Here is an 83,143-nt window from a genome sequence, read left to right on the forward strand (position 1 = left end):
GTCGACCACAAGCTCGACGAGACCAAGTAAGCGATCTCTGTCTGACGGATTACGGGTGGCCCTTCGGGCCGCCCGCAGAATTATGGGATAGGCCGCGGGCGTCCGGGAGGACGACACGGCGCGCGGCATCAGGAGCCCGTTGAATGCTGGATATTGGCTGGACCGAGCTGTTGGTGATTGCCGTGATCCTGATCGTGGTGGTTGGTCCGAAAGACCTTCCCCCGATGATCCGCGCTTTCGGCAAGATGACAAAGCGGCTGCGCCAGACGGCCGGTGAATTCCGCGCCCAGTTCGACGAGGCGCTGCGCGAAGCCGAACTCGACGACCTCAAGAATACGGTCAACGATCTCCGGTCGATGAACCCGACCAATTCCATTCGCGAAACACTCAATCCGCTGCGCCAGATGGGACAGGACATCAAGTCCGACCTGCAGAAAGCGTCGCGCGTTGACACGCCGACGCTCGCATCCTCGTCCATGGCTGCCGCAGCCGCAGGCGTGACGCCAACGGAAAACTCCATCCTGCCGGATCTGCCGACCGGTGTGGCCACCGTTCCGCCCGATCTCGCGCCGCCGGTTGCCGCACCTGCGACGGCTGCCGCGCAGAGCGAGCCGGCCTCGACAACCCCCGTACCCGCAGCCGCAGCAAAGCCGCGCAAGCCGGCTGCCAAGAAGGCCGCCGTCGCCGACGTCGCACCACCCGCCACTGCGGCTGCTCCGACCAGCAAGACTCGCAAGCCGAAGGTGGCCGCATCCAAGGCCGTGGTTGCGGCACCCGAAGTATTGCCGGTTCCAGTGAAGCCCAAGGCTGGCAGGGTAAAGGCAGCGTCCACCGAGGCGCCGGCGACTGCCCCGGTCACGCGCAAGCCGCGTCAGAAGAAGAGTGAGGACCGCGCATGAGCGGCGACATCGACGACAAGCCGCAGCCGCTGATCGAGCATCTGATTGAACTGCGCACGCGACTGATCTGGGCGCTCGGCGCCTTTTTCGTGGCCTTTCTCGTCTGCTTCTACTTCGCCAAACCGCTCTTCAACCTGTTGGTGGTTCCCTATAAATGGGCGGTGGCCTGGGCGGGTCTGGATGTTACCAAGGCGGAGCTCATCTATACAGCCCCCCAGGAGTTCTTCTTCACCCAGGTGAAGGTGGCGGCCTTCGGCGCCATGGTCATCGCCTTCCCGGTGATCGCCTCTCAGGTCTACAAGTTCGTCGCGCCAGGTCTCTACAAGAACGAGCGCGCCGCATTCCTGCCGTTTCTGATCGCGTCGCCGGTACTCTTCCTGATTGGCGCCTCGCTCGTCTATTTCTTCTTCACGCCGATGGTGATGTGGTTCTTCCTCGCCATGCAACAGAGCCCGGGCGAGGGGGAGGTTGCGATCTCGCTGTTGCCCAAGGTGTCGGAATATCTGAGCCTGATCATGACGCTGGTCTTCTCTTTCGGCCTCGTGTTTCAGTTGCCGGTGATCACCACGCTTCTGGTGCGGGTCGGCATCCTGGAGAGCCAGTGGCTGGCCGACAAGCGCAAGTACTTCATCGTCGTGGCCTTCATCGTCGCGGCAGTGTTGACGCCGCCTGATCCGCTCTCCCAGATCGGTCTTGCACTGCCGACGATCCTTCTCTACGAGGTGGCTATCTACGCGGCACGACTCGTCGAGCGGAACCGCGCCAAGGCTGAGACCGCCGAGGTGGTATCCACGCAGATGGAGTAGGCGGCAAACCTGCCGCCGAGCCACCGCTTCAACCCATGCCGACATGGGGCCGGACGTGGCCGCCGGCCAGCTCCGATCCCGGTCGAAACACAAGACCTGGAACGACGATGCTCGATATCAAGTGGATCCGTGAAAATCCCGAGGCCCTGGATGCAGCGCTTGCCAAGCGCGGTGCCGAACCGCTGTCCGCATCGTTGATCGCGCTCGACCAGAAGCGCCGGGCCGTTGCCCAGTCGATGCAGGACATGCAGTCGCGCCGCAATTCGGCCTCCAAGGAAATCGGCGCCGCCATGGCGCAGAAGAATAGCGAGTTGGCCGAAAAGCTGAAGGCCGAGGTTGCCTCGCTGAAGGACACCCTGCCGGCCGCCGAAGAGGAAGAGCGTCAGCTCACCGCCGAGCTGAACGATGCCTTGTCGCGCATTCCGAACATCCCGCTCGACGACGTGCCCGTCGGGAAAGACGAGCACGACAACGTCGTCGCCCGGGTCGTTGGCGAAAAGCCGACCTGGAACCACAAGCCGTTCGAACACTACGAGATCGGCGAGAACCTCGGCTACATGGATTTCGAGCGCGCCGCCAAGCTCTCTGGCGCCCGCTTTACCGTGCTGACCAGCCAGCTTGCCCGGCTGGAGCGTGCACTCGGCCAGTTCATGATCGACCTGCACACGTCGGAGCATGGTTACACGGAAGTGTCGTCGCCGCTTCTGGTGCGCGCCGAAGCGCTCTATGGCACCGGAAACCTGCCGAAGTTCGAAGAAGATCTGTTCAAGACCACGGACAGCCGCTACCTCATTCCGACTGCGGAAGTGACGCTGACCAATCTCGTCTCTGGTGAAATCCTCGATCAGGAAAAGCTGCCGCTGCGCTTTACGGCTCTCACCCCGTCCTTCCGCTCGGAGGCAGGTTCTGCCGGCCGCGATACGCGTGGCATGCTGCGCCAGCACCAGTTCTGGAAGTGCGAACTGGTCTCGATCACGGATGCTGAAAGCTCGATCGCCGAACACGAGCGCATGACGGCATGCGCCGAAGAAGTACTGAAGCGCCTCGGCCTGCATTTCCGCACGATGACGCTCTGCACCGGCGATATGGGCTTCGGCTCACGCAAGACCTATGACCTCGAAGTCTGGCTGCCGGGCCAGAACACCTACCGCGAAATTTCGTCCTGCTCGGTCTGCGGCGATTTCCAGGCGCGCCGCATGAATGCCCGCTACCGCAACAAGGAAGAGAAGGGCACGACCTTCGTGCACACGCTCAACGGTTCGGGCACGGCCGTGGGCCGCTGCCTGATCGCGGTGATGGAGAACTATCTCAACGAAGACGGTTCGATCACTGTTCCGGACGTGCTGCTGCCCTACATGGGCGGTCTGAAGAAGATCGAAAAGGCGGCCTGATCAGGCCGCCACCGGAGTGGGCATGCGCATCCTACTGACGAATGACGATGGTATCCATGCTCCAGGGATAGTGGCTCTGGAAAAAATCGCCCGCAGTCTCTCGGATGATGTCTGGGTTGTTGCGCCCGAAACGGACCAGAGCGGCCTTGCCCATTCTCTGACGCTGTCGGAGCCTCTGAGGCTGCGCGAACTCGGCGAGAAGCGATTTGCCCTGCGCGGCACGCCGACCGATTGCGTCATCATGGCGATCCGCAAGGTGCTGGACCGCAAGCCGGATCTGGTGCTGTCGGGTGTCAATGCCGGTGCCAATCTCGCCGACGACGTGACCTATTCCGGAACGGTCGCAGGCGCCATCGAAGGCACGGTGCATGGCATCCGCTCCTTTGCGCTCAGCCAGGCCTATAGTTATGAGGCCGGCGCGCCGATCCCGTGGCATACCGCCGAAGCGCTGGCGCCGGACCTCTTGCGCAAGCTGATGACGGTGGATCTGCCGCCCGGCACCTTCCTCAACCTCAACTTCCCGCATTGTGAACCGGAAGAGGCTGATGGCGTGGAGGTGACGGCCCAAGGGAAGCTCGAATTCGGCCTCTCGGTGGAGGAACGTCAGGATGGACGCGGGCTCCCGTATTTCTGGTTGCGCTTTGGAGACCGCAAGGGCAATTTCCGCGCTGGCACCGATATCCATGCGCTGCGGCATAAGAAAGTTTCGGTCACGCCGCTCAAGCTCGATATGACGGACTACGCCGTACAGGACGTGATCGCCCAGGTGCTGGGCCAGGGAGATCTCGGATGAGGTCGGCGCTTCTCGAACGCGAAGGTTTCGCGGCTCTGGTCCTGCGCCTGCGTGCCGAAGGTGTCACCAATCTCGATCTTCTGACGGCGGTTGAACAGACGCCACGCTCCGCCTTCGTGCCCCCGGAATACGCGGCAAGCGCTTACTCCAGCCGGTCCATCCCGATCGAATGCGGACAGTTCATGGAAGGCGCCGACCTCGCTGTCAGGCTCCTCGGCCAGTTGCAGGTCAAGCCCGGCCACCGTGTTCTGGAAGTCGGGACCGGAAGCGGCTTCATGACCGCAGTCCTTGCCCGCCTTTCCGAGCGCGTGATCTCGATGGAGCGTTACAAGACGTTGATTGCGGGGGCCCAGAGGCGGCTTGAGACGCTGGGCCTGCGCAACGTGATACTGCGCCAGGCCGACGGCGCGAACGGTTTGCCCGGGGAGGGGACCTTCGACCGCATCTTCGCTACCGCCGCCTATCCGGCGATGCCGCGTTTCTATGCCGAACAACTGGTCTCGGGCGGCATGCTTCTGGCGCCGCTGATGGTCGATGAGACCCGCTGCATCATGGTGCGCCTCACCAAGACTGGCAGCCGCTTTGAACGCGAGGACCTCTTTGAGGTTCCGTTCCTGCCGTTGCAGCAGAAGATCGCCCGTCATCTCTGACGAGCGTGTCAAAGTCTCTCTGGCAAGGCCGCTGTGAAGGCACAAGCGCGGTGATGGATCGAAGGCCGGCGAAGGGCCGGGGTCAAGCCGTTCCGCCCGCCACGCAATAGGCAGCATCATCGCCTGTGGCGGCAATGACGAGATGGCCATAGGGTTCGCGCCATTCGCTGTGGGGCCGGGTGTTCGCCGCCAGCTCCACACGGGCCTGCGCCGTTTGTCCATCCTGCCGGAAGCTGATCTCTTCGCCGTTGACGGTGATCCACAAGAGCGGCACCGCGCTTGTGGCGGATATGACGAGCGTCTGATGTCCGTCGCCGGCGCTTTCGACCCTGACGGTGAGTTGCAGGTCCGACGATCCCGCTGCGGGCGCAGGTGTTGGAAGTGCCGGCAATTCCGGCGTCCGCGACGGCGGCTGACGATAGAGGCCGGTTTTCTCGAAAGCGCTGGCATAGGCGAGAAGCGCATTGTCATCCCAGGCGCGCCCCGCAAAAGTGAGGCCCGCCGGCATGCCGATATCCGCAAGCATGCCCATGGGCACCGTCACCGTCGGAATGCCGAGATGGCGGATCGCCAGATTTCCATTCGCGACCCAGACACCATTGCGCCACGCAAGCGCCGCAGAGGCCGGGTTCACGTCGGCATCGGCCGGCCCGATATCGGCCACCGTGGGGAAAATCACTGCATCGAGCCTGCGCGCCGCCATCCAATCATCTAGGTCAATACGCCTTGTTTCTTCAAGTCCCTTCAGGCCAGCTTCGAGCTCGGGAATATCGGTGAATGATGAGATCGGGTTGTCCCGCGCATAGGCTGGGTATTGGGGGAGAAAGTCGTCAAACCCGTCGTAGCGATCGGGCAGGCTGCCCTTCGGCGGCGGGAAGATGAGGGCAGGATCGACACCCGCCAGACCCGGGATTGCCGGATCACCGTTCGCTTTGAGGAAATCGTCCCAGGCCCAGGCGGAAAGATCGAAAAGCTCGCGGCGCAGATAGTCCGGGCTGATCAGGCCGCGCGTGGCGATCGTTGTGGCGCCGGGCCGGTCGCCCTCGTAATTCGTGATCACGGGGAAATCCGTCACCACGATCTCGGCGCCGGCGGCTTCGAGCGCTGCACAGGCTGCCTTGCATAGCGCCACCATGGAATCGCGCGTTTCGATGCGCTGGCCGGTCGGGCCGCCGATTCCGGTGCTACCAAGCGTGCCGGCGTCCTCATCGGAATTGATATACATGGCCGGCAGGCCGAAGCGCTTTCCGGCAAGCGATGCGGTCTCAGCCAGCGCCGAGTAGGAATGCGGTCGCACCTCCGAGGCCTTGGGGATCGTCACCCAGGTCTGGCGGCGCCAGAGATCGCCGCGCGTCTCGGGATCGTCGGCCACGATTGCATCGAGCAGTTCCAGGAGGTCGGCCATGCTGCGACAATGCGGCACGACGACATCCATGGTGGGAACGAGCGGCCAGTTCCCGCGCACGGAAATGACGCCGCGGCTCGGCGTATAGGCGCAGAGCCCGTTATTGGCAGCCGGCGCGCGTCCGCTCGACCAGGTCTCCTCGCCGAGGCCAAAGGCGGCAAAGCTTGCGGCCGTCGCCGTGCCCGAACCGTTCGAGGAGCCGGAGGCGAAGGCGGCCGTCAGCCAGTCGGCGTTGTAGGGCGATTCCGCCCGGCCATAGACGCCACGCTGCATGCCGCCATTGGCCATGGGCGGCATGTTGGTCAAGCCGATCAGCACTGCGCCGGCGGCCCTGAGCCGGGCAATCGCAAAGGCGTCGTCTTGCGCGATGAGGTTGGCGAAGGCCGGAGAGCCGGAGGCCACGCTCAAGCCTTTCACCTTGTAACTGTCCTTGGCCGTATAGGGGATGCCGTCGAGCGGCCCGAGGCTTTTTCCTTCGCGGCGCCTGAGGTCCGAGGCGCGGGCCTCGGCAAACATGTCCGGGTTCAGAACCGGCACAGCGTTGAGCGTGATCCCCTGCCGGTCATAGAGGGCGATGCGGTTCAGATAGGCCGCGACCAGCCCGGTGCTCGTGACACGTCCGTCTTCGAGCGCCGCGCGCAGGTCGGCAATCGTGGCCTCGACAAGCTTCATTTCTTTGCTCCACAACGATGGGAAAACTCCGCCTGAAGCGGCGGACGCAAGACCTTGGCGAGAGGTTCAGCACGAATCCTGTGCCCGTTCAAGACCTTGCGACCGCAGGCGCTGCGGCCCGAGGGCGTCGACGATATCCGTGGGTTGTCATGCGCTTCAGCGATCGAGAATGATCAGTCTTCCTGCGAATTTTATATGCGTATCGCCGAATTCGTTCACAACGAATCCGTCGGGTTAACTGACCGGTAATACTAACGCGCTTTAATGAACCCACTTCAATTTGTGTCATATGTGGGTCGAGTCATGCGTAAAAGTGTATCGCCAAAAGCTGGACTGCCGGTCGTTCGCGTATGCGGCGCAATGGTTCTGGTGGGCGCCCTTGCCGGCTGCAGCTCTGATGCTTCGCGCTTCACCTCGGTCTTCTCCACGGACAATCTGACGACGGCCTCCATCCCGCGGGGACGGTCTCCTCTGCGCGAACAGCCTCCGGTTCCGGCCGAAAACATCGGCGGTGGTGGTGTGTACGGTCAGCAGCAGGCGATGGCTCAGCCGATGCCTGCACCGACTTACCAGCAGAACACCTATCAGCCGGCAGCCGCCCGCACCGCAAGCACTCCGGCGGCCGTTCAGCGCGCCGAGTTGTCCGCGCCTTCGGGCATGGCTGCACCCGCATCCAGCAACAATTCAGAGCGCGCCCAGGCCTTGGCGCAGCCTTTCCCGTCGATGCCGGCAGACAACGGTGGCAATACCGTCGCCCTCGGCGCGCCGCCGCAGAATCTGGCAGAGCCGAGCGTCACCGGATCGACCCCGAAGAAGGGGCAGTGGTCCACGGCCAATGCCACCCGCATCACCTTGCGTCCGGGCGAAACGATCGGCACGCTCGCCAATCGCTATGGCGTGCCTGAGCGCGAAATCCTCAAGGCCAACGGCCTGACCCATTCTTCCGATGCCGCAACGGGACAGTTGGTGGTGATTCCGGCCCTTGCCGGTGGCAATGCCGCCCGCGCGGCAGCCGACGCCAACGGCATCCCGGATGGCGGCAAGCCGGGTCTTCCCGACGGCCAGCAGCAGAACGTGGCCGTTCTGCCCACCGTGCCGGGCGCTCGCGACAAGCAGCAGGCTTCCGCGCCTGCGGCAGCTGGAAAGACCGCAGCCGGAGCTGGCGCTGGTACCTATGTCGTCAAGCCGGGTGATTCCATCGCCCGTATCGCCCAGCAACATGGCGTCAGCGCTGCCGAGCTGAAGAAGGCGAACGGCCTGACAACCGGCGTGATCCGCATCGGTCAGACCCTCAATCTGCCCCCGAAGGCCAGCCAGGCAGCTGCCGTGACCCCGGTTGCCGCCGATCCTGTCAAGACCGCTTCGGTCCCTGCCGCCAATCAGCCGGCCGAATACAAGGCGCCGGCCGCCACCAAGTCCGTCTCGGAAGTCGCATCCGTGGATCCGGAATCCTCGGCTCCGCAGGCGACGGGGATCGGCAAGTATCGTTGGCCGGCCCGTGGTGCGGTTATCGCCAACTTCGGTTCGAACATCGACGGCAAGCGGTCTGACGGCATCGCGATCTCGGTTCCGACCGGGACGCCGATCAAGGCGGCCGAAAACGGTGTCGTCATCTATGCCGGCAACGGCCTGAAGGAACTCGGCAACACGGTTCTGATCCGTCACGACGACGGCAAGGTCACGGTCTACGGCCATGCCGACAGCCTGTCTGTCCAGCGCGGTCAAAAGGTTCAGCGTGGCCAGACCATCGCCACCTCGGGCATGAGCGGCAATGTTTCCCGCCCGATGCTGCACTTCGAAGTCCGCAAGGATGCGGCTCCGGTCAATCCGATCACTTATCTGGAATAGGTTTTGCGTACCAGATAATGGCAAAAGGCCCGGCATAGTCCGGGCCTTTTCTCGTTTCCGTCAGGCGATGTCGGTGGAAATCCGCAGGCGCCCCGCGAGATCCTGGATGTACTGCCAGGCGACACGGCCGGATCGCCCGCCGCGTGTGGTCGCCCATTCAAGCGCTTCGTGGTGCAATTGCGCCTGGGGCAGGGGCAGCTTGAAATGGGCGGCATAGCCGTCGATCATCGTGAGGTAATCGTCCTGGCTGCATTTGTGGAAGCCGAGCCACAGTCCGAAACGATCCGACAGCGAAACCTTTTCTTCCACCGCCTCAGACGGATTGATAGCCGTCGACTGCTCGTTTTCCATCATGTGGCGCGGCAGAAGGTGGCGGCGGTTGGAGGTGGCATAGAACAGCACATTGTCCGGCCGTCCCTCGATACCGCCGTCGAGCGCCGCCTTCAGCGATTTGTACGCCGTGTCGTCATGGTCGAAGGAAAGGTCGTCGCAGAACACCAGGATACGGTAGGGTGCGGCCTTCAGGATCTCGAGAAGTCCCGGCAGCGAGGCGATGTCTTCGCGGTGAACTTCGACGAGTTTCAGGGCAGCGCCGGTTGTCGCGCGAATGTCGGCATGGACGGCCTTGACCAGCGAAGACTTGCCCATGCCGCGGGCGCCCCAGAGCAGAACATTGTTGGCCGGAAAGCCTTCGGCAAAGCGCAGCGTGTTGTCATGCAGGATGTCACGCACATGGTCGACGCCGCGGATCAGGCCGAGCGCCACGCGGTTCGGGCGCTTGACGGGTTGCAGGTGCTGGCGTCCGGCGTTCCAGACGAAGCAGTCCGCCGCCTCCCAGTCGTTCGCCACGGGGGCGGGGCCTGCGAGCCGTTCCATCGCATCGGCAAGCCGCGTTACTTCGGCGAGTAGCGCCGCCATCATTTGATCAGCCATCATGTCCTCCAAGCGCCCGCAACTGCGGACTTGTGCCTGTCGGATCACGCGGTATCACGAGCATTTGCACACAGAAAGTGTGAGGGCCGGGAAAATGGTACGCTCCGGCGCTGTTTCTGTTGCATTCATAGGCCCGGTCACTATATTCCGGCGACCTGAACGGGGGGTGCCAGACAGGCGCCAGCACTTGGCTTCATAGGAGTTCTACATGTTTATCACGCCAGCCTTTGCCCAGGACGCGACCGGTGCGACGGGCGCCATGGGGTCCGGTTTCGAGATGCTTCTGCTTTTCGCGCCGTTGATGGTGGTCTGGTACTTCTTCCTGATCCGTCCGCAGCGCGCGCAGATGAAGAAGCGTGAGGAAACGCTGTCTAGCATCCGTCGTGGCGACCAGGTCATCATGGGTGGCGGTATCGTTGCCAAGGTGACCAAGGTGGTCGACGACAAGGAACTGGAAGTCGAAATCGCCGATGGCGTCAAGGTTCGCGTTCTTCGCCAGTATGTCGCCGAAGTCCGCGTCAAGGGCGAACCGGTCAAGACCGAAACAGCAGCCTGATCTTCCCCGCTTGGGCCGGCCCTGCGCCGGCCTTTGCTCTTTTTCCGCCTATTTTCCGAGAGTTCCATGCTTCACATTTCCCGCTGGAAGACTGCGTTCATCTGGTTGACCGTTCTGGTCAGCATTCTGGTTGCCATACCGAATGTCTTTTCGGACGAGACGCTGAAGTCCTTCCCGTCCTGGCTGCCGACCAACAAGGTCACGCTCGGCCTCGACCTGCAGGGCGGCTCGCATATCATGCTGAAGCTGGAACGCGCCGACATCGTCAAGGAACGGTTGGAAACCATCGTTGGCGACGTCCGCACGCAATTGCGTGATGCCAATATCCGCTACACGGGTCTGTCCGGCGTCGGTCAGCAGATCCAGGTCCGCATCTCGGATGCCGACAAGGTTGCGGCTGCCATCGAGGCCCTGCGCTCCCTGACCGATCCGGTCAGCGTCGGCGGGCTCACCGGAGGCTCCGTCACCGAAGTGACGCTGGAACAGGCCGAAGACGGTCTGCTGCGTCTGACCCTGACCGATCCCGGCATCGACTATCGCGTGTCCTCCGCGCTGACGCAATCGATGGAAGTCGTCCGCCGCCGCGTCGACGAACTCGGCACCACAGAACCGCTGATCCAGCGCCAAGGCGAAGACCGCATTATCGTGCAGGTCCCGGGTCTGACCGATCCGCAGCGCCTCAAGGCCCTGCTCAACCAGACCGCCAAGCTTTCTTTCCGGATGGTCGACACCTCCATGCCGGTCACGGAGGCGATCAACACACGACCCCCGGCCCAGTCGGAAATCCTCTATTCGACCGATGATCCCGCCGTGCCTTATCTCGTCGAGAAGCGTGCGCTGGTCTCGGGCGAAAACCTCGTGGATGCCCAGGCCTCTTTCGACCAGCGCTCGAACGAGCCCGTGGTCAGCTTCCGCTTCGACAGCCGGGGAGCCCAGCGCTTCGCCCAGGCGACCCAGCAGAATGTCGGTCGTCCCTTCGCGATCATCCTCGATGATCAGGTGATCTCGGCCCCCGTGATCCGCGAGCCCATCCTTGGCGGTTCGGGTCAGATTTCCGGCAATTTCTCCGTAGAAGGCGCAAACGACCTCGCCGTCTTGTTGCGCGCCGGCGCGCTGCCGGCCACGCTGACGGTCGTCGAAGAGCGCACCGTGGGTCCCGGCCTCGGCCAGGATTCGATCAATGCCGGCGTCACCGCCAGCATTCTCGGCGCGCTCGCCGTCGTCGCCTACATGATGATCTTCTATGGCACCTTCGGCTTGATGGCGAATATTGCGCTGACCGCCAACATCATCATGATCATGGCGGCACTGACGCTGATCGGCTCGACGCTCACGCTGCCGGGTATCGCCGGTATCGTGCTCACCATGGGTATGGCGGTCGACTCCAACGTTCTGATCTACGAGCGTATTCGTGAAGAGGCGCGCAATGGCCGCTCCCTCATCCAGTCGATCGACATCGGCTTCAAGAAGGCCTTCGCCACGATCGTCGACGCCAACCTGACGACGCTGATTGCAGCGGTTGTTCTCTTCTTCCTCGGCTCCGGTCCGGTCCGTGGTTTTGCCGTGACGCTGTCGATCGGTATCGTCACGACGGTCTTCACCGCCTTCACCATGACCTTCTGGCTCATGGCGCACTGGTACCGTTGGAAGCGCCCGAAATTCATCCCGAAGAGCGTTCGCACGGGGTTCTTCGACAACCGCAACATCCGATTCATGGCCATGCGCAAGTTCAACTTCGGCGCGGCCATGCTCATCTCCATCGCGTCCGTCATCGGCTTCTTCACCGTCGGCATGAACCTCGGCATCGACTTCAAGGGCGGCTCGATCATCGAGGTAAAGGCACGCGAAGGGGCTGCAGATCTCTCCGACATCCGCGAGCGGCTGAGCCAGTTGAACCTCGGCGAGATCCAGGCCCAGGGCTTCGGAGACGAAAGCAGCGCGCTGATTCGTTTGCAGGCGCAGGAAGGTGGCGAGAATGCCGAACAATCTGCACTTGCCAAGGTCCGGGGCGAACTCGAAGCGGAGTATGACTTCCGCCGCGTCGAAGTCGTCGGCCCCTCGGTTTCGAGCGACTTGACCTACACCGCGACACTGGGTGTGGCCGTGGCCCTACTCGGTATCCTGATCTACATCTGGTTCCGCTTCGAATGGCAGTTTGCGCTCGGCGCAATCATCGCCACCCTGCACGACGTGATCTTCACGCTCGGCCTCTTCGTGCTGACCGGTTTCGAGTTCAACCTGACCAGCATCGCGGCTATCCTCACGATCATCGGTTATTCGCTGAACGACACCGTCGTCGTTTATGACCGCATGCGTGAAAACCTCAGGCGCTACAAGAAGATGCCGCTCGATGTTCTCATCGACGAATCGATCAACCAGACGCTGTCGCGTACCGTTCTGACGGCGGGTTCGACCTTCCTGGCGCTGCTGGCACTGTATGTATTCGGCGGCGAGGTCATTGCCTCCTTCACATTCGCCATGCTCGCCGGTGTCGTCATCGGCACCTTCTCGTCGATCTATATCGCCGGGCCGGTCCTGATCGCCTTCAAGCTTCGGCCCGAAACCTTCCAGAAGGACGACGAGCCGGAAGCCGGCAAGGCCACCGCCAAGGCCGGGGCATAAGCCATGGTCTTTGGCTTCGGAGACAAGGGCATCGTCAAGCGCGATGCCCATTTCCCCGGCAGGCCGGTGATCGATTCCTATGGCAATGGTGGTTTCCGCTTTGCCGACATGTCCCATCGCGGCTCACTCCTTCTGCTGCCGTCCGGCGTCTATGGATGGGAGCAGACGGAAGAAGAACCATTGACGGTCGCGTCTTTCGAACGCGTGTTTGCCGAGACGGGGATCGAGTTCCTGATTATAGGCACGGGGCGTCAGCTGCGGCTGATCGAGCCCGATGTCAGGTCGGCGTTGAAGGCAAGAGGCATTGCCAGCGATCCCATGGGAACCGGCGCGGCCTTGCGCACGTATAACATCATGCTGGCCGAAGAACGGCCGGTCGCTGCGGCCCTCATTGCCGTCTGAATCAGATCTCGAAAGGTAGCCCGTGAGCGCGACGAAGCCGGACAATGAGGCATTGTGCCTCGCAGCCCTGCGTGATTTCGACCGCGACCGGTATCTCGCCGGCCTACTCACACCGGCCCAACAGCGTGCGTCCGTCGTGGCGCTTTACGCCTACAATGCCGAGCTGGCGCGGGTCCGCGATCTCGTGCGCGAACCCCTGCCCGGCGAGGTACGCCTGCAATACTGGCGGGACCTGCTCGAAGGGTCGGCGCACGGCGACACGGCGGCCAATCCGGTCGCTGCCGAGCTCCTGCGTGCTGTGCGCACGCATGATTTGCCGGTCGCCGCACTCGTCGCCATGGCCGATTCCCGCATCTTCGATCTCTACGACGATCCGATGGAAACGACGCAGATGTTCGAAGGATATGCCGGAGAGACATCTTCGGCGCTGATTCAGCTGGCTGCGCTGGTCCTTGACCGCAAGGCCGCGGAAGGTGCGTTCGACATCGTCGGCCATGCCGGTGTGGCGCTGGCGGTGGCCGGCAGCCTGCTTTTGTTGCCTGTTCACCGTGCCCGCGGCCAGGTCTATCTGCCGTTGACGATCCTGTCGGCAGCCGGTCTCGAGCGAGATTTATTTCTCGATGACGGTGATCCTGCGCGGTTGAAGGCTGCGGTGGAGGCATTTGCCGGCTACGGTCTGGACCATCTCCGCCAGGCGCGGGCGGCAGGGACCATTCCGAAAAGCATCCTGCCGGCCTTCCTCCCCGTTGCGCTTGCGGAAGGCGTCCTGAAGCGTGCGGCGAGAAATGGCGCCGCAGCTCTGGCAGGGGAGGTCCGGGCGCCGCAATGGCGTCGCCAACTGGCGATGATGCGATTGCTGGCGACAGGGCGCCTTTGAGCCCGGCGGAGACGGCTGCCGACGCCACGTTCGCGCAAGGCTGACGGTTTAAGCGGGGAACGATCTGAACTGCGACGTTGGAGCCGCGAGCCGATTATGCTGACCTGGGGTATCGTACTGGCGCTTGTCGGCGTCCTTGCCTATTTCTCCTCCCGCATGGCGCGCCAGCAGGACGCCGAGGGTCTGCAGGACATGGGCCTGGCGATCATGGAGTTCGGCCGGGCCTTTCCGCAGGAGGCGATCCGCAGCCTGCATGCCACGGTGGACGGCAAGGCGGTCTTCGTGCGCCTGCACGACAACAAGGCCGGCTTCATGCGCAATATGCGCAGTCATTATGCCTGCCATCTCATCGAGCCCGGCACCGTGCGCGTGCGCGACCTCGGCAACGGCAAGAGCTTTGCGGTCGAGTTCCTCGAGGCACCTTTCCACAACGGCGAATTCCGCTTTGCGACTGCGCAGGAGGCTGCTGAAGTGTCTCTCTGGCTGCTCGGAAACTATGTCAGCCCGGCCGACCGCGAGGCTGAAGCTTTGCCGAGCGCCTGAGGCACCCGGCAAAGCTGGGCAGGTTCAGGCGCGGCCGAGCCACACCTTGCATTCGTCCAGCGCGCGCGCTGCGATCAGCTGTCGCTTCATGATTGTCTTGTCCTTGCCGCGGAAGCGCTTGACGCCTTCCGGCTTGACGATCGAACCCGGCTCGAGCTCCGGGAAGAGCCCGAAATTGATGTTCATCGGCTGGAAGGAGCGCTTGCCCGGTTCCTCGTCGGAAACGATGTGACCGCCGGTGATGTGGTTGAGCAGTGAACCGAGCGCGGTGGTTGCCGGCGGAATGCTGGGTGTCTCGCCCTTGCGCTGCGCTGCTGCGAAGCGGCCGGCCAGCAGCCCAATCGAGGCGCTTTCCACATACCCCTCGCAGCCGGTGATCTGGCCGGCAAAGCGCAGGCCCGGACGGGCCTTCAGCTGTAGGCTCTGGTCGAGCAGGGTCGGGGAGTGGATATAGGTATTGCGATGCAGGCCGCCGAGACGGGCGAATTCGGCATTTTCCAGGCCCGGGATCATCCGGAAGATTTCCGCCTGGGCGCCATAGCGCAGCTTGGTCTGAAAGCCGACCATGTTGTAGAGCGTACCGAGCGCATTGTCCTGGCGCAGCTGTACGACGGCATAGGGCTTGACGGTCGGATTGTGGGCATTGGTCAGGCCCATGGGCTTCATCGGCCCGTGGCGCAGCGTCTCGCGGCCGCGCTCGGCCATGACCTCGATCGGCAGGCAGCCGTCGAAATAGGGCGTGCCTTCCCATTCCTTGAAGCCGACGGCGTCGCCAGCAATCAGAGCATCGACGAAAGCGTTGTACTGCGCCTCATCGAGCGGGCAGTTGATATAGTCCTTGCCGGTTCCGCCAGGGCCCACCTTGTCATATCGCGACTGGTACCAGCAGATGTCCATGTTGATGCTGTCGGTGTGCACGATCGGCGCGATAGCGTCGAAGAAGGCGAGCGCATCCTTGCCCGTCCGCTCGCGGATCGCCTCGGCAAGGGCCGGCGAGGTGAGGGGGCCGGTTGCGATGATCGCGAGATCCCAATCCTCCGGCGGCAGACCGGTGATTTCTTCGCGCACGACCGTGATCAGTGGATGGGCCTTAATCTCGGCCGTCACGGCCTCGGAAAAACCGTCGCGGTCGACGGCGAGCGCGCCACCGGCCGGCACCTGATGTTTGTCGGCACAGGCCATGATCAGCGAATTCGCGAGCCGCATCTCGGCATGGATCACGCCGACGGCATTGGACGTCGCATCATCCGAGCGGAAGGAATTGGAGCAGACAAGCTCGGCAAGGCCGTCGGTCTTGTGTGCATCGGTTCCGCGCACGCCGCGCATCTCGTGCAGGATGACCGGGACGCCGGCCTGCGCGACCTGCCAGGCGGCTTCGGAGCCTGCAAGGCCACCGCCGATGATGTGAATCGGGGAGAAGGAGCTGTTCGTCATGGGCGGCTCCATATCACGGCTTCACGCGCGAGGTCCATCGGTTGCGGAGGATGGCGGAGGCGCTTGCGATCACATTCGTGACGCCAGAATCAAAAACGGCACCAGGCGGTGCCGTTTGACAGGCTGCTTCACGCAAGATCCGATTAACGGAAGGAGCGTGCAGCGATGTTGCGGATTTCGTAGCGGGTGATGCCGATGTCGTTGAGGGTCTGAGAGGACAGGTTGCCCAGTTCAGCCATCGTGCGGCGGTAGCTCATCCAGTTCTTGGCAATGCGGATCGGGTTCATGGTCGTTTCCTCGTTTAATCTCTTGGCTGATCTTGCGGTGTTTTCCGCATCAGCGATTGACCTTCTTATACGCCCGTAAAACAAGATTGTGCAGTGCAAATAATATGCGACTGCTATGCATTTGTGCATGGTGTTGCTGCGATATGTGGCAAAGCTTGGGTGGTGATGAAAAATGAGCCATTCGAGCAAACCTGCGGAAAAACGCAGAAAAGCCCGCAATCGCGGGCTTTTCGGAGCGCTTCGGACGTGTGATCGGAGGCGATCAGACCGGTTTGACGAGAATATGCTTTTTCTTGCCGAGAGAGAGCTTGATCACTCCCTCATCAGTCAATTGTGCACTGCCAACAGCCATGCGTTCATCGGAGACACCGGCGTCGTTGATCTTCACCGCGCCGCCCTGCACATGACGACGGGCTTCGCCGTTGGAGGCGGCAAGGCCAGCCTTGACGATCAGGGCGAGCAGGCCGATGCCCGCTTCGAGTTCCGAAGAGGCGATTTCGACTGTGGGCAGGTTGGCGGAAAGCGCGCCTTCCTCGAAGGTCTTGCGTGCCGTTTCGGCGGCGTCTTCTGCCGCCTGACGGCCATGCAGGATCGCGGTGATCTCGGTGGCGAGGATCTTCTTCGCCTCATTGATCTCCGAGCCGCCGAGGCTTGCGAGCTTCTTGATCTCGTCCAACGGCATGGTCGTGTAGAGCTTCAGGAAGCGCTCGACGTCCGCATCTTCGGTGTTGCGCCAGTACTGCCAGAAGTCATAGGCCGAGAGCATGTCGGCATTCAGCCACACGGCACCGTTGACCGATTTGCCCATCTTGGCGCCGGACGACGTCGTGAGCAGCGGCGAGGTCAGCGCATAGAGCTGCGGCGTGCCCATGCGGTGGCCGAGATCGATGCCGTTGATGATGTTGCCCCACTGATCCGAGCCGCCCATCTGCAACCGGCAACCGTAGCGCTGGTTGAGCTCCACGAAGTCGTAGGCCTGCAGGATCATGTAGTTGAATTCGAGGAAGGACAGCGACTGTTCGCGATCGAGCCGTGTCTTCACGCTGTCGAAGGACAGCATGCGGTTGACCGAGAAATGACGGCCGACATCGCGCAGGAATTCGAGGTAGTTCAGGCCACGCAGCCATTCGGCATTGTTGATCATCAGCGCGCCGCCCTTGGGGCCTGCCTCGTAGTTCAGGTAGTTCGAGAAGCAGCGCTTGATCGAGGCAATGTTCTCCTCGATCGTGTCGACGGTCATCAGCTTGCGGGCTTCTTCCTTGAAGGAGGGGTCACCCACCATGCCCGTGCCGCCGCCCATCAGCGAGATCGGCTGGTGGCCGGTCGCCTGGAACCAGTGCAGCATCATGATCTGGATGAGGCCGCCGGCATGCAACGAAGGTGCCGTCGGATCGAAGCCGATATAGGCCGTCACGCTTTCCTTGGCGAGCAGGTCGTCGAGGCCGGTTTCATCGGAAATCTGATGAATGAAGCCGCGCTCGTGCATGGTGCGGAGGAAATCGGACTTGAACTTCGTCATGACGCTGTTGCTTTCGGGTTCTCTGGTCTTTCGGTGGTATTTTTGGAAATCCGCGCGGGCTTTAGCATTGTTTTTTGAATTGTGCACCCGTCTCGGTCATGAATGTCCTCCAACACAGGCGTTCGAATCGGGTGACATATGGCGGAAATCAGGACGGTGATCGGGCTGATGAGCGGAACCTCGATGGACGGCATCGATGTCGCTCTGGTCCGCACCGATGGCGAGGCCATCGTCGAGCGTGGAGCGTTCTTGTCGGTTCCCTATGAGCCCGCCTTCCGCGATCGACTGAAGCAGGCGCTGGATGATGCGAAAGCCATCAAGCAACGCGACGAGCGGCCGGGCAACCTCTCACCTATGGAAAGGGACCTGACTCTACGTCATGCCGAAGCTGTCGCGCTTTTCCTGCGGCAGCAGCAGCTCAAGCCTGAGCAAATCGACCTGATTGGTTTCCACGGCCAGACGGTGCTGCACAGGCCGGATCAGGCGCTGACCGTCCAACTCGGCGATGGGCCGCTGCTGGCGACCGAAACCGGCATCGACGTGGTCTATGACATGCGCGCCAACGACATGGTCTATGGCGGGCAGGGCGCCCCACTGGTCCCGGTCTATCATCAGGCGCTTGCTCAGCAGATCCCGGCAGCGGACTGGCCGGTCTGCTTCGTCAACATCGGCGGCATCTCGAACCTGACCTTCCTGGACCGCGATGGCACGATCATTGGCTTCGACAGCGGACCGGGCAACACATTGATCGACCAGTGGGTCGAGGCCCATGCCGGCATTCCCTACGACGACGGCGGCCGCATCGCGTCGGAAGGCTCGGTCGTCATGGCACTCGCCGAACGTTATCTCGACAATCCCTTCTTCACCGCAAAGACCCGCCGCTCGCTCGATCGCAACGACTTCCGTCCGCCCGAGGGACATGAAGCCGAACTGTCGGACGGCGCCCGCACGCTCGCTTACGTCTCCGCAGCAGCGATCCTGAGATCGGCAGCTCATTTGCCGACCGCGCCGAAGACCTATGTGATTTGCGGTGGTGGCCGTTTGAACCGGACGATCATGGCCGATCTGGTGCGCCTCGCGGGTGAAAATGGCGCAACAGTGTTGACCGCCGAGCAGGCCGGCTTTGATGGCGATGCTATGGAAGCGGAAGCCTGGGCCTATCTCGCCGTGCGTTCGCTCCATGGGCTACCTTTGACATTCCCGGGAACGACGGGCGTTCGGGAGCCGGTGCTGGGCGGCGTCTTGGTGAGAGCAGGGACGGGGCTCAAAGGCTGATATTCAACGGACGGGTTCGCCTTTGGCGACATCCTGCTTCGCAAAGGCGAGCCCGTCGCGCAATCCGACTTCATAGGCGTGGCGGATGCCAGCGGCGTCTCCGACGGCGAATTTGCTCACCGGGATGTCTTCGCTCGGGCCGACCACGACGCGATTTTCGGCGGCGGGCGGTTTGCGGCCAAAACGTGTGGTCAGAAGCAGCGTCTTCCAGCCCTTGTTTTCAACTTCCGTGAGCTTCATCAGTGGCGGGTTATCGACTAGCCCGCCATCGAGATAGGCGCGGCCTCTGACACGGCCCACCGGCATGAAAGGCGGCACCGAGGATGTGGCCATCAGCGCGTCAACGAGTTCGCCGGGATAGTCGCAATTGTGTGTCGAGAACCAGGTGGGCCGCAGCTTCATCCGCAGGCCCGCCTTGGAATGGCTACCATCGGTCAGGAGCTTCTCGATCTGATAGGCGCCGATCGAGCCGAGTGCGGCGAGCGCGCCGGGCATCCAGTCGGGCAGGCCGGAGAGCTGGATCAGCATGGGTGGGGCGGCCTTCAGGGCATTCAGTTCCTCATCGCCGAATTCACTCGCGAGCAACTGCCGAAAGAGCGAACCGACGACCAGCGGCGATTCCCGCCGCTTGAGTGCCCGCCAGTCGACTCCGCGCTGGCCCTTTTCGGCAAAGGCGAAGGCCGAGGCGCGCACCCGGTCGCCCACGCCCGCGAGAAACATGGCGCCATGATAGGCTCCCGCGGAGACGGAGACGTAGAAGCGCGGATTGAGGAGTTGGTGCTCGCTATAGGCTTTCAGAAACCCGCTCTGCCAGTAGCAGCGGTTTCCACCGCCTGCGAGGCCGACGGCGTCGAATGAAGAGTCTGAGGTCATTGAAAATCACGCGTTGAAAAAGAGGATACGCGTCAGTCGCGCCGGAGGAGAGCAAGGGCCTCTGCTTCCCGGCCTTTGCCACGTTCGGCCATTTCCAGGAATAGACGATGCGCATCGTGTTGCATGACCATCTCGGCCGCCATGTCGGATAACAGGCGTTCGGGGCTGACACCCTTTTCAGCCGCAATCACGTCCACTTTTTCGTGGACATCAGAACTCAACTCTACGGTCAGTGCATTCATTCTGAAAGCCTCCTCGCGGCTGTCTCTGGAGTTTCGATCTTGATGTGAGGAAACTTCAGCTCTGCCCGCTCGAAATCGCGAATGTTCGATGTGACGAGTATATGCGCATTGGCCGAGATTGCCAATTCGAGCAGGTGGTTGTCACCCTCATCGGCCAGATTGGGACGCCATTTGAAATGGGCGGTGCGCCAATGGCAACGTGAAAGGAAGATTTCCAGAAGTGCCATGCGCTCGTGCGCATTCAGCCGGGCGTGAGGGAAAGGCGCGGTTCTGGATAAGACGTCACGGTATTCCATCAGCAACGGACCGGACATGAAGGGGACGAAGCGTCCGTCAAAACACGCCTCGATCACCTTCGAGGCAGGACCCTGGCCGATACAAGCGCTGACGAGAACGTTTGTATCGGCCACGATCCGGATCATGTTACCGGATCCGCTTGGCGGCGGGTTCGGGGACCAGTTCGCCTTCGAGGCGACGGTCGAGATAGTCTTCACATTCACCCATCAGTGTTTCCACCTGGCCGTTGAAGAAGTGGTTGGCGCCCGGCACCGTCTTGTGGGTGATCAGAATGCCCTTTTGCGTCTTCAGCTTGTCGACCAGGCCCTGGACGTCCTTCTCAGGCGCCACCTTGTCGCCGTCGCCATGAATGATCAGGCCAGACGAGGGGCATGGGGCGAGGAAGGAGAAGTCGTAGATGTTCGGCTGCGGCGCAATCGACATGAAGCCTTCGATCTCCGGGCGGCGCATCAGAAGCTGCATGCCGATCCAGGCGCCGAAGGAATAGCCGGCAACCCAGCAGCTCTTCGAATCCGGATGCAGGCTCTGCACCCAGTCGAGCGCGGAAGCGGCATCCGACAATTCGCCTGCACCATGGTCGAACTCGCCCTGGCTGCGGCCGATGCCGCGGAAGTTGAAGCGGAGCGTGGTGAAGCCGCGCTTCTGGAACATGTAGAACAGCTGGTAGACGATCTGGTTATTCATCGTTCCGCCGAACTGCGGATGCGGATGAAGGATGATCGCGATGGGTGCGCTCTTTTCCTTGGAGGGCTGATAACGGCCTTCGAGGCGACCCGCCGGGCCGTTGAAAATCACTTCGGGCATTAGGTTCCGGTCCCTGACATTTTTGCGGTTCGTCAACACCAAATTAGAAAGCTGACTTGACGAAGTCAGTCAGCTTTTCTAGAACGAAGTTTAGAACCGTTCGAAACTGGATGGCACTGCATCCGGGGTGAAGGTGTCATAAGGCAAGCCCGGCGGACATTTCAAGGAAAATGCGCCGCCGCATGTGAGGGAGCCGAAAGCCAGGATGGCCGCTGAGCGCATCTATCTCGACTGGAACGCCACCGCGCCGCTTTTGGCTGCGGCGCGCGATGCCATGCTCGATGCGCTGACCATGCCCGGCAACCCGTCCTCCGTCCATGCCGAGGGCCGTGCAGCCCGTGCCGTCGTCGAGCGGGCGCGGCGCGAGGTGGCGCATCTCGTCGGAGCCGAGCCGGCGCATGTGACTTTTACCGCAAGCGCAACCGAAGCCGCCAATCAGGTGCTGTCGCCGGTCTATCGCATGGGCAAGTCACGTGTCTCTCTCGGGCGTCTTTATGTGTCGGCCATCGAGCACCCGGCCGTAAGGGCCGGGGGGCGCTTCGCTTCGGATAAAGTGACGGAACTGCCGGTCACCCGCTCGGGGGTGCTCGATCTCGATGCGCTTTCAGCGCAGCTTTCGGCACATGATGTCGCAGATGGCCTGCCGCTGGTCGCGGTGATGCTGGTCAACAACGAGACCGGCATCATCCAGCCAATCCAGGCGATCTCTGCCATCGTAAAGAAGTTCGGTGGGCTCTTGGTCGTGGATGCCGTTCAGGCGGCAGGACGCATTCCTTTGTCGATCGCCGAGCTTGGTGCCGATTTCCTCATTCTCTCGGCCCACAAACTGGGTGGTCCGAAGGGTGTCGGTGCACTGGTATCGCGCGGCGAGACTTTGATGCCGGAACCTCTGGTGCGCGGCGGTGGTCAGGAAAAGGGGCATCGCGCCGGCACGGAAAACCTCGCTGCGATCGCCGGCTTTGGGGCCGCTGCGCGCGAAATGGCGGCGGACTCGGCCGAGCGGAATGCGCAGATCTCCGCGCTCCGGGACCGGGCGGAGAAGGCCATGCTATCGGCGGCACCCGACACCGTGATCTACGGACGGGGTGAAGCGCGTGTCGGCAATACGAGCTTCTTCCACCTGCCGGGGCTCAAGGCGGAGACCGGGCAGATCGCCTTTGATCTCGAAGGCGTGGCTTTGTCGGCCGGTGCGGCCTGCTCGTCGGGCAAGGTCGGCGCGAGCCATGTGCTGACCGCCATGGGCGAGGACGCCGCAACCGGAGCGCTGCGTCTGTCGATCGGCCCGGCAACGACGGGAAGCGATATCGATCGCTTCGTCGCGGCCTTCACAAAGATCGCCGCCCGCCGCAAACCGGCGGGGCAGGCCGCATAAAGCGGCGAAAAAACAAGCCAGATGATCGTTTTTCCCTTGCCAAAAGGGGTGAAATGATGGTCCGGGGATCTTAGATATGGCGGGACACCGCCCAACGTTAACAAGCTGCCGGAATTTGGCCCGGCAAGATTGGAGAACGACCATGGCTGCTGTGCAGGAAACGATCGATCAGGTCCGCCAGATCGATGTGGATCAGTACAAGTATGGTTTTGAGACTACCATCGAAGTCGACAAGGCCCCGAAAGGTCTGTCGGAAGACATCGTCCGCTTCATCTCGGCCAAGAAGCAAGAGCCGGAATGGATGCTCGAATGGCGCCTCGACGCCTACAGGCGCTGGCTGACGATGGTCGAGCCCACCTGGGCCCGCGTCGACTATCCGAAGATCGATTTCAACGACATCTATTATTACGCAGCGCCGAAGACGGCTGCCGGGCCGAAGTCGCTCGACGAAGTCGATCCGGAGCTCCTGAAGGTCTATGAAAAGCTCGGTATCCCGCTGAAAGAGCAGGAAATGCTGGCCGGCGTTCAGTCCTCGAAGATCGCCGTCGACGCGGTTTTCGACTCGGTTTCGGTCGTCACGACCTTCAAGGAAGAGCTGAAAAAGGCCGGCGTGATCTTCATGTCGATCTCGGAAGCCGTACGCGAGCACCCCGAGCTGGTGAAGAAGTATCTCGGCTCGGTCGTTCCGGTCACCGACAACTATTATGCGACGCTGAACTCGGCCGTTTTCACCGACGGTTCTTTCGTCTTCATCCCGAAGGGCGTTCGCTGCCCGATGGAATTGTCGACCTATTTCCGCATCAACGAGAAGAACACCGGCCAGTTCGAACGCACGCTGATCGTTGCCGAAGAGGGCGCTTACGTCTCCTATCTCGAAGGCTGCACGGCACCCCAGCGCGACGAAAACCAGCTGCACGCGGCCGTCGTCGAGCTGGTGGCGCTCGATGATGCCGAGATCAAGTATTCGACCGTCCAGAACTGGTATCCGGGCGACAAGGACGGCAAGGGCGGTATCTACAACTTCGTTACCAAGCGTGGCGATTGCCGTGGTGCGCGCTCGAAGATCTCCTGGACCCAGGTCGAAACCGGTTCGGCGATTACCTGGAAATACCCGTCCTGCATCCTGCGCGGCGACGACAGCCAGGGCGAGTTTTACTCGATCGCTGTGTCGAACGGCCATCAGCAGGTCGACAGCGGCACCAAGATGATCCATCTCGGTAAGAACACCAAGAGCCGGATCATCTCCAAGGGCATCTCGGCCGGCGTGTCGCAGAACACCTATCGCGGCCAGGTCTCGATGCACCGCAAGGCGGAAAACGCTCGCAACTTCACCAATTGCGATTCGCTCCTGATCGGCGACACCTGCGGCGCACATACCGTGCCTTACATCGAGGTGAAGAACTCGACGGCCAAGGTGGAGCACGAGGCGACAACCTCGAAGATCTCCGAGGACCAGAAGTTCTACGCCATGCAGCGCGGCATCCCGGAAGAAGAGGCAATCGCCCTCATCGTCAACGGCTTCGTCCGCGACGTCATTCAGCAACTGCCGATGGAATTTGCAGTTGAGGCGCAGAAGCTGATCAACATCTCGCTGGAGGGTAGCGTTGGCTGAAGAACTGGACGCAAGCGGCCCACCAGTGGTGGCTACTGTGTGGCAGTTTGATCGCGAGACGCGGTTGCCAGCGGACTACAAGGCTACTGTCGATCTCGACGAATGCTGCCGGCTTGCAAGTGTTCTTTTTGTCCAGATCGATGAACTGGCAAGTGCCGAGAACCAAAAAATCGAAATGTCCATGACGGAAGCCGTAATTGAGCTGAAGCGAGAGGACGGCAGCAGCCTGGATATTCAATGTTATGGCGCTGATGTTTTCGATTTGGTTTGGTGGCCTAGTCCGGAAGAAGCTGTGAAGCGAGGGAAGGTAAGTTTTGAAACTGCTCCCGAGCTTGAAGTCGAAACAATGCGCATGTTGACATATCGCTATGTCACGCGCGGAAATTTGAGAGAAGAAGATGCTTGAAATTCGCAATCTCCATGCCCGCATCGCCGAAGACGGCACCGAAATCATCAAGGGCCTGAACCTGACCGTAAAGGCCGGCGAAGTGGCTGCCATCATGGGCCCGAACGGTTCCGGCAAGTCGACGCTGTCCTACATCTTGTCGGGACGCGAAGACTATGAAGTCACCGAAGGCGATATCCTCTATAACGGCGAGAGCATTCTCGAACTCGACCCGGCCGAGCGTGCTGCCAAGGGCATCTTCCTCGCATTCCAATACCCGGTCGAAATTCCGGGCGTCGCCACCATGCAGTTCCTGAAAGTGGCGATGAACTCGCAGCGCAAGGCGCGTGGCGAAGACGAGCTGACGACGCCGGACTTCATCCGCCGCGTCAAGGAAGCCTCGGCTGAACTGAAGATCAACCCTGATATGCTGAAGCGTCCGCTGAATGTCGGCTTCTCCGGCGGTGAAAAGAAGCGCGCCGAAATCCTGCAGATGGCGCTGCTCGAGCCGAAGCTCTGCATCCTCGATGAGACCGACAGCGGCCTCGACATCGACGCGCTCAAGATCGTCGCCGATGGCGTCAATGCGCTGAAGCGTCCGGATCGTGCGACCGTCGTCATCACCCACTACCAGCGCCTGCTCGACTACATCGTGCCGGACAGCGTCCACGTTCTCTACAAGGGCCAGATCATCAAGTCGGGCGACAAGAGCCTGGCGCTTGAGCTGGAAGCCAACGGCTATGCCGATATCACGGGGCAGGCTGCCTGAGTTCGGCAGAGTTTGAAGGAGTTGCACCGATGACATTGCAAGCGGCCAACCGGCTCACCGCAGCCGAGACCCAGCTCATCGACGCCTATACCCACCAGATCGGCAGCCTTCCGGGCGATGGCGCCGTGCTGCAGAAGCGTGACGGCCTGTTCGACGCGCTGAAGCGTCAGGGCCTGCCGACGCGTCGCGTCGAGACATTCCACTATACGGACCTGAAGGCGTTGCTGCGGGCGCTTCCCGCCGATGAGCCGCAGGCAGTTGCCAAGGCCGTGCCGCCGATTATCAATGACGGCAGTGTGCTGCGCATCCTGCAGGGCGTGGCGGAAACGCCGGCAAGTCTGCCGGAAGGTTTGACTGTCTCGCTCTACCGCGAGGCTCTGTCGAGCGGCACCGCTGCCGAGGGGCTGACGGCCTTCAACAATGACGACACCATCGGTCGCATCAACGGCGCCTTCGTTCGCGATGGTTTCGGCCTGACCCTGGCAGACGGTGCCGAGATCGAACGTCCGATCGAGCTGCAATCGGTTCATGCGGCCGGCCAGCTCCACCTGCGTTTCCCGGCCACCTTCGGCAAGGGCGCGAAGGCAACGGTCATCGAGCGTCATATCGGTCAGAGCGGTTCTGCCGCCCTGGCGACGGTCGTGGCCGACCTGAAGCTCGACGATGGCGCCGAAATCACCTGGATCATTCTCCAGGGCGAAGGCGATGCCGACAGCCATCTTGGCCAGATCCGCGCCGAGCTCGGTGCAGACGCAAAATTCCGGTTGTTCGTCATCAATGCCGGCGGCAAGCTGGTGCGTCAGGAAGTGCATGTGAAGACCGTGGGCGAAGGCTCCGACTTCACCCTGCGTGCGGTAAACCTCCTTGGCGGCGACACCCATACCGACGTCACCATGACGCTCGGCCACGACGTGCCGAACACCACGTCTACGGAAATCATCCGCAACGTTGTCTTCGATCGCGCCAAGGGTGTCTTCCAGGGCATGATCCGGGTTGCCCCGGATGCCCAGAAGACCGACGCCCGCATGGCCTGCAACACGCTGTTGATGTCTGACGATGCCGAATTCTCGGTCAAGCCGGAGCTGGAGATCTTTGCCGACGACGTGCAATGCGCCCATGGTGCGACGGTCGCCGACATCCACAAGAGCCATCTCTACTACCTGATGTCGCGCGGCATTCCTGAAAAGAAGGCACGTGCGCTTCTGGTCAACGGCTTCGTGGCCGAGATCGTCGAGGAGCTCGAAAACGAACCGCTCGTCGAGGCCCTGGAAGAGATCATCACCGACTGGCTGGAGCATCATGGCTGACACGATCGCGGCACGGACAGGTTACGACGTAGACGCCGTCAGACGGGATTTCCCGATCCTGTCGCGCGAGGTCTATGGCAAGCCGCTGGTTTATCTCGACAATGCCGCCTCGGCCCAGAAGCCGCGGCAGGTGATCGACGCGATCGCCCATGCCTATTCGAACGAATATGCCAATGTGCATCGTGGCCTGCATTTCCTGTCCAACGCCGCGACGGACGCCTATGAAGCGGCGCGCGAAAAGGTGCGCCGCTTCCTGAATGCCCCCTCGATCGACGAGGTGATCTTCACAAAATCCTCGACCGAGGCGATCAACACGGTCGCCTATGGCTGGGGCATGAAGCATATCGGCGAGGGCGACGAGATCGTGCTCTCGATCATGGAGCATCACTCCAACATCGTGCCCTGGCATTTTTTGCGGGAACGCAAGGGCGCCAAGCTCGTCTGGGCACCGGTGACCGATGACGGTGCTTTCGACATGGAAGCTTTTGTCGGCTGCCTGACCGAGCGCACCAAGCTGATAGCGATCACCCATATGTCGAACGCGCTCGGCACCGTCGTCCCGATCAAGGAGGTCTGCCGCATCGCCCATGAGCGTGGCATCGCCGTCATGGTGGATGGCAGCCAAGGCGCGGTCCACCTTCCTGTTGACGTCCAGGATCTCGGCTGTGACTGGTATGCCGTGACCGGCCACAAGCTCTACGGTCCCTCGGGCATCGGCGTGCTCTGGGGCAAGATGGACCGTCTGCGCGATATGGATCCGTTCATGGGCGGCGGTGAGATGATCATCGAGGTCTCAGAAGACCGCGTCACCTATAACGAGCCGCCGCATCGCTTCGAGGCCGGCACACCGCCGATCGTCCAGGCGATCGGTCTGGGCTACGCGCTCGACTATATGGAGAGCCTTGGCCGCGAGGCGATTGCCGCTCATGAGGAAAGCCTGCGCGCCTATGCGCATGAGCGTCTCTCGGCGATCAATTCGCTGCGCATCATCGGCAATGCACCGGGCAAGGGGGCGATCTTTTCCTTCGAGCTCGCCGGCATCCATGCCCATGACGTCTCGACGATGATCGACCGACGCGGCGTCGCCGTTCGGGCAGGGACCCATTGCGCCCAGCCGCTTCTGGCACGTTTCGGCGTGACCTCCACTTGCCGGGCGTCGTTCGGCCTTTATAACACACGGGAAGAAGTCGATGCGCTGGCGGACGCTCTGGATTACGCCCGCAGCTTCTTCGCCTGAGGAATGAACACCATGAGTGACACGGAAACCAAGCCCGACGTCCGCGAAGGCATCATCAACACGGCGATCCCGCCGGAAGAGGTGGCCCGCCTCTCCGACGACATCATTTCCGCGCTGAAGACCGTTTACGATCCGGAAATCCCGGCCGACATCTTCGAACTCGGGCTGATCTACAAGATCGACATCGAGGACGATCGCACGGTGAAGATTGTCATGACACTGACCGCCCCGGGTTGCCCTGTCGCCGGCGAAATGCCAGGCTGGGTCGAAAATGCCGTCGGTTCGGTCGAAGGCGTGTCGGGCGTCGAAGTGGAAATGAGCTTCGATCCGCCATGGACGCCGGACCGCATGTCCGAAGAGGCGCAGGTCGCCGTCGGCTGGTACTAAGATAATTAGGCAATCAACGAAACGGCCCGCCTCGTGCGGGCCGTTTTGCGTTTGGGTCGGTCATTTAGACGGTGCGATAGCCCCGGTCGAAATAGACGAGTGCCTCGCCGTCCTCGCGGGTGGTGACGTCGAGAACCTCGCAGAACAACACGTCATGGGTGCTGCCGTCATGCACTTCCGTGATCCGGCATTCAAAGGAAACGAGCGCATCGACCAGGCGCGGCGTGCCCGACGGCGTCGTCTCCCAGGTGGCGGCGGCGAAGCGCTCCTCGACCGGCGTTTTGCCACCGAAGAGCCGGCTGACAGGCTCGTGTTCTGCCGAGAGCGCGTTTACCGTGACAAACCCGTTGGCGCTGACGGCAGGGTAGGCGGAAGATCCCTTGTTGAGGCAGACAAGCAGCGTCGGCGGATTGTCCGAAACGCTGGTGACGGCAGTCGCCGCAAAGCCGGCGCGACCGCCGGGGCCGTCGGTGGTGACGATCGTCACGGCTGCGGCAAGCCGAGCCATGCCGTTGCGATAGGTCGCACTCTTTTCCGGCGCGGTGACGTCCATTGCGGAGGCGACGGATGCGATGGTCTTCGTGGCCAGCATGGCAGGTCCTTTCACGCGCGTTCGAGGCCCGACAGGAAGTCGAGGACCGCGCTGTTGAATGTTTGCGGATAGGTGACATTGACGGCATGTCCACCGGCGACGGTGAGCACAAGATTTGCGTTTGGCAGCCCTTCTGCGAGGCGCAGCGACCGCGAATAGGGGACGAGCAGGTCGTCACGCGTGGCAATGACAAACGTCGGCGTCTGGATCTCGCCGAGGCGGTCGTCGATATCGAAGGCGCGCAGCGCCGCAATCCGTCGCAGGATATTGTCGCGACCCTGGAAATGGGCGAGCGCATGGGCCTCTTCCGCCGCCATCTTCTCCGGGTTTTCCGCGATGTAGATGGCCGGATAAAGGAAGAGCGGCTGTGCCTTGACGAAGGCCTCGACACCGGCGTTTTCGAGGAGCGCGATGCGCACGTCGAAGCAGCGACCGGAATGTGGATCGGCCTTGCTCCAGGCGTTGATCAAAACGAGGCTTTCGATCAGCTCCGGCCGGCGGAGCGCCAGATCCAGCCCGATCAGGCCACCCAGCGCATGGCCCATGAAATGGAAACTCTTGAGCTTCAGAGTCTCGACGATCTCCAGCACATCGTCCGCCATGGCTGCGATGCCACCGACTTCAGGAACTGAGCCACCCGTCTTTCCGCAGCCCCGATGATCATAGGTGATGACGCGGAAACGCTCCGAGAGGGCAGGGATCTGCGGTGCCCAATAGCCGCCGGAGCCGCCGAGCCCTGACGAGAGCAGGATGGTCGGTGCATCGGGGGAGGTGAGGCCGTGGATGTCGTAATGCATGGAATGCTCTTGTTTCTGAATGAAGAACCCCGCCCCAAACCCCGCCCCACAAGGGGGAGGGGCTTAATCCGCGGCACCGTAACAGCCACACAATATGCACCTGTGGGGAGGTTGCCTGTTGAGTGTATCGCTGAGGCTGACTTAGCCCCTCCCCCTTGTGGGGAGGGGTTGGGGAGGGGAAGCAGTTGAACTCACTTCTTTCCGATATGCGCAACCGTCGCGATCTCGACCAGCGCGTCCGGCTTCACCAACCCGCACTGCACGCAATAGCGGGCCGGCTCGTTGCTGGGGAAGTATTCGGCATAGACCTTGTTCACCGCCTTGTAGTTTGCCCAGTCGGTGACGAAGATGTGGTTCATCGTGACGTCCTGCATGGTGCCGCCGGCGGTCTCGATGACGGATTTGATGGTTTCGAGCACATGGCGCGTCTGAGCCTCGGCATCGCCGACATGCACGACGTCATTGTTCTTGTCGAAGGGAAGGGTTCCTGAGACATAGAGGATGCCATCGGCAAGGGTGCCGGGCGAATAGGGAGCAAGCGGCTTGGATGTGCCTTCCGGAACGACGATGGTCTTGGGCATTCTCACACTCTCCTGGTTCGATGTGGTAATGTTGGAATGTTGATGATTACTCGGCCGCGTCGGCAGGCGCTGCCTGACCGATCGCACCGCAGAAGTCGTTGACGGTCGCTACCCAGCCGAAGAATTTTTCGACATTGTAGACGGTCGCCTGCTGGATGAAGTCGGGGCCGAGGTGATGGGTTGCGTCCTCGAGCATCACGCCGAAATATTCGAGGTGGAAGGCATCGCGCAGCGAGCTCTCGACGCAGACATTGGTGGCAATGCCGACGAAGACGAGATTGCGGATGCCGCGGGCGCGCAGCACGCTGTCCATGTTGGTGTTGAAGAAGCCGGAATAGCGGCTCTTCGGCACCAGGATGTCACCGGGCTTCGGCTGCAATTCGTCGACGATCGCATAGTCCCAGGTGCCCTTGGCGAGCAGCTTGCCCTGAAGCTCCGGCCGTTTGCGCATGGTTTTCAGCGCATTCGACTTGTGCCAGTTGGGCGAGCCGGGGCCGCCGGCCTCGACATAGTCAGGATCCCAGCCGTTCTGGAAATAGACGACAAGAACGCCCGCATCGCGTGCTGCATCGAGCGTCTTCTTGATGTTGGAGATCGTGCCCTTGGCGCCTGAAATGTCGAAGCCGGCGAGATCGACGTAACCGCCTTCTGTCGAATAGGCATTCTGCATGTCGACAACGACGACCGCCGTTTCCGATGGCTTCAGCGTGATCGGCTCGGGCCGGGCCGGCAGCGTGACGCTCTTGGTCAGTTCCGGACGTGGCTGATAGCCTGCAACAACGGCCTCGCTCATTCGGCGGCCTCCAGCATCTGGGTGACATGGGCGCGGCTCTTCATCAGCGGCTGCACGAATTTGCCGAACTTCTCGATGCCTTCGAGGAAGTCGTCGAAGGTCAGCATCACGCCGCCGGTGCCGGGCACCTCGCTCATCTCGTCGAGCATGGCGGCAACCTCGGCATAGGAGCCGATCAGCGTGCCCATGTTGATGTTGACGGCGGATACCGGGTTCGCCATGTGTCGCACATTGGTGTCGGAGCCGGATTTCGTATCAACGGCACTCTGCAGGCCAAGCCACTTGATGGCTTCCTCGTCAGCACCCGCCTTGTAGTGTTCCCATTTGGCGAAGGCTTCTTCGGTGGTTTCTTCGGCAATCACCATGGTCAGGACGAAGGAGCGCACGTCTCGACCGGTCTTTGCGGTGGCAGCCAGCAGGCGTTCATTGGTCGGGGCAAAGGCCTTCGGCGTGTTGACGCCGACGCCGAAGCAGAAGCTGTAGTCGGCGAACTGAGCCGAGAAAGCCATGCCGGAATTGGACGAGCCGGCGCAGATCAGCTTCACATTACCTTCCGGGATCGGCTTCATCCGGCAATCATCCATCTGTAAATGCTTGCCCTTCAGATCCGACTGGCCGGTGGTGAGCAGATCCTTCAAGACGGTCGTGTATTCGGTGAGATATTCGTAGCGATCCGAGAAATAGTCGTCGCCGGGCCACAGTCCCATCTGGCTATATTCGGGACGCTGCCAGCCGGTGACCAGGTTGACGCCGAAGCGCCCGCCGGAAATCGAATCGATCGTTGTGGCCATGCGTGCGACGATCGCCGGTGGCATGATGAGCGTCGCGGCCGTCCCGAAGAGCTTGATCTTCGAGGTGACGGCGGCAAGGCCGGCCATCAGCGTGAAGCTCTCAAGATTATAGTCCCAGAATTCCGTCTTGCCGCCGAAGCCGCGCAGCTTGATCATCGAGAGCGCGAAATCGAAGCCGTAGGATTCGGCTTTGAGCGTGATCGCCTTGTTGAGTTCGAAGGTCGGCTTGTACTGCGGGGCATTCTCCGACAACAGCCAGCCATTGTTGCCGATCGGGATAAAGACGCCGATTTCCATATCTGTTCTCCGCTTCTGGAGGCGCGCGATGCGCCGTATTTGGTTCGCAGAGAGATAAGCAACCGCCGTGCCAGATCGGAAAATCATATGGGAACAAAGGCTTGGTTGGATGATGGCAAAATATTTTACCGGATGGTCAAAATTTTCCTCGAAAACACGGCCTTTTGCCTGTGTTTCGATCGGATGCCGCTGTGCACTGCGTCATTTTTGATCGTCATCAAGTCGAGGGCAGCGAGAGGCATCGCGGCAAGCGACTGATAAAAGACAGGTTTCTTGACTGTGCGAAGTTTGCCCACGGATTGACCATAGTCAGGTTCAATCCCCGCGATCGTGCTTTCGGAGAACCGTATGACTGCGCGTAAGCTATTGAACCGTTAAGGCGCGTCCCTTACATTGGTCGGACGAAACGCCGGACCTTGAACCCGGTCGTTGATGGAGACTGTGCCGATGGGATTTCAGGTAATGACGCTGAGCGATGCGGCTGCCGCACGCGTCAAGGCGATCGTCGAGAATTCCGGACCCGATGCCAAGGGCATCAGGGTGGGGATCAAGAAAGGCGGCTGCGCCGGGATGGAATACACCATCGATCTGGTGCGCGAGCCGAACCCGAAGGACGACCGCATCGAGCGGGATGGCGCAACGGTGTGGATCGACCCGGCCGCAGTGCTTTATCTCCTCGGCACGGAAATGGGTTTCGAGACCACGACCCTGCGCTCCGGCTTCACCTTCCACAATCCCAACCAGACCTCGGCCTGCGGCTGCGGGGAATCGGTGGAACTGAAAGCTGCCGATCTGACCGAACTGGCTCGCCAGCGGGAAACCGCCTGACCACACTTTTGCTACAGCAATGTCATGGCGTCCGGTTTTACCCGGGCGTTTTGCGCTTCTGTGGCTGTCTGATCTTGCGACCGGTAAATTCCTGAAGCAGCCGCGCAGTACGGTCAGTCGCGCTTGATGCTCATCAGCACGTCCCACATGTCCGCGCCGGTTTCCCAGACGCTGGCATTGGCCTTGAAGCCGATTTCGCTTTCGGCCAAGGACACAGCCTCCTGGGCGAGATCGACATTCGATGTCTCATCAAAGGTTTGGTCACCGGAGGGGGAGACGGAGGCCCGGACGCCTCCGGTTTCTTCTGTGAAGAAGGTCGTTTTCAGCCGGTCATAGCCGGGTGTCATCGCATTGGCCACATTGTTCGCCGTCGCGGTTGCCCGCGTCTGCTGAGCCTGCATGCCAGACAGCGAAATTCCCATGACGGCGGAAAGGCTCATTGCAACGTCCCGAACGCGTGAAGATCCACAGCCACCATAATGGCGGCATGTAAGCGAATGCTGAAGATCAATGGTTTTCGATGACTTTGCGGGGATTGGGGCGATGTCCCATTTCGGGTCATCGCGAAAGGAGTGGGCCTGGCATGCGACGGGCAAGCAAAAGCCCGACACGCCGTGCCGGGCTTCCTCCTTGTCCTCAAGTGTCATCCTTACTCGATGATCTGAATGATCTGACGCGTCTGCGGGTCGACGATCACGCGGCGATCGTTCACGACTGTGTAGGAGTAACCCTCGTAGCCTTCGACGGGATAAAGCTCGACCGGATCGTCAATGACGCGACCGATCAGGACGTCGCCTTCATAGGGCACCGAGCGCACTTCGCGCTGCATGACATAGGTTTCGACCGGGGCCGGCACGACGATTGTGGACTGCGTGGCGACCGGGGCCTGCTGGATGATGACAGTTTCCTGCGCATGGGCCGACGCCGAGAGCGTCATCAGGGCCGCTGCACCAGCGAAGATGAGAGTATTGCGCATGTCTGTTCTCCTGTGTTGGACAGCGGGAAGAACGGGCTGGGCCGCATTCCGTTCCATCACAGGGTTTTTCAACTTGTCACGACAAATGAAAAACGCCGCCTCAAGGGCGGCGTTCCTGTGTCGATACCAAGGCGTTACTCGGCGGCTTCCGCATATGCTTCCATCGGCGGGCAGGTGCAGACCAGATTGCGGTCACCATAGACATTGTCGACACGGTTGACCGAGGACCAGTACTTGTCGACCCGGAAGGCGCCCGGCGGATAGCAGGCCTGTTCGCGGCTGTAGGGACGGGTCCATTCACCGACCAGATCTTCTACCGTATGCGGTGCGTTCTTCAGCGGATTGTTGGCCTTGTCCATCCGGCCTTCCTCGATGTCGCGGGCTTCCTCGCGGATCGCCAGCATCGCATCGCAGAAGCGGTCGATCTCTGCCTTGGTCTCCGATTCGGTCGGCTCGATCATCAGCGTACCCGCCACCGGCCAGCTCATGGTCGGCGCATGGAAGCCGCAGTCGATCAGGCGCTTGGCGACGTCGTCGACAGTGACACCGGCTGACGCCTGCAGCGGCCGGGTGTCGATGATGCATTCATGCGCCACGCGACCGGAGGCCGACGTATAGAGCACGTCATAGGCGCCCTTCAGCCGTGCCGCGATGTAGTTGGCGTTGAGGATCGCGACCTTGGTCGCCTGGGTCAGACCTTCGCCACCCATCATCAGGCAGTAGGACCAGCTGATCGGCAGGATCGACGGCGAACCATAAGGACCGGCCGAAACTGCACCCGGACGACCATCCGTGACCACGTGGCCCGGCAGATAAGGCGCGAGATGCGCCTTGACGCCGATCGGACCCATGCCCGGACCGCCGCCGCCATGCGGGATGCAGAAGGTCTTGTGCAGGTTGAGGTGGGAGACGTCGGAGCCGATATCGCCGGGACGGGCGACGCCGACCATGGCGTTCATGTTGGCGCCGTCGAGATAGACCTGACCACCGAACTGATGGGTGATCTCGCAGATCTCGCGCACCGTCTCCTCGAACACGCCATGGGTCGAGGGATAGGTGATCATGCAGCAGGAGAGATTGGCCGCATGCTCTTCCGCCTTGGCGCGGAAGTCGTCGAGATCGACGTCGCCATTGTCCTTCGACTTCACCGGCACCACCGTCATGCCGACCATCTGGGCCGAGGCCGGATTGGTGCCGTGCGCAGACGTCGGGATCAGGCAGACGGTACGGTGCGTATCGCCCCGCGACAGGTGGTAGGCGCGGATCGTCAGCAGACCGGCATATTCGCCTTGAGCACCCGAATTCGGCTGCATCGAGATCGCGTCATAACCGGTGACGGCGCAGAGCTTTTCCGAGAGGTCGTCGATCATCTCCTTGTAGCCCAGCGCCTGATCGGCCGGAACGAAGGGATGGATGTCGGAGAATTCCGGCCAGGTGATCGGCAGCATTTCCGCCGTCGCGTTGAGCTTCATCGTGCAGGAGCCGAGCGGGATCATCGCCCGGTCGAGCGCGAGATCGCGGTCAGAGAGCCGGCGGATATAGCGGGTCATTTCGCTTTCCGCACGATTCATGTGGAAGATCGGATGCGTCAGGTAATCACTGGTGCGCAAGAGATCTGTTGGCAGGCGGTAATCGGCCTCGAAGTCGGCAACCTTGAAATTGCCGCCAAAGGCACGCCAGACGGCTTCGAGCACGGCGGGACGGGTCCGCTCGTCGAGCGCGATGCCGACCTTGGTCTCGCCAACCTTGCGCAGGTTCACGCCTTCGGCGACAGCCGCGCGCATGACGAGGCCTTGCATGTGGCCGACTTCGACGGTGATCGTGTCGAAGAAGGCTTCAGGCTCCACCGTATATCCGAGCTTTTCCAGCCCCTTGGCCAGGATGACCGTCTTCTGGTGCACCTGCTGGGCAATCGCCTTCAGGCCCTTCGGGCCATGAAAGACGGCATACATTGAGGCCATGACGGCGAGCAGAACCTGCGCGGTGCAGATGTTCGACGTCGCCTTTTCGCGGCGGATATGCTGTTCGCGGGTCTGCAGCGACAGACGATAGGCGCGGTTGCCGCGCGCGTCGACGGAGACGCCGACGAGACGGCCCGGCATGGAGCGCTTGATCGCATCCTTGACCGCCATATAGGCGGCATGCGGGCCGCCGTAGCCCATGGGCACGCCGAAGCGCTGGGTGGAACCGATGGCGATATCAGCACCCATTTCGCCAGGAGACTTGAGGAGCAGCAGAGCGAGGATGTCTGCGGCAACGGCGGCAAGCGCACCGGTCTGGTGCAGCCGGGCGATGAGGCCGGAGAAGTCGCGCACATGGCCATGCGTGCCCGGATACTGGAAGATCGCGCCAAAAACTTCGGTCGGGTCGAGATCGGTGAAGGGGTCGCCGACGGTGACGGTCCAGCCGAGCGGCTCGGCGCGGGTCTGGATGACGGCGATGGTCTGCGGGTGGCAGTCCTTGTCGACGAAGAAGCCGGTCGCCTTGGTCTTGGCGCTGCGCTGGCAGAGCGCCATGGCTTCGGCGGCAGCCGTTGCTTCATCGAGGAGCGAGGCATTGGCAACGTCGAGACCGGTGAGGTCCGTCACCATGGTCTGGAAGTTCAGGAGCGCCTCCAGGCGGCCTTGGCTGATTTCCGGCTGGTAGGGCGTATAGGCCGTGTACCAGGCGGGGTTTTCCAGGATGTTGCGCTGGATGACCGGCGGCGTGATGGTGCCGTAATAGCCCTGGCCGATCAGCGAGGTCAGAACCTTGTTCTTGTTGGCCGTCTCGCGCAGCTTGTCGAGCGCCTCGCGCTCGGTCATCGCCGCGCCCCAGGTGAGCGGCACCTTCTGGCGGATCGAACCGGGCACGGTGTCGTCGATCATCTGATCGAGCGAGTGGTAGCCGATCACCTTCAGCATCTCCGTCATTTCGGCCGGCGAGGGGCCGATATGGCGCCGATTGGCGAAATCGTAGGGATCGTAATCCGTGAACTGGAATTCCGTCGTCATTATGCGATCAGCTCCTTGTAGGCGGCCTCGTCGAGCAAAGCGTCGGCGTCAGCGGGATTGGAGAGCTTCAGCTTGAAGAACCAGGCAGCACCTTCCGGATCGGAATTGACCAGCGACGGATCGTCGACGATCGCCTGGTTGATCTCGACCACTTCGCCATCGAGCGGGCAGTAGACGTCGGAGGCTGCCTTGACGCTCTCGACGGTCGCAGCGCTTGCGTCCTTCTTGAAGCTTGCGCCTTCTTCCGGCAGTTCGACGAAGACGAGGTCGCCGAGCTGGCCTGCGGCATGGGTGGTGATGCCAACGGTCGCAACTCCGTCTTCAATCTTCAGCCATTCGTGTTCAGCGGTGAATTTCAGCATGAGTTCTCTCCGGAGATTTTTTAGCGTTTGTAGGTGGGGGTGACGAAAGGAAGGGCGGAGACAGTGAGGGGCAAGAACTTGCCGCGGACCTCCGCAAAGACCTGGGTGCCGGGTTCGGCCATGGCGGTCGGCACATAGCCCATGGCAACAGGGCCTTCGGCGCTCGGACCGAAACCGCCGGATGAGACGTGACCGATCTCGGTCTGGCCTTCGGCATCGGCGAAGAGCTTTGCCGGCGGGCGCACCGGCGCCTTGCCCTCAGGCTTCAAGCCGACGCGGCGGCGGGAAACGCCGTTCTCGAGCTCGCCGAGGATGCGGCTCGCACCCGGAAAGCCGCCTTCGCGGGCGCCACCTAAGCGGCGGACCTTCTGGATCCCCCATTCGATCGAGGCTTCGACCGGTGAGGTCGTGGTGTCGATGTCGTTGCCATAGAGGCAAAGTCCGGCTTCAAGGCGCAGCGAATCGCGGGCACCGAGACCAATCGGCTGACACTCCGGCTGATCGAGCAGAGCCTTGGCGAGATCGGCGGCACGGGAAGCGGGAACCGAGATCTCGAAACCATCCTCGCCGGAATAACCGGTGCGCGAGACGAGGGCATGGATCTCGCCCAGGATAAGCTCGCGTACATCCATGAATTTCATCGATGTGACATCGCCAGACAATGAAGCCAGAACGGCTTCCGCTTTCGGCCCCTGAAGGGCGAGAAGCGCCCGGTCGTCATGCACGAGAATCTGGACACCTGCAGGAAGCTTTGCCCTGAGATGGGCGATATCGGCATCCTTGCAGCCGGCATTGACCACGACGAGCAGGCGATCGCCCAGCCGCGAGATCATCAGGTCATCGAGGATCCCACCATTATCGTCCGTGAAGAAGCCGTAGCGCTGGCGACCATCCTTGAGGCCGAGGATATCGACGGGGACGAGTGTTTCCAGCGCTTTCGCCGCGTCCTCATAATTGCCGGAAGCGGCGACGAGTTCGACCTGGCCCATATGCGACACGTCGAAGAGGCCGGCAGCGGCGCGGGTGTGGAGGTGTTCCTTCAACACGCCGGCCGGATACTGCACCGGCATGTCGTAACCGGCAAAAGGCACCATCTTGGCGCCAAGCGATACGTGGAAATCGTAAAGGGGGGTGCGTTTCAGTTGGGTCTGATCGTCCAAGACGTCGCCTCCGGGTTTCGCGCTCGCGCGCTTGCTCAAGTCTGGGCACGGTTGTGCCGGTTCATGAGCCCCCTCTGTCCTTGTGCCTGAGATTGTTATCCCTTCGGCTTGGTCCGCTTTGGAAACGGGCCTCTCTCCAGAGTGCAGTCGACGCCTTGTGGTCCTTTTGCCTGAGAGTTTCCGGGGCGGTTGCTCCTTCGGCACCGGAGTAAACCGGTTTCTCCCAACAAGGTCTGATCCGCATTATCCGGCGGGACATAGGCTTGGCAAGAGGGCGCGTCGCTTGCGAGCAAATATTTGTCGCTGACGGGTACTGTTTGCGCCAGCGCAAGCATCGGAGCACTTGCCGACGGGCGCGGCATCTCGCCGCTTGGCTTGGCGCGCGCATCGCGATAAAGCAGGGGGAAACGGGGACACCAATGAAGCCTAAGGTCACGACAGCTGCCAGGATCCTGCGCATCTTCTGCGCCATGGTCTTCCTCTGCTTGGGCTTTGCGCACCGGACCCCGGTCGCCGTTGCGACCGATGTCCTGTCCGTCGTCTACAGCCTGCCCGATGGCAGTTTCGCCGACCTCTGCATCGCCGATCGCGGTGAAAAGCATGGCAAGGCGGTTCAAGATTGCGAAGCCTGCCGTCTGGCTGGCACCGTGCTTCTCCCGTCTCCCGCCGACAACGCCTGGCTGCTCAGCGTTTTTGCCAACCTGGGAGCGGTAAAGCCGCTCGAACCGCCGGTTCGTTTGGCCTATGTCCTGGACCGTCCGCGTCTGCGTGGTCCGCCTCTCTCCGCCTGATCCATCGCACAGCATCAGATGAATTGAGAACACCGCTGGTCGCGAGCGCGCCGCGGAACGGAGAATGACCATGAAGACCAGATTGATTGTCGCCACCAGCCTCGTCGCACTCGCCTCTACCGGCTCGGCGCTTGCCCATGCCACGTTCGCCAATGGCCCGGTTGCGGTGGGCGCCTATGTCGCCGCCACGCTGCAGGTTCCGCATGGCTGCGACGGCAAGGCCACCAATGAAGTCCGCATCAAGCTGCCTGAAGGCTTCATCTCGGCAAAGCCGATGGTCAAGCCGGGCTGGGAAATCGAGGTGATCAAGGGCGACTACCAGAATAGCTATGACAACCACGGCAAGGCAGTGACGTCCGGCCCGGTCGAGATCCGTTTCAAGAACGGCGACCTGCCGGACGACTTTTACGACACCTTCACCGTCTACGGGAAGGTCGCAGCCGGTGATCCGGCAACCGGTCTTGCATTCCCGACGGTTCAATTGTGCGGTGCCGACGACAAGGTGTCCTGGGAAGAGATTGCCGCCCCCGGCCAGAACCCCCATGATCTGAAGGGGCCGGCACCGGTTCTGCAGCTTGTTGCGGCCGAGGGCGATGAGCATGCCGGTCACGGCACCCATGCCGGACATGGCGATCAGCCGGCCGCGGCCGACGCGCATGCTGGCCATGGTGGTCACGATGCCCACGCGGGACATGGCGATCACATGGCAGCGACCAATCCGGGTGGCTTCGAAGCCGTGACTGTCGGCGACCTAGAGCTGACGGCAGGCTTCACGAAGGCCATGCTGCCGGGTCAGCCGGTCGGCGGCGGCTTCGTCACGATCACCAACAGAGGTGCAAGCGACGACCGGCTCGTATCGGCGACCTCAGACCGCGCCGGCGAGGTGCAACTGCATGAAATGGCGATGCAGGGCGATGTGATGAAGATGCGGCAATTGCCGGATGGAATTCCGGTTCCTGCCGGCCAGACGGTGGAACTGGTTCCCGGTGGTCTCCACATGATGTTCTTCAAGGTGGCCGAACCCTTCCAGGAAGGTCAGTCCGTCAAGGTGACGCTCACCTTTGAAAAGGCGGGCAATGTCGACGTCGTGCTGCCGGTTGGTCCCGCCAAGGCCAACTGATCAAGCCCGCGCTGTCTGAAACGAAAAGACCGCGACCGGGGACGGTCGCGGTCTCATGCCTGTGCGCAGAGGCTGTTCAGGCAACGGAATTCTTGTAGGCGTCGATCGTCTCCTTCAAGCTTGCCTGCTCGAAACGCTGTTGGCTTGAGGTTAGGAAATACAACGCCAACGCCGGCGGTTGCACGACGCTGACGAGCGCCCTGAGACGAAGATCGTCCCCTCGGGCCGCCTTTTCCGCAAGCACCCGGGTGTGGTCCTCGACATAGGACGCGCGCGAGACGCGCTGCGGGGGCTTGATAGGCTCCATCGCGTAGGCCGCGGTATTGGCAGAGACTGTGACAACTTGTGTCATGGGTGTGTTCCGCATGTTACATAATGACATTAGAATAAACTACGCCCATCTATGCATCTTTAAGTCGAACGCGGACATTTGAGTAAAGCTTGAGTGACCAAACAGGCTGATTCTGCGGGGTTTTTCGCTCGTTTGCGGCAGATCAAGGCGCCCCTCGCCAAACGCCTTAGCCTTGGCTCCATCCTTTGGAGACAGGAGCCATAGACCATGATCATCCTTGTCGGATATGCAACAGTGGAGGGCCAGTCGCGCAAGATCGCCGAGGCACTGGCTGCGGACATCGAAGCGGGCGGCGATCGGGCATTGATGTTCGATGTCGGCCTCGGCGGTGAGTTTGCCCTCGGGCGGCCCGATGCTGCCATTCTCTGCGCCCCCATTCATGCAGCCCGCTACCCCGCATCCTTCGTCGCCTTCGTCCGGCAGGAAGCGGCATGGCTGAACAGTGTGCCGTCGGCCTTCGTATCGGTGACACTGCTGATCCGCAGCGAACTGGAAGAGGAGCGCCAGGAGGCGCGGCATTTCCCCGATGCTCTGCTCGCTGAGACCGGCTGGAAGCCTGCCCTTGTGCATCATGCGGCCGGCGCGCTTCGATACAGCGAATATGATTTTTTCAAACGCTGGATGATGAAACGCATGGCGGCGCAGGAAAAGGCGCCGACAGATAGCCGTCGCGACCACGAATTCACCGACTGGGAGACGCTGCGCCGGTTTGTCGAGGACTTTCGCGCGGCCGTGAGGGCTTGACGGCGGGCTTCGCTGGCATTTGAAGCGGTGCATTGCTCATGCATCGGAGGCCACCATGTTCCATATCCTGCTCGTCGCCCTCGGCGGCGCGATCGGCTCGGTCGCGCGTTACCTCGTTGGTCTCGGCATGACCCGTCTGATGGGCCTGTCCTTTCCTTGGGGCACCCTGACGGTCAACATCGTCGGTTCCTTTGCTATCGGCATCCTCACCGAGCTGGTCGCCCGCCGGTTCGACGCGTCCGCCGAACTTCGACTTCTGATCGTCGTCGGCTTCCTCGGTGGCTTCACGACATTCTCCTCATTCTCACTCGACACGATGGCGCTGATCGAGCGTGGCGCGACCGCCTCTGCCTTCGCCTATGTCGCAGCAAGCCTCGTTCTGGCCCTCGGGGCCGCATTCGCGGGGCTTTTGCTGGGCCGCAGCCTGTTCTGAGACGCCCATTTCATTTCTGCTTTCCCTTCAGGGCCGAAATCAACTAAAGGCTCCGGACAAAGGGCAATGCCCGCTTGCAAGAACGAAAGAACCGAGATGGCCGGCATCGAACATATCACCGTGGAGGCAGACGAGGCCGGCATGCGCCTCGACCGCTGGTTCAAGATCCACTATCCGGGTCTCGGCTTCGGCGCGCTGCAGAAACTGCTGCGCTCCGGCCAGGTGCGTGTCGACGGCGGTCGTGTGAAGACCGATGCGCGCGTGCAGCCCGGCCAGGTCGTGCGCGTTCCACCGATGGACGTCGACGCCAAGAAGACTGGCCCGATCGCCAGCCACGACCTGAAACATGGCGACGACCACGAACTCCTGTCGCGCATGCTCCTGCACGAAGACGAAAAGGTCTTCGTCTTGAACAAGCCCGCCGGCCTTGCCGTGCAGGGTGGCTCCGGCCTGACCCGCCATATCGACAAGATGCTGGAAGCCTGGACAAGCCGGAAGGGCGAGAAACCACGCCTCGTGCATCGCCTCGACCGCGACACCTCGGGTGTGCTCGTCGTGGCCCGCACGCGCGGCGCCGCCCAGAAGCTGACGGCGGCGTTTCGCGAGCGTGACACCAAGAAGATCTACTGGTCGCTGGTGAGGGGCGTCCCGCGCAAGCACGAGGACAAGATCTCGACCTGGCTGACCAAGGACCAGACCGACGAAGGCGACCGCATGCGCGTCTGCAAGCATGGCGAGGAGGGCGCGGATCACGCAGTGTCCTACTACCGTGTCATCGACACGGCGGCCCAGAACCTCGCCTGGCTGGAGATGGAGCCCTATACCGGCCGGACCCACCAGCTGCGCGTCCATGCTTTGCATATCGGTCACCCGATCATTGGCGATCCCAAATACTTCATCGATGACCACAACTGGGATTTCCCCGGCGGTATCCAGAAGCGCCTGCATCTGCATGCCCGCCACATCGACCTGCCACATCCGAATGGCGGTCGGCTGAAGGTCACGGCGCCTTTGTCTCCCCACATGGTGCAGTCCTGGAACCTGCTTGGCTTCGACCAGGCGGATGGCGACAGGGACGCCGAATGAAGCTGGTCCTGTTCGATTGCGACGGCACGCTGGTCGACAGCGCCGGCTTGATCCACGAAGTCATGCGCCACACCTTCGTCGCCTTCGGTAAGCCCGAGCCGGCTGTGGAGACGACCAAGTCGATCATCGGCCTCACGCTCGACATCGCGATTACCCGCATGGACGGCAAGCCGCATGCCGATGACGAGGCGGTCGCCATGGCCGCCCATTACAAGGCGATCTTTGCCGACGTGCGGCGCGTTTCCGGTTTCGGCGAGATTATGTTCGATGGGATTCGCGAGGTCTTGGACGCCCTGATCGCCCGCGAGGATATCTGGCTCGGCGCCGTGACGGGCAAGTCGCGGCGGGGGCTGGAGATGATCCTTGAAGGTCATGGCTTGAAGCCCCATTTCCTCTTCTGCCGCACGGCCGACGACTGCCCGTCAAAGCCGCACCCTGCCATGGTGACGGAATGCTGTGACGAAGCCGGCATCGTTGCCCGCGAAACCATCGTCATCGGCGACGCGATCTATGACATGCAGATGGCGAAAGCCGCCGGTGCGACCGCCATCGGCGTCGCCTGGGGCTATGCCGCCATCGACGATCTCTGGAAGGCGGGTGCCGATGCCGTTGTCGAACGACCGGCCGACCTGCTGGCCTATATTCATTAGGAGCACATCATGCGCGACGAGCTCGACAAGGACATCTTCGGCACATTCATCCCCGAGCACAGCCACGAGGATCCGGTGCGCCGCGCCCAGATCCAGATGAAGCGTCCGCTGCCGAAGCGCTTCTATACGGCCGTGGCGGTTGCCGAAGAAGTAGACGGTTTCTCCATTCTGCTCGACGGCAAGCCGGTGAAGACGCCGGCGAAGAAGACGCTGACGCTTCCGACCCGCGAAGCTGCCGATCTCGTCGTCGCCGAATGGGCGGCGCAGGGCGAGTTCATCGATCCAGCCACCATGCCGATCACCAAACTCGCGAACACGGCAATCGATGCTGTCGCAAACAGTCTGGACGAGGTCTTTGACGAGATTGTCCGCTTCGCCGGCAGCGATCTTCTCTGCTACCGCGCCGATGCGCCGAAGGAGTTGGTCGAACGCCAGGCGAAGAACTGGGATCCGGTGCTGGCCTGGATCGCCACCGCGCATCAGGCGCGCTTGATCCTCGTTGAGGGCGTGATGCATCAGGAGCAGCCAGCAGCCGCGATCGCGGCCTATGCGAAGGCGCTTGAAGCCTACCGCGATGCGTTCCGGATTTCCTGCCTTAACGTTGTGACCACGCTGACCGGCTCCGCCGTGCTCGCGCTTGCCTTCGCCGAGGGCGCCTTCGACCTCGACACGGTCTGGACGCTTGCCCATGTCGACGAAGACTGGACCAGCGAGCACTGGGGAACGGACGAAGAGGCCGAAGCCCGGCGCGAGGCGCGCTACGGCGAATATGCTGCCGCAGCCGCGCTGTTTGCGGCGCTTGACCCCGCGAGTTAACTCGGCACTAACCATAAATGACGGATGCTCTGGCGGACAGAATCACCGCCGGAGTCGTCATGTCAGCTCGCAGTCTGCGCACCGCAATCGCGTTCGGGCTCGTCCTGTGCCTGGCATCCTGTGCGAGCATCCAGGCCCGAATGTTTCCGAAACATCTCGTCTATTATGTCCGGAACGTCACGGTTATCGCCGATGCCCGCATGCCTCTGGATCTGATCTCGGGCGTCGACGCCCGGGTCTCGGCCGCAATTGCCGCTACGCAGCCCCCGCCGGGCGCGGAACGCGTCGTTCTCATGGTGAAGATCGACCGGCTCGATCACGGCGAGGGGGCAAGGCGGCGCATGGAACGGGCGCATTTCACGGTGACCGTGACCTCCGTCGAAACGGGAGAGCCGGTGGCGGAAGGAAAATACGTCGTCAATGCCTCGACCGACGATCCCCGGTTTGCCCGAGGGGCCCTGGCCGAAGAGATCGCATCGCGGATCCGATCCGATTTTTCTCTTGTCCATCCGACCGTTCGTATCGTGCCGGCTCCGAGGATGACCTCGACCAGGCTGAAGAGTGACCCGGAGGTTGCAATCGGACCCACGCCACGCGTTGCGCCAATCGCCAGTGCCACGCCGAAGGTCATGCCACCCGCGCCTCAAGCCGCTCCGGCAAGTGCGCCGACACCTCCCAAGCCTGCGCCGGTCGAAATGGTGGCTCCGCCTGTGCTCCCGGTTACCTCTGGGGATAAATCTGCCTATCCTTACCAGCCGGCACGTCCGGTGGCCCAGATGAAACCTGAAACGACTGTGGATCAGGGCGCGCGTGGGGCGATTCGCCTTGGCGGTGGGTGTGATCCGGCTGCCTCGGAAGACTGCCTCACTATAAAACCCTGAGCATCGGCAAGGGCGCCTTGCCGCTTGTGTGCGGTCCGGCGCCGCTCCTGTGATTGACTTGGCTGAGGCCCGGGCTTAATCCTTCTGGCGGATGGTTTCCGGGCGGCAGACACGTCGGCCGGAGAGCAAAAGGGAATGCGAAGGCCTGGACCCATGCCGGGCAAGCCGAACGCAGCCGACCCCGCGACTGTATTGCAGCGAGGGTCTTCCATCCTGCCTGCGGAGATTGATGGCGACGGATCGCATGGTGCGGTCGGCTGGCGATTGAAACGGGTGGGAAAAGCCACTGGAGTGGCGATATGAACAGCCGGGGCAGGACGCCTCTTTTTCTACGAATCGTCCGCCTCTCATATCGCGACACATTCCGGGAAGGCGAGGAAGAACCGCCGGCCTTTGTGCCAAGACCTGCGAGCCAGGAGACCTGCCATCCGTGACGGGCATAGGGCCCACCTGGGGAGAAATCCCCGTTGCCAACACGGAGGTTGTCTTGGCGACGTTTCGCATCCGCGGGGTCTTGTTGACCCGCCGATGGCGGTCCGTCTTTTCGGGCCGCGCATCGTTTTATGGTTCGCGCATGCTAGGAGCATGCGCCTTTGACCGCGTCCGCGCGGCCGAAGGTCATGGCACGCCATGACCGCTTCCCATTCCCGATCCATCCTGGTTCTCGGTGGCGCGCGCTCTGGCAAATCTCGTGTTGCCGAAGGTATGGCGCGAGAGACGGGTCTCGACCGTTTTTATCTGGCGACGGGCCGCGCCTGGGACGACGAGATGCGCGCCCGCATCGAGACCCATAAGGCCGACCGAGCCGATGACGGCTGGACGACGCATGAGGAGCCGCTCGATCTCGTCGGCGCGCTGAAGGCGCTCGACCAGCCCGAACGCGTCATCCTCGTCGACTGCCTGACCCTCTGGGTCACCAATCTGATGATGGAAGAGGGCCGTGACGTCGACGCCGAAGGCGCCGCACTCGGCGCCAGTCTTGGGGAACTCCAGGCCACCGTCATCTTCGTTTCCAATGAAGTCGGCCTCGGCATCGTGCCCGAGAACAAGATGGCCCGCGCCTTCCGCGACCATGCCGGCCGTCTCCACCAAGCCATCGCCGCCGAAGCGGCAGACGTTTATTTCGTTGCGGCTGGACTGCCGCTGAAAATGAAGGGTTGAACCATGTTGCAGCAAAAAATCCCCGCCACCGTCATCACCGGCTTTCTCGGGGCGGGCAAGACCACCATCATCCGCAACATGCTGACCAATGCCGGCGGCAAGAAGATCGCGCTGATCATCAACGAATTCGGCGATCTCGGCGTCGATGGCGACGTGCTGAAGGGCTGCGGCGCAGAGAACTGCACTGAGGACGACATCATCGAACTCACCAATGGCTGCATCTGCTGCACGGTGGCCGACGACTTCGTGCCGACGATGCAGAAGCTGCTCGACCGCGGCGTGAAGCCTGACCACATCGTCATCGAAACCTCGGGTCTCGCCTTGCCGCAGCCGCTGGTCGCCGCCTTCAACTGGCCCGACATCCGCACCCGCGTGACCGTCGATGGTGTCGTGACCGTGGTCGACAGCGCCGCCGTTGCTGCCGGTCGTTTCGCTGATGACCATGATGCCGTCGCCGCCCAGCGCGCCGAGGATGACAGCCTCGATCACGAGAGCCCGATCGAGGAACTGTTCGAGGACCAGCTGACCTGCGCCGACCTCATCGTGCTCAACAAGACCGACCTGCTCGACGCAGCCGGTATCGCCGCCGTACGCGCCGAGGTGACCGGTCGGACTACCCGCAAGCCTTCTATGATCGAGGCGAAGAATGGCGAAGTGCCGTCGCTCGTCCTGCTCGGGATCGGCGCCAGCACCGAAGACGACATCGAAAACCGCAAGTCGCATCACGAGCTGGAGCATGAGGCGCTGCATGCCTCGGGCGAAGACCACGACCATCATCACGACCACGACGAGTTCGAAAGTTTCGTCCTGAAGCTCGGCGCGATCAAGGATCCCGCAGACTTCATCGACCGCCTGAAGCCGGTCATCGAAAAGCACGACATCCTGCGCCTGAAGGGCTTCATCGACGTGCCGGGCAAGCCGATGCGCCTTGTCATCCAGGCCGTCGGCACCCGCATCGACACCTATTTCGATCGTCCCTGGACGTCGGCTGAAAAGCGCGAGACGCGGCTTGTGGTGATCGGCCTGCATGAGTGGGATTTCGGGTCTGTCGTCGAGGACGTCCAGGCGGCGGCTGTCTGATCCATGCACCTGCTTCTCGCCCAGAAGGGATCGATCAGCGACGGCGACGAGGCGATCGATCTTGGCCAGACGCCGGGGGACGTGCTGTTTCTCTCGGCGGCCGACACGGAGCTGGCTGCGATCGCAGCCGCCGTGGAGGCGAGGGGCACAGATGCGCTGCGCTGGCGACTGGCCAGCCTGATGACGCTGAAGCACCCCATGTCGGTCGATACCTATATCGAGCGCACGGCGCGTCATGCGCGGCTGATCGTGGTCAGGGCGCTGGGCGGGGCGAGCTACTTCCACTATGCGCTGGAAGCGCTGCATGCCTCAGCCCGTCGCAGCGGCGCTGTCATCGTCGTGCTACCCGGCGACGACAAGCCGGACGAGGGGCTTTCTCCATTCCAGGCCTGTGCGGACGACGACCGCCAGGCGCTCTGGACCTATCTGACCGAGGGCGGAGCTGGAAATGCCGGGGCCTTCGTCGCCTATGCCGAGGCCATGCTGCGCGGGGAGGAACGTCCGGACCCGGCGCGTCCATTGCTGAAGGCCGGCATCTGGTGGCCGGGCAGGGGTCTGATCGGGGTCGAGGAGTGGGAGAAGCTGGCGTTTCCCAGAAGGGCGGACGAGGGGCAAACGGTACCACGCGGTCTCTCACCCCTTGTGGGGGAGATGGCAGGCAGGCCAGAGGGGGAAAGCCCCTCCCCAACCCCTCCCCACAAGGGGGAGGGACTTCAAGCCATCACCCCCCTCTGCTTCTACCGCGCCCTCGTCCAGAGCGGCGAAACGGCACCCGTCGAAGCCATGGTCGAGGCCTTGAAGGCTCAGGGACTGATCCCCCTGCCGGTCTTCGTGTCGAGCCTCAAAGATCAGGTTTCGGTCGATACGCTCCGCGCCATCTTCACCCGCTTTCCGCCCTCGGTGGTCATCAACACGACCGGTTTCGCCGTCTCGACACCGGGGGCGGAAGCGCCGTCGACCGTGCTCGACGAGACCGGCGCCGTGGTGCTGCAGGCGATCTTCTCATCCTCACCCCGCGCCACCTGGGAGAGTTCGGCCCAAGGCCTCAGCGCCCGGGATCTCGCGATGAGCGTCGCCCTGCCGGAAGTCGATGGCCGGGTCCTGACGCGTGCCGTCTCCTTCAAGTCGAAGGCGCGCTTTGACGAACGGGTCGAGGCTAATCTTGTGAGCCACGAGCCGGATGCAGGCCGCATGCGTTTCGTCGCCGAACTGGCCGCCAACTGGGCGAAGCTCCGCGCAACCGACCCCGCCGACCGCCCCGTGGCGCTGATCATGGCCAATTATCCCAACCGCGACGGACGTCTCGGCAACGGGGTCGGACTGGACACGCCGGCCGGTACGATCGAGGTCATGCGCGCCATGCGCGAAGCCGGCTACGATGTCGCCGATTTGCCCGCTGATGGCGACGCATTGATGCAGGTGATGATGGCCGGACCCACCAATGCGGCGAATGATGGCCGCGTGATCCGCGAACGGCTTTCCGTATGTGATTACAAATTGTTCTTTCAGGATCTTCCCAAAGAGGTTCAGGAGCGCGTCACCGTGCGCTGGGGCGCTCCGGAGGTCGATCCTTTCCATCTCGATGGCGCCTTCGCGCTGCCGCTGATGCGCTTCGGCAAGCTCATGATCGGCATCCAGCCGGCCCGTGGCTACAACATCGATGCGAAGGAAACCTATCATTCTCCGGACCTCGTGCCGCCGCATGGCTATCTCGCCTTCTACGCTTTCCTGAGGCGGGAATTCGGCGCGCAGGCCATCATCCACATGGGTAAACACGGCAATCTCGAATGGCTGCCAGGCAAGGCGCTGGCGCTGTCGGAGACCTGTTTCCCGGAGACGGTGTTCGGACCGCTGCCGCATCTCTATCCCTTCATCGTCAACGATCCCGGCGAGGGCACCCAGGCCAAGCGCCGGACCTCCGCCGTCATCATCGACCATCTGACGCCACCTTTGACCCGGGCTGAAAGCTACGGCCCGCTGAAGGACCTGGAGGCGCTGGTCGATGAATATTACGAGGCCTCGGGCGGTGATCCGCGCCGGCTCGTTCTCTTGAAGAAGCAGATCCTGGAGCTGATCGCAGACATCGGTCTCGACCAGGATGCCGGGATTTCCAAGGGCGAGACTGACGAGACGGCGTTGGAAAAGCTCGACGCCTATCTCTGTGATCTCAAGGAAATGCAGATCCGCGACGGCTTGCATATCTTCGGGAAGTCACCCGAGGGGCGGTTGCTCACCGATCTCGTCGTCGCGCTGGCGCGTGTGCCGCGCAGCCAGGGCGAGGGCGGTGACGCGAGCCTGCAGCGGGCGATCGCGGGAGATCTCAAGCTTGCAACAAACCCCTCCCCAACCCCTCCCCACAAGGGGGAGGGGCTTGTCCCGCATGCGGGATCGGCGCTGGGGATTGAGCCGCAATCGGGTGTTCTCTACCCCCTTGTGGGGGAGATGGCCGGCAGGCCAGAGGGGGAATTGGCTTCAACCTTCGATCCCCTCGACTGCGTGATGTCCGATCCCTGGACCGGAGCGAAACCGGCGATCCTTGCCGATCTCACCGACGCCCCCTGGCGCACGGCGGGCGACACCGTCGAGCGCATCGAACTGCTTGCCGCCAAGTTCGTCTCCGGTGAAACCCAATGCCCAGACGACTGGCCGCGCACCCGCGCCGTCCTCGTTGAAATCGAGACCCGGCTGAAGCGCGCCGTCGTCAAATCCGGTGCTGCCGAAATCGACGGCCTCCTGAAGGGCCTCTCCGGCCAGTTCGTGCTCCCCGGCCCCTCCGGCGCGCCGACACGCGGACGCCCAGACGTTCTGCCGACGGGCCGAAACTTCTACTCCGTCGACAGCCGCGCCGTGCCGACACCCGCAGCCTATGAACTTGGCAAGAAATCCGCCGAGCTGTTGATCCAACGCTACGTCCACGACCATGGCGAATGGCCTGTTTCCTTCGGGATCACCGCCTGGGGCACGTCGAACATGCGCACTGGCGGCGATGATATCGCGCAAGCCTTGGCGCTGATTGGCGTCAAGCCGCTCTGGGATATGGCCTCGCGCCGCGTCACCGGCTTCGAGGTGATCCCGATGGCTATCCTTGGACGTCCGCGTGTCGATGTAACGCTGCGCATCTCCGGCTTCTTCCGTGACGCGTTCCCGGAACAAATCGCACTCTTCGACAAGGCGGTGCGCGCCGTTGCCGCCGTTGACGAGGACGAGGAGGACAATCCGATTGCGGCCCGTGTGCGGGCCGTAACCGAGAAGTTGAAAGGCGAGAGGCTGGATGAAAAACAGGCTGCCCGCCGCGCCGGTTACCGCGTCTTCGGCTCCAAGCCCGGCGCCTATGGTGCTGGCCTGCAGGCACTCATCGACGAGAAGGGCTGGAGCGACCGCGCCGATCTGGCTGAAAGCTATCTCGTCTGGGGTGGTTATGCCTATGGCGCGGGCGAGGAGGGTAAGGCGGAGCGCGGCCTGTTCGAGGAGCGCCTGCGCTCGGTCCAGGCCGTGGTGCAGAACCAGGACAATCGTGAGCACGACCTGCTCGACAGCGACGACTACTACCAGTTCGAGGGCGGCATGACGGCGGCGATCGAGCATGTCGCGGGTGTCAGGCCGAAGGTCTATCACAACGACCATTCGAGGCCGGAAAAGCCTGTGATCCGCAGCCTCGAGGAAGAGATCGGCCGTGTCGTGCGCGCCCGCGTCGTCAATCCGAAATGGATCGAGGGCGTCATGCGCCATGGCTACAAGGGCGCTTTCGAGATCACCGCGACGGTCGACTACATGTTCGCCTTTGCCGCCACGACCGGCGCCGTGCGTGACCACCATTTCGAAGCTGTCTACCAGGCCTTCATCCTCGACGAGCGCGTGCGCGACTTCATGGCCGAGAAAAATGCCCCGGCCCAGAAAGAGCTCGCCGAGCGTTTGATCGAAGCGATCGAGCGCGGTTTGTGGACGCCGAAGAGCAATTCGGCCAAGTTCACCCTTAGCGAAATGGTCGAAGGAGGAAGAGGGGATGCCTGACGTTCACAAGGGAAAACCCATGGCCTTGAGCGGGCATTGCCTGTGTGGCAGCGTGCGCTTTCGCACCGCAGGCCTTGTTCGCGCATCCGGGCACTGCCATTGCGAAAGCTGCCGGCGTGCCGCTTCATCGCCGGTGACCACCTTCTTCACCGTCCCGCGCGAGGGAACGGAGCTTGGCGGTGACAGCCTGTGTTTCTATGCTTCTTCACCGGGGGTGCGACGCGGCTTTTGCAACAAGTGCGGATCGCCGATGTCTTTCGAGACTGACCGCCGCCCCGACGATATTGATCTCTATGTCGCAAGCCTGGATCACGGGTTGTCGGTCCCAATCCGGGAGCATTGGCATTGGGACGAGCGCGTCGACTGGTTGACGATCGTCGACGATCTGCCGAAGAGCGAGGGCGGCGTGTGACGGAGCGTGTGCATATCGAGCTGCTGGATGGCGAAGACACTCTCTTCCCTGGAGTTGTCGATGCTATTCTCGACGAAGCAGCCGAAGCGCAGGGGCGTCCGTTCGAGGGGCGAAAGGTTCAGCTCCGAGCCGTGGACGCGCAGGGCACGTTGCTTGGCGGACTGATCGGCGCGCATCTGCAGCGCTGGTTCTTCGTCAAGCTGCTGGCGGTTTCGCCCGAGGCGCGAGGCAGCGGCATCGGAGCCCGTCTGCTCGCACGGGCCGAAGCGATGGCGCGAGAGGACAATCTCGTCGGTATCTATCTCGACACCTTCGAATTCCAGGCCCCTCGCTTCTATCTGCGCGAGGGTTTTCGCGAAATTGGCCGATTGCCAAAGATCGGCGATGCGCCGCAGCGCATCTGGTTTGCAAAAGAATTCAATACATCCGGGAGTACGACATGACCGAGGAAACGACCAACACCGCCGAGGCCGATCTCGCCCGCCACGCCGAGAAAATGGCAAAGAAAAAGGCGGCGCGCGACAAGATCATGGCGACCAAAACCGGCGAAAAAGGTCTGATCATCGTCCATACCGGCAAGGGCAAGGGCAAATCGTCGGCCGCCTTCGGCATGATCTTCCGCCACATCGCCCATGGCAAGATATGCGCCGTGGTCCAGTTCATCAAGGGCGCGATGTCCACCGGTGAGCGCGACCTGATCCTGAAACATTTCTCGGATCTCTGCGAATTCCACACCATGGGCGAGGGTTTCACCTGGGAAACCCAGGACAAGGCGCGTGACATCGCCATGGCCAAGGCCGCCTGGGAGAAAGCGAAGGACCTGATCCGCGATCCCTCAAATTCCATGGTGCTGCTCGACGAGGTCAACATCGCGATCCGCTACGACTATATCGAACTGGCCGACGTTCTGGAGTTCCTGGCGACCGAAAAGCCCCCGATGACCCATGTCGTTTTGACCGGCCGCAATGCCAAGGACGAGTTGATCGAGCTTGCCGATCTCGTCACCGAAATGGAACTCGTGAAGCACCCGTTCCGCTCCGGCATCAAGGCGCAGATCGGTGTGGAGTATTAGACATTCTTGCGCGTTATCGTTTCAGGAAATCCGGAAGCGACCTGTTGTGAATGACAGATAAAATTTCGATATCGGGCGAGCGGATCGCATAGAAGATCATATGTTCGCCTTGGGGAAAGGAATAGCAGTTGTCGCGCAGCTCGGGCCTTTCCCTGCCAAGGCGGGGGTTCGCGGCAAGCCACCTGAACCGCTGCCTCATCTCGCCCAGATACTTGCGGCGTTGCTCATTGCCCCATATCCGCCCGGTATACTCATTGATCGCCTTGAGGTCCTCCGCGGCCTTCAGAGTGAGGCGATAGCGGCCACTCAACGGAGGTTTTCCTAGGAATCCGCTTCGATGAGACGGTCAAGGAAGTCGTCGTCGGCGAATTGTCCGCCTTCCGCCTGCTGCCGACCTTGGTCGAGTTGCTGAAGTACGTCTGCAAGCTTGCGATCCTGATCTTGCAGGCCTTTCAACGCTTCGCGCACAACTTCATCGGCAGACGCATAGCGTCCACTTTTGACCTGATCGTCAATGTAGCGTTCCCAATGGTCTCCGAGATCAAGGGCCGTCTTCGCCATGGCGTCTCGCTCTGGTTTTGCCGATGTCTCGGACTATAGCGCCTGAGCGAGCTTCGCGCAAAGTCGGGATGTCTCAGATCCCGATCCACACCCGGACCGGGTTGGTCGGGTCCGCAAGCAGGCGGATTGCAAGCGCCACGCAGGTGATGACCAGCAGCGGCTTGATCAGGCGAGCGCCGTTCTTCATCGCAAGCCGCGATCCGGTCTGGGCGCCCAGGAACTGGCCGATGCCCATCAGGAAGCCGATCTTCCAGAGCACGACGCCGCCGGCGACGAAGACGAAGAATGCGCCGACATTCGAGCCGAAGTTCAGGAGCTTCGTGTGCGCTGTCGCCTTCAGCATGCCGAAACCTGCAAGCGAAACGAAGGCCAGCATGTAGAAGGAGCCGGTGCCCGGCCCGAAGACGCCGTCATAAAAGCCGATCATCGGCACAAAAGTCAGGCCGAAGACAAGGGGTGTCATGCGCTGGTGGCTGTCGATGTCGGAGAGGTTCGGCTTCAGCGCGAAATAAAGCGCGATTGCGACCAGCAGGAAGGGCATGAAGGCCCGCAGCACGTCGCCGGGGACAAAGCTTGCGACCAGGGCGCCGAGCGCGCCGCCGATCACGGCCATTGCGGCCATCGGCAACTGCATCTTCAGGTCGACATGGCCCTTGCGGGCATAGGCGATGGTGGCAGACCCCGCGCCGAACATCGACTGCAGCTTGTTGGTGCCGAGTGTTTCGAGCGGCGGAATGCCCGCAATCAGCATGGCGGGAATGGTGATCAGCCCGCCGCCACCGGCGATCGAATCGATGAAACCGGCGATGAAGGCGGCAATGAACAGCAGCAGCAAGGCTTGCAAAGCGAGATCGACCACGGCGAGACTCAAGGGTTTGGGAGGCGGGCAGGGAAGGTGTCGTCCTTGTGAACCAAAGCCGGAGCACACGCAACCGTGCTGCATGTCGCGCGGGTCGCACACGGGACATTCTGTGGACTGGCGCTTCCGTCACACAAAGCGCCGCAATCCGGTTTGACCGTTCGATAAGCCTCCGATAAAGCTCAGGGTAATGTGCGACGGCGCCTGTTCGACAGGCTGGAAATAGTCCGGTGCGGCCGACCCAATCCGGGGGCCAATTCCGGAGCTGTCCCAAAGGCCATGGACCGTGCCGAAAGGCGCGATAAGTCCGGCGCTTCGTACAGAAAGAAAAACGAAGCAGGGAGGCCTTTATCGCATGGCGGAAAAACTCGGAATCATGGTCTGTGGCCACGGCAGCCGCAATCAGAACGCGGCGAAGGAATTCGCCGTGATCGCGGAGGCGCTGCGCGCCCGCAACCCCGACATGCCGGTCGAATATGGCTATCTCGAATTCTGCAACCCGGTAATCTCCGCCGGCCTCGACAGCCTGCGCGAGCAGGGCGTGACCCGCGTGTTGGCCGTCCCCGGCATGCTGTTCGCCGCCGGCCACGCCAAGAACGACATCCCCTCGGTGCTCAACACCTATCAGGCGCAGCACAAGGATTTCGTCATCAATTACGGCCGTGAACTCGGCATCGACCTGAAGATGATCCGCGCTGCCGGCGACCGCATCCAGGCGGCGGTCGACGAGGCGAACGAAACGCTCGGCTTCGTCGATAAACACGAGACGCTGCTGATGGTCGTGGGTCGCGGCTCGTCCGATCCAGACGCCAATTCCAACGCCACCAAGGTCATGCGCATGCTCTGGGAAGGCATGGGCTTCGGCTGGGGCGAGACCTGCTATTCGGGCGTGACCTTCCCGCTGGTCGAGCCGGGCCTGACCCATGCCGCCAAGCTTGGCTACAAGCGCATCGTTGTCTTCCCCTACTTCCTGTTTACTGGCGTCCTGGTGAAGCGCATCTATAGTTATACCGACGAGGTGGCGGCGCGGCATCCGGAGATCCAGTTCGTCAAGGCGAGCTATCTGAATGACCACCCGCTGGTGCTCGATGCCTTCCAGGATCGCGTCAAGGAGATCCTCGAGGGTGCGGCTGTGATGAACTGCCAGATGTGCAAGTATCGCGAACAGGTGCTTGGCTTTGAAGCCGACGTCGGCCAGCGCCAAGAGAGCCACCACCACCATGTCGAGGGTATCGGCGGCGGCCTGGAAAACTGTCCGTGCAAGGGCGATTGCGACGCCTCTTGCCGAGATCCCGATTTCTGTCGCGAGCACGGCCTTCCCTGGACACCCGTGCACAGCCATGCGGAACCGGCGCCGCTGAAGCCCGTACCGGTCGAACCAGCCTTCGACTATGCGCCGTCCTTCACGCTCGGCGGCAAATATGCCGGCCTCAAGGACAAGGCGCCGGATGCCGATCTGCAGGCCGTGATGGACGCGCCGTCCTCGGGCAAGGCGGCGCATCACGAGCATGGACCCAATTGTGGCTGCGGCCACCACGACCATGATCATGGACACGATCACAACCATGCTCATGCGCACGACCATGGTCACCATCACCACCATGATGATCACGGCCATCATCATGGGCACGATCACGGACATGATCACGCGCATGACCATGGCCATGCGCATGGCCACGACCATCACCACGCGCCTTACCCCCATGCGGACCATCCGCTGGGGCCAAAGTCGATGCAGAAGAAAAAGTAATGCCGCTCTTCGATCGCATCCTGATCGTCGACTGGTCGGGGGCCGGGCAACCGGTCACCGGCAAGAACTCGCTCTGGGCGTGCCTCGCTCGGCGCGAGGGCGATCGGGTTGTGATCGACTGGAACGAGAATTTTCCGACCCGCCACGCCTTCATGCAGCGGCTCGACGCGGTGGTGGGCGCAGCCGTCGTGCAAGGCCACCGCCTCCTCTGCGGCTTCGACTTCGCCTTCGGCTATCCGGCCGGTACCGCCGAGCGTCTGACGGGCAGCGCCGACTGGCGTGCCCTCTGGCGCAAGATAGCCAATGAAATCGAGGATGCGCCCGACAACCGCAACAATCGCTTCGACCTCGCTTCGCGCTGGAACGCTGAATATTTTGCCGAAGAACCGCGTTTTTGGGGGCATCCGCACCAGCATGTCTATGCAGCACTGCCACCCAAGCGTCCCGCAGCGCCAAGCTTCGCCCCGTTCTGCCTGCGGCAGTCGGAACGCTTTGCCAAGGGCGCCAAGGCGGTCTGGCAATTGGCGTATAACGGATCCGTCGGCAGCCAGACGCTGCTGGGGATAGCAAGGCTGTCGCGTTTCCTGGACAAGGGGCGCCACGCTGATCAGGTTACGATCTGGCCGTTCGAGACCGGGTTCGTCTCCACGTTCGACAAGCCCGTTGTTTTCGCCGAAATCTACCCCTCGCTGTTCACGCTGGCCTCTCGGGACGAGGTGAAGGATCAGGCGCAGGTTCGTACCGTCGCCGAGACTTTCGTTCGCTTTGATGCGGATGGGCTGCTTGCGAGGCTGCTCGACCGCCCGCCGATGCTATCAGACGAAGAGGTCGCGACATCGCTTGCCGAGGAGGGCTGGGTGCTCGGTATCGGGCATCGGAAACTGGATGTCGTGCAAGGGGACACCCCCCTCTGGCCTGCCGGCCATCTCCCCCACAAGGGGGGAGAGCGAAACGCGGTGGCCGCCGAAATCGCCGCTGATCTTCCTGATAAACGGGGAAGTTCTGAGTTTGAATCTAGCGCTGCTGCGGCTGCGGCCGATGCTGCGACACGGCACACCCCACTCTCCCCCCTTGTGGGGGAGATGTCGCGCAGCGACAGAGGGGGGTATTCCCCATGAACGCACCTCTCGACTACATCCGCGACCCCGCCGAAATCTATCGCCAGTCCTTCGCCACCATCCGCGAGGAAGCGTCCCTCGACCGCTTCCCCACGGTCCTGCAGCCGCTGATCATCCGCCTCATCCATGCCTGCGGTATGGTCGATATCGCCGATGATGTCCGCTGGTCCGACGGCGCCTTCGAAGCCGGTGCTGCAGCGCTGGAAAAGGGGGCGCCGGTTCTTGTCGATGTCGAGATGGTCCGCCACGGCGTGATCCGTCGCCTGCTGCCGAGCGAAAACCAGATCCTCTGCCTGTTGAACGACGAGCGGGTGCGGCCGAAGGCAGACGAAATCGGCAATACTCGCTCCGCCGCCCAGGTCGATCTCTGGGACGACCATCTCGCAGGCGCAGTGGTCGCGATCGGCAATGCGCCGACGGCGCTCTTCCGCGTGCTGGAACGCATCGATGCCGGCGCGCCGAAGCCAGCGATCATCCTCGGTTTTCCCGTCGGCTTCGTGGGGGCCGCCGAAAGCAAGGACGAATTGATCGCCAATTCCAGAGGCATTCCCTATATCGCGGTCCGCGGCCGCCGGGGCGGCTCGGCCATGGCCTCTGCTGCCGTGAATGCTTTGGCGGGAGGGCTTGGTACCAATGTCTGACGCGGCCCACACCCCCTGGCTTACCATCATCGGTATCGGCGACAACGGGCTGGAGAGCCTGACGCCTGAGGCCCAGGCGATCGTCTGGCAGGCGGAGACGCTCGTGATCGGCGAGCGGCTGGATGCGGTCATCGACGGGGCGAGCCTGCCGGATCTGAAGCGCATCCTCACCTGGGGCGCGGGCTTCCGCGAGACGCTCTCCGAAATCCTGAAACTGCGCGGCACGCCGGTCACGGTACTCGCCACCGGTGACCCCATGCATTTCGGCATCGGCGCGACGCTCAGACGCTATGTCGCCGCCGAAGAGATGTTCGTGCTGCCGAGCCCGTCGGCCTTTTCGCTCGCTGCCGCGCGGCTCGGCTGGCCGCTGCAATCGGTGACGCAGATCTCGCTGCATGGCCGCCCGCTCGCCTTCCTCAACCGGCACGTCATGCCGCGCGCCCGCATCCTCGCACTCACTTCGGATGCCTCCACCGTGCAGGCCGCTGCCGTGCTGCTCGCCGAGCGCGGTTTCGGCGCCTCCGTTCTGCATGTGCTCGAACATATGGGCGGGACGAAGGAGCGCGTCCTGCGCATGACCGCGTTGGAAATGGCCGAAAGCTGCCCTGATATCTCGGATTTCAACACGCTGGCCATCGATTGCGCCTGGGACGGGCCGTTGCTTTCACCTGTGCCGGGTCTGCCGGACGAGGCCTTCCGCCATGACGGACAGCTCACGAAACGCGAAATTCGCGCGGCAACGCTTGCTCAACTCGCGCCCTTTCCGAATGCCCGTCTTTGGGACGTGGGGGCGGGTTGCGGGTCGATTGCGATCGAATGGATGCGCTCAGGCATGGGCACCAGGGCGATCGCGATCGAGGCAAAGCCCGAACGGCTTTCGATGATCCGCGAGAATGCCGAAATCCTCGGCGTGCCCGACCTCGACGTTGTCGAAGGCGAGGCTCCGGCGGTGCTTGGCGGTCTGAAAACCCCGGATGTGATCTTCGTCGGCGGCGGCATCAGCGGCGAGGGACTGTTCGAAGCCTGCTGGGCAGCGCTTCCCCTCGGCGGGCGGCTGGTCGCCAATGCCGTAACGATCGAAGGCGAGGCCAAGCTTGTCGAGCTTCGCAGCCACAACGGTGGTGATCTCTCCCGCATTCAGGTGGCGCGCGCCGCCCCGGTCGGGCGCTATTGCGGCTGGAAGTCGCTGATGCCGGTGACGATGTGGACGGTCGTGAAGGGAGAGGGCGCATGACATTGAGACTTGGCCCCTCATCCCCCTGCCGGGACCTTCTCCCCGTGAACGGGGAGAAGGAGGCAAAACAGCGGCCGCACCGGCCTTCTCCCCGCTTGCGGGGAGAAGGTGCCCGAAGGGCGGATGAGGGGCAGTTAAGCATTCAGGAGCAGACATGACCGGTAAACTCTATGGCCTCGGTCTCGGCCCCGGCGATCCGGAACTGCTGACGCTGAAGGCGCATCGCATCCTGACGGGCTGCCCGGTGGTCGCCTATCCGGCGCCCGATACCGGCCCGAGCTTTGCCCGCCAGATCGCGGCTCCCTATCTGACCACCGCCCAGCTGGAGGTGCCGATCATCGTGCCGATGCGGGTCGAGCGCTTTCCGGCCCAGGACATCTATACCCAGGCCGCGGAGACGCTGTCGCATCATCTCGATGCCGGCTCTGATGTCGCCGTGCTCTGCGAGGGCGACCCCTTCTTCTACGGCTCCTTCATGTATCTCTTCGAGCGTCTCGCCGACCGGTATCCGACCGAGGTCGTGCCGGGCGTCTCCTCGATGATGGCCGCAGCCGCAGGCCTCGGACGGCCGCTTGCGGCCCGTAACGACGTCTTGACCGTGCTGCCAGGGCCTCTCTCCGATCAAGAATTGGCGGCCCGCATCGAAGCGTCCGGCGCCGTCGCGATCATCAAGCTTGGCCGGCACTTCGCCCGGATCCGCGCGCTGATCGAGAGCCTCGGGCTGACCGCACAGGCGGGCTATGCGGAGCGCGTCAGCCTTGCCGAACAGAAGCTCACGCCGCTTGCCGAGGTGTCCGAGGACACCGCGCCGTATTTCTCGATGATCCTGATCTACAAGGGTGACGAGCGCTGGCATCCGGCACTTGCCAAGACGGCGGGAAGCGGGCCCTGATGACGGGTATCGTCGCATCCCCGGCCAAACCGGCCGTCGTCATCCTCAGTGAGGCAGCCGCTTTGCTTGGCCGCCGCATTGCGGCGGAACTTAATGGAGAGCTGCATGGTGCCGCCTCGCGCGTGACGGACGCTGATATCCGTTTTCCTTCTGCCAAGGACCATGTCCAGGAGCTGTTTTCCGCCGGCCGGCCAATCGTTGCCGTCATGGCATCCGGCGTTTTGATCCGACTGCTCGCCCCGCTGCTCTCCGATAAACACACCGAGCCCCCGGTGCTCGCCGTCGCCGAGGATGGCTCCTCCGTCGTGCCGCTGCTCGGGGGACACCACGGCGCCAATGACCTTGCGCGGCAGATCGCCTCGGCGCTCGGCGCCCATGCCGCGATTACCACGGCCGGCGATCTCAAGTTTGGCGTGGCACTCGATCAGCCGCCTGATGGTTATGTGCTTGCCAATCCTGATAAGGCCAAGGCTGTGATGGCGGAGCTAGTTGCGGGGGCGGGTGTGCGGCTCGTTGTTGATAGCGTTGCGGTTACCCCCGTCTGGCCTGCCGGCCATCTCCCCCACAAGGGGGGAGAACGGAACGCCGCCGATGTTGGCGGTGAGGCCGGCAGCGAAGCGAACGCCCACTCTCCCCCCTTGTGGGGGAGATGTCACGAAGTGACAGAGGGGGGTGCTGTTTCGCAGATCGCCGCCTGGCTCATCCAATCCAGACTTCCATTCCAACAAGAGGCCCGCGTGACGCTCTCCGTGACCGAAAAACAGAAGACCGCAGGCGAGCTGGAACTCGTCTATCATCCGAAGACGCTGGTGCTCGGCATGGGCTGCGAGCGGCATGCAAAGCCGGAAGAAGCCATCGCACTCGCCGAGCAAGCGCTCGCAAAGGGTGGTTTCGCGAGGGAAAGCCTGGCGGCCATCTGCTCGATCGACCTGAAGGCGGATGAGACGGCGATCCATGCGGTGGCCGCCCATTTCGGCGTGCCGGCCCGCTTCTTCACGGCATCTACGCTCGAATCTGAGGCGCCGCGTCTGAAGAACCCGTCCGAGGTGGTCTTTGCCGAAGTCGGCTGCCATGGCGTGGCGGAAGGGGCAGCCCTTGCGGCTGTCGGCGCTGCGGGCGAACTCGTCGTCGAAAAGATCAAGTCGAAGGGCGCTACGGCCGCGATCGCCAAGGCTGCTGACATCCTCGACACGAAGACGATCGGCCGTGCCCGCGGCACGCTTTTCGTCGTCGGCATCGGCCCGGGTTCGGACGGCTGGCGGTCGCCCGAGGTCTCGCGCATGGTCCAGGCCTCGACCGATCTCGTCGGCTACTCGCTCTATCTCGACTTGCTCGGTCCGCTCGCCGATGGCAAGACCCGCCACGATTTCGACCTCGGCAAGGAAGAGGCCCGCGTCGTGCATGCGATGGAGCTCGCGGGTGAGGGCAAGACGGTGGCGCTCGTCTGCTCCGGCGATGCCGGCATCTATGCCATGGCGACGCTGGTGTTCGAACTCTTCGACAAGGGCGGCATCACCGACGCTGCAAGCCGCATCGAAGTGCAGGTTTCACCGGGCATCTCCGCACTCCAGGCCGCCGCCGCCCGAATCGGCGCGCCGCTCGGCCATGATTTCTGCACCATCTCGCTTTCGGATCTTCTGACCCCCTGGGAGCATATCCGCCGCCGGGTGAAGGCAGCAGGAGAGGGCGACTTTGTCATCGCCTTCTACAATCCCGTCTCGATGAAGCGCCGCACGCAGCTGGCTTACGCCCGCGACGAATTGCTGAAATATCGCCCGGCCGCGACCCCCGTCATCCTCGCCACCAATCTCGGCCGCGAGGGCGAAAACGTCCGCACCGTGCCGCTGGGCGAATTGAACGTCGACGATGTCGACATGCTGACCGTCGTGGTGGTCGGCTCGTCGGAGAGCCGGACGGTGACAACAGGCGACGGCAAGACCTGGGTTTACACGCCTCGCGGTTATTCGGGGAAAGCAGACAGTGGCATGAAGGGAAGTGAAGCATGACCGTCTATTTCATCGGCGCCGGCCCCGGAGCCCCCGATCTGATCACCGTGCGCGGCCTGCGCCTCATCGAGCGCTGCCCGGTCTGCCTCTATGCCGGCTCGCTGGTGCCGGAGGAGATCGTCAAGGCGGCGCCCGAGGATGCACTCGTCAAGGATACCGCCCCCATGCATCTCGACGAGATCATCGCCGAGATTGAGGCCGCCCATGAACGCGGCGAGGATGTCGCGCGCGTGCATTCTGGCGATCCCTCGATCTATGGCGCGATCGCCGAACAAATGAGACGCCTCGATGCACTCGGTATCCCCTATGATGTCGTGCCCGGCGTGCCGGCCTTTGCCGCGACCGCAGCCCGGCTGAAGACAGAGCTGACGCTTCCTGAGATCGCCCAGACGGTCATCGTCACCCGCACCGAGATGAAGGCATCCTCGATGCCGGAATTCGAGACGCTGGAGATTTTGGGCAAGTCGCGGGCGACCCTTGCGATCCATCTGTCGATTCGCAATCTCACCCATATCCGCGATACGCTGACGCCCTATTACGGCGAGGATTGCCCTGTGGTGATCGCCTATCGCTCCACCTGGCCGGATGAACTCTTCATCCGCACCACCTTGAAGGACATGGCGGAGGAAGTGCGCAAGGCGAAGATCACGCGGACCGCCCTGATCATGGTCGGCAAGGTCTTCGGTCATGTCGAGTTCCGCGACAGCGATCTCTACAATTCCGGTTTCAGCCATGTGCTGCGCAATGTCGGGAAAAAGAAGAAGGCGAGCGCCTGAGCGCGCGTCTTCACGTCGTCACGCTCTAGGTCTATCGTCGCGCCCACCCGACGGACTGCGGTCAACAACAACAAGAAAAGGACTTTTCTCATGCATAAGGTGATCTTCGATACGGATCCGGGCGTCGACGACGCCATGGCGCTCCTCTTCCTGCACCATCATCCGGAGATCGACCTCCTGGGCATCACCACCGTCTTCGGTAATGCCGAAATCGATGTGACCACGCGCAACGCGCTCTTTTTGAAGCGCGAATGGAAGATCGATGCGCCCGTCGCACGCGGCGCCGGCGATACCTTCCTTCCGCACCGTGTCAGCCACGAGCCGCCGAAATTCATCCATGGCGACGACGGGCTTGGCAATATCGGCGTGCCTGAGGTGATGGATGTGCATCCCGATCCGCGGCCTGCCCATCGCTTCATCGTCGACACGGTTCGCGCCAACCCGGGCAAGGTGACCATCGTGGCCGTCGGTCGCATGACCAACCTCGCCAATGCGCTGAAGGAAGACCCGGAGATCGTCAATCTCGTCAAGGAGATCGTCATCATGGGCGGCGCCTTCGACGTCAACGGCAATGTGACGCCGGCCGCCGAAGCCAATATCCATGGCGACCCGGAAGCTGCCGACGTCGTGATGACTGCTCGCTGGCCGGTCGTCGTCGTCGGACTTGATGTCACCATGCAGACGGTGATGACCCGCAGCCAGCTCGCCGATATCAGGGACGCCGCCGGCACCAGCCGCGCGCGCCTGCTCTTCGACCTCTCGCAGTTCTACATCGATTTCTACGAGGGCCTGGTCGATGACGGCATGGTCGTGCATGACAGCTGCGCTTGCGTCTACGTCGTGGCGCCGGAACTCTTCAAGACCCGCAGCGGTGTGATCCGGGTCGTTTGCGGCGGCATTGCCGATGGCCAGACGATCCAGAAGCCGGATGGCCGTGGTTTCGGTCCCTCCGACTGGGACGGTGACCTGCCGAGCCAGAAGATCTGCACGGAGATCGACGCACCGGCCGTGCTCAGGCTCATTCACGACGTGATCGTTGCAGTCCGGGAGGACTGAGTCGCGCCGCCGAGCAGACAAAGAAAAACCCCGGATCTACCTGCAGATCCGGGGTTTTTTTATCTATTCTGGTCCGGCCGAAGCCGGGGCCGATCAGCCGTTGACGGCGTGACGGGCAACGCGACGGATGTCTTCGCGGCCGATACCGAGGTCACGCAGTTCACGGTCCGACATGCGGCCGAGTTCGGTGATGGTCTGACGATACTTGCGCCAGTTGTTGAGCGAGCGAGCGATGTTCATTTGGGTCTACCTCTTTGGTGGTTTGGACCCGTCCGTGGGCCCGTCGAATTTGTTGATCCGAATATATGCTGCGATGCGAAATGATTGAAGACATAATGCGGTAGGGCACCTATGCGCCAGACGCATATCAATCGATTTAACACTTTGTTAAGTGATGCTTTTTTGAGCGTTTGCATCCGTCAGGACAGCGGCGGCCAAACAGGCGCTGTTCGACATGGCGATCATTCTGGATACTGAGCGAGGAGAGTCAGGGCAAAAAAATAACGCTCACCGGGGGAGGAGGTCCGGTGAGCGTCATTTTTACAAGCCAACGACTGGGAGGAGGAGTGTCGTCGGCCAATCGATCCCGCTTTGGGAGGAGGAGTAAGCGGGTCGAAGAAGAAGCGCCAGAAGTTCCGTCGCTCTGTTGAAAATGAATATAAGCGAGGCATACGAGTTTGTGCAGTGCAATAATGGCATGAGAGGCATGCGGATGGCGCATGGAAGAGGCTGGCTCCCGGAAATGGGCGGAGCGAAAGGCTTGTCTTTGCGCGCCCGCGATTGCAGATTGGCGCGAGGTTATGGGGGCGAGCAGGCATGTATCGCGGCAGGTTAAAGAACGATCTGGAAGACTGGACAAAGCGCGGGTTGATCGATGCGCAGACGGCGCGGCTGCTGCTGGAGGACGTTGATTCCCGGGGCGGCCGTTTCAGCATGGGAACGGTCCTGTCGATGTTCGCGGCGGCTCTCATCGCAGCATCGCTCCTGATGCTGGTGGCGGCCAACTGGGAGGCGATCCCGCGAATCGTCAGGGTAGGCGGCATCTTTGCGCTGATCTGGATCTTCCACGGCGCGGCGTTCGCCGCCCGGTCATGGGGAGCCGACCGAATTGCTGCGGCATCGCTGGTGCTGGGGGCTGCGACCTTCGGCGGCGCGATTGCCCTGATCGGCCAACTCTATCACCTCTCGGGCGATACCTTCTCGGCCATGTTCCTCTGGTTCACGGTGACGGCGGTTTCAGCGGCTCTTTTCCGGTCCGGCGCGTTGGCGGTTGTTGCAGGCGCACTCTCTCTTGTTGCTTTCGGCGTCAGCTTCGACAGCTTCGGCTGGGATGTTGCGGGGCATGGTATCTGGACCTGGTGGCCACCCTTCGGTGCTATCGCGATCTTTGCGCTGGCGCATTGGACCGGTGCTTACCGTGCCAAGCATTTTGGCTACCTGTTGCTGCTTAGCTGGCTGTGGTGGGTCGCGATCATCGACAGGGATATTGCCTGGGCACTCTCGATCGCGCTGGTCGCCACGATTGTGTTCTTCGCCCTGACAATGCCGCGCTCGCCGCTGGCCGCTCTCCATCGGCGGCTTGGAGCGTCCGCCGGCTTTTATGCTTTGCTTCTGGCCTTCTCGGCATTTGCCTTCGTCCAGGTGCAGCTCCTGGATGCGATGGCGGTTGCCCTCCTCGGCGCCGCCATTCTCGGGCTTGCGATCGCAGCCATTGCGCTTGAAGGCCGCGACAACGGGGCCGTGCGTTTCCTGGCCTATGCGGCCTTTGCCGCGGAGATCCTCTACCTGTCCTACGAAACCATCGACAGCATTCTCGGCACCTCCGCCTTCTTCCTTCTGTCGGGCCTGGTGGTGGCCGTTCTCGCTTTCCTTGTGGTCCGCCTCGAAAAACGATTCTCCCGTCGAACTGCCGAGGTGAGCCCATGATCGCCGCAAAACCCTTTGCCGCCGTCGCCTTTTTTGTCGCCCTCGCGCAGACGGCGATCCTCGGGTCGATGATCGAGGGCCGCGCCTCGATCCTGCGCACAGGCACAGAGGTTCTCCTGAAAACGGCACCGGTCGATCCGCGCGACCTGCTGCGCGGCGATTATGTCATTCTGTCCTATGACATTTCGAACATCCCGAACTCCGCAATCAAGGGCGAAAAGCCACCGGCTGGTGCCTCTCTGCCGATCAATGTCCGGATCGCACCGGGTACGGATGGCTTCTGGACTGTCACAGAGGCCTCGTTCGGGCCTTTGGCGGCCCAGCCGGACAGTGTCGTCCTCAGGTCCCTGCCGGTGGAAATCTATGATTGGCAATGGACCGAAGGCGGTTCGTTCATGGTCTCCTACGGCATAGAAAGCTATTACGTTCCGGAGGGTGAGGGCCGACCGATCGAAGACGGGCGCAACGAGGGCCAAGTTTCTGTCGCCGCGCGTGTATCGGATACCGGTCAGGCACAGATTCGCTCCCTGATGCTCGACGGTCAGCCGCTCTACGAGGAACCGCTGTACTGAGCAGGTCATGCGTGGCCTGCAATGCCTGTGGAGCCGGGTCTGCCGGCTTCGCGACCCTGTCATTTTTCCTTTGCGTGGGCAAAAACGGGTGTTATAGAGACGCGCGCTCCGGAGGGGCCATGCGCGAACGCAGCATGCGCTTTTGGACGCGGGTATGGTGAAATTGGTAGACACGCCAGATTTAGGTTCTGGTGCCGCAAGGCGTGGGAGTTCAAGTCTCTCTACCCGCACCAGCTGGGCCGCGCGGGATGGATAAGAGACGCAATTGATTGTGGCTCTCATCATCCGGCGCCGTTTTGCTTGGCAGAATGTTTGATTGCGACGCAGCCACGTCCGGGAAAATGAATTCCGGCGTCGTGCTCAGTGAAACCACCGGCTGCCCGAGCACGGCCGCCACGACATGAAGGTAAGAACATGCAGGTTATCGAAACGCTCGCTGAAGGGCTGAAGCGCGAAATCAAGGTCGTGATCCCGGCCAAGGACATGGAACAGCAGATGAACGAGCGTCTGGCTGACGTGAAGGACAAGGTCCGGATCAACGGCTTCCGCCCGGGCAAGGTGCCGGTTTCCCACGTCAAGAAGATGTACGGCAAGTCGATCATGGCTGAACTCGTCAACGAGATCATCCGCGACCGTCCGAGCGCAATCCTGTCGGAGCGCGGCGAAAAGTCGGCGACCCAGCCGGAAATCGCCATGACCGAGGACGAAGCCGAAGCCGAAAAGATCCTGAGCGCCCAGGCTGACCTCGAATTCACGCTGTCCTACGAAATCATTCCGGCCATCGAACTGAAGCCGGTTGACGGCATCAAGGTCACCCGCGAAGTGGTCGAAATCTCGGAAGACGAGATCAACGAGCAGATCCTAAAGATCGCCGAAAGCGCCCGCTCGTTTGAGACCAAGAAGGGCAAGGCCGCCGACGGCGACCGCGTCACCATGGACTACCTCGGCAAGGTCGACGGCGTTGCCTTCGACGGCGGCAAGGACGAAGACGCCGAGCTGGTCATCGGCTCGAACCGTTTCATTCCGGGCTTCGAAGATCAGCTGGTTGGCCTGAAGGCCGGTGACGAAAAGGTCATAACCGTGACCTTCCCGGCCGACTACCCGGCTGCCAACCTCGCTGGCAAGGAAGCCACCTTCGACATCACCGTCAAGGAAGTGGCAGCTCCGGCCAAGACCGAAATCAACGACGATCTGGCCACCAAGCTCGGCGTCGAATCGGTCGAGAAGCTCAAGGAAATCGTTCGCGGCCAGATCGAAAGCCAGTATGGCAACGTCACCCGTCAGAAGGTCAAGCGTCAGATCCTCGACCAGCTCGACGCGATCTACAAGTTCGAAGCGCCTTCGAAGTTGATTGATGCCGAGTTCGAAAACATCTGGCGCCAGATCAACACCGATCTCGCTCAGTCCGGCAAGACCTTTGCTGACGAAGACACGACGGAAGAAGCAGCTCGCGAAGAATACCGCACGCTCGCCGAGCGCCGCGTTCGCCTCGGCCTCGTTCTCTCCGAAATCGGCGAAAAGGCCGGCATCGAAGTGACCGACGAGGAAATGCAGCGTTCGCTCTTCGCCCAGCTGCAGCAGTTCCCGGGCCAGGAAAAGGAAATACTGGAATTCTTCCGCAAGACCCCGGGTGCCGCCGCTTCGCTCCGCGCCCCGATCTTCGAAGAAAAGGTCATCGACAAGCTGCTGGCTGACGTCACCGTCACCGACAAGACCGTGACCAAGGAAGAGCTGCTGGCCGAAGACGCCGAAGAAGGCGACAAGCCGAAGAAGGCCGCTTCCAAGAAGAAGGCCGCTGCCAAGGCTGACGACGCTGCCGAAGGCGAAGAAGCCGCTCCGAAGAAGAAGGCTGCTCCGAAGAAGAAGGCCGCCGAAGGCGACGCCGAGTAATCTTCATGCTTTGATGAAATTCGGAAAAGCCGTCCCTTGTGGGCGGCTTTTTCGCGTTTGGCGATAGACAGTGCGAACGCTGTCGTTTCTCGGGGAAGGATGATGTCCAATGCAGATCCAGCTCATTCGAGGCGCGACCCTCATCGTCGAGATGGCCGATACACGCCTGCTGATCGATCCTTGGTTGGCCGAGAGGGGACAGGGCCGCAGCTATTCCGGCCGCGCGCAATCGCCCTTGGTCGGCCTGCCACTGCCTGTCGAGGACATCCTCGAGGGTGTCGACGCGATATTGGTCTCCCACCTGCATTCCGACCATTTCGACGAGGTGGCACAGCGGCTGATCCCGAGGGGCATGCCGATTCTCTGCCATGGTCGCGATGCAGATGCGATCCGGGCCATGGGCTTTGAGCAGGTGCTGGAGGTGGGCGAGGGAATCGACGTCGGGCGAGTTCATGTCCGCACCACGGACGGTCAGCACGGTCCACCTGAGGTCCTTGGTGACATGGGCGAGGTGAGCGGGTTCCTGCTCTCTACCATTGATGAACCGCTGCTCTACTGGGCCGGCGACACGATCCTCTGTCCAGCGGTCGAGGCGGTGCTCGAACGCGAGCGTCCGGCCGTGGTCGTGGTTCATGGCTGCGGCGCGCTGTGGAACGGCGAGGGGCCACTGGTGATGGATGGAGATATGGTGCTCGAAACAGCGCGAGTTGCGGCTGGGGCGGCCGTTGTCGTGACCCATCTCGACGCGGTCGACCATGCGACCGTATCGCGTGCCGATATCAGGCGCCTGACTGCGGCCGGCGCGCGAGGCGCCGACCGTCTGGTCATTCCCGAAGACGGCGAGATCCTGAAGTTCTGACCCGGCCGCCTTGGTTATCCTCAGCGCCAGCCGAGACCCGGTGCCACATGGGTCAGGATCGCTTCGATGACATGCGCGTTGTAGGCAACGCCGAGCTGGTTCGGCACGGTGAGCAGCAGCGTGTCGGCTTCGGCGATCGCCTCATCGCGCTTCAGCTCGTCGATCAGCCGATCCGGTTCGGCGGCATAGGACCGACCGAAGATGGCGCGCGTGTTCTCGTCGATGAACCCGATCGAATCCTTGTCCTTGCTCTGCCCGAAATAGGCCCGGTCCATGTCGTTGACGATGGCAAAGATCGAGCGACTGACCGAGACACGCGGTGTCCGGCTGTGGCCGGCTTCCTTCCAGGCCTCCCGATAGGCGCGGATCTGCTTGGCCTGCTGGACATGGAAAGGTTCACCCGTTTCGTCATCCTTCAGCGTCGAACTCTGCAGGTTCATGCCCTGCTGTGCGGCCCAGACAGCGGTCGCGTTCGAGCCGGACCCCCACCAGATGCGCTCGCGCAAACCTTCGGAATGCGGCTCCAGACGCAGGAGGCCGGGCGGGTTCGGGAACATCGGACGCGGATTCGGCTGGGCGAAACCCTCGCCCTTCAGCACGTCGAGGAACACCTCGGCATGGCGGCGTCCCATGTCTGCATCGCTCTGTCCTTCTTCTGGCTGATAGCCGAAATAGCGCCAGCCTTCGATCACCTGCTCCGGAGAGCCGCGGGAGATGCCCAGCTGTAGCCGGCCGCGGGAGATGAGGTCGGCAGCTCCGGCGTCTTCTGCCATGTAGAGTGGGTTTTCGTAGCGCATGTCGATGACGCCGGTTCCGATCTCGATCTTCGAGGTCCGGGCGCCGACGGCAGCCAGCAGCGGGAAGGGTGAAGCAAGCTGACGGGCGAAGTGATGGACACGGAAATAGGCGCCGTCAGCGCCGAGTTCTTCGGCAGCGACTGCGAGGTCGATCGACTGGAGAAGCGTGTCCTGCGCCGAACGTGTGCCAGACTGAGGAGAGGGCGACCAATGGCCGAAGGAGAGAAAGCCGATTTTTTTCATCATCATGCACCTGCGTAATGGAAGTTGGACCCTAGATGGCATCGACGCGTGCCACACCATAGACCAGAGCCGGTGACAGACTGTTTCCGTGGCAAAGACGGCGCTCGTTCGGCCCGATCAGAAACGGTGCTTTTCCCGCCGTTCCACCGAGAGCAGGCCCGCCACCCCTGATAGCGTCAGGACAAGGCCAAGCCACGCCGCCTCCGAATATCCGAGGAAATGCGAACCGATGGCGAAGGCACCAGCGTTGAGACCGTTCCCGAGAAACGAGTTGATCGGCAGGAAAGCGGTGCCGAGACCGGGGCGTCCCGGAAAGAGGTCCTGGAAATAATTGAGCGGCAAAGCGAGAAGGGCGGCGGCAAACGCTGCCCCTGGCAACGCCAGCGCATAGATGTGCCAGGGCGCCGAAGCAAAACTCAGAGCGACCATATATGCGCCGTAGCCAAGCGCGGCCGTCACGATAATGCCGATGATACTATGCCATTTGAGCAAATGCGCCCACATCAGCATGAACGGGATTTCGGTGAGCGCTGTCATGCCTGCTATCAGGCCGACATCCGCGGTCTTTCCGCCGAGCTTGAGCGTGAGGATCAGTGGCCAGATCGTGCCACTCAAGCGCAGTGTCGAGGTGATCGCGGCAATCGAGACCATGCGGACCAGCATGGTGGGTGCGGTGAGTTCCTTAAGCGCGGCGCCGAAGCCGGGGCCGGATGCCTTGCCCGGCGCCCGTGCGGGCGGTGACTTGAGGATCAGCGTCGCGCAAGTCAGGATGAACAGGCAAAAGAGCGCGGCGATCCCCCAGGCACCGATCATGCTTCCGGAGCCGCCGAGCGCCAAGCCAAGTCCCGCCGGCGTCAGTACCCAGGCGGCGGACACGACAGCGCGCAAGGTGGCATTGATGGAAGCGGCTTCCGCCGGCGCGATCTCGCCCGTCTCCAGCCGCGCGCTGGCGAACAACAGAGAGCTGGTGGCATAGAAAAACGGCACCACGAGCGAGGTTGCGCCCAGGAAGACTGGAACGGAGGGAAGAAGGTAGATCGACCCATAACCGATGACGCCCAGTGCCGACATCGCGATCAGCATGTGGCGTCGGTCGCCCAGCATGTCGGACAGGATGCCCAGCGACACGCTGATAGTGACGGCTGAAACCGACGAGACGAGCATCAGAAGTGAATAGGCCTGGTCGCTCATGCCGAGCGTTCCGATGGCCGTCACCGAGAGATAGGGGATGGTGGCGCCGAATGCCGAGCCCTGGGCGAAGATCATCAGCGACAAGACGAGCAATTGCGGGCGGCCGGCAATCTGGCCGAAGGATGAAAACATGAAAAGATCTCTGCGGCAGCCGCAGCGGGGAGAGCCGCCGGTGGCGGAGTGGAAACACCGCTACCTTTGCACGAGTCGTCGCTCGCGTCAGCTTCAATGGGAGGTGAGGTGCACCTTTGCTCGCCAGCGGGTCATTCGGCCGCTTTGCGCTCGATCTTCTCGACCTTCAGTTCGCCCATGCGGTTCCAGGCGTCGAGCCCTGCAATCTTGTAGGCTTCCGCGAGCGTCGGGTAATTGAAGGTGTTCTCGACGAAATACTCGACCGTGCCTTTGAGATTGAGTACGGCCTGGCCGATATGGACGAGTTCGGTCGCGCCTTCTCCGACGATATGGACGCCGAGCAGCCGACGCGTCTTGTGCGAGAAGATCATCTTCAGCATGCCACTGTCGAGGCCCATGATGTGGCCGCGCGACGTCTCGCGGAAATGCGCTATCCCCGTTTCATAGGGAATCCCGCGCTGGATAACTTCCTCTTCCGTCAGGCCGCAGGTGGAGATTTCCGGAACGGCATAGATTCCATAGGGGAAGAACTGCGGCGGATCATGCGCGGGCGCGCCGACCGCATGGCGGGCAGCGATTCGGCCCTGTTCCATCGACGTCGAGGCGAGCGACGGGAAACCGACGACGTCGCCAGCCGCATAGATGTTCGGCAGTGAAGTCTGGAAAGTCTCGGGATTGACCTTGAGGCGGCCGCGATTGTCGGCTTCGAGGCCGATCGCCGACAGATTGAGCGTGTCGATGGCGCCGACGCGGCCGGCGGCGTAAAGCACCATTTCAGCCATCAGAACGCGGCCATTTTTCAGGGTGACGCGACACTTGCCATCGATCTTTTCGACAGTTTCCACCGTCTGGCCGAAGATCAGCTTCATATTCCGGTCACGCAGCTGATAGGTGAAGTCTTCGACGATTTCCTTGTCGATGAAGTCGAGCATCGTGTCGCGCGGCTCGACCACGGTGACGGCCGTGTCGAGTGCCGAGAAGATGGTTGCATATTCGATGCCGATGACGCCGGCGCCGATGACGATCATCGAGCGCGGCAACTCCTTGATCTCCAGGATTTCATCGCTGTCGAGCACGCTTACGCCGTCGAAGGGAATGTGCGTCGGACGGAACGGTCGCGTACCGACCGCCAGCAGTACAGTGTCTGCCTTGACGTGCAGAACTTCGCCGTCGTCCTTGGTCACCTCGATCGTGTGCAGATCGAGAAAGCGTGCGGTGCCCCGCATTTGCGAAACGCGGTTGCGGGAAAACTGGTGCTCCAGCACCTCGACCTCGTGATCAAGGGTGATCAGCAGACGGCGACGGAGGTCTTCCGCTTTGATTTCCTGCTTGACGCGGTAGCTGCGACCATAAAAGCCGCGCTCACGCCAGCCGGTCAAGTTGAGAGCCGTCTCGCGCAGCGTCTTGGACGGGATGGTTCCGGTGTGCACGGACACGCCGCCCACTCGCGTCCCCTTTTCGATCACGAGCACCTTCTTTTCCAGCTTGGCCGCCTGGATCGCCGCGCGGCGTCCGGCCGGTCCGCTGCCAATCACGACGAGGTCATACTGGTTCATGGGGCGCCTCTGATTCGTCAAAATTCATGCTGCGGTGCAATGTCGCGCACAAAACATAGCAGGGCAATCTAACTGTTTCATTATCATGCGATGGGATTGGCGATGATCTTGGTCCGGCAACGGCAGTTTCGAGGCCGCAATGCGGCTAAATCAGCCGCAGACCTCGCAAGCTGGCATGCCCGTCCTTGCCGATGATGATGTGGTCGTGGACGGTGATTCCAAGCGGCTTGGCCGTGTCGACGATGGTTCTCGTCATGTCGATATCGGCCCGGGACGGTGTCGGATCGCCACTTGGATGATTATGGACGAGAATGATGGCGGTGGCCGACAGCTCGAGAGCCCGCTTCACCACCTCGCGCGGATAGACCGGAGTGTGGTCGATCGTTCCCCGTCCCTGGATCTCGTCCGCAATCAGGACATTGCGCTTATCGAGGAAGAGAATGCGGAACTGCTCGGTAGCTTCATAGGCCATGGCGGCATGGCAATAATCGATCACCGAGGACCAGGAGGAAAGTACGTGTTTTTCGCGCAGTTCGCTCTTCAGCATGCGCTGGGCGACATGGGCGATCAGTTTCAGGTCGAGCGCCACGGTCTCGCCCACACCCTTCACCTCCTGCAACAAGGCGGGCTGTGCGCCCAGCACACCCGCCAAAGTCTGGAAGCGGGCGATCAGGGCCTTGGCGATCGGCTTCGTGTCCCGTCGCGGGATCAGCCGGAAAAGCAGGAGTTCCAGGAGCTCGTAGTCGGCAAGCGCAGTCTCTCCACCATCACGGAAACGGTTACGAAGGCGTTCCCTATGTCCGAGGTAGTGTGCTTCCGGTTGCATCGTCGCACGCGTGGAAGTCGCTTTCGCTAAGTTTTTGCCGCGCGTCGGCTGTTCTGCAAAGAAGCTGCGTTCGTCGAAGGAACCGTCCGGGAGGACTTCGCCCGGTCCGAACAGATCACCGGGATTTTGCATCACAGCACCCTCGGCAGGCGAAGGTTCGTCTGAGAACGGAAGCTTGCGCGTCATACCACCCCAATCCTGACCATCATGGTCGAGCGGCCCGCCGCCGCAGGAATATAGTGACACGACTGCTGCCGCGCGCAAGTTCAAGTTGCGATAAGGTGTGTCGGCGTCTTCGACGGGTCAGCCGAGGCCGGGGCGATCGAGACCCGCAGGCGACAAAGTGAAAATCTCGCAGCCTGTGGAGGTCACGCCGACCGTATGTTCGTATTGGGCTGTGAGCGACCGGTCGCGGGTGACCGCCGTCCAGCCGTCCGAGAGCACTTTCACATGCGGCTTGCCGAGATTGATCATCGGCTCGATGGTGAAGATCATGCCCTCACGCATTTCCGGACCCTCGTCAGCCTTGCCGTAATGCAGGATGTTCGGGCTGTCATGGAACAGCCGGCCGACCCCATGGCCGCAGAAGTCGCGCACCACCGAGCAGCGCTCGCCTTCCGCATAGGTCTGGATGGCCTGGCCGATCGCACCCGTGCGCGCACCGGGGCGCACTGCCGCAATGCCGCGCATCAGACACTCATGGGTGACTTCCATCAGCCGTTCCGCCGCCCGCTTGATCTGGCCAACCGGATACATGCGGCTGGAATCGCCATGCCACCCGTCGAGCAGGAAGGTCACGTCGATATTGACGATATCCCCGTCCCGCAGCGGCTTGTCATCAGGCATGCCGTGACAGACCACATGATTGATCGACGTGCAGACGGAATATTTGTAGCCGCGATAATTCAGTGTCGCCGGCAGGGCGCCGTGATCGGCACCGAATTCGAAGACAAAGCGATCGATCGCGGCCGTTGTCACCCCCGGCTTCACCATCGGCACCAATGCGTCGAGACAGCGCGCCGTCAGCTGGCAGGCGCGGCGCATGCCCTCGAAGGCCTCGGCATCATAGAGCCTGATAGCGCCGGTGTTTTTCAGCGGCGCAGTTGCCGCGTCGATATAGGTGACCATGGGGTGGCTTTCGAAACGTCTAATCTAGGATCTTGGCCGTTCATAAAGCACGCAGACCGTCTTCGTCTATCGGGATGAGGCTTTCGGGTACGATTTTGAACGGATCGAGCGCGCATCTGATTGCATAGGCCTCAACGCCTCGGGCAATGGCCCGGTTGAAGGCGCGGCCGTATCCCGGATCGAGATCGCCGCAGATCTTCAGCCTCTTGCAGTCGGCACGCTGGACCACGAACAGCATGGCGGCTCGAAAACCGGTCTCGACCAGATCCCCCATCTCGTCGAGATGTTTGGCACCGCGTGTCGTCACGCTGTCCGGGAACTCGGCCAAGCCCGCCTCGCGGGTGAAATGCACGTTCTTCACTTCGACATGCACGCTGCCCTTTGCCGGATCTTGAAGCAGGATATCGATCCGGGAATTGCGACCGTAACGCTGCTCGCGCTTCAGTACGGCAAAACCGGCAAGGGCAGGGATCAACCCGGCCAGGATCGCTTCCTCCGCCAAGCGGTTCGGCAACGCGGTGTTGACGCCGACGATGGTCTCGTCCGCCTCTATCAGTTCGAACGCGTGACTATATTTGCGGTTAGGTGCGTCGTGGTGTGACAGCCAAACCCGCGCTCCGGGAGTGGTCAGGCCCCGCATCGAGCCGGTATTGGGGCAAAATCCGGTGATCTCGCGGCCGTCGTCGAGCACGGCGTCGAACAGGAATCGTTTGTAACGGCGGACAAGCGTGGCAGGCACCAGAGGCGGATCGAAGATCACTTAGAGATATGCCTCCGCGTCACACGCGCACCAGCACGTTGCGGCCGGGGGCGTCGGCGATCGCGTTGAGCGCCGCACCGCCCGGTTTACGCGCGGGCACGTGGGAATCGTCCAGGCTCTCGATCCACCTCTGCCAATGCGGCCACCATGAGCCGGGCGTTTCCTTGGCCGTCTGCACCCAGTCCTCGTAGTTTCCGACGGCCGGGCCATTGGTCCAGTACTGGTACTTCGTCTTGTCCGGAGGGTTGACGACACCGGCGATGTGGCCGGAGCCGGACAGCACGAACTCGACCGGACCGCCGAACAGGTTGCTCCCGACAAACACCGATTTCGCAGGCGCAATGTGGTCTTCTCGGGTGGCGAGATTGTAGATCGGGATGGTGACGTCCTTGAGCGACAGCCGCTTGCCGGCGAGTTCCATCTTGCCCTGGCTGAGCGTGTTGTTGAGGTAGCAATTGCGCAGGTAGAAGGAGTGGTTGGCGGCCGCCATGCGAGTCGAATCGGAGTTCCAGTAGAGCAGGTCGAACGGCGTCGGATCCTGGCCCTTCAGGTAGTTGTTGACGAAATAGGGCCAGATCAGTTCGGACGCGCGCAGCATGTTGAAGGCCGCCGCCATCTTCGAGCCGTCGAGAAAGCCCGTCTCCTGCATCCGCTCTTCCAGGCTGTGCAACTGGCCTTCATCAACGAAGACCTTGAGGTCGCCGGCAAAGGTGAAGTCGACCTGGGTGGTGAAGAGTGTCGCGCTCTTGATCCGTTCGCGTTTCTCCTGTGCATGCAGGGCGAGCGCGGCTGCGAGCAACGTGCCGCCGACGCAATAACCAATGGCATTCACCTCTTTCTCGCCGGTCGCCTTCTCGATGGTGTCGAGCGCGAAGTCGACGCCCTCGCGGATATAGGCCTCCCAGTCCTTCTTGGCATGTCGTTCATCCGGGTTGACCCAGGAGATGACGAAGACCGTCTGTCCTTGATCGACACACCACTTGATGAAGCTCTTCTGCGGGTTGAGGTCCAGGATATAGAACTTGTTGATCCAGGGCGGGCAAATCAGAAGAGGGCGCTTCAGCACCGTTTCGGTCGCTGGCTCGTACTGAATGACCTCGCAAATGTCGCTTTGGGCGATCACCTTGCCGGGCGTAATCGCCATGTTCTCGCCGACCGCAAACTTGCTCGTATCCGTCTGGCGGATGCGAAGATCGCCGCCACCGGCTGCGATGTCCTCGGCAAACATCTGCATGCCCTTCACCAGATTGGCGCCGCTGCTGGCCACGGTTTCCCGATAGAGCTGTGGGTTCGTCGCGACGAAGTTGGCGGGCGAGAGCGCTGCCGTGATCTGTCGCATGTAGAAATTGGCCTTGTGCCGGGTATGCTCGTCCAGCCCCCCGGCTTCGCTCACCATCTTTTCGGCCCATTGCGACAGGACGAGATAGGTCTGACGCAGGAAGTCGAAGAAGGGATTGCGCTGCCAGTCTTCGTCAGAAAAACGCTTGTCCTTCGGAAGCGGGTCGTCGATTGGCTGCTGTGGTTCGGCGAATCGCGTCATCGACCGGCTCCACACGCCGAAGATGGCATTGAGCAGATGAGTCTGCGCCTCAAGGGTCCGCTTCGGATCCGACATCCAGTATTCGGCAACCTTGCCCATGGTCTTCACGAGCTCGGCGACAGGCTCCGAGACCGGATCGGACAGCTCTCCGCCCTGTCGGGGCTCAAGCCAGGCCGATGCCGCTTTTCCCAGGTTTTCGAGTGCTCTGGCAGCGTTGACGGCCAGCGCCTGGGGATCCTTGATGATATAGGGTTCGATCAGCTTCGGATCGAATGCAGCGCCAGCTCCGGTCTCCTCCCGCATCCTGTCCATGGTGTCCTCCCCGGGGATTGTTCTGGCGTCTTTTGTGTTTGCCTATCCTGCATGAAAACGACTACAAGTTCCAGCGATTGGGACATAGTCTTTCGCAGGTGGCCGATCACTGCACCCTTGCAGGGCGTCACTGCTGCGAAGAAGCGATATATCGAGGCCATGGTGGAGAGCTTGAGCATTATCTTTGGTCGCAGCAGGCATGCCGCACTCTTTTGTCTTCTGGCGCTCGGCGCCGGAGCCGGATGCCAGTCGACCCCTGCGCCCACGGCCGCACCGGCAGCGACGGGTCTCGAAGTCACCGTCGAGGATGCCGACCAGCCGCAGCCTGCCGCGCCGCGACCGACCTACGCGGACGGCTACCCGAGTTTCGCCGGATCGCTGAATGCGGCAAATGTCCAGATGACCAACGAAGAGGCGCAAGCCCTCCAGTTTCGCCTGACCGCGCTGAGCAAGGCGCGCAAAGCCGGCACCATCTCGGAAGCGGAGTATCAGGCGAAGCTTGCGGAACTGCGAAAGCTGGCCGCCGAGCACGGTGCAGATACCCAGGCGCTGATTGCCAAATAGCACTTGCGTTCGAGCGGGATTTTCCGCAAAGCAGCCTGGGCGTAACAGCGTGCTTTTTCGGTCCGGGCAAGGCCCTGAACCGGATTTGTGACAAGATTTGCTGTCAGCGCTCTGGTTGGGATACCATCACCCGTCTCCGGTTTTGCGGTTCGTTGCGGAGCGTGTGTTCACTGGGAAAACGAGCGCGCCTGCCGCGGTTATGATCCGCGCGGTTTCAGGGGTTGAAGATGGAAGAGTTTCACAAAGTCCGGCGCCTGCCGCCCTACGTTTTCGAACAGGTCAACCGTTTGAAGGCGAGCGCGCGAGCCGGTGGGGCCGACATCATCGACCTCGGCATGGGCAATCCTGACCTTCCGACCCCGCAGGCGATTGTCGACAAGCTGTGCGAAGTCGTGCAGGACCCGCGCACCCATCGTTATTCCTCGTCAAAGGGCATTCCGGGCCTGCGTCGCGCCCAGGCGGCCTACTACGCCCGTCGTTTCAACGTGAAGCTCAATCCCGACACGCAGGTCGTCGCCACCCTCGGCTCCAAGGAAGGCTTCGCCAACATGGCGCAGGCGATCACTGCACCCGGTGACGTCATTCTTTGCCCGAACCCGACATATCCGATCCATGCCTTCGGCTTCCTGATGACCGGCGGCGTCATCCGCTCGATCTCGATCGAGCCGGACGAGACCTTCTTCCCGCCGCTCGAGCGTGCCGTGAAGCATTCGATCCCGAAGCCGCTGGCGCTGATCATCAACTACCCTTCCAACCCGACGGCGCGTGTGGCGAGCCTCGACTTCTACAAGGACGTCATCGCGTTTGCGAAGAAGCATGACATCATCGTGCTGTCAGACCTTGCCTATTCGGAAATCTACTTCGATGGCGATCCGCCGCCCTCCGTACTCGAAGTACCGGGCGCCATCGACTGCACCGTCGAATTCACCTCGATGTCCAAGACCTTCTCCATGCCCGGCTGGCGCATGGGCTTTGCCGTCGGCAACGAGCGGCTGATCTCGGCGCTGACCCGCGTGAAGTCCTACCTCGACTATGGTGCGTTCACGCCGATCCAGGTGGCTGCCACCCATGCGCTGAACGGCGATGGCTCCGACATCGCGGAAGTCCGCAATGTCTACAAGCGCCGCCGCGACGTCATGGTCGAGAGCTTCGGCAAGGCCGGCTTCGAAGTGCCGCCGCCGGCGGCCACCATGTTCGCCTGGGCGAAGATCCCTGAGAAATTCCGCCATCTCGGTTCGCTGGAATTCTCCAAGCTGCTGGTCGAAAAGGCCGATGTGGCCGTGGCCCCCGGCATCGGCTTCGGTGAAATGGGCGACGAATATGTCCGTCTCGCCCTCGTCGAGAACGAGCACCGCATCCGCCAGGCCGCGCGCAATATCAAGAAGTTCCTGTCGACGGCCGACGAGACGATGCACAACGTGATTTCGCTCAACGCCCACCGTTGAGTTCACGTTGATCCAAGGCGGTCCGTTCAGGACCGCCTCACTTCCTTTTCGATGACGTCAGGAATGCCTCATGGCAAATGCGCTTAAAATCGGCGTGGCGGGTCTCGGCACCGTCGGTGCCTCGCTCGTCCGTATTCTCCAGACCCGCGCCAATGCGCTCGCCGTCGCCTGCGGTCGCCCGATCACGGTCACGGCGGTCTCTGCCCGCGATGCCTCCAAGGACCGCGGCATCCTGATGGATGGCATCGCCTGGTATGCCGATCCGGTTGAGATGGCAATGCGAGCCGATATCGACGTTTTCGTCGAGCTTGTCGGAGGAGCCGAAGGGGCTGCCGAACAGTCGGTCCGTGCAGCTCTCGTCCGCGGCCTGCATGTCGTCACCGCCAACAAGGCCCTTCTGTCGCGCCATGGCGTTGAGCTCGCCAAACTCGCCGAGGAGAAGGGACGCCTCCTGAACTACGAAGCGGCGGTCGCTGGCGGCATCCCGGTCATCAAGACGCTGCGTGAGTCGCTCACCGGCAACAACTTCTCCCGCATCTACGGGATCATGAACGGCACCTGCAATTACATCCTGACCCGGATGGAACGCGAGGGCCTGTCCTTCGCGGATTGCCTCAAGGAGGCCCAGCGCCTCGGCTACGCGGAAGCTGATCCGAGCTTCGACATCGAGGGCAATGATACCGCCCACAAGCTGTCGATCCTGACGACGCTGGCTTTCGGCTGCGAGATCTCTGCAGACAAGATCTACCTCGAAGGCATCACCAATATCTCGATCGAGGACATTCATGCGGCAGCCGACCTTGGCTACCGCATCAAGCTCCTGGGCGTTGCCCAGAAGACGGAGAGCGGCATCGAGCAGCGCGTTCACCCGACCATGGTCCCGCTCGACAGTGTCATCGCGCAGGTGGACGGCGTGACCAATGCAGTGGCGCTCGAATCCGACATCCTCGGTGAGCTGCTGATGGTTGGCCCCGGCGCTGGCGGCAATGCCACGGCCTCCGCCGTACTCGGCGACATAACCGATATCGCCAAGAGCCGCCCGGGCGCGCAGGAAGTGCCAGTCCTCGGCCGTCCCGCCCATTTGCTCGAGCCGTATCGCCAGGCCGAAATGCAGAGCCACGAAGGTGGCTACTTCATCCGACTGACGGTGCAGGATCGCACCGGGGTGTTTGCCAGCATCGCGGCCCGGATGGCCGAAAATGCGATCTCGCTGGAATCCATCGTCCAGCATTCGAAGCAGCCGACAACCGCGGATCGTCCGCAGACGATCATCCTCGTGACCCACGCGACGATGGAGAGTGCCGTTCGCAAAGCGGTCAGCGCCATCAAGGGCGAAGGTTATCTGATTGGTGAACCCCAGGTGATCCGCATCGAACGACCAAAGGGTTGATCGGGCACGCTCTGGATGGGAGTAAACTGCGGGTCTGTGGCGATCGCGCTGCACGGCGCTGGCTTTTGATCCACAGGCTTGGGCTGTTTCTGGACATCGGGCCGTAGCGTCCAAGCTGCACTCGGGCTAGGGATACCAGGTCGAGTAACGATGTCCGGTGACGAGGCGTCATGGCGATGGTGTGATGAAGCGCGTCCATCGACGCCCGCCCGGTCATCCAGAGAGCAGGCATGTCCAACGAACCCGTTGATCCCGTCATCCGCGCATTCCTTGGTGTCGACCAGTCGGCAAGCGGGCAGCGCTGGATGTCGCGCGCGGATCAGGCGGCTCTCAACCGCGCGCTTGCCATCAGCCAGATTCACGGCATCCCGGAACTGGTCGCCCGCGTGCTCGCCGGTCGTGGCGTCGGCGTCGATGATGCGCCGGCATTTCTCGACCCGACCATCCGCAGCCTAATGCCCGATCCCTCGACCCTGACTGATTGCGACAAGGCAGCCGAACGCATCGCGGCAGCCGTGAATGCAAAGGATCGTGTCGCCATTTTCGGAGACTACGACGTTGATGGCGCAGCGTCGTCGGCGCTGATGTTGCGTTTCCTGCGGCATTTCGGCATCGAAGCGGAGATCTACATTCCAGACCGGATCTTTGAGGGGTATGGACCGAACGCTGCGGCGATCGACCAACTCATCGAACGGGGCGCCAATCTCCTGATCACGGTCGACTGCGGGTCGACAAGCGTCGAGGCGCTGGGTGCCGCGGAGCGGCGGGGCGTCGACGTGGTCGTCATCGACCACCACCAGATGGGGCATGAGATGCCGGTCTGCCATGCGCTGGTCAATCCGAATCGCGAGGACGATCTGTCGAGGCAGGGGCATCTCTGCGCCGCCGGCGTGGTTTTCATGGTGTTGGTGGCAACCCTGCGCCGTCTGCGGGAGGCGGGCCATCCCTATGCCCGCTCGCTTGATCTACTCGCCTGGCTCGACCTCGTGGCCCTTGCCACGGTCTGCGACGTGGTGCCACTCAAGGGGCTGAACCGCGCCTACGTCACTAAGGGCCTGATTGCCGCCCGTCATCAGAACAATGCCGGGCTTGCCGCCCTGCTGAAGGTCGCGGGCATCGGCGGACCCGTCACGCCCTATCATTTCGGCTTTCTCGTGGGCCCGAGAATCAATGCCGGCGGTCGCATTGGCGACGCCGCCCTCGGCAGTCGCCTGCTGACCCTCGACGACCCCGCTGAAGCCGAGCAGATCGCTGCAAAGCTCGACGAACTGAACCGCGAGCGTCAGGCTATGGAAGCGATCATGCTGGCCGAAGCCGAGGCGGAAGCGCTGGCCGAATACGGGACGGGTGAAAAGGCCGGCGTGATCGTCACCGCCAAGGATGGCTGGCATCCCGGCATCGTCGGACTACTCGCTGCGCGGCTCAAGGAGCGGTTCAAGCGTCCGGCTTTTGCAATCGCCTTCGATTCCATGGGGAAGGGGACGGGCTCTGGCCGCTCGATCAACGGCTTCGACCTCGGACGAATGGTCCGAGCCGCCGTCGACAACGGGCTTCTGCTGAAGGGTGGTGGGCACGCTATGGCAGCCGGTCTCACCGTCGAGCGCGGCAATCTTGGCCGCCTGCGAGGCTTTTTCGATGAACAGGCCACGGCCCAGGTGTCGGCACTGGCGGCGAACCAGACGCTGAAGATAGACGGCGCAATCGGCGCCTCGGGCGCAACGCTGGCTCTGGTCGACCAGCTCGAATCGGCGGGTCCCTATGGCTCGGGTCATCCGCAGCCGATTTTTGCCGTTCCGCTGCACAGATTGAGGGATGTCCGGCCGGTGGGGACCACCCATATCAAGGTCACCTTGGAAGGCATGGACGGATCGCGACTCGACGGTATCGCCTTCCGCGCCGCCGAGACCGATCTCGGGCATTTCCTGATGAACAGCCGCGGCAATCAGATCCACGTCGCCGGCACCTTGAGCGCCGACCACTGGCAGGGCAACAGGCGCGTCCAGTTTCGAATTCTCGACGCCGCAAAGGCACCGTGATTGCTGTCTCTACGATGATAGTGGGGAAGTCGAAGTGGCACGCCCTAGGGGAGTCGAACCCCTCTTCCCAGAATGAAAATCTGGTGTCCTAACCGATAGACGAAGGG

General features: G+C 62.1%; 82 protein-coding genes, 1 tRNA gene and 2 riboswitches (1 of these 85 running past the window's edge). Of the genes, 52 read left to right on the plus strand and 31 right to left on the minus strand.

Features of this window, described 5'->3' with window-relative positions:
• The 6 genes from ACT53S_RS14755 to ACT53S_RS14780 all read left to right on the plus strand — a co-directional run.
• Positions 1–30, plus strand: partial view of a twin-arginine translocase TatA/TatE family subunit gene (locus ACT53S_RS14755; protein WP_113377366.1) — the final stretch only. 180 nt of this gene lie to the left of the window's left edge; only the last 30 of its 210 coding nucleotides appear in the window; its start codon lies beyond the left edge, outside the window; the stop codon is at positions 28–30.
• Between the two features lie 113 nt (positions 31–143).
• On the plus strand, positions 144–899 hold the full coding sequence (tatB, locus tag ACT53S_RS14760; protein ID WP_476067558.1) for a Sec-independent protein translocase protein TatB: 756 nt from the start codon (positions 144–146) through the stop codon (positions 897–899).
• A complete protein-coding gene (tatC, locus tag ACT53S_RS14765; RefSeq protein WP_476067559.1) occupies positions 896–1,705 on the plus strand; it encodes a twin-arginine translocase subunit TatC in 810 nt (269 codons plus the stop codon). The genes tatB and tatC overlap by 4 nt, the downstream gene beginning before the upstream one ends.
• A 107-nt stretch (positions 1,706–1,812) precedes the next feature.
• Positions 1,813–3,096: a serine--tRNA ligase gene (gene serS, locus ACT53S_RS14770; protein WP_476067560.1), complete on the plus strand. Its 1,284-nt coding sequence runs from the start codon at positions 1,813–1,815 to the stop codon at positions 3,094–3,096.
• 22 nt (positions 3,097–3,118) lie between these two features.
• Positions 3,119–3,889, plus strand: coding sequence for a 5'/3'-nucleotidase SurE (gene surE / locus ACT53S_RS14775; protein WP_113377370.1), 771 nt, complete (start codon positions 3,119–3,121; stop codon positions 3,887–3,889).
• Positions 3,886–4,539, plus strand: coding sequence for a protein-L-isoaspartate(D-aspartate) O-methyltransferase (locus ACT53S_RS14780; protein ID WP_142069294.1), 654 nt, complete (start codon positions 3,886–3,888; stop codon positions 4,537–4,539). The genes surE and ACT53S_RS14780 overlap by 4 nt, the downstream gene beginning before the upstream one ends.
• A gap of 82 nt (positions 4,540–4,621) precedes the next feature.
• Here the strand turns inward: ACT53S_RS14780 and ACT53S_RS14785 are convergent, their stop codons facing one another.
• Complete coding sequence (locus tag ACT53S_RS14785) at positions 4,622–6,616, minus strand: amidase (RefSeq protein WP_476067561.1); 1,995 nt, start codon at positions 6,614–6,616, stop codon at positions 4,622–4,624.
• A 303-nt stretch (positions 6,617–6,919) separates the two neighbouring features.
• On the opposite strand from ACT53S_RS14785, the gene ACT53S_RS14790 reads away from it, so the two are divergent.
• On the plus strand, positions 6,920–8,464 hold the full coding sequence (locus ACT53S_RS14790) for a peptidoglycan DD-metalloendopeptidase family protein (protein ID WP_476067562.1): 1,545 nt from the start codon (positions 6,920–6,922) through the stop codon (positions 8,462–8,464).
• Between the two features lie 60 nt (positions 8,465–8,524).
• Here the strand turns inward: ACT53S_RS14790 and ACT53S_RS14795 are convergent, their stop codons facing one another.
• Positions 8,525–9,397: an ATP-binding protein gene (locus tag ACT53S_RS14795; RefSeq protein ID WP_476067563.1), complete on the minus strand. Its 873-nt coding sequence runs from the start codon at positions 9,395–9,397 to the stop codon at positions 8,525–8,527.
• Positions 9,398–9,605: 208 nt separating this feature from the next.
• Here ACT53S_RS14795 and yajC point away from each other — a divergent pair, with 208 nt between their 5' ends.
• From yajC to ACT53S_RS14820, 5 genes are all read left to right on the plus strand, one after another.
• On the plus strand, positions 9,606–9,953 hold the full coding sequence (gene yajC / locus ACT53S_RS14800; RefSeq protein WP_113377375.1) for a preprotein translocase subunit YajC: 348 nt from the start codon (positions 9,606–9,608) through the stop codon (positions 9,951–9,953).
• A 66-nt stretch (positions 9,954–10,019) separates the two neighbouring features.
• Positions 10,020–12,575 carry a protein translocase subunit SecDF gene (gene secDF, locus ACT53S_RS14805; protein WP_113377376.1) on the plus strand — a complete coding sequence of 852 codons (2,556 nt, stop codon included), beginning with the start codon at positions 10,020–10,022 and terminating at the stop codon, positions 12,573–12,575.
• Between the two features lie 3 nt (positions 12,576–12,578).
• Positions 12,579–12,977 (plus strand): Mth938-like domain-containing protein, encoded by a 399-nt coding sequence (locus ACT53S_RS14810; RefSeq protein ID WP_113377377.1) that lies wholly within the window; start codon positions 12,579–12,581, stop codon positions 12,975–12,977.
• Between the two features lie 22 nt (positions 12,978–12,999).
• Entirely contained in the window at positions 13,000–13,854 is an 855-nt protein-coding gene (locus ACT53S_RS14815) for a phytoene/squalene synthase family protein (protein WP_476067564.1), read from the plus strand.
• 96 nt (positions 13,855–13,950) lie between these two features.
• Positions 13,951–14,397, plus strand: coding sequence for a hypothetical protein (locus tag ACT53S_RS14820; RefSeq protein WP_113377379.1), 447 nt, complete (start codon positions 13,951–13,953; stop codon positions 14,395–14,397).
• Between the two features lie 24 nt (positions 14,398–14,421).
• On the opposite strand, the gene trmFO is transcribed toward ACT53S_RS14820, so the two are convergent.
• From trmFO to tyrS, 3 genes are all read right to left on the minus strand, one after another.
• Positions 14,422–15,831, minus strand: a complete 1,410-nt coding sequence (gene trmFO / locus ACT53S_RS14825) for a methylenetetrahydrofolate--tRNA-(uracil(54)-C(5))-methyltransferase (FADH(2)-oxidizing) TrmFO (protein ID WP_476067565.1) — start codon at positions 15,829–15,831, stop codon at positions 14,422–14,424.
• A gap of 143 nt (positions 15,832–15,974) precedes the next feature.
• Positions 15,975–16,118, minus strand: coding sequence for a DUF1127 domain-containing protein (locus tag ACT53S_RS14830; RefSeq protein ID WP_113377381.1), 144 nt, complete (start codon positions 16,116–16,118; stop codon positions 15,975–15,977).
• A gap of 262 nt (positions 16,119–16,380) precedes the next feature.
• A complete protein-coding gene (gene tyrS / locus ACT53S_RS14835) occupies positions 16,381–17,637 on the minus strand; it encodes a tyrosine--tRNA ligase (protein WP_476067566.1) in 1,257 nt (418 codons plus the stop codon).
• A 138-nt stretch (positions 17,638–17,775) separates the two neighbouring features.
• Here tyrS and ACT53S_RS14840 point away from each other — a divergent pair, with 138 nt between their 5' ends.
• Entirely contained in the window at positions 17,776–18,912 is a 1,137-nt protein-coding gene (locus ACT53S_RS14840) for an anhydro-N-acetylmuramic acid kinase (protein ID WP_476067567.1), read from the plus strand.
• Positions 18,913–18,915: 3 nt separating this feature from the next.
• On the opposite strand, the gene ACT53S_RS14845 is transcribed toward ACT53S_RS14840, so the two are convergent.
• From ACT53S_RS14845 to ACT53S_RS14860, 4 genes are read right to left on the minus strand one after another with little or no spacing between them, the layout of a single operon-like run.
• The gene (locus tag ACT53S_RS14845) at positions 18,916–19,785 is read right to left on the minus strand and encodes a patatin-like phospholipase family protein (RefSeq protein ID WP_476067568.1); all 870 of its coding nucleotides are present in this window, start codon (positions 19,783–19,785) and stop codon (positions 18,916–18,918) included.
• Positions 19,786–19,817: 32 nt separating this feature from the next.
• A complete protein-coding gene (locus tag ACT53S_RS14850; RefSeq protein ID WP_476067569.1) occupies positions 19,818–20,027 on the minus strand; it encodes a hypothetical protein in 210 nt (69 codons plus the stop codon).
• Complete coding sequence (locus tag ACT53S_RS14855; RefSeq protein WP_476067570.1) at positions 20,024–20,449, minus strand: putative toxin-antitoxin system toxin component, PIN family; 426 nt, start codon at positions 20,447–20,449, stop codon at positions 20,024–20,026. Before ACT53S_RS14855 ends, ACT53S_RS14850 begins: the two co-directional genes overlap by 4 nt.
• 1 nt (position 20,450) lies before the next feature.
• Positions 20,451–21,128, minus strand: coding sequence for an alpha/beta hydrolase (locus ACT53S_RS14860; protein ID WP_062283253.1), 678 nt, complete (start codon positions 21,126–21,128; stop codon positions 20,451–20,453).
• A 205-nt stretch (positions 21,129–21,333) separates the two neighbouring features.
• On the opposite strand from ACT53S_RS14860, the gene ACT53S_RS14865 reads away from it, so the two are divergent.
• The 7 genes from ACT53S_RS14865 (at position 21,334) to ACT53S_RS14895 (ending at position 28,197) form a co-directional block, all read left to right on the plus strand.
• The gene (locus tag ACT53S_RS14865; protein ID WP_142069274.1) at positions 21,334–22,500 is read left to right on the plus strand and encodes a cysteine desulfurase family protein; all 1,167 of its coding nucleotides are present in this window, start codon (positions 21,334–21,336) and stop codon (positions 22,498–22,500) included.
• Between the two features lie 142 nt (positions 22,501–22,642).
• Positions 22,643–24,112, plus strand: coding sequence for a Fe-S cluster assembly protein SufB (gene sufB / locus ACT53S_RS14870; protein ID WP_142069271.1), 1,470 nt, complete (start codon positions 22,643–22,645; stop codon positions 24,110–24,112).
• Entirely contained in the window at positions 24,105–24,518 is a 414-nt protein-coding gene (locus tag ACT53S_RS14875; RefSeq protein WP_113377387.1) for a hypothetical protein, read from the plus strand. The genes sufB and ACT53S_RS14875 overlap by 8 nt, the downstream gene beginning before the upstream one ends.
• A complete protein-coding gene (sufC, locus tag ACT53S_RS14880; RefSeq protein ID WP_113377388.1) occupies positions 24,511–25,266 on the plus strand; it encodes a Fe-S cluster assembly ATPase SufC in 756 nt (251 codons plus the stop codon). The genes ACT53S_RS14875 and sufC overlap by 8 nt, the downstream gene beginning before the upstream one ends.
• Before the next feature lie 29 nt (positions 25,267–25,295).
• A complete protein-coding gene (gene sufD / locus ACT53S_RS14885; RefSeq protein ID WP_476067571.1) occupies positions 25,296–26,573 on the plus strand; it encodes a Fe-S cluster assembly protein SufD in 1,278 nt (425 codons plus the stop codon).
• Positions 26,566–27,810, plus strand: a complete 1,245-nt coding sequence (locus tag ACT53S_RS14890) for a cysteine desulfurase (RefSeq protein WP_476067572.1) — start codon at positions 26,566–26,568, stop codon at positions 27,808–27,810. Before sufD ends, ACT53S_RS14890 begins: the two co-directional genes overlap by 8 nt.
• Before the next feature lie 12 nt (positions 27,811–27,822).
• Positions 27,823–28,197, plus strand: a complete 375-nt coding sequence (locus ACT53S_RS14895) for an SUF system Fe-S cluster assembly protein (RefSeq protein WP_113377391.1) — start codon at positions 27,823–27,825, stop codon at positions 28,195–28,197.
• Positions 28,198–28,261: 64 nt separating this feature from the next.
• Here the strand turns inward: ACT53S_RS14895 and ACT53S_RS14900 are convergent, their stop codons facing one another.
• The 5 genes from ACT53S_RS14900 to rutA all read right to left on the minus strand — a co-directional run bounded on the left by ACT53S_RS14900 (position 28,262) and on the right by rutA (position 32,048).
• Positions 28,262–28,786, minus strand: a complete 525-nt coding sequence (locus ACT53S_RS14900) for a flavin reductase (protein ID WP_476067930.1) — start codon at positions 28,784–28,786, stop codon at positions 28,262–28,264.
• Between the two features lie 14 nt (positions 28,787–28,800).
• Positions 28,801–29,586, minus strand: a complete 786-nt coding sequence (gene rutD, locus ACT53S_RS14905) for a pyrimidine utilization protein D (RefSeq protein ID WP_476067573.1) — start codon at positions 29,584–29,586, stop codon at positions 28,801–28,803.
• Between the two features lie 191 nt (positions 29,587–29,777).
• Positions 29,778–30,167, minus strand: coding sequence for a pyrimidine utilization protein C (rutC, locus tag ACT53S_RS14910; RefSeq protein WP_113377394.1), 390 nt, complete (start codon positions 30,165–30,167; stop codon positions 29,778–29,780).
• Positions 30,168–30,213: 46 nt separating this feature from the next.
• Entirely contained in the window at positions 30,214–30,960 is a 747-nt protein-coding gene (gene rutB, locus ACT53S_RS14915) for a pyrimidine utilization protein B (protein ID WP_476067574.1), read from the minus strand.
• Complete coding sequence (gene rutA, locus ACT53S_RS14920) at positions 30,957–32,048, minus strand: pyrimidine utilization protein A (RefSeq protein ID WP_476067575.1); 1,092 nt, start codon at positions 32,046–32,048, stop codon at positions 30,957–30,959. The genes rutB and rutA overlap by 4 nt, the downstream gene beginning before the upstream one ends.
• Positions 32,049–32,495: 447 nt before the next feature.
• Here rutA and sufA point away from each other — a divergent pair, with 447 nt between their 5' ends.
• Positions 32,496–32,876 (plus strand): Fe-S cluster assembly scaffold SufA, encoded by a 381-nt coding sequence (gene sufA, locus ACT53S_RS14925; RefSeq protein ID WP_476067576.1) that lies wholly within the window; start codon positions 32,496–32,498, stop codon positions 32,874–32,876.
• Positions 32,877–32,989: 113 nt separating this feature from the next.
• Here sufA and ACT53S_RS14930 read toward each other — a convergent pair whose 3' ends face one another.
• The 5 genes from ACT53S_RS14930 to gcvT form a co-directional block, all read right to left on the minus strand.
• Entirely contained in the window at positions 32,990–33,316 is a 327-nt protein-coding gene (locus tag ACT53S_RS14930; RefSeq protein WP_476067577.1) for a flagellar basal body protein, read from the minus strand.
• A 209-nt stretch (positions 33,317–33,525) separates the two neighbouring features.
• Positions 33,526–33,852 (minus strand): DUF1236 domain-containing protein, encoded by a 327-nt coding sequence (locus ACT53S_RS14935; protein WP_476067578.1) that lies wholly within the window; start codon positions 33,850–33,852, stop codon positions 33,526–33,528.
• 134 nt (positions 33,853–33,986) lie between these two features.
• Positions 33,987–36,845 (minus strand): aminomethyl-transferring glycine dehydrogenase, encoded by a 2,859-nt coding sequence (gene gcvP / locus ACT53S_RS14940; RefSeq protein WP_476067579.1) that lies wholly within the window; start codon positions 36,843–36,845, stop codon positions 33,987–33,989.
• On the minus strand, positions 36,845–37,207 hold the full coding sequence (gene gcvH / locus ACT53S_RS14945) for a glycine cleavage system protein GcvH (RefSeq protein ID WP_476067580.1): 363 nt from the start codon (positions 37,205–37,207) through the stop codon (positions 36,845–36,847). The genes gcvP and gcvH overlap by 1 nt, the downstream gene beginning before the upstream one ends.
• Positions 37,208–37,227: 20 nt before the next feature.
• Positions 37,228–38,367 (minus strand): glycine cleavage system aminomethyltransferase GcvT, encoded by a 1,140-nt coding sequence (gene gcvT / locus ACT53S_RS14950; RefSeq protein ID WP_476067581.1) that lies wholly within the window; start codon positions 38,365–38,367, stop codon positions 37,228–37,230.
• A gap of 148 nt (positions 38,368–38,515) precedes the next feature.
• Positions 38,516–38,603: riboswitch (glycine riboswitch) on the minus strand.
• A gap of 183 nt (positions 38,604–38,786) precedes the next feature.
• On the opposite strand from gcvT, the gene ACT53S_RS14955 reads away from it, so the two are divergent.
• Both ACT53S_RS14955 and ACT53S_RS14960 read left to right on the plus strand, forming a co-directional pair.
• Positions 38,787–39,158, plus strand: a complete 372-nt coding sequence (locus ACT53S_RS14955) for a hypothetical protein (protein WP_476067582.1) — start codon at positions 38,787–38,789, stop codon at positions 39,156–39,158.
• A gap of 70 nt (positions 39,159–39,228) precedes the next feature.
• Complete coding sequence (locus tag ACT53S_RS14960) at positions 39,229–40,278, plus strand: copper chaperone PCu(A)C domain-containing protein (RefSeq protein ID WP_476067583.1); 1,050 nt, start codon at positions 39,229–39,231, stop codon at positions 40,276–40,278.
• Positions 40,279–40,354: 76 nt separating this feature from the next.
• Here ACT53S_RS14960 and ACT53S_RS14965 read toward each other — a convergent pair whose 3' ends face one another.
• The gene (locus ACT53S_RS14965; protein WP_113377404.1) at positions 40,355–40,630 is read right to left on the minus strand and encodes a hypothetical protein; all 276 of its coding nucleotides are present in this window, start codon (positions 40,628–40,630) and stop codon (positions 40,355–40,357) included.
• Positions 40,631–40,837: 207 nt separating this feature from the next.
• Between ACT53S_RS14965 and ACT53S_RS14970 the strand changes: the two genes are divergently transcribed.
• The 12 genes from ACT53S_RS14970 (at position 40,838) to cobO (ending at position 52,976) form a co-directional block, all read left to right on the plus strand.
• Positions 40,838–41,374 (plus strand): flavodoxin domain-containing protein, encoded by a 537-nt coding sequence (locus ACT53S_RS14970; protein WP_113377405.1) that lies wholly within the window; start codon positions 40,838–40,840, stop codon positions 41,372–41,374.
• 55 nt (positions 41,375–41,429) lie between these two features.
• Positions 41,430–41,807, plus strand: a complete 378-nt coding sequence (gene crcB, locus ACT53S_RS14975; RefSeq protein WP_113377406.1) for a fluoride efflux transporter CrcB — start codon at positions 41,430–41,432, stop codon at positions 41,805–41,807.
• Between the two features lie 96 nt (positions 41,808–41,903).
• Complete coding sequence (locus tag ACT53S_RS14980) at positions 41,904–42,893, plus strand: RluA family pseudouridine synthase (RefSeq protein ID WP_476067584.1); 990 nt, start codon at positions 41,904–41,906, stop codon at positions 42,891–42,893.
• On the plus strand, positions 42,890–43,543 hold the full coding sequence (locus ACT53S_RS14985; protein ID WP_476067585.1) for an HAD-IA family hydrolase: 654 nt from the start codon (positions 42,890–42,892) through the stop codon (positions 43,541–43,543). The genes ACT53S_RS14980 and ACT53S_RS14985 overlap by 4 nt, the downstream gene beginning before the upstream one ends.
• Positions 43,544–43,552: 9 nt before the next feature.
• Positions 43,553–44,359, plus strand: a complete 807-nt coding sequence (locus ACT53S_RS14990; protein ID WP_476067586.1) for an ATP12 family chaperone protein — start codon at positions 43,553–43,555, stop codon at positions 44,357–44,359.
• A gap of 59 nt (positions 44,360–44,418) precedes the next feature.
• Positions 44,419–45,240 carry a hypothetical protein gene (locus ACT53S_RS14995; RefSeq protein ID WP_476067587.1) on the plus strand — a complete coding sequence of 274 codons (822 nt, stop codon included), beginning with the start codon at positions 44,419–44,421 and terminating at the stop codon, positions 45,238–45,240.
• A 75-nt stretch (positions 45,241–45,315) separates the two neighbouring features.
• Positions 45,316–45,683, plus strand: a riboswitch (cobalamin riboswitch).
• A gap of 187 nt (positions 45,684–45,870) precedes the next feature.
• Complete coding sequence (gene cobU / locus ACT53S_RS15000) at positions 45,871–46,401, plus strand: bifunctional adenosylcobinamide kinase/adenosylcobinamide-phosphate guanylyltransferase (RefSeq protein ID WP_476067588.1); 531 nt, start codon at positions 45,871–45,873, stop codon at positions 46,399–46,401.
• Positions 46,402–46,404: 3 nt separating this feature from the next.
• Positions 46,405–47,481 (plus strand): cobalamin biosynthesis protein CobW, encoded by a 1,077-nt coding sequence (cobW, locus tag ACT53S_RS15005; RefSeq protein WP_476067589.1) that lies wholly within the window; start codon positions 46,405–46,407, stop codon positions 47,479–47,481.
• A gap of 3 nt (positions 47,482–47,484) precedes the next feature.
• Positions 47,485–51,492 carry a cobaltochelatase subunit CobN gene (gene cobN / locus ACT53S_RS15010; protein ID WP_476067590.1) on the plus strand — a complete coding sequence of 1,336 codons (4,008 nt, stop codon included), beginning with the start codon at positions 47,485–47,487 and terminating at the stop codon, positions 51,490–51,492.
• Positions 51,493–51,511: 19 nt separating this feature from the next.
• Entirely contained in the window at positions 51,512–51,904 is a 393-nt protein-coding gene (locus ACT53S_RS15015; protein WP_476067931.1) for a GFA family protein, read from the plus strand.
• The gene (locus ACT53S_RS15020; protein WP_476067591.1) at positions 51,901–52,347 is read left to right on the plus strand and encodes a GNAT family N-acetyltransferase; all 447 of its coding nucleotides are present in this window, start codon (positions 51,901–51,903) and stop codon (positions 52,345–52,347) included. Before ACT53S_RS15015 ends, ACT53S_RS15020 begins: the two co-directional genes overlap by 4 nt.
• Positions 52,344–52,976, plus strand: coding sequence for a cob(I)yrinic acid a,c-diamide adenosyltransferase (gene cobO, locus ACT53S_RS15025; RefSeq protein ID WP_476067592.1), 633 nt, complete (start codon positions 52,344–52,346; stop codon positions 52,974–52,976). Before ACT53S_RS15020 ends, cobO begins: the two co-directional genes overlap by 4 nt.
• Positions 52,977–52,989: 13 nt before the next feature.
• Here cobO and ACT53S_RS15030 read toward each other — a convergent pair whose 3' ends face one another.
• From ACT53S_RS15030 to ACT53S_RS15040, 3 genes are all read right to left on the minus strand, one after another.
• On the minus strand, positions 52,990–53,286 hold the full coding sequence (locus ACT53S_RS15030; RefSeq protein WP_476067593.1) for a type II toxin-antitoxin system RelE/ParE family toxin: 297 nt from the start codon (positions 53,284–53,286) through the stop codon (positions 52,990–52,992).
• Between the two features lie 11 nt (positions 53,287–53,297).
• A complete protein-coding gene (locus ACT53S_RS15035) occupies positions 53,298–53,537 on the minus strand; it encodes a type II toxin-antitoxin system ParD family antitoxin (protein WP_476067594.1) in 240 nt (79 codons plus the stop codon).
• 73 nt (positions 53,538–53,610) lie between these two features.
• Positions 53,611–54,396: a TSUP family transporter gene (locus ACT53S_RS15040; RefSeq protein ID WP_476067595.1), complete on the minus strand. Its 786-nt coding sequence runs from the start codon at positions 54,394–54,396 to the stop codon at positions 53,611–53,613.
• A 355-nt stretch (positions 54,397–54,751) separates the two neighbouring features.
• Between ACT53S_RS15040 and ACT53S_RS15045 the strand changes: the two genes are divergently transcribed.
• From ACT53S_RS15045 to ACT53S_RS15080, 8 genes are all read left to right on the plus strand, one after another.
• Complete coding sequence (locus ACT53S_RS15045; protein WP_476067596.1) at positions 54,752–56,146, plus strand: sirohydrochlorin chelatase; 1,395 nt, start codon at positions 54,752–54,754, stop codon at positions 56,144–56,146.
• The gene (locus ACT53S_RS15050; RefSeq protein ID WP_476067597.1) at positions 56,146–57,264 is read left to right on the plus strand and encodes a hypothetical protein; all 1,119 of its coding nucleotides are present in this window, start codon (positions 56,146–56,148) and stop codon (positions 57,262–57,264) included. The genes ACT53S_RS15045 and ACT53S_RS15050 overlap by 1 nt, the downstream gene beginning before the upstream one ends.
• Entirely contained in the window at positions 57,261–57,905 is a 645-nt protein-coding gene (locus tag ACT53S_RS15055) for a precorrin-8X methylmutase (RefSeq protein WP_476067598.1), read from the plus strand. The genes ACT53S_RS15050 and ACT53S_RS15055 overlap by 4 nt, the downstream gene beginning before the upstream one ends.
• The gene (gene cbiE / locus ACT53S_RS15060) at positions 57,898–59,139 is read left to right on the plus strand and encodes a precorrin-6y C5,15-methyltransferase (decarboxylating) subunit CbiE (RefSeq protein WP_476067599.1); all 1,242 of its coding nucleotides are present in this window, start codon (positions 57,898–57,900) and stop codon (positions 59,137–59,139) included. Before ACT53S_RS15055 ends, cbiE begins: the two co-directional genes overlap by 8 nt.
• Positions 59,140–59,293: 154 nt before the next feature.
• Entirely contained in the window at positions 59,294–60,031 is a 738-nt protein-coding gene (gene cobI / locus ACT53S_RS15065; RefSeq protein WP_476067600.1) for a precorrin-2 C(20)-methyltransferase, read from the plus strand.
• Entirely contained in the window at positions 60,031–62,037 is a 2,007-nt protein-coding gene (gene cobJ / locus ACT53S_RS15070; RefSeq protein ID WP_476067601.1) for a precorrin-3B C(17)-methyltransferase, read from the plus strand. The genes cobI and cobJ overlap by 1 nt, the downstream gene beginning before the upstream one ends.
• Complete coding sequence (gene cobM, locus ACT53S_RS15075) at positions 62,034–62,813, plus strand: precorrin-4 C(11)-methyltransferase (protein ID WP_476067602.1); 780 nt, start codon at positions 62,034–62,036, stop codon at positions 62,811–62,813. Before cobJ ends, cobM begins: the two co-directional genes overlap by 4 nt.
• A 90-nt stretch (positions 62,814–62,903) precedes the next feature.
• Positions 62,904–63,869 (plus strand): nucleoside hydrolase, encoded by a 966-nt coding sequence (locus ACT53S_RS15080; RefSeq protein ID WP_476067603.1) that lies wholly within the window; start codon positions 62,904–62,906, stop codon positions 63,867–63,869.
• A gap of 93 nt (positions 63,870–63,962) precedes the next feature.
• Here the strand turns inward: ACT53S_RS15080 and ACT53S_RS15085 are convergent, their stop codons facing one another.
• Positions 63,963–64,109 carry a DUF1127 domain-containing protein gene (locus ACT53S_RS15085; RefSeq protein WP_006728511.1) on the minus strand — a complete coding sequence of 49 codons (147 nt, stop codon included), beginning with the start codon at positions 64,107–64,109 and terminating at the stop codon, positions 63,963–63,965.
• Positions 64,110–64,685: 576 nt separating this feature from the next.
• Between ACT53S_RS15085 and ACT53S_RS15090 the strand changes: the two genes are divergently transcribed.
• From ACT53S_RS15090 to ACT53S_RS15110, 5 genes are all read left to right on the plus strand, one after another.
• Positions 64,686–65,795 (plus strand): DUF2157 domain-containing protein, encoded by a 1,110-nt coding sequence (locus ACT53S_RS15090; RefSeq protein WP_476067604.1) that lies wholly within the window; start codon positions 64,686–64,688, stop codon positions 65,793–65,795.
• Complete coding sequence (locus tag ACT53S_RS15095; protein ID WP_476067605.1) at positions 65,792–66,367, plus strand: GDYXXLXY domain-containing protein; 576 nt, start codon at positions 65,792–65,794, stop codon at positions 66,365–66,367. Before ACT53S_RS15090 ends, ACT53S_RS15095 begins: the two co-directional genes overlap by 4 nt.
• 148 nt (positions 66,368–66,515) lie before the next feature.
• Positions 66,516–66,600 (plus strand) — tRNA-Leu (locus ACT53S_RS15100).
• A 181-nt stretch (positions 66,601–66,781) separates the two neighbouring features.
• Positions 66,782–68,257: a trigger factor gene (gene tig, locus ACT53S_RS15105; RefSeq protein WP_476067606.1), complete on the plus strand. Its 1,476-nt coding sequence runs from the start codon at positions 66,782–66,784 to the stop codon at positions 68,255–68,257.
• 109 nt (positions 68,258–68,366) lie between these two features.
• The gene (locus tag ACT53S_RS15110; RefSeq protein ID WP_476067607.1) at positions 68,367–69,116 is read left to right on the plus strand and encodes an MBL fold metallo-hydrolase; all 750 of its coding nucleotides are present in this window, start codon (positions 68,367–68,369) and stop codon (positions 69,114–69,116) included.
• A gap of 20 nt (positions 69,117–69,136) precedes the next feature.
• On the opposite strand, the gene ACT53S_RS15115 is transcribed toward ACT53S_RS15110, so the two are convergent.
• The 7 genes from ACT53S_RS15115 to phaC all read right to left on the minus strand — a co-directional run bounded on the left by ACT53S_RS15115 (position 69,137) and on the right by phaC (position 77,601).
• Positions 69,137–70,156, minus strand: a complete 1,020-nt coding sequence (locus ACT53S_RS15115; protein ID WP_476067608.1) for an LLM class flavin-dependent oxidoreductase — start codon at positions 70,154–70,156, stop codon at positions 69,137–69,139.
• 117 nt (positions 70,157–70,273) lie between these two features.
• A complete protein-coding gene (locus tag ACT53S_RS15120; protein WP_476067609.1) occupies positions 70,274–71,479 on the minus strand; it encodes an MFS transporter in 1,206 nt (401 codons plus the stop codon).
• A gap of 131 nt (positions 71,480–71,610) precedes the next feature.
• The gene (gene sthA / locus ACT53S_RS15125) at positions 71,611–73,035 is read right to left on the minus strand and encodes a Si-specific NAD(P)(+) transhydrogenase (protein WP_113377430.1); all 1,425 of its coding nucleotides are present in this window, start codon (positions 73,033–73,035) and stop codon (positions 71,611–71,613) included.
• A 145-nt stretch (positions 73,036–73,180) separates the two neighbouring features.
• Positions 73,181–73,993 (minus strand): RadC family protein, encoded by an 813-nt coding sequence (gene radC / locus ACT53S_RS15130; protein ID WP_476067932.1) that lies wholly within the window; start codon positions 73,991–73,993, stop codon positions 73,181–73,183.
• A gap of 171 nt (positions 73,994–74,164) precedes the next feature.
• Positions 74,165–74,989, minus strand: coding sequence for a type I methionyl aminopeptidase (gene map / locus ACT53S_RS15135; protein WP_113377431.1), 825 nt, complete (start codon positions 74,987–74,989; stop codon positions 74,165–74,167).
• 40 nt (positions 74,990–75,029) lie between these two features.
• Positions 75,030–75,749 (minus strand): DNA/RNA nuclease SfsA, encoded by a 720-nt coding sequence (sfsA, locus tag ACT53S_RS15140; protein ID WP_476067610.1) that lies wholly within the window; start codon positions 75,747–75,749, stop codon positions 75,030–75,032.
• 19 nt (positions 75,750–75,768) lie between these two features.
• Positions 75,769–77,601, minus strand: a complete 1,833-nt coding sequence (gene phaC / locus ACT53S_RS15145; RefSeq protein WP_476067611.1) for a class I poly(R)-hydroxyalkanoic acid synthase — start codon at positions 77,599–77,601, stop codon at positions 75,769–75,771.
• A gap of 159 nt (positions 77,602–77,760) precedes the next feature.
• On the opposite strand from phaC, the gene ACT53S_RS15150 reads away from it, so the two are divergent.
• The 4 genes from ACT53S_RS15150 to recJ all read left to right on the plus strand — a co-directional run bounded on the left by ACT53S_RS15150 (position 77,761) and on the right by recJ (position 83,036).
• A complete protein-coding gene (locus tag ACT53S_RS15150) occupies positions 77,761–78,165 on the plus strand; it encodes an SHOCT domain-containing protein (protein WP_113377434.1) in 405 nt (134 codons plus the stop codon).
• Between the two features lie 227 nt (positions 78,166–78,392).
• The gene (locus ACT53S_RS15155) at positions 78,393–79,610 is read left to right on the plus strand and encodes an LL-diaminopimelate aminotransferase (RefSeq protein WP_476067612.1); all 1,218 of its coding nucleotides are present in this window, start codon (positions 78,393–78,395) and stop codon (positions 79,608–79,610) included.
• A gap of 70 nt (positions 79,611–79,680) precedes the next feature.
• Positions 79,681–81,000, plus strand: a complete 1,320-nt coding sequence (locus ACT53S_RS15160) for a homoserine dehydrogenase (protein ID WP_476067613.1) — start codon at positions 79,681–79,683, stop codon at positions 80,998–81,000.
• A gap of 230 nt (positions 81,001–81,230) precedes the next feature.
• Positions 81,231–83,036: a single-stranded-DNA-specific exonuclease RecJ gene (recJ, locus tag ACT53S_RS15165; protein ID WP_476067614.1), complete on the plus strand. Its 1,806-nt coding sequence runs from the start codon at positions 81,231–81,233 to the stop codon at positions 83,034–83,036.
• Positions 83,037–83,143: the final 107 nt, after the last annotated feature.

It is taken from the genome of Allorhizobium sp. DMC15 (assembly GCF_056314065.1).

What these genes read in the sequence shown, in the direction of transcription:
- map (WP_113377431.1), bottom strand. Translation starts at nt 74,989, where the DNA reads ATGGTCACCTATATCGACGCGGCAACTGCGCCGCTGAAAAACACCGGC.
- sufA (WP_476067576.1), top strand. Translation starts at nt 32,496, where the DNA reads ATGGGATTTCAGGTAATGACGCTGAGCGATGCGGCTGCCGCACGCGTC.
- ACT53S_RS15015 (WP_476067931.1), top strand. Translation starts at nt 51,512, where the DNA reads ATGGCCTTGAGCGGGCATTGCCTGTGTGGCAGCGTGCGCTTTCGCACC.
- ACT53S_RS14985 (WP_476067585.1), top strand. Translation starts at nt 42,890, where the DNA reads ATGAAGCTGGTCCTGTTCGATTGCGACGGCACGCTGGTCGACAGCGCC.
- surE (WP_113377370.1), top strand. Translation starts at nt 3,119, where the DNA reads ATGCGCATCCTACTGACGAATGACGATGGTATCCATGCTCCAGGGATA.
- rutC (WP_113377394.1), bottom strand. Translation starts at nt 30,167, where the DNA reads ATGCCCAAGACCATCGTCGTTCCGGAAGGCACATCCAAGCCGCTTGCT.
- ACT53S_RS15115 (WP_476067608.1), bottom strand. Translation starts at nt 70,156, where the DNA reads ATGAAAAAAATCGGCTTTCTCTCCTTCGGCCATTGGTCGCCCTCTCCT.
- yajC (WP_113377375.1), top strand. Translation starts at nt 9,606, where the DNA reads ATGTTTATCACGCCAGCCTTTGCCCAGGACGCGACCGGTGCGACGGGC.
- ACT53S_RS14965 (WP_113377404.1), bottom strand. Translation starts at nt 40,630, where the DNA reads ATGACACAAGTTGTCACAGTCTCTGCCAATACCGCGGCCTACGCGATG.
- ACT53S_RS14790 (WP_476067562.1), top strand. Translation starts at nt 6,920, where the DNA reads ATGCGTAAAAGTGTATCGCCAAAAGCTGGACTGCCGGTCGTTCGCGTA.
- rutD (WP_476067573.1), bottom strand. Translation starts at nt 29,586, where the DNA reads ATGCATTACGACATCCACGGCCTCACCTCCCCCGATGCACCGACCATC.
- ACT53S_RS15055 (WP_476067598.1), top strand. Translation starts at nt 57,261, where the DNA reads ATGAACGCACCTCTCGACTACATCCGCGACCCCGCCGAAATCTATCGC.
- ACT53S_RS14935 (WP_476067578.1), bottom strand. Translation starts at nt 33,852, where the DNA reads ATGCGCAATACTCTCATCTTCGCTGGTGCAGCGGCCCTGATGACGCTC.
- gcvH (WP_476067580.1), bottom strand. Translation starts at nt 37,207, where the DNA reads ATGCTGAAATTCACCGCTGAACACGAATGGCTGAAGATTGAAGACGGA.
- crcB (WP_113377406.1), top strand. Translation starts at nt 41,430, where the DNA reads ATGTTCCATATCCTGCTCGTCGCCCTCGGCGGCGCGATCGGCTCGGTC.
- tyrS (WP_476067566.1), bottom strand. Translation starts at nt 17,637, where the DNA reads ATGACGAAGTTCAAGTCCGATTTCCTCCGCACCATGCACGAGCGCGGC.
- ACT53S_RS15120 (WP_476067609.1), bottom strand. Translation starts at nt 71,479, where the DNA reads ATGTTTTCATCCTTCGGCCAGATTGCCGGCCGCCCGCAATTGCTCGTC.
- ACT53S_RS14980 (WP_476067584.1), top strand. Translation starts at nt 41,904, where the DNA reads ATGGCCGGCATCGAACATATCACCGTGGAGGCAGACGAGGCCGGCATG.
- ACT53S_RS14850 (WP_476067569.1), bottom strand. Translation starts at nt 20,027, where the DNA reads ATGAATGCACTGACCGTAGAGTTGAGTTCTGATGTCCACGAAAAAGTG.
- ACT53S_RS14830 (WP_113377381.1), bottom strand. Translation starts at nt 16,118, where the DNA reads ATGAACCCGATCCGCATTGCCAAGAACTGGATGAGCTACCGCCGCACG.
- ACT53S_RS14970 (WP_113377405.1), top strand. Translation starts at nt 40,838, where the DNA reads ATGATCATCCTTGTCGGATATGCAACAGTGGAGGGCCAGTCGCGCAAG.
- phaC (WP_476067611.1), bottom strand. Translation starts at nt 77,601, where the DNA reads ATGGACAGGATGCGGGAGGAGACCGGAGCTGGCGCTGCATTCGATCCG.
- ACT53S_RS15110 (WP_476067607.1), top strand. Translation starts at nt 68,367, where the DNA reads ATGCAGATCCAGCTCATTCGAGGCGCGACCCTCATCGTCGAGATGGCC.
- sufC (WP_113377388.1), top strand. Translation starts at nt 24,511, where the DNA reads ATGCTTGAAATTCGCAATCTCCATGCCCGCATCGCCGAAGACGGCACC.
- tig (WP_476067606.1), top strand. Translation starts at nt 66,782, where the DNA reads ATGCAGGTTATCGAAACGCTCGCTGAAGGGCTGAAGCGCGAAATCAAG.
- ACT53S_RS15095 (WP_476067605.1), top strand. Translation starts at nt 65,792, where the DNA reads ATGATCGCCGCAAAACCCTTTGCCGCCGTCGCCTTTTTTGTCGCCCTC.
- cobU (WP_476067588.1), top strand. Translation starts at nt 45,871, where the DNA reads ATGACCGCTTCCCATTCCCGATCCATCCTGGTTCTCGGTGGCGCGCGC.
- ACT53S_RS14780 (WP_142069294.1), top strand. Translation starts at nt 3,886, where the DNA reads ATGAGGTCGGCGCTTCTCGAACGCGAAGGTTTCGCGGCTCTGGTCCTG.
- ACT53S_RS14865 (WP_142069274.1), top strand. Translation starts at nt 21,334, where the DNA reads ATGGCCGCTGAGCGCATCTATCTCGACTGGAACGCCACCGCGCCGCTT.
- ACT53S_RS14955 (WP_476067582.1), top strand. Translation starts at nt 38,787, where the DNA reads ATGAAGCCTAAGGTCACGACAGCTGCCAGGATCCTGCGCATCTTCTGC.
- ACT53S_RS14795 (WP_476067563.1), bottom strand. Translation starts at nt 9,397, where the DNA reads ATGGCTGATCAAATGATGGCGGCGCTACTCGCCGAAGTAACGCGGCTT.
- secDF (WP_113377376.1), top strand. Translation starts at nt 10,020, where the DNA reads ATGCTTCACATTTCCCGCTGGAAGACTGCGTTCATCTGGTTGACCGTT.
- ACT53S_RS14890 (WP_476067572.1), top strand. Translation starts at nt 26,566, where the DNA reads ATGGCTGACACGATCGCGGCACGGACAGGTTACGACGTAGACGCCGTC.
- ACT53S_RS15050 (WP_476067597.1), top strand. Translation starts at nt 56,146, where the DNA reads ATGCCGCTCTTCGATCGCATCCTGATCGTCGACTGGTCGGGGGCCGGG.
- gcvP (WP_476067579.1), bottom strand. Translation starts at nt 36,845, where the DNA reads ATGACGACGGAATTCCAGTTCACGGATTACGATCCCTACGATTTCGCC.
- rutB (WP_476067574.1), bottom strand. Translation starts at nt 30,960, where the DNA reads ATGAGCGAGGCCGTTGTTGCAGGCTATCAGCCACGTCCGGAACTGACC.
- cobI (WP_476067600.1), top strand. Translation starts at nt 59,294, where the DNA reads ATGACCGGTAAACTCTATGGCCTCGGTCTCGGCCCCGGCGATCCGGAA.
- cobJ (WP_476067601.1), top strand. Translation starts at nt 60,031, where the DNA reads ATGACGGGTATCGTCGCATCCCCGGCCAAACCGGCCGTCGTCATCCTC.
- serS (WP_476067560.1), top strand. Translation starts at nt 1,813, where the DNA reads ATGCTCGATATCAAGTGGATCCGTGAAAATCCCGAGGCCCTGGATGCA.
- ACT53S_RS15085 (WP_006728511.1), bottom strand. Translation starts at nt 64,109, where the DNA reads ATGAACATCGCTCGCTCGCTCAACAACTGGCGCAAGTATCGTCAGACC.
- ACT53S_RS14860 (WP_062283253.1), bottom strand. Translation starts at nt 21,128, where the DNA reads ATGCCCGAAGTGATTTTCAACGGCCCGGCGGGTCGCCTCGAAGGCCGT.
- cobW (WP_476067589.1), top strand. Translation starts at nt 46,405, where the DNA reads ATGTTGCAGCAAAAAATCCCCGCCACCGTCATCACCGGCTTTCTCGGG.
- ACT53S_RS15155 (WP_476067612.1), top strand. Translation starts at nt 78,393, where the DNA reads ATGGAAGAGTTTCACAAAGTCCGGCGCCTGCCGCCCTACGTTTTCGAA.
- ACT53S_RS14855 (WP_476067570.1), bottom strand. Translation starts at nt 20,449, where the DNA reads ATGATCCGGATCGTGGCCGATACAAACGTTCTCGTCAGCGCTTGTATC.
- ACT53S_RS14820 (WP_113377379.1), top strand. Translation starts at nt 13,951, where the DNA reads ATGCTGACCTGGGGTATCGTACTGGCGCTTGTCGGCGTCCTTGCCTAT.
- trmFO (WP_476067565.1), bottom strand. Translation starts at nt 15,831, where the DNA reads ATGACGAACAGCTCCTTCTCCCCGATTCACATCATCGGCGGTGGCCTT.
- ACT53S_RS14895 (WP_113377391.1), top strand. Translation starts at nt 27,823, where the DNA reads ATGAGTGACACGGAAACCAAGCCCGACGTCCGCGAAGGCATCATCAAC.
- ACT53S_RS15045 (WP_476067596.1), top strand. Translation starts at nt 54,752, where the DNA reads ATGGCGGAAAAACTCGGAATCATGGTCTGTGGCCACGGCAGCCGCAAT.
- ACT53S_RS14810 (WP_113377377.1), top strand. Translation starts at nt 12,579, where the DNA reads ATGGTCTTTGGCTTCGGAGACAAGGGCATCGTCAAGCGCGATGCCCAT.
- cbiE (WP_476067599.1), top strand. Translation starts at nt 57,898, where the DNA reads ATGTCTGACGCGGCCCACACCCCCTGGCTTACCATCATCGGTATCGGC.
- ACT53S_RS14930 (WP_476067577.1), bottom strand. Translation starts at nt 33,316, where the DNA reads ATGAGCCTTTCCGCCGTCATGGGAATTTCGCTGTCTGGCATGCAGGCT.
- ACT53S_RS15035 (WP_476067594.1), bottom strand. Translation starts at nt 53,537, where the DNA reads ATGGCGAAGACGGCCCTTGATCTCGGAGACCATTGGGAACGCTACATT.
- rutA (WP_476067575.1), bottom strand. Translation starts at nt 32,048, where the DNA reads ATGGAAATCGGCGTCTTTATCCCGATCGGCAACAATGGCTGGCTGTTG.
- cobN (WP_476067590.1), top strand. Translation starts at nt 47,485, where the DNA reads ATGCACCTGCTTCTCGCCCAGAAGGGATCGATCAGCGACGGCGACGAG.
- ACT53S_RS15160 (WP_476067613.1), top strand. Translation starts at nt 79,681, where the DNA reads ATGGCAAATGCGCTTAAAATCGGCGTGGCGGGTCTCGGCACCGTCGGT.
- tatB (WP_476067558.1), top strand. Translation starts at nt 144, where the DNA reads ATGCTGGATATTGGCTGGACCGAGCTGTTGGTGATTGCCGTGATCCTG.
- ACT53S_RS14845 (WP_476067568.1), bottom strand. Translation starts at nt 19,785, where the DNA reads ATGACCTCAGACTCTTCATTCGACGCCGTCGGCCTCGCAGGCGGTGGA.
- cobM (WP_476067602.1), top strand. Translation starts at nt 62,034, where the DNA reads ATGACCGTCTATTTCATCGGCGCCGGCCCCGGAGCCCCCGATCTGATC.
- ACT53S_RS14785 (WP_476067561.1), bottom strand. Translation starts at nt 6,616, where the DNA reads ATGAAGCTTGTCGAGGCCACGATTGCCGACCTGCGCGCGGCGCTCGAA.
- ACT53S_RS14960 (WP_476067583.1), top strand. Translation starts at nt 39,229, where the DNA reads ATGAAGACCAGATTGATTGTCGCCACCAGCCTCGTCGCACTCGCCTCT.
- ACT53S_RS14990 (WP_476067586.1), top strand. Translation starts at nt 43,553, where the DNA reads ATGCGCGACGAGCTCGACAAGGACATCTTCGGCACATTCATCCCCGAG.
- ACT53S_RS14995 (WP_476067587.1), top strand. Translation starts at nt 44,419, where the DNA reads ATGTCAGCTCGCAGTCTGCGCACCGCAATCGCGTTCGGGCTCGTCCTG.
- sufD (WP_476067571.1), top strand. Translation starts at nt 25,296, where the DNA reads ATGACATTGCAAGCGGCCAACCGGCTCACCGCAGCCGAGACCCAGCTC.
- tatC (WP_476067559.1), top strand. Translation starts at nt 896, where the DNA reads ATGAGCGGCGACATCGACGACAAGCCGCAGCCGCTGATCGAGCATCTG.
- ACT53S_RS15090 (WP_476067604.1), top strand. Translation starts at nt 64,686, where the DNA reads ATGTATCGCGGCAGGTTAAAGAACGATCTGGAAGACTGGACAAAGCGC.
- ACT53S_RS14840 (WP_476067567.1), top strand. Translation starts at nt 17,776, where the DNA reads ATGGCGGAAATCAGGACGGTGATCGGGCTGATGAGCGGAACCTCGATG.
- radC (WP_476067932.1), bottom strand. Translation starts at nt 73,993, where the DNA reads ATGCAAAATCCCGGTGATCTGTTCGGACCGGGCGAAGTCCTCCCGGAC.
- ACT53S_RS15080 (WP_476067603.1), top strand. Translation starts at nt 62,904, where the DNA reads ATGCATAAGGTGATCTTCGATACGGATCCGGGCGTCGACGACGCCATG.
- cobO (WP_476067592.1), top strand. Translation starts at nt 52,344, where the DNA reads ATGACCGAGGAAACGACCAACACCGCCGAGGCCGATCTCGCCCGCCAC.
- sthA (WP_113377430.1), bottom strand. Translation starts at nt 73,035, where the DNA reads ATGAACCAGTATGACCTCGTCGTGATTGGCAGCGGACCGGCCGGACGC.
- ACT53S_RS15150 (WP_113377434.1), top strand. Translation starts at nt 77,761, where the DNA reads ATGGTGGAGAGCTTGAGCATTATCTTTGGTCGCAGCAGGCATGCCGCA.
- recJ (WP_476067614.1), top strand. Translation starts at nt 81,231, where the DNA reads ATGTCCAACGAACCCGTTGATCCCGTCATCCGCGCATTCCTTGGTGTC.
- sufB (WP_142069271.1), top strand. Translation starts at nt 22,643, where the DNA reads ATGGCTGCTGTGCAGGAAACGATCGATCAGGTCCGCCAGATCGATGTG.